The sequence below is a fragment of the Leptonema illini DSM 21528 genome, from assembly GCF_000243335.1.
In the GTDB taxonomy this organism is placed as follows: domain Bacteria; phylum Spirochaetota; class Leptospiria; order Leptospirales; family Leptonemataceae; genus Leptonema; species Leptonema illini.
Map to the genome: position 1 here is coordinate 1,223,204 of NZ_JH597773.1, position 115,343 is coordinate 1,338,546.

Sequence of the window (115,343 nt, forward strand, 5' to 3'; positions counted from 1 at the left end):
GCGCCACCCAGCAGGGCCTGCCGTTATCATTGAGGCAGCCAAGGCTCATATATTCAAGAAGCTTCTTCGTGCCATAGAAATAAACAGCTCGGTCAGGAAGCAGATGAACCTGGATCTGTTCAAAAGGGATATCGGGATACAGGTGCTTGAGAACACCGTCAACATCGACGGTTGATAGAAGCGGGATGTCAGGGCCAAACTTTTTAAAGGCAGCCGATATAAGAATAACCCTGGAATACTGTTTTGCCGGAATGTAATACTCAAAACTGGCAATCTTAGCCGGTTCGGAGTCATGCCTGATAACATAGAGGCTCCCTTCAATCGTATCCTTGAATACTGTATACCGATCGATATACTGAGGCTCGCGTGTGTATAAATCGTAACTGTATTGTGTTCCTGATATCTGACCTCCAGGCTCAGAACTGTTACGGAAAATGGTGCTGCCGGTCAGGACGATTCGGTTACCGCTTTCTTCGTTATCATAGTCGATCCAGAAGTCGTCGATGCGCCAGAGCTCTTCCTCTTCATATCTGTCGCCGGTGTATTGATACGAGAAAACGGAGATCTTAATCAGGCCAGGGCTGATATAGATCGTGAACGCAGGGCGCCCCTCTGGCCGGTCAAGAATCAGGTATTCTTTGCTATACTCAGGCTCGTAATTTGCGTGCCAGATGCTCTGCCAACCCGATAGCAATTCAGGCAGATTCGAGGCAGGGCGGCGATTTCTGAAATCGTATTTCAGGTAAAGATAAGGGAATGATTCGATTTCAGAATTGTCGAGTTCATAGATTCGCTTTTCTTGAACGGCCTTGTGCAGCTCGTTCAGGACCTCGGCATGTACCCATCGGACTTCGGCCTCAAGCCCATGGCTCAGGAGCTGACCGCGCAGGGTGCGCGAGTAAAGGTATGGTTTCTCTTCATTCTCCAGGTCCAGGCTGAAAAAAGACGCACAGCTAACGCAGAGCAGGGGCAGAAGAGCAAGAGTATTACGGAGCATTCTTACGCATGCAGTAGACGAGAGCGACGTTCTTCGGCCGTGTTTCAGAGGCAATGCGAGGGGAGCCGTGAGTTCCATCGGACACGGCGCCACCGGTTGTTGAATGAATGGTCTGTATAGACGAACCGAAGGCAGGGCCTGCAACTCCTGCACCATCAAGGATGATCCAGAAATATCCTGTTTGGGGTGCATGCGCATGCCCCTGAAAGGCATCGGGTTGATATCCACCCAATCCTCGTACTCCGTCCGGATCGCGTCCCGCAGCACCCGTGCCCGCATCATCTCGACCCCGTACGAATCGCCCTCGCAGATCAGGCGTACCATCATTACCGTCGGCCGGAGCCCACCCTTTCGGACATTCCGCTAAATTAAAGGAGATGACCGCACCTTCCGGAGCAGCAATCTCGAAGTTCTCATTTAGCTTAGCTGAGCTGATGACTTCCCCTGACGAAAAAAGATTCATGCTGGCTGCAGCCGCGATCAGAGCCGTCGTTGTGAGTCCGATACCGAAGCCGATGCCCAAGCCCATTCCCTTGAGCAGTGAGGTCTTGAGGATAGAGCCAGAGGCCGATGTGCGTTCCATACGGAATTCATTCATCAATGCTGGATCGCCCTGTCATGCAAGTTTTGCACGCCCGATAGCAACTCTCTCTGTCTAATTCTTCTTCGGATCGTAACTTTCGCGTATTTCGCGCTTTTTGCGGTCAGAAATCTTCGGTCTGCTCTGAGCGCGAAAAAGGGCCCGCATGTGCGAGCCCTTTTGAACATCGGATGTCTGAACCAGGTTACTTCGACTTGAGGAAGTTACGAAGAACGGTCTGTAGAATGCCTCCGTTCTTGTAATAGTCGATCTCAACCTGGTTATCGAGACGGCACATGGCCTGGAAGGTTTTCACTCCGTCCTTGCCTTCAGCCTTCACGGTCAGAACGGCGCGGGGCTTGATGTCGTCGCTCAGGCCTTCGATCGAGAAGACCTCTTCGCCGGTCAGGCCGAGGCTTTCATGCGTCTGTCCGTCGACGAATACAAGCGGAAGCACGCCCATACCGACGAGGTTCGAACGGTGGATGCGCTCGAAGCTTTTCGCAATGACGGCCTTCACGCCGAGCAGGAACGTTCCTTTCGCGGCCCAGTCACGAGAAGAACCCGTGCCGTATTCGGCGCCGGCCAGGACGATCAGCGGTACGTTATCGGCCTTATACTTCAGAGAAGCGTCATAGATGAACATCTCTTCGTTCGACGGCAGATGACGTGTATAACCGCCCTCTTTCTCGACAAGCTGGTTACGCAGACGCACGTTGGCGAACGTGCCGCGTGTCATCACACGGTCGTTACCGCGACGGGCGCCGTACTGGTTGAAGTCTTTCTTCGTAACGCCGTTATCCATCAGATACTTACCGGCAGGCGAGTTCTCGGCGATCGAACCGGCAGGCGAGATGTGGTCGGTGGTGATCGAATCGCCCACTTTAACGAGCACTCGGGCCTTCTCGATATTCTTCAGCGAAGGAATGTCGAGCGACATATCCATGAAGAACGGAGGCTCCTGCACGTAGGTCGACTTATCGTTGAAGCTGTAGATATTGCCTGCCGGAGCGGCGATGGCGTTCCACATATCGTTCATCTCACGCACGTTGCCGTAGCGTTCGGTGAACATCTCGGGCAGAACGCTTGTTCCGACGGCGTCTTCGATCTCTTTATTCGTCGGCCAGATGTCTTTCAGATAAACGTCGTTGCCGCCTTTATCTTTGCCGATCGGCTCGGATGTAAAGTCGATGTTCACCGTACCGGCGATCGCATAGGCGACGACAAGCGGAGGGCTTGCAAGGAAGTTCGCCTTCACATGCGGCGAGATGCGTCCTTCGAAGTTACGGTTTCCGGAAAGCACGGCCGATACGACAAGCGTGCCGTCGTTAATCGCCTTCACAACCGGATCGGGCAGCGGGCCGGAGTTACCGATGCAGGTCGTGCATCCATAACCGACGGTCTGGAAACCGAGCTGATCGAGGTAGGGCGACAGTCCGGCCTTTTCGAGATAGTCGGTAACGACGCGAGATCCCGGAGCAAGCGATGTTTTTACGAACGGCTTCGTCGTAAGGCCCTTTTCTACGGCCTTCTTAGCGACGAGTCCGGCGCCGATCAGGACGGCAGGGTTAGACGTATTCGTGCATGACGTGATGGCGGCGATGACGACGTCGCCGTGACGCAGGTCGGATTTGTATCCGTTTTCGATTTTAGCGACGGTCTCGGTTTTGCCGGCAAGGTCGTATCCGCCTTCTTTGACGGTTTTCGTCATCAGGCCCTGCCAGGTCTTCTTGAGCTCCTTCATGGGGATGCGATCCTGAGGTCGCTTCGGTCCGGCAAGGGAAGGCTCAACTGTGGACAGATCCAGCTCCAGCACGTCGGTATACTCCGGATCGGGAGAGCTGTCGGTGCGGAACATGCCCTGTTCTTTAAAATAGCGCTCTACAAGGTCGATCTGCGCATCGGAGCGGCCGGTCTTTTTCAGGTAGTTCAGCGTCTCAGTATCAACAGGGAAGTAGCCTGTTGTCGCGCCGTATTCCGGAGCCATGTTTGCAATCGTAGCCCGGTCGGTAAGGCTGAGGTTAGACAGGCCCGGTCCAAAGAACTCGACGAACTTCTCGACCACTCCGCGCTTGCGCAGCATCTGCGTAACGGTCAGAACGAGGTCGGTGGCCGTCGCCCCTTCAGGCATACGTCCTTTCAGCTTGAAGCCGATGACCTCGGGAACAAGCATGTAAAGCGGCTGACCGAGCATCACGGCCTCGGCCTCGATGCCGCCGACGCCCCATCCGACTACGCCGATACCGTTGATCATCGTCGTGTGGGAGTCCGTACCGACGAGAGAGTCGGGGAAGGCCTCGCCGTTTCGCGTCAGCACGACGCCGGCCAGGTATTCCATGTTCACCTGATGCACGATACCGGCTCCAGGGGGAACGACTCCGAAGTTATCGAATGCCTGCTGGCCCCATTTCAGGAATTCATATCGTTCCTGATTGCGCTCGAATTCGAGCTCCATGTTTTTCTTAAGAGCGTCGCCCGTTCCGAAATAGTCGACCTGCACGGAGTGGTCGATGACGAGGTCGACGCGAACCAGCGGATTGATGCGCGACGGATCGCCTTTCATGCGGACCATGGCGTTGCGCAGAGCAGCCAGGTCGACGACGCAGGGAACGCCGGTGAAGTCCTGGAGTACGACACGTCCGGGCTTGAACGGGAACTCGCCTTCGGGAACCTTTTTCGGATTATAGGAGGCCAGAGAAAGCACGTCCTTATCTTCAAGCACGTAGTTGTCTACGTTGCGAAGGGCGGTTTCAAGCAGGATGCGGATGGAATAGGGAACGCGACTGAGGGAAAGGCCAGTCTCCTTTTCAAGTGTGTCGAATCTATAGATCTTGAACTCGCCCGCTTTCGAGCTCAGTTTTGCAGCTGTTTTGTCTCGGAGTGTCATGCGCAACCTCAATTGGATTTGCCGGGAAGAGCTCCCTGAAATCATAAAAAAAGTTAAATATCGGGATGTCAAGCAGGAAGCGAGAAGAGCGGGCCGTTCTTCTCAAACCTGTGGCATCGGAAGGCAGAAAAAGCAATTCAGGCGGGCAGCGGGCGGCCGGGCGAGTGGGATGGCTGCCTGGAAGGTCCGAGTGTCGGCGAGGAGGCAACCCGGTGGGAGGCTGTGTACGAGGAGGGAACGTGAGAGTCGGGCTTGCGTGAGAGAGGGCAACCTTGTCCCCCCGGGCGACATAATAAAATTATTGGAACATTGGCTTTGTTGTATTGAAACGGTCAGTAGAGTGCGAACTTCCATGCTCAGTCGTTTTAACATTGAGTCTTCAGGTTTTTATCGGAACAGAAACGGGCTTGCCGAGCTGATTGAGCTTGTTCAACAACCGGCTTCTCAAGAGAACTTCGGCTTGCTGGTTTGGGAAATTACGAGCGGCCATCCTTTCTCCGAATACTGTTTTGTAACGAAAGAAAGTCATTTCTACGAGTGATCGCTTATGATAGTCGCTTTCCTTCTTCCATGCTGCTCGGGTCTTCTCTCTCACAGCCCTGATAGTATCATCCCTCTGCCAGGATATCTTGAACCTTTCCGCATTTGAATACTTTTCATCGAGCGTCACTGCATGTTCGCGGGGTGGAACGATCACATTGATTCCGTTGATGCGGGCGGTATTGTAAACAGCATGAGTATCATAGGCTCCGTCGCCCCTGAACGACTTTATTTTCACGCCTGACGAAATCAAATCTCGCATCGCCTTTACCGCTTCTTTGCTGTCGCCGCTATCCTCATTATTGCTTGTTAACTCGGCATAAACTATCTCGCCGGAATTAACGTCGATTCCGATATGCAGTTTTCGCCACGTACGACGTTTTGAGGGACCATGCTTTCTGGTCATCCATTCACCGTCGCCATAGACTTTCAGCCCCGTCGAATCCATAACCAGATCCACGCCTTTTTTCATAGCCTTTGAGGCATTGATCGGCTTCATCTTGATCCCCGCCTGTCTTCTGCAAACCTGTGAATAATCGGGCACTTGCAGATCCAGCTTTAGCATCGTGAATAGCGACCTTACAAAACCGGTGGTCTGGCGAAGAGGGAATTTGAACAGGCCCCGGAGAGTCAGCATGAACTCAATTGCCTGGTCCGAATAAACAGGCTGATGGCCGCGTCCTCTATGACGGTATTCCGCTGCCCAGGTCGTGCTGATATCATCTGAGATCCATACGGTCAGGCTTCCCCGGTTCACGAGGGCCTGGTTATATTCCCGCCAGTTCTTTACACGATAACGTGTTTTCTCTTTTGCTTCGGTCTGTGTTTCAGCTTTTTTCCGGGCCATGCGTTCAGTTTATACGACTCATTGCAGGGTACAAGCATTTTCAGTACAACAAAGCCGGGACATTACATTATGTGAAAATAATGAGATTATGTCGCGGTCGAGGTTCATCCGTTCCATCGTCTATTCCAATTGCCTTCTGCTCCGATCAATCATTGATCAGATTCACCTGCACGTCTACAAGCATGATCGGTCGACCTGAATAAGATCCGGTGAAGCTTCCTGATACAGGAGGAACGGTTTCAGGATCTCGCGCTACGGCTGCAGCAATATGATCGCGACTCGTTACAAGGCCCGTTGTCGGATCAAAGCCCTGCCATCCCGTTCCTGGAATGTAGATCTCCACCCAGGCATGGGTGGCTCCGTTGCCGGCCTCCGTTGCAGGGGAATGCAGGTAGCCGCTTACGAAGCGACTGGCAAAACCCAGATACCGGCAGGTTTCCATCAGCAGAGTAGCGTAATCGCGACAGGAACCGCTTCGATGAAAAAGGGTCTGAGCAGGGGATTGAACGCCGGGCTCTTCGCGCATGCCATATTTGAACTGATTGTGAATGGCCTGATTCAGGGTTACCAGAAGATGGGTCGTTTCCATCCCCTGAAGGTTGAACTGCAATAGCCACTCCTGAATAGCATGCTGATCGCTCATCGATAGCGGACGTCGAAAGGCTGACAGATCGATCTGCTCGCTGAAAGAGTACTGGAACGGAAAACGCAGAGCATGGGATTCCACCATGAACGATATAGGCATCTGGTCGTAATGCTGAATAATGACATCGCTCGTTATGCGCAGAGTATCGGATGCTGCGGTAAACGTGACGACGGCAAGAGAGTTATTCAGAACATCTCTATGCCACTGTATATTGTATGCCGGACTGATATCGAGACAGGAACTCTCAATACGAACATCATACCCTTCGCGAGGACGAAGCAGAAGTCTGTGAGCGTTAAAGCTGACAGGATTGGAAAACCGATATTCCGTGCGATGTTGAATGCGCAGCCTGTGCATCAATCCTGCTCCTGAGAAAGCTTCTCTACGCGGACGGCCATCTGACGGGGAAATAATGGCGGACCGAACTGATTGCAATGAACAAGACCTGAATCAATCATTGTTCTTCTGCCATTCTATTGGAATGCAGCGTTTGAGCTTTCTTTTGATAGGCGATGACGGTCCAGACATAGGCGGAGTGGCTCCATGTTAACGGCGATACGCTGAGCGGTTGTCCGTTAACAGGGCTTACCTGCTCGGCAAGCACTCCGGAGGGTAAAGCATTGTTAACGCACCAGTCGAAATACTGCATGGCTCCTTCAAGACTGGACGTATCGGTTGCAGATTCGATCAGATATTCGGCCACCCAGAGGGTGGAAATAAACCATGGATTTCCTGGAAGGTTTGACGGGCTATTCTCTTCTCTCTGGTAGACGTCCCCCTGATAACGGGCAAATCCTCCGACCGTGCTTTTTAGCCGAAGCTCGTTCTCGATGGCTTTGAACGTAGCGCTCATGCGCGGGTCACGTGGATCAAGAATTCCGAATGTGGCCAGGCTGAGCAGGCTGATATCGATGATGGGATCGAGTTTATAGCCATGTTCCGTTCTTGATCCCGACCTGGCATATCGGCCCAGTTCTTCACTGTACAGGTAATTCTTTAGAGCTTCGGTCATCTCAAAGGCAAGGCATGAGTAGCGTTCGGCCCGGGATTCATCCTGAAAAAGATCGGCAAAACGGGAGGCAGCTTTCAGGCCGGCGATGACGGCGGTGACCGTAAAGGCATGTGTTGCATATCGTTCTTCCCATAGATCATAGGAGGGCAAGGGAAGTCCTGTTTCTGAATCAACGTAGCTGGCAAGGAAATCGGCAGCTTTTAAAATCAAAGAATGATACAGGGGTCGGATAAACTCAATGTCGTTGAGATTCTCATGATGTATCCAGAGAGCCCACAATGTGAGAGCAGTGGAATCTTCCTGAATGGGCAGGACTTCCTTTCCGTCCACCAGCCAGGAATGCCAGTTGCTGGCAAGGGATCCATCGGGATTGTAATGCTGGAACATATAACCTTCAACTGAAATAATCCGGGAGCAGTAGTCGAAGTACTTCATGCAGACATGAGAATACCCGGATCGGGCCAGAGCCGCAGCTACAAAGGCTCCGTCACGTCCCCACATATAGGAATAGGTATCTCTTCCGAATCTTACGATATCAGAGTCGTTTGCCGCTATGATCGCTCCGTGATTGTCAATCTGTGTTCGCAGGATAAGCAGACTTCGATTGAATATGTCGGCGACGGGTTGAGGTAACCCTTCCAGTCGTTTCTGCAACGCCTCTTTTCGAATCCAGGTTCTCCAGTACCGCGATGTTCTGTTCAATAGCGCTTCTGGCATTGTCGTATGCACTTCAAAGTTTAATCTGGACACCTCTGTGTAGGTCTGTCCGGCAGCTATCCAGTAATAGTCCGTTGCAACTCCGTTAGCCGGCAATTCCATCCAGATGCCGATAGCGGAATAGGGAGATCCCCATGCTGCTGGCTCTCCGATCAATTCACCGTTTTCTTCGTTGTTGATCCAACCAGTCGTCGCTTCTCGGCGCCCGCAGGCGAAATGCCGGACGCCCCATTTTTGCTGTTCGCGGCAGCTTATAAGAAAATAGCGATGCATCTTATAGTGGATGATAGATGCGCTGCGCGGGTCGTAATAGGCAGTGCCACCTATCTCGTTACCGTACAAATTGAAATCATGGTAGAAAAAGAGATGCACATGGCGCGCCTCGGGCTTATCATTAAATACTTCGATCCTCTTTAAATAGACGTTCAGCTCCGTGTCCACGATGTCATTGCATCGCAATATCAAGCCAAGTCTTCGATTTCGAAGCACAACATCGGTAACAAGCGTGTTGTCCTGGTATTTTAGAACTTTTTCCCAATCCGATCCGATCCAGGAGAATTCGCCGTCTACCCAGACGCCGAAGCGAAAAGGATGGCCGCTTCCGTGATTCTCCTGACCTATGAAGGGAAAGTAGACGTCTCTTATCTGATAATCAGAATCAAAGTTTATCAGAAGCGAACCGTTGCTTACGGGTATATCTCGAGGCATAGGTTAATTCCTGATCCTGTGGTACAGTCTGGAGTACTTTCGAGCCATTACCTCGATGGAAAAGTGATCGGCAACATGCCTGCGACAGGTTCTGGGATCAATTGCCGATATAGAATCCGTTAACGACACGATTTCTTCTATCGTATTCACTACGAATCCGGTTTCTCCATGAACGACGATCTCGGGAACAGAGCCCCGATTAAGAGCGATGACCGGTGTTCCGCAGGCCATGGATTCGATCAGGACGAGACCGAAGGGTTCTCCCCATTGAATAGGAAAGAGCGTGGCTCTGGCATGAACAAACCACTGCTTTTTCTGATCATCGCTGAGCTCTCCTATGTAGATGATCTGCTTGCCGCTATCAAGGATCGGCTTCATGACTCTGGAAAAATAATCCTTATCAACCGGGACCGTTGAAAGATCGGCGAAGAGATCGAGAGATTCGCTGATCTCCGAGAAGAATAACCGATCCTTTTCTTTATTCTGGACGTTTCCGGCAATAATCAGCTGTAGACCGCTTCTCTTCGCTATTTCGATTGCTCTGTCCTGTCCCTTATCGCGTGTGATTCGTCCGAGCGAGAAAAAGTATTCCTCTCGGTTGTCGCTGTCGAGAAAAGGATAATCATCGATGTCGATGCCGTGATGGATGACTTCTTGAAGGTTTATCAGGCCTTCATGTTGCTTGCGCTGGTATTCGCTGATAGGCACAAAAAATACACCGGCGGACGGCTTCAGATACTTATTCCATTTTCGGAAGGCTGCTTCCTCTTCGACCGGAACATGCAGCGTCATTACGATGGGCACAGGACCTGTCACCACGCCCCGGAAGATGTATTCGAGCATGGTGGCATCATGCAGATGGATGATATCAATATCTCCTCTAATGGCTCGCTCCAGGGAGATAAGCAGGTGCTTCTTCATCTCATCGCGCTGCTCTTTTTTATTTTCGCTCCAGTATTCCGTGAAGGCCTTCGCAATGGTAATGCAATGTTCTCCGAAGACGACTGAGTCCGCCGGGCAGGCGACGATGGAGTGATGCCTGAGGCCGCTGAGGCCTCTGTCAATATTGTAGATGACGGCTTCAATAGGGGAATAGCGCGATTGCAGACCGATGGGTCGGTTCAGGGTCGCTACCTGTAGGATGTTCATGCAAATTACCTGCTTTCCGACGTCCGTCAGAATAGTTTAGCCGAGAGAATTGGATCGGTCCGGGGATTCGATCGAATCAGAAAGAAAATTCAAGTGCAGTTGCAGATGACAGAGCTGAGACTGGTGTAATGAAGCGAAATGACGAGGGAAAAACCGGGGAAACCACCCCGTTGAAACCGATCATGAAATCGAGTCGTGGCCCTTAAAGCATTCATGTTATGCACGGACTTGCAATCCTTTTATCTGGCTTCGGGCCCCCGGAAGCCTCTAAACCACAAAAAAACGCATTCCTTCACTCTTCACGGCTCGCCGGCCCATCCCGAGAACAGGATTACATGCATGAACTCCGAATAGATGACGCTCAGCGTTACGGAAAGCCCGAGCAGCCAGCCCGGACGAAATAGCGACACAACGACAAACACCGACGGGAAGAAAACCGAAACGTAACGGGGGAAGGGAAACGGCCGGTATAGATAGAAGGCGAAGCTTGCAAAAAAGGCCAGCACATACGTAGCCTCCACATAGAGCTTCCTCTGAATCAGGAGCGGAACCGCGATCAATGTAGCATAGAAGAGCAGAACCGTTCCCGGCGGCCCTTTAAACGCCAGATACTCCAGCACCCAGAGGCGAGCGTCGGCGCCCTGTGGAACATGATGTACGAGAAGATCCCGGGCCCAACCATCTGCGGCCTGGTCCGGCGTTTGCCCGAAATAGGATGCCGAACCGAAATACCATGCCAGGCCGACAAGCAGGGGAAGGACGACCGGCCACAGCCTCCCGAGAGCCGCTGAGAATTCTGAAAGCGAACGCATACTGAAGAAGCGCTCTGCCGTGGGCAGGCCTTTTCGTTGCAGGGGAATCAGAATCGGAGCCGATAGCAGCGCCACGGCAAGAAATAATCCCATGTTGCGCGTGAGCACGGCTAACGACGCGAACAGAGCGACCCATAAAAACCGATCCGCTCGCAGCGTCACAAAACACCAGACGGAAAGCGCTATATACAGCGGCTCGGAATAAGCCGCAAACATCACATTATGACCTGGAAAGAAGAAGACGAGCAATACGGCGGCGCGAATCTGCTCACGCGAAAGTCGAAGTTGAGATCCGTATCGCGTCAGACCGACGGCGATGGCGATATGCGAGGCGAAGCCGATCATCTGTGCGGCAGCGGCAAAGACGGGCCCATCGTCAGGAACAAGCCAGCTCGCAGCGCGAAGCATCATCGGATACAGAGGCGGCCATACGTTATGCGCATAACTCTGCATGAGCTCCTGATACGGAGCCGAATCCCAGCCGAGAGTGACGCTATTCGGAAGTATTTTTAAAGGCCGAACGAACTGCAGCTGGCCGATATCGTAGGCCTTGCGGATAACGACAAAGAGCTGACCGAACGTCGTAAGAAAGGCCGCATGTACGGAGTACACAATGATCAGACATTGCGCCCAGAGCGGAATCCGGCCTGATAGCCTCTGGACGGATTCGACGGCCTTCAAGACCTTACCTGTTTGCAAGCCTCTGCGCCGCTTCGCGCAGCATGCGTTCGGTATTATCCCAGTCCACGCATTTGTCGGTGATCGACAGGCCGTATTCCAGCTTGTCGGGCTCGGTGAGAGACTGGTTACCCGCCTTCAGGAAGCTTTCAAGCATGATTCCGCGGATGGAGTCGTTGCCGGCTACGATCTGTTCGACGATGGAGTCGAGCACCGCCTCCTGCTTCGTATGGTCTTTGTAGGAGTTCGCATGGCTGCAGTCGACCATGATGGCCTTCGGCACTCCGGCCTTCGCAAGCATCTCTTCGGTGCGTCGGATGTCGTCGGGCGAGTAGTTCGGCGTATCGTTGCCTCCGCGAAGGACGACATGCACGTCCTGATTACCCAGCGTATGCACGATCGACGTCTGGCCTTCGTTGTTGATTCCCAGAAAGGTATGCGGATGGTTAGCGGTCTTCATGGCGTCGATGGCGATCTGCAGATTGCCGTCTGTGCCGTTCTTGAATCCGACAGGGAAGGAAAGTCCGCTGACCATCTCGCGATGCGTCTGCGATTCCGTCGTGCGCGCTCCGATGGCGCCCCACGTGATGAGGTCGGCCAGGTAATGCGGCGTGATCGGATCAAGCATCTCGCCGGCGACGGGTAAGCCGAGTCCGTTGATCGTGAGCATCAGCGAGCGGGCGACGCCAAGGCCTTTGCTGATCTGGTGGGATTTGTTCAGGTCGGGATCGTTAATCAGGCCCTTCCATCCGATCGTTGTGCGCGGCTTCTCGAAATAGACGCGCATGACGATGAAGATCTGCTGTTCTATCTCTTTTGCAAGGGCGGCAAGCCGGGCGGCGTAGTCGAGCGCCGCCTTGGGATCGTGAATGGAGCACGGACCGACGACCGCGATCAGGCGGCGGTCGCGTCCGTTCAGGATGTCGACGACCGTTGTGCGGGCTTCGGTGACGCGCAGGGCGATGGCCTCAGAAAGGGGGAATACCTGCTTCAGGGAGTAGGGCGAGATGATGGGAGTGAGTTCGCGAATGCGGAGGTTCTGTGTGCGCAGCATAGTCTGAATTTATAAGAACAAAAATCCCCTCTCTGCAGTCAATAAGAGATCGCATTTTTGTCGGCTTTTCACGCATGCCGGGCGAACCGAATGCATTACGGTTGACCTGTACGTCGATAGAGATACTATACGCGGAGACCGAAAATGGAAATAGAGCGAAAATTTCTTGTAAAAGAGCATCCCGAGCCGCCGTCAGGCCGGTGAGGATCGTGCAGGAGACTTTATGAATAACGACAAGAACGACAATATCGAGATCTCGGGATCGGGACAGCCGATCTATCGCTACGAGCTCCCACAGAATAAAGAAGACCGTCCGGCCGTTCATATCGACGATGCAACGGCCGAAAAGATCGATGCCCATGTTGCCGCACATTACGGCAAAGTGGATTTTGTCTGGCATGAGATCGTTTCGACCGACATCCATCTTGACGTTCTCTATGTCGCACCTTCGCCGGAGCATGCCCATCATACATTCATTACGATGGGCATGAGCAACCTGCCGATGAACGTTCCGAAAGGAGCAGAGGCCTATCGATATGCCGAGCTGATGATCTGCCTGCCTCCGCAATGGAAGGTTGATCAAGAATCGTTCAAAGACATGAAATACTACTGGCCGATCTATCTTTTGAAAAGCCTTGCTCGTTTTCCGTTTGAGTATAATAGCTGGCTGAGTTTCGGCCATTCGATTCCGAACGGGGATCCGGCCGAGCCCTATCACGAGTCCACCGGCTTTACAGGCGTCGTTTTGCTACCGCCGATCGCTGTGGCGCCATCGTTTCATACACTGTTGGTCGATAAAGAGAAAGAGATCCACTTCTTCGCGTTGGTGCCGCTATATACAGAGGAGATGAACTTCAAGCTTGAAAAGGGGCTGGATGCTCTGTTTGATAGATTCGATAAGCACGGCATTAACGAGATCGTCGACGTCCGACGAAAGAACGTTTGCAAAAAGCGTTTCGGATTTCTGTAAACGGCGAAGTGCTGATGGATATGGCTCGCTACCTGGATCGACAGGTCTGCTGTCCAACATGCCAGACATATAAAAGACCGAATTCAGCGGGAAGATGCCGGCTGTGTGGGGATGGGCTGGTATGAAACCATTTAATCCTCTTCTCATTCTTGACCTTGATGAAACTCTTCTTTTCTCGACCGAGGAAGATCCAGGATGTGAGCCGGTGTTTCGTGCAGGCCCTTACTTTACTCGACTGCGGCCTTATCTGTCAGATTTCTTGAATACCGTGTCGGCGGCCTATGACCTGGCAATCTGGTCTTCGTCATCCAGAGATTATGGAAATGCCATTTACGTTACAGAATGGACAGGAGCGCCTGATGACACAGAACTCCTGCGACTCGGTCCGTATTTGCTGAGTATTAGCGGCACTCCGGATTTTCGCCGTATTGAAAAACGATTCTGGAGAGGTTGATCCGGCCTCGACTTCCTTCATAAAAGCCGAAGCCGGTTGCCTCATCAGAGTATATGACCGCCCGAGACCTCGATATCCTGGGCCGTTACCCAACCGAAATCGTCAGATACCAGGCCGGCGATCACCTTCGCCATATCGTCGGGCCTGCCGATGCGACCGAGCGCCGTTTCTTTTGCCAGCGGTTCGAGGTATTCCGGATGCTTTTCAAAAACGCCGTCTCCGATATTCGTATGCGTCGGACCGGGAGAGATGGCGTTAACGAGAATGCGGCGTGGCGCCAGCTCTTTTGCGAGATACCGCGTCCACGCCGCCATAGCGGCCTTCGACGGACCGTAAGTCGAATATCCGGCGAAGGTTTTGTAGCTGGAGTTACTTGAAGTATTCACGATGCGTCCGCCGTCTTCGAGCAGACCGAGCAGATGCTGTGTAAGAAAATACGGGCCCTTGAAGTTCGTCGTCATGATCTGATCGAAGAACTGCTCGGTTACATCGGTAAACGGCATACCGCCTCCCATGCCGCCGTTGTTGATCAGATAGTCGAAGCTGGTGCGTCCCCAGACGTTGTGCAACGTTTTCTTTACCTGCTCCGTGAAATTCGCAAACGACGCCGGCTGATTCAGATCAAGCCGTAGCGCCGCCGCTCTGGCTTCGTTCCAGTTCAGCTCTTTGAGAAGGGCCTCCGCCGCCTCGGGATGAGAGTGGTAGGTGATAATGACTCCGATCCCGCGCTTTGATAATTCAATTGCCGTTCCTTTTCCTATGCCGTTGCTTCCGCCTGTAATAATCGCTACTTTCATACGATCCTCCGTTTGAGTTATACACGTATCTTAGCGACGATACCGACGGATTACAAGATCCGATGCTGTCGATATATTGCCTGATCCTACCGCCCTTCGGAAGCGGAAATTAACAGAGACCGATGATGCGTTATTGTTCTCATGTTTTTGCCGGGCGATATTTTTACGGTTGCCTGATTCTGCCGGGGCGTCTTTTTGAAACGATGCAGCCCTTTCAGGCCATTACAGAGGAGATCGCTCAGCTCTGCGCACAGGCGACGACGACTCCCACAGAGACGGGCATCCCCGATGTCGTCATGATTCAGGGAGATGTGCCCGAACACCAGCTGGCCGCAATTTACGAGCCGTATATCGGCCTGTTGATTCAGGGGGCGAAAACGTTATCCATCGGCGATCAGGTTCTGCGTATGCTTCCGCCGTCGTATTTCATTATTTCGGTGGAGCTACCGGCAACGGGCAAGGTGGAGCAGGGGCCGAAGGGGCTGCCGTATCTGTCTCTGGGGCTGCGCCTGAATCAGAAGATACTTGTCGATCTGCTTTCTGATGTTCCCGAACGAATCGCCGGCGACGATAGCGAAGGCTTTCAGGCCTGTAAGGCCGATCGCGAATTCCTTGAGGCATGGCTGCGTTTGCTGCGCCTGATGAAGACTCCGCAGCATATTCAGGCGCTGGCTCCGTTATACACGCGAGAGATTTTATACAGGGCTCTGATCGGTTCGCAGGGATGGCGTCTCTATCATGTCTGTCAGATGCAGGGCCGCGAGTTAGGCATCCATCATGCCATTGACTGGTTGCGTAAGAACTTCCTGAAAAGGATCGAGGTAAGAACTCTTGCCGATCGATCGGGCATGGCCGTGACGACGCTGCATCGTCAGTTTAAGCAGATCACAGGACTGAGTCCGATTCAGTTTCAGAAGCAGCTTCGACTGCTTGAGGCAAGAAAGCTCATCGCCTTCGGCGGATGCAGTGCCGCATCAGCCGCCTATCAGGTCGGTTATGAAAGCACGTCGCAGTTCAATCGCGAGTATGCGCGCTTCTTCGGGAATCCACCGGTACGCGATGCGATCGTTCTGAGGCGGAGCAGCGAGCCAGAGTTAACAGGATGATCTTCTCAGATCAGCTTTTCAGGAAATCTGTGATTCTTGGGGCAGCCTGAAGGTAGAAGGAATAGAGGAGAGCTCGTCAATCAGTCGTCGCAGGTACTCTTCCTGAAAGCGATGTCTCTTCTTTCTGAGTATAATATGCGAGAGCGGGCCTTTAAAATGGCAGGTAAGGGCTGCATGCCTTCCGACGCAATTCGCAACATGATAGATACGATAAGGAGTGACTACCGTTGTAAACGACCATCCGAAATAGCTGTGCTGATTGACCGCGGAGGTTTGAATGCCGGTAGAAGCCAGCCCTTCGCTGAGGGCGACGGCCAGTGATTGTCCGCCAGGTTGGATAGGGTTTTCATTCGCATCGAACTGCCATTCAAGATCGGGACCATCATACGCAAAGAAGAGAGTGCAGGCACTACCATTCCATTGAATCGTTCCTGGTTTCGGTGCTTTCACGGTTCCGTGTTAGACCGCTGAATATACGCGACAACGAATAATGCAGGCTTGGACGTTTTTTTTCAGAGCTTTCTCTTCACTGCCCCCCTTTTTTGTCCGGCAGGCATGATAGGCTGGCCTGGCCATGAACAAAACAATGAAGGCTGCGGCTATCCATCAATTCGGAGGCATCGATCGTTTCGAGATCATCGATGTCGCTATCCCTGAAATCGACGACGATGAAATCCTGATCCGGCTGGATTTTGCCGGGCTTGGAAGCTGGGATGTTTTTGAGCGAGAAGGAGGCTACGCACGGATGCTCGGCCTTGTGGCTAATTTTCCGTATATCCTCGGATCAGAAGGGGCCGGCACGGTCGCCCGGATCGGCGCAGCCGTGAAAGGGTATAAAGAAGGAGATGCGGTGTACGCCTCGGGCTTCTTGAATCCCAAAGGAGGCTTTTACGCACAGTTTGCTGCCGTGAGTGCAGACCTTGTCAATCATCGTCCCGAGCATCTGAGCCCCGAGCCGACGCCGCCTGCGGGCAATACGCTACTTAACTACAATGCCGATCCCGATGCCGACCTTATGCGTCGACTGGCAGGCCTTCTTGAAGGCAGATCTCTTCGTCCCGTCGTTTCGAAGGTTTATCCATTGAAAGACGTGGCGGTGGCCCATGAGGCTCTACGACAGCATCATCTCGGTAAATTTATTCTTGCTATCGATCGTGCAGAGTGATCGGATGACTGGCGCGCATCAAAAGTTCTGAAGGAGTTCTGGTTATCGGTCATTCTCAAATGCAGAGCCTGTATTCTATGCAGGCGCCAAAAAAAGGCCTGCTCCTTCCTCGCGAAGAAGCAGGCTGCTGTGAGAATGGTAATAGTCTTATCATCAGCGCGAGTCTTGAGCGCCTCTCTGATCGCTCTGCGTTTCGTCCTGATTCTGCGCCAGTATGGAATCCGTAATGGATTCTTTTATAGAGGAAGAAGAATCGATCGATTTTGTCAGTTCGACGATCTCATTGAAGTTCAACACCGACGAGGGGTTGAGCAGTATAACGATGCGGTCTTCCAGTCGCCCCATTCCTTTGATGAAGTCGGCCCGGAGACGAGAGCCGAAGTTCGGAGGAGGGTCGATGTTCTCCTTGTTGATAGAGATCACCTCGTTAACGCTATCTACCAGAACGCCGGCAATGATATCGTCTTTATCGCCGTAAATCTCGAGTATGAGAATACACGTTCGCTTTGTAATGTCGGTCTCCCGGCCTAAAAACAGCCGGGAAAGGTTGATCACAGGAACGACGTTCCCTCTGATGTTGATGACGCCGGCGATGAATCGGGAGGTTCTTGGAACTCTGGTAGGCTCCCTGTACTCCAGGATTTCTCTTACGCCGAGAATCTCAATACCGAACTCATCCTTTCCCAGTCGAAAGGTGAGATGCTGGTTTGTGTTTTGTTGATAGACTGCCATTTCAGAATCTCTCGAACTTGGATTCGTCGATGACCTCCACCGTCTTCTGAGTTTTTGTCATAGCCTCACCGACAGGTTTTGTGGTCAGCTTTTCTCTTTTAACGGAGGAGTTGCTCACAAGCTTCTCTTTGTTCCGCACGGTGAAAAAATCGACAAGCTTTTGAAGCTCCTGGGCCTGTGTGGTTAACTCTTCAGACATACTCGACAGCTCCTCCGATGCCGAGGCATTCTGCTGGGTCACTCTATCAAGCTGGCCCATGGCCGAGTTGATCTGGTCGACGCCCTGTTTCTGCTCTTCGCTGGCCGCTGAAATCTCTCTGATAAGATCAGAGATTTTCATTATGCTCGGTATGATCTCGGTTATCAGAGAGCCTGCTCGTTCAGCCACTGTTACGGAGTTCCGGGCAAAACTGCTGATTTCGCCTGCATAGGATTGAGATCTCTCAGCCAGTTTGCGGACCTCGTTAGCGACGACAGCAAAGCCCATGCCGTGCTCGCCGGCCCGTGCCGCTTCAATCGCTGCATTCAGCGCAAGCAGGTTGGTCTGATAGGCGATGTCTTCGACGGTTACGATTCGTTCGGCGATATCTTTCATCGCCTGAACTGCCTGTTTTACGGCTTCTCCGCCTTCGTTCGCATCCTTCACCATTTTGCTGGCCATGGATTCCGTCTGTCTGGCGTTCTCGGCATTCTGTGTGATGGTGCCGCCCATCTCTTCCAGAGAAGAGCTTGTTTCTTCGACGCTCGCAGCCTGTTCGTTCGCGCCCTGACTGAGATTCTGCGATGTGGCGCTCACCTGCTCCGATGCGCTTGCGATATTGTTCGTTCCGATGAGAACGCCCGAGATCACCTCGCCGACACGTTTCACCATATCTGAAAGAGAATGTCCGAGAGCGTCCTTTTCTGAGCGCACGAGAACGTCTACTGTCATATCGCCCGCAGCCATCTTCTCGGCGTCATTGACAATGGCTTGCGTGGCCTGTATCATTTTCTTCATCGCTCGCAGAAGCATGCCCGATTCGTCTCGCGCACTATCATCGATTACGATTTGAACGTCTCCCAGTGCTACCTGCTCAGAGATAGCTACGACCTGATTCAGAGGCCTTGTTATACTCAGGCTGATTACGATGGCAAAGGTCATACCGACGAGCAGCGATACTGCCGAGGTGATGAAAATCAAGTTCTGAGTCGTCTCGGTATTCGCCCGGGCCTGAGCAAGTGCCGCGGCGGCCTGGCTATCATTCATTTCGGCCAGGGTGCTCAGATTTTTGTTCATCTCAACGGCAAGCGGAGCGACCTTCTGCCCGAAGGCCACCCAGGCCTGTTCCGTTGCGTTGTCGCCGTCCGCCATGCGCACGGCAACGACTTCATTCTGCGCTTTCTCAAAATCGGGGATCATGTCGATGACGGCGTCAAAGATCTTCTGTTCCTTTTCTTCGATGATTAGCGCTTTATATTGTTTCAAGCGGTTCTGCATATTGCTTCGCGACTCTTCGATACGAGCGAAGGCTTCTTTTCGTTTCTGTGCATCGCCGTCGATGATAATCGTACGCATCTCGCGCTGGATCAAGAGAAGATCGGCCTCGGCGCCCTTGCTGAGCGAAACGCCGATGAGATTGATGTTATAGAGTTCATCCATCTGCTTGCCCAGATCTGAAGTAGATCTGATTCCCAGAAACGCAACAAGAGCGACCAGGCCGATGATTATCAGGAAACTGATAATCAATCTCGGTCCGATTTTAATCACATTCAGCCATTTCACATGAACCCTCCGATGGTTAACTTTCTGTTTTACTGACAATTTCCAGTGCGCTATTGACCAATGCCGAAGAATTCTCGACAGATAGATCGCGAACCGTATTTAATAACAATGCCGTGTCGATGATTAAAGCCGTCGATCCGTCGCCGAGGACGGCGAAACCCGTGATGCCGTTCTTACCCTCGAACAGATCACCGGCCGGTTTAATAATGGAATGCATGCGCCCCAGAAGCTCGTCTACGACAAGGGCTGCTTTTATGTTGCCCGAGTGGACGATCATAAGGTTTTTACGTGCCACGCTGTCGCTCGCTTCTTCGAAGAACTCATCCATCTTAATAAACGGGATGATTTCATCTCGTACTCTGACAAAGTTCTGCTCTCCGACGGTTTTATCGCCTTCGCGAAACTCCATGCATTCGTCGACCATCTCCAGTGGAATGGCATACAGCGTACGTCCGATACGCATCAGGAATCCGTCGATGCTGCTCGCCGATAACGGAATCGTCAATCTGACAGTGGTTCCCTGACCTCTGACAGAGGAAATCGAGATATCTCCATTCAGAGAGCGGATAAAGCGAGTTGCCGCGCTCATCCCGCGATCTCTGTTGAACTCAAGGTCTACAATGATCTGTAATAGCTCTTCGTTTGACAGGGTTTCATCGTTTGCGCTGAAACCGTTTCGCTGTACTGCGTTTTTCACTTCATCTAAATCAACGCCGCGGCCGTCGTCTTCGACTTCGATAGTCACTGAGCCTGCTTGCTGTTTCGCCGACAGTGTGATTCTACCGGATCGCGGTTTCGCCGCCGCAGTGCGCTCGGCAGCAGACTCTATTCCGTGATCAAAGGCATTTATGATCAGCGGCTCAATGGCGCTGTACAGTGGGTCGAGCAGGTTTCTGTCGATCTGAGTGTCGCCGCCTTTGATGATCAGGTTGGCAGGTCGTTCCTTGTTCAGACTCAGTTCGTAAACCGTTCGTGAGAACCGTGAGAAGAGGGATTCAATAGGAACCATCCGTAGCTTCTGGCTCGCTGTGCGAACATCATTGAGAAGGCGTCCCATTCGATAGGCCAGCTCCTCGAGATACTCGTTTTTCACCGTATGCGATATCTGCTGAATAGCGGCTGCAATGGCGACGGCCTCCGCCACGCCATCGATCACGATGTCGAGTTTCTCCGCATCGACGCGAATGCTGCGTTTCCCGGATCGGGGCTCTGACGATTTCAGATCGGCAGATGGTACCTGAGAGTCGGTCGACTCAGGCTCATTCTCGTGAAATACTGGAGTCAGAGAATCGATCTCTCTATGCAGCGCTCTGGATCTTTCCGTCAGGCTCTGTTCTTCGTAACGACCCGTGTCATAGAGCTCCATCCAGTCTTTCAATATGCCGTCATAGAGGATGATAGCACGTCTCAGCTCATCAGAGAGAGTGGTGACGTAGAGTCTCGCTGAATCAAGATAGCTTTCCAGGGGAGCTGTAAGATCGGCGATGGCGTTGAAACCATGAAAGGCGGCCGTTCCCCGGATGCCATGGATGCCACGAAAAATCTCGTTCACCGTATCGTTTGTCGGCTTCGCTATTAACAGCAGGGACTCAAGATCCGAAGAAATTGAATCTATTCTTAGTCTGAAATCATTAAATCCGGGCTGTAATCGGGGATCTTGCATAGGCCTTAGCGACTCCTCTTCTGAATCAGAAGCGGATATGCCGTCTGGTTTCCGTGATCAGATCGCTCATCTTGAAGGGCTTGGTGAGCCAGGAGTTCGTGCCAAGGGACTGCATTTCTTCGACCATCGTTTCGTTCGTTTCGGTGGTCAGCATGATGACGGGAATGGCGGCATGGTTCTCACGCTTTTTTAGCTCACGAACGAATTCCAGGCCGTTCATAACGGGCATATTTACGTCGCATAGGATCAGCCGGGTAGAGCCACCAATGCGATCCATTGCTTCCATAGCCTGCATGCCGTCTTCAGCCTCGACAACTACGTATCCCTGTGTCTCAAGGGCAAGGCGGACCAGCTTACGCTGTGCTGCTGAGTCATCTATTATCAGAATACTGCCGCTCATGATCCTTTACCTCTTAAAGTTGGAACCACGAGATCAGAGGGCGTACCGAGATAGGGTAGAGGGTGTTCGAAATCTCGATACATCTGACTCACAATTAAAGATGCGTTCGAAAAAAACGTCAACACAAATTTGTTGTGCAACAATTTTTGGACCATAGCAATCAAATCCTCCTACTTTGCGTCTGCGCGATGGTTTTCGCCTGTTTAACGAAACATCACGCACGACGGTATATTTAATACCTGGGAATATTTAATGGGAGGGCCTACGAATCCGGTCAATTCGCTTTTTTTGTTGTACAACAAAAAAATGAGAAAGCAAATCCAGAACCAGGCTGCTCGAAGTATTGATATCAGGCATTCAAATGTTTAGATGAAACAGTGACCTAATAGAAAGTCATGCAATATTGCTATTACTCTCAATCTTCACCTTCAAATTCGAGATTTGTTGATACTGAAATATTTTTTGACCCGGATCTCGTTAAAGGTTTTTTTTTCTGGCGGTAGAATTACGAAAAAAAATAAGTAGGTTAAACATCGCAAAAATGCAATATTGCATTTCAATAACTTCATCGGGGAATATCGATCCATGCCGAGGAAAACCGCCATAGAACGCTTATCGAGGCTTCCGCGAAGATATTTCGTGGAATGGAGCGATTTCCGAGATAGCATAGGCGACGATGGCGATCTTTTTATATGGATTGAGGATGGGGTGGAGCAGTACTGGAGCAGCAGCAAGACAAATACAGGCGGAAGAAAGCAGAGCTATTCCGATCTGACGATTGAATTCATTCTAACGCTGAAGGGTCTGTTCGGATTTCCGCTGCGGCAGACGGTGGAATTCCTGTCGGCATGCTTTCTCTTTACCGGAGTATCGAGTAGCATTCCTGATCCGAGTCAGGTTTCGCGCAGAGCTCGCCATTCCTCTCTGTTTCCTCTGGTCGCGCGATCGTCTGAAAATGAACCTGTGCACGTCTTTTTGAGGGCTGAAGGTGTATCGGTAAAGACAGGCAGCACCTACGCACCGAAAGACGACGGCTGCTGGTGCAGGGCTTATCTGTCCGTTGACCGGCATGGAGGAAAGGTGCTATTTGGTGTAGTCTCTGTGGATGAAGATGAGGCTTTTTCCGCGGGGAGCAGAATCCTCACGTCCACCGAGCTTGAATTTGACAGAGTGGAGTCCATTGACGACCGGCATGCTTTTCTTCTGGATGCGCTCAATAAAGGAATGCAGGACGCTCTTTCAAATCACGAAGATCGCCCATTTCAAGCGCTTCAGTCGTTATCCGATACTGCTCTTGATGATCGCATAGCGCCGTTGCGAAAGGGACTCTGGAAAAAAGAAACGGGCATATTTGCAAAGCCGGTGCTGAACGTCATGGTATGCCGCCATGAGCCGATCGTCTGATCCCCTACACCTGCACGCCGATCAGATCGCGGCCCTTCTTCGTCTTCAGTTCAGGGGGGATGCGCGAAAGGATAAGCTGCTTCACCGCATCAAGTAGCTTGCGTCTGAAAAAATACGGTCCGTGAATCAGGCTGATCTCTCGCGTCGGCTGCGGGTCTTTAAGCGTCACCACTCGCGGATCATTCTTCGGAGCGGCTAACAGTGGAAGCAGCGTCATGCCCGCTCCGAGATCGACCATCTTTTTCAGGGTTTCAAGGCTGCCACATTCGATGCGGCCGGCGGCGCGGCTTCCGCATAGCTGAAGCGACTGATTGCGAAAACAATGATCCTCGCCGAGCAGGATCATCTCAAAGCGTCCTTCGCCGTCGGGGCGCAGGTCCAGGTTGCGCAGTTCGATCGGTCCGGGCAGGGTGACTCCCTTCGGATAGTAGGCGACAAAGGGCTCATAATAAAGCGGAATCTCGGTCAGATCATCCTCTTTCAGAGGAGTGGCGAGGATGCCGATATCCATCTCGTCATGGCGGATCTTCTCTATAATCTGAGACGTCGGCAGCTCATAGATGCGGAACTGCAGATGCGGATGATTGCGCGAAAGCGATCGGAAGAGCTCGGGCATGAGCACGGGTGCAAGCGTGGGAATCAGGGCGATACGCAGCTCGCCCACAAGCTCATCTTCGTCTTCGCGAAAGAGCTCTTCAAGGCGGCCGGCTTCGCGAAGAACGGTGCGGGCCTGTTCGATGATCTTACGCCCGGCTGCCGTCGTAACGACGGGCGTTTTGCGTCTGTCGAATAACTCGACGCCGATCTCGTGTTCGAGCTTTTGAATCTGCAGGCTGAGCGTCGGCTGCGTGACCAGGCAATGCTGTGCGGCCTCCACAAAACTTCCGTAGCGGTCAACGGCGACGATGTAGCGAAGCTGAGTAAGCGTCATAGGTCACAGAAATCGAACGTTAATGCCCCGGCCACTCATTCTGAGGCCGGCGTCACCGTGATCATGACTCCGGTCATCGTCGGCATGAGGTCGTCAGAGATTTTTCAAATGGCCTATAAGGCAAACTGGCGATGTCCTTCGATGAGCTGCGCGAAGTGCGATCGTTCGCCCTCGTCGACGTCGTCGGGAAAGCGTGCGTCGCTGCGAGTCCAGCGCTCCAGCCAGCGCCCGTCAAGCAGAGCGGACGTGCCGCGGCGCTGCACCGCCTGTTCGGTTAAAGCCATCGTCGTGTCGGACTTCAATCCCGTGCCCGTTCCGGCCGCCACAAAGAAGCCTGCGGCAAGCAGCGTCGCACGCACGCGAGTCGCCGCCGAATAGGTGAAAAGCTCCGCATCGTGCTCGCCGCAGATGCGATACATCGACCGGAAGGCAGCAAGCGACCAGAGCGGACCGTTCGTTTTGTAAGAGTAGGGATCGTAGAAGATCAGATCGGGCCGATCGGCCTCGCTCATCGTTTCAAGGAAATCGCCCTGCACAAGCTGCCAGGAGATCGGGCTGTGTTTCGATTGCCAGAAGCCGTCTCGTAGAAGCACGTGTGGTCCGGCATGTTTCAGATGTGGAAAGCGATCGACGTGTGTCAGCGCAAGACGCAGGGCGTCGAGATCGTTCTCGAAGCTGATGATACGCAGCTCGGGCAACGTTGCGGCGTCGATAGCCGAAGCGGATTCCGATCGGGCATTGTTGTGAGTCTTTGAATGGCTCAGGGCGTGAATCCCCGCTTCGTATGCGCGTATCGTCGCCATCGCATTGTAGGCCGCTCCGAGCCCCACATCCCATACGGTTAACGGCGAAGAGCCGAGCCGTCGTATCAGCTCGGATTGCTCGACATAAAGGCGTCGTGCCTCGACGTCCGGCTCGGAGCCCGGATGCATCACCTCGCCCGACGGCGCATGCTGAATGCGCACAAAGCCGTCACGCGATTCGTGCAGACAGAAGGCGCCGATAGACTCGATGAACTCGCGCTTGTTTCGCGTTCGCACCGGAGGCGGTCCGGGCGGACGATCGGTGTCGGGATTGGCAAGAATCTCGCGCTGCTCTTTATAGAGCGATTCGAAACTGCCGGCGAGTATATGACGGCGCATCGAGGCCATGAGTCGATGATAGAAGCGCAGGTTGTGAATCGAGAGAAGCTGCCATCCGAGAATCTCATCGGCCTTATGCAGATGGTGAATATAGGCCTTGCCGTAATGAGCGCATGTATAACAATCGCAGTCCGGATCGACGGGCTCGTCGGCGAATTTATAGACCGATCGCTCAAGACGCATGCGTCCTCGGCTGGTGTAGGCGACGCTCTGCTGTGCAAGGGCGCTTGGAATGATACAGTCGAACATATCGACGCCGGCATTCACCGCTTCAAGCAGATCGATGGGCGTGCCCACGCCCATCAGATAACGCGGACGGTTCTCGGGCATGAGATCGGTCGTGAAGCTGGTGAACTCTTCGCGCTCATCTTTCGTTTCGCCGACGGCCAATCCGCCGATGGCGAATCCGTCGAACTCAAGGGCCGACAGAGTCTCGGCGCTCTGACGGCGCAGATCACGAAAAAGAGCGCCCTGTATAATACCGAAAAGGGCCTGCTCGCTATCGCCTCTGGCTTCAAGAGAGCGCTTCGCCCAGCGATGCGTCAGATGCATCGCCTCTTCGGCCGTTTTATAGTCGGCCGTCGACGGAATACACTGGTCGAGCGCCATCATAATGTCAGATCCTATCGCCTTCTGCATGCCGATGCTCATCTCGGGCGTGAGCAGAATCGTCGCCCCGTCGACGTAGCTGCGAAAGAGAGCGCCTTCTTCGGTCATGTTGCGCGAATGGGGCAGGGAGAAGATCTGAAATCCGCCCGAGTCGGTTAACACCGATCCCGACCAGTTCATCATGCGATGGATGCCGCCCATTCGCTCGAAAACCTCGGCGCCGGGACGCAGAAGAAGATGATACGTGTTGGCGAGAAGGATCTGTGATCCGACCGTTTTCAGATCTTCGACGCGCAATCCCTTCACCGTGGCATTGGTACCGACGGGCATAAAGAGGGGCGTTTCGATAACGCCGTGCAACGTGCGAAAGGTGGCGGCACGGGCCCGGCCCGCCTTCGCCTGGATCTGGAAATCAAGCCGACTCACAGGACCAGGCTTCTTGAGCGAGGGAGGCAGGCAAGCAAGGTGAGGGGCTACTGGGTAGCGTCTTTTGTTTCCGGCGGAATAGGTATTCTCGCATCGACGAACTTCACGACGGGGACCGTTTTGTAATCATAGCGTCGTTCAATGCGGTATGTTCCTACATAAACAACACATTTGCCAGGGGGGCTTTTAATAATCTGATCGTCGTAGTAGATTTTGCCCGGCTCTCTGGGAAGAAAGACGGTATGCCCGTCGCAAAATGTGTCGGGCATACCGTACGAAGTGTTTTTACAAGCATAGGCCAGAGCAAAGTCATCAAGAACCTGAAAGACTCGAAACTGACGCACCTCTTCGCAATCTGGATTGGTCATCGTCGTAGGTTGTGGGGGCGCCTTGATTGGCGTGGAGCGATGGGGCTGCGGCGTCTCACAGGCAGAGACAGCGATCATAATCGCTATCAGGATTGCCGGGATCAGAAGCTTGGTATTCATGCAGTTTCCTCCTTGCAATTGTTCTGATATTGTTGAGATTATTCTTCAGTTGGACAAGCTTTCCTTATCCGCATACGTCAATTCCTGCGCAATTGCCTCTGCCTGCTTCAGAACGGTCTCCACAGCCAGCAGTTGTAGATCTGGCGGATAACCGAATTCTCGAAGCTTTCGCTTGATAATCACTTTGAGTTTTGCTTTGACGTTTTCTCGAATCGTCCAGTCGATTGAGGCGTTCTCTTTGACGGCCTGAAAGAGAACGGTGGCCAGTTCTCGCAGTTTCTCTTTTTGCATCAGCTCTCTTGCACTTTCGTTTTCGGCAACAGCGCAATAGAAGGCGTACTCGTGAGGGGTGAGGCCCAGTTCTTCAGGCTCTCTGTCTTTGCTCTGGATCTCTTTACCGAGCTCGATCAGTTGTTCAAGAAATTCCGCCGCGGTGATGACCTTACTGTGATACCGTTTGATGGAGGCTTCGAGCATCTCCATGAGTGTGCGACTCTGAATCAGGTTTCTTCTGGATCGCCCCTTAATCTCGTCATTGAGGAGCTTCTTTAGAACCTCGATGGCAAGGTTCCTGTGCTTCATATTTTTAACTTCAAGCAAGAACTCTTCAGAGAGAATAGAGATGTCAGGCTTCTTGATGCCGGCAGCGTCGAAAACGTCGATCACCTGTTCGCTCGTCAGCGCGCTGTCGATCACCTGCTTCATAACGGAATCCATTTCAGTCCTTGAGGTGCCGCTTCTGGAATCGAATTTGACCAATCGGGCCTTCACTGCCTGAAAGAAGGAGATTTCATCTTTTGCATCCATGGCCTGATCGTGGGGCAGGGCAATCGAGAAGGCTCTGGAAAGGGCCGTGACTTCTTTCACAAAGCGGTTCTTGCCGTCTTCCAGACCGAGGATGTGGTCTTCTGCGGCGAGGATGATGCCGAGCTTTTCCCTGATTTCGGAATCGAAGTAGTTTTCGTAGGGGAAGCCATAAAACATCTGGCTGACGATTTCCAGCTTTTCAAGCATGATGGAGACGGCCTCTTCCTGCGTTGCAGCCGGATCGCCGCGGCCTCCGCTTTCTGAGTAGAATCTCAATGCCTCTTTCAGGTCAGAAGCGATGCCGAGGTAGTCGACGATGAGGCCGCCTTCTTTATCCATGTAAACCCTGTTAACCCTTGCAATGGCCTGCATCAGATTATGCCCTTTCATGGGCTTATCGATATACAGCGTATTGAGGATGGGAGCATCGAAGCCGGTCAGCCACATATCCCGTACGATTACTATTTTGAGTTCATCGTCCGGATTCTTCACCCGGTCTGCCAGTTTGCGGCGTTGCTCTTTTGTCGTATGGTGTTTCGAGATGGTCGGCCCATCCGCGGAAGCGGCCGTCATCACCACCTTGATACTGCCTTTAGCGAGATCATCATGATGCCAGTCAGGTCTGAGAGCGATGATTTCCTGATAGAGTTCGGCTGCAATGCGTCGCGACATTGCCACAACCATCGCCTTGCCTTCGGATGCAGCCTGTCTGTTTTCAAAATGGGTAACGATATCGGCGGCTACGCGGGCAATGCGTTCTTTCGCGCCGATCAGGGCTTCGAGCTGCGTCCATCGGGTTTTTGCTTTCTGAGATTCGCCGGCTTCATCCTCGCCGAGTTCTGCATCGAGCTCCTTGATGATCTTTCGACCCTCTTCACTGAGCTTGATTTTCGCAAGTCTGCTTTCGTAGTAGATGCGAACCGTAGCGCCGTCCTCTACGGCCTGTGCAATATCGTAGATATCAACGTAGTTACCGAACACCGCCGGCGTATTCACGTCGTCTCTTTCAATGGGAGTTCCCGTGAAGCCGAGGTAGGTTGCATTGGGAAGAGCATCCCGCATGTATTTCGCGAAGCCGTAGACGATCTTCTTACCGACAACATTTCCGCCGGCGTCTTTTGCATCGACCGTCTTTGCCTTGAAGCCATACTGCGTTCGATGAGCTTCATCGGCGATGACGACAATATTCTCTCTTTCAGAAAGCCTCTCGTAGACGTTTCCTTCTTCGGGTTGAAATTTCTGGATCGTTGTGAAGATCACTCCGCCCGAAGCGACCTTTAAGAGCTCTTTCAGGTGGTTTCTATCCGTGGCCTGTACAGGCTCCTGACGCAGGAGTTGACGCGACGCCGCGAAGGTATCGAAAAGTTGATCGTCCAGATCGTTGCGGTCTGTGATGACGAGGATGGTCGGATTATTGAGTTTGAGCACGATCTTTCCGGCATAAAAGACCATCGACAGGGACTTGCCCGATCCCTGTGTATGCCATACGACGCCGGCCTTTCTATCACCCGGTTTCTGTTTCTTAACACCGGGCAGACCATAGCTCTCCGGCGGTTCTGCAGCATGAGCCGGCCACATTTCTTTGCCGATCACACCGGTGGCCCGCAGCGTAGATTCGACGGCTCGATTCACCGCATAATACTGGTGATAGGCGGCCAGCTTCTTGATGATCTCTGTCTGTGTAAGCCCTGTCTTCTCGTCGATACGACTGGACTTTTCAAAGACGATGAAATGGCGTATCAGGTCAAGAAGGGTCTGTCGATTCAGCATCCCGTGAATCAGCGTATCGAGCTGTGGCGTTAACCTCGACGCTTCGATAAGGCCGTCGGACGACTTCCAGGCCATGTATCGCGTGAATCCGGCTGAAATGGTCCCAGCTTTTGCTTCATGACCATCCGATATGATCACGAAGCCGTTGTAGTTAAACAGGGAGGGGATGGACTCTTTATAGGTCTGAATCTGCTGAAAGGCCGATTTGATGTCTGTCTTTTCGCCGACCGGATTCTTCAGTTCTATAACAACAAGAGGAATACCGTTCACAAAGAGGATCAGATCGGGGCGCTTGTTTGTATTGTTCTCGATGATCGTAAACTGGTTGATGACCTTGAAATCGTTGTTCTCGGGGTTTTCAAAATCAATGAGCCTGACGTAATCGCCGCGTTCCGTGCCGTCGCGTTTTACCGTAACGTTCACGCCCTCGGTAAGCATGCGATGGAAGGCCTCGTTATTGACGATGAGCTCGGGCGAGCCGATTCTTTCGATCTGCTTGATGGCTACTTCTACTGTGTCCTCTGGAATATCTGCATTGATTCGCTGGACGGCCTCTCGCAGCGTTTGAGAGAGCAGGACGTCTTCAAAGCTATCTCGTCTCCAGCCCGGGGATTCTTCGGAATCGGGAGCAATATCGGGGCCGTGAATATATTCGTAGCCCTGCCTCTGGAGCAGGTCAATGACCATAACTTCGATGGCATTTTCGTTGAGGTTGGAACTATGATTTTCAGACATTGCCGCTTCCATACGCCTGTTGAGGATGGTTCTTAATTGTCGGGTATTTCAGTTGAAGTCTTTCAGTAGCCACCATTTCAGTGAGGTACTGATCCTGTAATGCCTTTGAATCGCGGTTTAATAATCGGCTGAGTTCGTTGAGCGTGAGCCACATGTTCTGACAAAGGATTACAATTAGGGCCTCCATTCGTTCTTTGCTCATCTTACCGGGCATCTTTTGATAACCTCATTCAGCCAGCTTTGAGTGGAGAATTCTTTCCAAATCTGGGGAGCTCTTTTCTAAATCCGGGGAGTTCTCGTCCAAATCTGGGGAGTTATCGGTTTCTTGAGAGAATGATTGGGGCGATAGCTTGACGACCACAAATTCCGAGATGGCTGTGACCGATTGCGAATCATGGCTTGTTCTGGCTTGCATCATGGTGAATAGGGATGGCTTACTGAATTAGACCGTGGTTCCGGGCAACCGTATCGTTGATGACCATGATGGAATCAATCAGAAGAGTCTTTTTGATTTTGCTGAGACTTAAGCCTATCGCCTCGTTTACTGGCGGTAACCATTCCCTTTGGAATCCATTGATGATGTAATAGCACTTTATCTTCAGATTCGAGGTAGGTTCCGCTATGATGAGATTAGCGGGGATTTGTTTATTCTTGTATGGTCGTTGTGTCTGCAAGCCCAGATAAATCAGGATTGAATTCAAGAATTTATCGTAGGCCTCGGCTACTCTGGCCGAAAAATCCTCTTTGCTGCCAGGCTGAGGAAACGACGATTTCGCTTCGATAAAGACGATGCTATCGTCGATGCGAACAATGGCCTCACATATCTTTATTCCTTCACCGAGCTCTTTGTGCACAGGCGAATGCTCAATACGAAAGCAGTCCGCATCGGGAAAGGAGAATTGCATTTTCGAATCTTCGAAGTTCATTGAAAGGATAACTCCACTTCTTCTTCGTAGAGCCGGATGGACTCCTGAACGATAGGATTTTCGGGCAATCCGTGCATCAAATCTTCATATCGAACGCCATCTGTTTTGTGAAAAGAAAGAAGAGGTACGCTGGCTTTATGCTTCTTTGCAAGCAACATAAGCTTCTTGAGAACAAAATAGGAATGCGTAGCAATGAAAAACTGGATCCCCGTATTCGATAGGAGATAAACGATATCCATGAACTTCGTCAATGCCTCAGGATGAAGAGCTGATTCGGGTTCATCGATGAAGACGATGGAAGAAGGCGTAAGATATCGATTCCCGAGTAATGTATCGAGAATGGAGACTTTCTTGATTCCCTCGGCCACGGCTTGAATCGGGTATTTCAAGTTCGCCTGTTTGTAAATCCATTCATTGCTTTCAAGGCTTACCCTGCCGTTTATAATGTCTGCAAGAAGCCTGCGAGACTCTGCGAATTCCGTATAGTTCTTCCCCTGCTGCGTGGCTATTTCCAAAGCACGAACAAGATCAAGATATGTATCGTCAAAGCCAAAAACTTGATCCACCTCTCGGCTTTTTTTTATGATCTTGAATAAGGATAGCACTTCTTTCGCGGGCAGAAAGATGGAGTTGGTTTGCGTCGGTTGAAAAGTGGAAGATACATTACTGATCTGCTTTTCTGTCGACGCGCCGAATTGGACCTTAAGCTCATGAGCGTCGTGATCATCCATTCGGATTTCTGTTCCGTTCGAGCCTTTTTTTATAAGATCGCTTAATTTAGGAACCTGAAAGGTCCAGTAGAGCTTTTCCGATATGTTTGTATCTATTCTGGTCTGACTATCGCCGCGGCCGGTCAGTTCGATGGATTTGACCAGGGCATAGAGTATCTTCAGTAGATATGTCTTACCGCTGGCATTATTCCCGATGACCAGGTTGATTCCAGAGAGGTTCTCCCAGAGAATGGAGTCCATCGGACCAAAATCCTTGATTTGAACTTTGCTTAACATTTTGCATCCTGCAATTCTACAAGAGTCGATTTCGCATCCCCTGTAAACAATAATTCGCGCGAATCTATAGAGGGTAACGGAAAGGGAGTCTGCTCGCTCATCATACCTTCACCCTCACTTCGCCCGACATCAGCTTCGGGCAGAGGGCACCGCAGAGTTTTCGCATAGAGTCATTGCCCTCCTTTTGAAGCAGGTCAATGATCGTAACTTCGACGGGATTTCCGTTGACGTTGCTCATAGATTCCAACTGTACCAAGGCTTCGTCTCCACAATTTTCCCGTCCTTCAATTCATACTTCTTCCCCGTCAGTTCTCGTAAATAGTGGACTAACCCCGGGCCGTATTCCCTCACTTTTTTGCCGGAAAACCCAAAAGAATCGATTATCTGTGGATTATCATTGAAAGCAGAAATCAATCTTCTAAGGGCCCAGTCTGGCATTGTTGTTAATGCCGGTAACAGCTGCGCCAGCCTGTTACCGGCATTAAAGCTTCTACAGTTTTCCATTTTCTGGATGAAGCAGTTGAGCATTTTCTGCTCTTTCATCAACGCCGATAGTACGTCGACGGAATTACTCTTGGACGGAGGCAATGCTTGGTATTTTCCGATAAATCCATAGGGATCAGTGCCAAGGCGAATGGAAACAATGGGCACCTTTCGTCCAAGGGCAAAGCCGATCTCTTGATCCGTCCATCTACTTTCGTGAAATCCATCCGTCATCAACGCAACCAGAGCATCCATCGATGAGAGCGCAAACTCTATTTCGCTCTGCCATTCCAGCGCGGGCTCGATACTCGTATGCGCAACAAAGCCCGCTACTCCAAAGTCCTTGAAGTCTGTCTTCAACTTCTCTGCAAGTTCCTTGTCCTTTGCAAGATGTGTTATGAAGATCCTGAACTTCGAGTCTCCCCAGATTCGCTGAATCGCATCAGCCGGAACCTGATGCTCTGTGGTGAAGGTGGTATCAGGGTTCTTCTTGCTCATACCTTCACCCTGACTTCACCGGACATCAGCTTAGGCAACAACGTGTCCCTGAGTTTTTCGAGGGTCAGGATTTGCTTGGCATTTGCATTTAATTTGGGTACTATCGACTCTGAAATCTCGTTGAACTTTTGAATCATAGCGGCCGATGGCAATTCCATACGGTAAATTTTTAGATGCTCAACGTTCACTCTTTGGCGACCGCTGGAACCGATTATGTCCCGAATTTAGTTAGAGTTTGAAAAGGCGGAACCCTGGCCCAAAGTGGGCCGAACACCACATTCCCTTACGGAGGGTTCCAGATGAAGAAGAACGAACGGGCAGAAACCAGTCAAACACAAAGCCTTACGGCCGAAGGTTTTCGGGATTATATTCGAACCAGCCTCGATGCTCGAGTGCGCGAATTTGCACTCGGTTACGTAGGAGCTTTGATTCTCGAAGAAATCGAAACGTTATGCGGCAAGACAGGGGAGCATAAGAGAGGCCGTGGTCTTGCCCATCGAGGCGGCAGCCAGCGTGGTTCCATTGTGCTCGATGGTGAAAGGGTGGCCATCCAGAGGCCCAGAGCTCGAAGCAATGGCAAGGAAGTGAAGCTGGAGCGATATGAGATCCTTCAGGATCGCTCTGATCTTCGCGAGCATGTTGAGCGCCTGATGCTGGCAGGCATCAGCACCCGGAACTATGAAAAGACGCTGAGAAAGACAGAAGCCTCTCTCGGCCTTTCGCGGAGTGCGGTTTCGCGGGAGTTTGTGAAGTCCAGCCGTGGGTCGCTCAATCATTTGAATTCACGCAGGTTTCCTGATCAGACATTCTGGTGTATTGTTCTTGATGGCATCGTATTCGGCGGCTCTGTCGTAATCGTTGCTCTCGGGGTCGATACGGCCGGAAACAAGCATTTTCTGGGCATTTCTGAGGGGTCTACAGAGAATGCTGATAGCGCACTCAGTGTCCTTCAATCAATCGAGAGCCGTGATATCCGCTTCACAGATCGTGTGCTTGTCGTCATGGATGGATCAAAGGCTCTTGAAAAAGCGGCCAGAGAGTTCTTCGGTAGCAGAGCTGAAATTCAACTCTGCTACTTGCATAAACAGAGAAATGTCCTTGCAAAACTCCCACGGAAGTATCATGCAGAATTCTGCAAGAGATACAAGCAGGCATTCAGCGCGAACAGTTACGAAGATGTCGCAAGCGAGATGCGGTCCGTGCTATCATGGCTCGAATCCATCAGCTACAGTGCCTCCCAGAGCCTTCAGGAGGGCTTAGAGACGCTGTTAACGCTGCATCGCATCAATATGCCGCCGAAGTTGAGAACATCCTTCTACACAACCAATCTGATCGATTCGGCATTTTCGAATCCCAGGTCTCAGCTTAACCGGGTTAAACGGTCAAGGCCGCAGACAGACCAGGTGCTCCGATGGGTCGGTAGTCTCCTGCTATCACAGGAGGAACAATTCCGTAAGGTGCGGTCATACACTCATATCCATGAGTTCTTAAACACCTTCCTGGATAAAAAGATTGACGAGCGGATCTCGGCATAGGATGCATTCAGTGGGTCCCGCCTCAAAGTCTAACTATCACTGGGACATAGTCGCTGGAACCTTCTAAACAACCTTCAGCGTAATCTTTAAAATCATCGGTCCTAGCTAACACATATGCAAAGAAGGGATGGAGCCCCAGTTTGGGTCGCATCACAATAAATTCGGTTGAGCCCCAAGCTACTTGGTCTTCATCTAAAAACGTAACAAATGCTGCCTTTCCATTTTCCAAGCAGGGTGTAATGCGAGCAAGCAATGTATCGCCGTTGATGAACTTTGTACCAGACGAAAATTCTCGGTCATACCAATCACGAGGATTGAATGTGTTATTACTGAGAGCAGACATTTCTAAATATGGAGCGGCAGAACCTTTAGGCAATTTTCTATTTGGATTGAATTCAATGAGGTCAGCAATGGTCCCCTCCTCCCAGCTCTCATCGGCCTCTTCCACGAACCACTGCCGGAACAGCGTCTCTGCCATAGCCTCCAGCGTCTTATTCTGCCGGTGCAGCAGATCGATCTTATCATCGAGGCTGGAAAGAACGGAGGCAATGGCCTTCTGCTCGGGAAGAGGGGGGAGGAGGATGGGGAGGTCTCTTTGTGCAGTAATCCCAACATAAGCTCTCGTCGAGCCACTGTCGCCGTGATTGAGTAATGTATCTTGAAATACTGGCGAATCAAAAAAATATTTAAGAAAGTGATTGTTAAGCTTGTTGGTATTCTTCACCCTATAATAAGTAACCTGTGGTGTTAGCATAATGTAGGGCATTTTGATTTCTGTTACGATAGCTGTCCTACCTAAAGAAGCTTTGTGAGTGAGGAGGACATCACCCTCTATTGAAAATCCTTTGTCCAGAGAATCGGCTAATCGTTTATCTATGAACTTGCAGTTCACTAAGTCTATTTTTCCATCATTGATATCCGTGGCCATAATGAATGGCACACCTTCGTTTTTGAAATCAGTGCCTTTAGGATGCTTTTCCCCATGATTGCCATCAAGTGGTTTTTCAAGGATATTCGTAGCTATCAATTCCCCAACTGAGCAAAGAACCCATTCTTTGGGTATAAGGCCAATTTCTGATTCAACCCTTTCACTCATCCCAGCTTCACCTTCTTCAGATTCTCAAGAATGGCCTTATTCAGCTTCTCCTCTTCTTTCAGCTGCTCTTCAAACTCCGCGCCTCTGCGTGGGCCTTGATGATTCACTATTCCTTGTTCACTATTCACTATCATGTCTCCGCAACTCCAGGCGCATCCTAGCCTCAATCAACGCTCTGTGCAGTTTGGCCTGAAGTACCTCTTTGGGTGGCAATTTCAGCCAGTATTCGGCAATATGAATGTTGTCCGCTTCCAGATCCATCAGCTCGACGACTTCGGTATCCTTACCACTGCACAGGATGATGGCGATGGGGGAGAGTTCGTCAGGCTGCTGCTCGTGTTTGGCAAGCCATTTGAGATACAGCTCGACTTGTCCTTTGTAGTCGGGCTTGAAGTCGCCGAGTTTCAGTTCAATGAGTACCAGTCGTTTGAGCTTTCGATGATAGAACAGCAGGTCGAGGTAGTAGTCATGACCTCCGATCTGGATGCGCTTCTGTCGACCCATGAAAGCGAAGTCACTTCCCAGCTCCAGAATGAACCGTTCCAGATCCTGCAAGATGGCATTTTCAAGGTCTTTTTCGGAGAAGTTGTCTTTCAAGTCGAGAAAATCGAGGAGGTAGGGGTCTTTGAGAAACAGCGCCGGGCTGGATTCACCGGGTTGTTGCTGCAATTGCATCAACTCGCGCTGGATCAGTTCATCGGGTTGTTTGGCAATAGCCGTGCGCTCAAACAGCATACTATCCATACGCTCGCGCAGTATGCGCACAGACCAGCGGCTATCGACGGCAAGGCGAAGGTAAAACTCGCGTTTGCTGGCATCGTCAATTTTGATGATTTCTACAAAATGCGACCAGCTCAATTGTTGCGACAGTGTCGCAACATTCTCTTGTTCGGGTAAAACGGAATAGAATTTTGCCATCCGCGTTAGACCGGAATAGCTAAAACCACTACCATATTCATGCGTCAGGCGAATAGCAAGTTGCTTGAGAACGGCCGCACCGTATTCAGCCCGGCCATCATAGAGCACTTCCGTTGTAATTGTCTTGCCAATGTGCCAGTAGGTGAGGACCAGAGCCTGATTCACCTGCGTAACAACATGTGCTCTGGCGGATTCTATAAGCTGGCGTATATCCTGGTAGAGCTTGTCCGCAGGAGTTGGGAGATCATTGCTCTGGCTCACAGCTTCACCTTCTTCAGACTTTCCAGAATGGCCTTATTCAGCTTCTCCTCTTCTTTTAGCTGCTCTTCAAACTCCTTCTTCAAGCTGGTAAAGCGTTCCTTGAAATCAAAGTCATCCTCTTCTTCGGGAAGACCGACGTATCGGCCCGGAGTAAGAACGTAATCCAGTTCTTTCACTCTTTCAATGGAGGCAGAGTTACAGAAGCCAGGGATATCTTCATACTTCCCTTTTGCGCTGCGCCAGTTGTGGTAGGTGCTGGCAATCTTCTGAATATCCTCTTCTGAGAATTCCAGGGTTCTTCGGTTAATCAGATGGCCGAGGTTTCGTGCATCAATAAACAGGATTTCATCGGTGCGGTTTCGATAGCCGCCGTTTGCTTTATTGCGCGATAAGAACCAGAGACTGGCCGGAATCTGTGTGTTCAAGAATAGCTTCCCTGGCAGGTTCACAATACAGTCCACCAGTCTGGCTTCAATCAGGGATTTGCGAATCTCTCCTTCTCCCGATGTTTTCGAGGTTAACGAGCCTTTAGCAAGCACAAAGCCGGCGGTGCCTTTCGGGCCAAGATGATAGAGAAAGTGCTGAATCCATGCGTAGTTCGCGTTGCCGGCCGGCGGCGTTCCATACTTCCAGCGAGCGTCGTTGCGCAGAAGCTCGCCCGACCAGTCGCTGTCATTAAAAGGAGGATTGGCGATGACAAAGTCTGCCTTCAGATCCTTGTGGGCATCTTTAAGAAAGGAGCCCTCTGAGTTCCACTTCACCTGCGAGCTGTCGATGCCGCGAATGGCAAGATTCATCTTCGCCAGTCGCCAGGTGGTCTGGTTGCTTTCCTGTCCGTAGATGGCGATATCGTTCACCTTGCCGCGATGGTTTTCTACAAACTTCTCGGACTGCACGAACATGCCGCCCGAGCCGCAACAGGGGTCAAAGACCCTGCCTTTAAAGGGCTCGAGCATTTCGACGAGGATCTCCACAACACTTCGCGGAGTGTAGAACTGGCCGCCCTTCTTTCCTTCGGCAAGAGCGAATTCACCGAGAAAGTACTCGAAGACATGGCCGAGAACGTCGGCGCTTCGTGCCTTTGCATCGCCGAGGGCGACATTGCCGATGAGGTCAATCAGGCCGCCGAGGTTAGCCGGATCAAGGTTACCCCTGGCAAATACTTTGGGAAGAACATCTTTAAGAGATGGGTTGTTCTTCTCAATATCGTCCATGGCCTGATCGACGATCTTGCCGATGTCGGGCTTCTTTGCCTCTGAAACAAGGTAGGACCACCGAGCAGATTCGGGAACAAAGAAGATGTTCTCTGCCCTGTATTCATCTTTATCTTCGGGATCGGCTCCCTTAATTCCCTGTAGCTTTGCATGCAGCTCTTCGAAGGAGTCCGAGATGTATTTTAGAAATATAAGTCCAAGTACGATGTGCTTGTATTCGGCGGCGTCGATGTTCTTGCGCAGCTTGTCGGCCGCCTTCCAGAGCTGCTTTTCGATGGGTTCTTTTTGCGGTGTTTCGATCTTCTTTTTTGCCATATCCTGCTCGACTGCTATCTCTTTATATCACGGCACTTGGACGCGATTCGCTATTCGGAGTCGAAGTTAAGAAATGATTCTCAGTTTTCAATTATTTTCTATCGGAGGCAGGCGCCCTCCGGGTTCCTCTCGCGGAGATTTTTGGGGGAGGGGTGGTATCTGGCAGAGAGCATAAGAGAAAATGTGTATCGTACCGCAGTGGATAATCAGAATGTTAGTCCGAATAGCTTCCCGAAAATTCGTTCAGTCAATTCTCGAAAATCTTCAAGTTCGTCGTCTGTAGGTGCATTGGTTGACTTTTTGTGAACTAAATCACATCTTTTGTCATAATAATATTTTATTTTACCCCAGTCGGTTCTTTTTATTTCCCTGGGTGTTTTCTCGGTTCTTTTCTTAACTTCTTGGTGTACATTTATTCTGTTTTTGAAAATCTGTGCAAGTTTTTCTTCGGATAGGGGGCTGTCAGAATCATGCATTAGAAATTCCTTGAAGCCGATTTCAAGTCCAGAATCTAATAGCAGTAGATTGATTCTGTTTCTCTGGGTTAGTTTTTTATTCTTCGAAATTGTGCTAACAGCCATAACTGTTTCGTAAAGGCCAACAGTCCATGGTTTTTCTTTTCCTATCTTCTCGTTCTTTTTCTTTATGATATCATCTTCGCGAGGGCGGGAAGGAGGTAATGGTATATCGTATATTTTCCTCACCTGCGCGAGAGACGGGACTGTTTTTCTTTCAGGTTTTCCTTCTGTAAACGGGTAGATCGCGTTGTCGGCTTCGGGATATAGTCGTCGACATAGACTTGTGTAGTATGAAAGCATGTTAATGATTTCATTGCGTGCTGCTTCATACACCTTATGCTTGTAGTCAATGCCGGATTTGCTGGAATTCCATGGTAGAAGGGATGGCTTACCATAAAAATTAACGATTAACCTGCTCAAAGAGGAGGCCCCGTGAGGAACTCCAGCCTTTCCGCTTGTGAAGCCGACTTCATATGATTTTTCGGCACGGGAAACGAGTCTTTCATTGCAGTAAAAATAAACCCCATACTCCCCATGCCCCGCCGAGCCTCCATCAGTTATTAGACCTCCTTCAAATTTCACTTCCACGATATCGTTTTCTACCGGTATTTTTGTTTTGATCACCTGCGGTTTGTAGTCAGGATTGTAGCTCCAGCTATTATTGAAGATTAGAGGCTTCAATTTCGTCTGGTTAATAATTAAAGAAAAATTTTTATGAAGGATGAAATAGCCGTAAGTCGCTTGCAGCTCTTCGATTACTTTTTCTATTCTCTCCAATGTCAAAGGGTTGCGAAGACGGCTCAAATCAATAGTGGTCGTTTTCGGTTCAATATCATTGATTTCATAATAAGGCAATTGCCATGAGTCTTCGTTAAGCCAGTCATCATTTAGTTCGACATGGAATGTTTTCTTCTTCTCATATCTGGAGGCGATCTTGATTTCTTGGGCGATCGCGACTACTGCACGTTTTGAGCCTACGCCGAATATCCCTATTGACCCTTTCGCAGACGTACTCGAAGTCTGTCCTGGCCCGACAATGTAAGACAGTTCTGACTCCTTGATGCCTCCGGCATTATCTGAAACCTGAATTGTCTGCTGGTCCAGATTTAACTCGATGCAAACGGATAGATTCTTCTGTTTCCCTGATTTTACCCATTGATCAATAGCATTATCTATCAATTCGCATAGCGCTTGTTTGAGATCATAATCGGCTATGATCGATTTGAAGATTCTTTTTGAAGGTGAGGCATCAATAAAGCCCTTTTCTGTTTTCATATCTGCGTTAGAACGAAGCCTCTCAAAGTCATCCTTGAGCTGCGGACTTTGGGAAGTCGGTGCATGGCTCAACCACTTGAACGAACCGGCATGCTGTGGTCATACTCTGTTTATTGATTGCCCATACCATACCTGTATTGTATTGTCAAATAAAAAATTTGGGATACGGTTGGTTTACTTGTTTGATCGGACCTGCGTGAACTTGAGAAGATAAGGTCGAAGGTGCCGATCTTTACGATCCAGCCTCCTGCATTGGGCCGCCGTTGCTTATGGCGTAAAGATATTGCTTCGGCAGGCCTCATCGGCCCCTTCACTCCGATGTCGAATATTCTTTAATCAGGCTCTCCGTTGGAATATTCAACGACTCATGCAGTTTGCGGATCATGCGAAGCGTAAGTCTTCGCTTTTTATGCAAGATCTCGGATGCTCGATTCCGTCCTCCCAGGATTTCAGATAACTGAGCCTGATCGATGCCGGCCCGTTCCATCGAAAACTTGATGGCCTCAATAGGATCTGGAAAGTCAATTGGATAGTTGTCGTCCTCGTATTTTTCAACCAAAGTTGCGAGAACATCCAGCTCATCTGTTTCAGCCTTCGAGCATTTTTTGCTCATGAGATGCTCGATGCGGTTAAGGGAGTTTTTGTAGTCCCGTTCGGTTTTAATAGGTTTGATCATGGATTCGGAATTCCTTAAATGGCGTTGCGATAACAGAAACCGGTCAGAATCTTGCATCCATCCCCCATCCTGTCAAACAAAATAGTCCGACTATCGTTAGCCTTCACGCCCGATCCCACTCGCAATCAATCCCATCTGTCAGGCAATAATCTCGCCCGCAGTGACATCCGATACGTCAGTGTGAGCCAGCATTCTCCCGCTTCAGCGCCTCGCCCTTCTGTAACGCCCGTAGTAGCCACCATGACTCCCACTCCCACATCCTCTCCGTGTCGCCGTCCATTCCCCCTTTCTCTTTGTGCCCCTCTGCGCTCTCAGCGTCCTTCGTGGTTATCCTCTTGCCCGATTCATGACCTCGCCTGTTCGTCGCGTCCGCAATACCGCCTAATCCCCCGCCGTCAACGTGAACTCGAAGCAGGCCCCTTCGCCGGGCTTTGCGCTTGCCCGAATCTCGCCGCCGTGCCGGTTTATAATGCGGCGCACGGTGGCAAGACCGATGCCGGTGCCGGGGAATTCCGAGGCCGGATGAAGGCGTTGAAAGGGCTTGAACAGATTCTGCGCATATTTCTCGTCGAAGCCGGCGCCGTTATCCGTTATGCGAAACCACTGTCGGCCAAGTTCTTCGAAGCCGGTCAGGTGGATCACGGCCTTTTCTTTACCGGCCGTGTATTTCACAGCGTTCTCGATCAGGTTTGTCAGAGCGATTTCAAGCAGTCGTACATCGGCCTCGCAGGCAAGGCCTTCGTCGACCGACCATTCGATGCGATCGGCCCGATCGGGTACGTCTTCGAGCATGCGCTTGAAGATGGCATGAGCCAGGGAATGTATGTTAACCGGTGCGATCGTCATGTCGGTCCGTGTCAGTCTTGAAAGCTGAAGCAGAGTTCCTATCAGCTCTGACATGTGCTCGACGTCGGTGTGGATTCGTGTCAGCATTTTTTGCGCTGTTTCGCTGCAACGGTCGCTCAGCTCCTGAGCGAGTAGATTGGCCCAGGCGTCGATGCTTCGCAGAGGAGCCTTCAGGTCATGTGAAACGGAATAGGCGAACGCTTCGAGCTCCTCATTTGAATCGCGCAGTTGTTTTGCGATGCGTCTCGCTTCGGAATGATTCATCATCGTCGATCGGCTCATGATGAATCGTCCTTTATCGTCATAGATGGCCGTCGAACTGAGAAGGACGGGAAGAACACTTCCATTTTTGCGAACAAAGTCGAGCTCAAGGTCGTTCACGAATCCGTTCTCTTTAAATCGTGGAAAACTATAAGCGAAGACCCGCTGGCTCTCTTCGGTAAGCAGCTCCTGTGCCCTGATTTTACCGATCATCTCCTCTCTTGTATAACCGAGCCAGTCTAATTCCGTATCGTTGACGCGCAAATAAAGTCCGTTACTGTCGAGGGAATGGTATCCGCACGGAGCGTTGTTATACAGATCGCTGAGATCGGCCGTCCTTTTCTGCACGGTTATCTCAAGCTCGGCGTTCATGCGCTGGATCGCCTCTTCGGATTGACGCCTTTCGGTAATGTCGGCCGACAGAATAAAAAGACCCTCCGGAACGGGTTCGATGCTCAGCTCAAACCAGCCGGCTGATCCGTCCGCATATTCGAAGCGATTGACGAGTCGATCGGTGGTTCTCTCTTTCATACATCGTTCTAAGGTCGCAAAGACCGATGTCTTTTCAAACCCGGGAAAGACCTGAAACATCTGGAAGCCGATCAGTTCGTCTTTGGTTTTACGGGCCTGACGGGCCACGGTGTCGTTCACATATAGATAACGCCAGTCCGGACCGATGACCTGGCAGCCTTCCATCAGGTGATCGAGCGTCGTGATCAATCGCGTCTGGATGTCGCGAATTTCGTTTTCCTGGCGCCTGCGCTCGGTAAGATCGCGAACAATGCCCAGCCATCGGCCGTCGGGCAGCTGCTGTCCGTTGATCTCGACGGTGATGACAGATCCATCTTTTCGAAGAAGATGCCTTTCGACGATGACGGGCTTGCCTGCTGCCATAGCGGCGGTTCGGATAGGTTTTGTCACAAGTTCATCGGGCGCAATGAGGTCTATGGGGCGCAACTGTAGAAGTTCTTCCCGTGTGTAACCGAGCATCCTGCATCCGGATGGATTGACGTCGACATAGTAGCCGCCCGGTTCTGAAATGAAGATGCCGTCATGGGCCTGCTCGAAGAGGGTGAAGAAGAGATCCGCTTCGTCGCGCGATGCGGGCGCTGTATCTTTACGGGCCATACAGACAGAATGACTCTCAAAATAGAGTATGTCAAGAATAAGAATGAAAAGTAAATCCTGTTCCCTGCATGGATCGGATCTTAACGACAGAGCTCAGTCAGGCAATTCAGAATTGTTGAGACCGCTATACGTCTCAGGGAGTGATGGCCTTCACCATCTTCATGTAAAGGTCGGCAGCCTGTACGGGCTTGCGTACGTGGGCAACAAAAACGGAGGGCGCTTCATCGTCTCCCGTTATGGCGATGATGGGCAAGGTCGAGCGGAACTTCTGAATCTCAAGCGCCGCTGTTGTTCCGTCCATGCCCGGAAGATTGACGTCCATCAGCACGAGATCAAAATGGCCGCCCGCAGCTCTATGAACGCCTTCGAGCCCGTCATGGGCGACGGTGAGATCGACTCCCCATTTCTTTAGCTGTCTTTCGACAAGATAAACAACGAGCTCGCTATCATCGACGAGAAGCACACGAATCCCCTGAAGCTGGCCTGTATCTCTATGTTCCATGTACAGTCCTGTCACATTCCTGCTTGAGCGACGAACCTTCTCGTCATAAAATGGGACGTGCCTTTGCTTCCAATCCGGAAAAGAATTGCCACTCGACCGTCCTGTCTGTAAGTGCAGGCCGATCAAGCATCGCCCGGTCCTATTGCATGAACAGATACCAGAGCGGTAACGTAAGAAAGGAGAGGGCGATGCCGACGGCAAGCATCAGCGAGGCCAGCGGACGATTCAGATCCTGCTCCATGGCGACGATGCCACCCGTTATCATCGGCCCCATCGCCGCCTCGAACACCGTAACCCTCGAGATCATGCCGTCGGCAAGCGTCGGTAGATAAAGCGCTGCGATGATGGCCGGTGCGATTGCCAGTTTATAGAAGAGACCGATGCTTAAAGGCTTCATTCTGGCTTTCAGATCGCTGAGCTTCACCTGAAATCCGACGGCGACGAGGGCGACCGGGGTGAGCGTGGCGCCGAGCTTCTCAAGCACGGTCGTGATCCATTCCGGGTAGACCACCGGCCGAAGCAGGATGGCCGCCAGCAGGGCGATAAAGGGCGGAAAGGTCAGGATGCGACGGGCAATGTCGATGGCGCCAGGCGTCTTCTCGCCTTCGGCGCGGGCCGAGAGCTTTGCCGCCAGGAAGATGCCGCCTGTGGAAAGCATCAGGAACGTGCCGGCCTGGTCGGCGATGATGCCGATGCCCAGGGCTTCTTTCCCGTAGTAGGCCTCGATCATGGGCAGTCCGACGAACGAGGTATTGCCGAGGCCTGCCGTCAGGATCAGACATCCGGCTGTGGCTCGGTCGATGACGTTCATGCGGTAGAGAACGAGAAAAAGAGCGGCGCCAAGGGCAAAGAGAATCCACGGCATCGTCGCCGGCGCTATGAGCTCGGGCTTCACCGATAGATTATGGATATGCAGAAGGGCAAGCGCCGGCAGCGGAACGTGGATGATATAACCGCCGAGCACCGAAGGCGTCTGAATGGGAAAGCGCCCCGATCGCGCCATGACGATACCGAGCACAAACGAGATGATCAAGAGGGCAATCGACGGATTCACAGGACTGCATTTACATCGGGTGACGAACTGTCATCTGAAAAGCCTTTCAATTCCTTGACCCCCGGCAGGGCAGGCATGACCTGAACCCGTCGCATGAAACTGCTTTATTTTGGCTCCCCTGAAATCTCGGCGCAACTGCTGGATCGACTGATCGTTGACGGCGAACATCAGATCTGCGCGGTGATCAGCAACCCCGATCGCCCGAAAGGTCGTTCGTCGCAGCCTGTTCCGACGCCGGTTTCGAGTCGGGCTCTTGACGCAGGCCTGCCACTTTTTCGATTTGAATCGCTGAAAGGCGAGGCAGGTCATCAGGCCTTTCAGGAGCTCCAGGCCTTTGACGCCGACCTTGCCGTCGTCTTCGCCTACGGATCCATTATTCCGAAGGCGATCTTTGAGGCGCCCCGACTTGGCTCCGTCAACCTGCACGGCTCGCTTCTGCCAGCCCTCCGCGGAGCCTCGCCGGTACAGAGCGCAATACTACAGGGCCTGACGACGACGGGCTGGACGTTGCAGCGTCTTGGCGAGCGCATGGATGCAGGCGATATTCTTTCCACCGTAGAGATTGCGGTCGACGGCAGGGAAACTTCGGGCGAGCTCTTTGAGCGGATGATCCCGTCCGGAGTGCAGCTTGTGATCGATTCTTTGCGCCGCATCGACGATCTGATAGCGGCGGCCCGACCCCAGGACGAGGCGCAGGCCACGTATTGCAGCAAGCTGCGTCCTGACGATGCCTTTATCTCATGGTCCGATACGTCAGAGAAGATCCACAATCAGATTCGCGGAATGAACCCGGCTCCGCAGGCCCGCACAATCACCGAAAAGGGCGATCTTATTCTGCTGCATCGCAGCGCTCTTTTATCAGATGAAGACATTGCCGCATTATTCCCGTCGGGTGATGCAGCGTCACGGCACGCCTTGCTTCCCGGCACGATCTGCGTGGCAAAGCAGTCCGGTAAAAAAAGGCTTTTAGCCAGAACAGGCTCCGGATTTCTTGAAATCTTAGAACTCCAGCTCTCTGGACGCAAGCGGATGCCGGCGCATGACTTCCTGAATGGAAGCGTTCTTGCCGACGGCTCCCGTTTCGACGGAGCTCCGGATGCAAAGCAAATTGTATGACAGAGCAGAAAAAAGAATGGATCAAGCTGGCCGTGCGCTATGCTCTCCTGTTTTTCCTGGCCGGAGCGTTGTTCCTGGTCATGGCCCTTACCGTATTCTCGCTGCGTAATGAAAGCACGGGCGTATGGACGATGCCGAATGTGAGCGGTAGCTACTACACCGACGTCCATAACGAACTCGCTCGCATGAACCTGCGCATTGAGCTCGATCGAGAGTATTTTCCCGACCGTCCCGAGGGCATTATCCTCACGCAGAGCATCATGCCCGGTGAGACCGTTCACAGCCGCGACAAGCTGCTGCTGACCGTTAATGCCTATCGAGCCATCCTTGATATGCCTGATTTTAAAGGTGCTCCGTTTGCAACGGTGCTTTCTTCATTAAAGCAGATGACCTACGAAGATCAGGTCTTCGCGCTCCGCCCTGGCGTCGTAACCTATGTCTACGACGAAAGCATGCCCGATGGAACCGTCATGGAACAGTTCCCACCCGGCGGCTCGAAGGTGCTTCCCGATTCGACCGTCGACCTCCTGATTTCGTCGAAGAAAGAAGAAGTGAAGAAGGTTTTCGAAAGCAAAACGTCGCTTCCCGTTTCTGAACTGAAGAACGTGCGCATTGACGTCGTCTCGGGCTATTTCATGAAGGCCGGCGTCGATTATCAGATCGTTTCGGTCGAGCCAACAAAAGACGACTCGAAAAGCGGACAGGTAACCGACATCACCTTTACGAACAATCGTTACGAGCTGAAGGTGCTCTATCGTGAGCCTTCCGAACGCTTTAACGAAGGATTCGAATCTATCTCAAAAGATATCGGTCCGGCGCAGAACTGCGAGGCCTCTCTTGTTAATCCGAACGATGAAGAAGATCGTCGCCTTGTCTGGAAAAGCCCCGGCGTCGTCGAAGAGCTGAAGCTCGTCTTCTTTCGCATCGGCGAGCGCCGCCTTGAGGTAAGCTGTGGCGGAGACGTCGTTTACAAAAAGAAATTCACTCCGGAATACCCCGGTTAAAAAGAAGGCAGCTCAGGCTGCCTTCTCTATTTTATAGTTTGAGGATACCATGCTTCTTTCTCCTTCCATCCTTGCCGCCGATATGACCGATCTGAAATCCATGCTGCCAGTCCTTGAGGGACAGGTGGACTTCCTGCACATGGATGTGATGGACGGGCACTTTGTACCGACACTGTCGTTCGGCGAGATGTACACGAAGACGATTGCGAAGCATACGTCCATTCCGCTTGACGTTCACCTGATGGTGACGAATCCCGAGGCCGAGGTGCCGAAATACTTCGACATCAAGCCGGCTAACATCACCTTTCACGTCGAGACGACTGCTTTCGGCGTGCGCCTTGCCGGCGAGATACGCAAGCAGGGCATCAGAGCCGGCGTGTCGCTTAACCCCGCCACGTCGCTTTCCACGCTCGATCATCTGCTCGATCATATCGATCTTGTTCTGATTATGAGCGTCGAACCCGGCTTCTACGGACAGAGCTTTCTACCGCTTGCCCTGGATAAGATTCGCGAATTGAAGCGACGCATTGGCGGCCGTCCCATCACCATCGAGGTCGATGGCGGCATCACTGCTGCTAATATTCGGTCTGTTCTGGACGCCGGCGCCGATATGATCGTTGCCGGTTCGGCCGTCTTCTCGGGCGGTACTCCTGAAAGAATCAAAGAGAACATCGCCGCCTTACGCAAGGCGTAGATCGATCGGTTTCTCTTCGATCTTCAGCAGCCGGACCTCTGCGATCGCCGGATGCTGCGGGTTGATAACATAGTTCCATTCTTCGGGTATCACGGCCGAAGGTACGCGAAGCAAGAGGGTGCTCCTTTGCTTTCGCCACTGCTCGCCCAGATCGGCCAGTGCGTAGGGGGAGGGCGTTCTGCGCCAGCCCTCTGGAAGATCGGGTACCGCTATCGTTTCAAGAATATCTACAGTATCAGGGACTTCAATCTCAGCCATACACAGGTCATCGGGCAGAAGCGTAAGGCTTGTATGAACGAGATACTCAAGCACGGCAAGCGAGCGACTGCCCGACGTATAGACCACGGGACTTCCTTTTCTGTTCCACCGTCCACCGTAAAGGCGAGCCCCTTCTCCCGTCAGATCTTCAATGAAGGCCTTGCGAGCGATACGAAAGACTTTCATTATGAAACGATGCCGTGTTCCATACGACCGAGCAGGTCGAGGATCATCTGAGCGCCGAAGCGAGATTTCAGCATGACGATCGGCTTTTCGTTACCGAGAGCGCGGTTCTCTGTGTTCAGCCATTTCTGGCAGCTTTCCAGCGAGCCGAGTACATCGGCAGCCCGGGCGTAGACCTCTGCAATGGCGAGCAGCTGCTCGCTTGTCGTCCCATCAAGCAAATCGAAGTCTTTTTTCCGCTGTATGGTGCGTTCGTTGATATTCAGAAGATAAGCCATGAACCGCATTGAGAGATCCACGTTTGCGGCAAAATGCACGAGGACCTTTTTAGGAAGCCCGTTCTGTGAAACCTCGTAGCGATCTCTGTCCGTCTGGATCTTATGGCCGAGTGTTCTCTGGCCTCCGAGCAGCTTTTCAGCCGTTGCAGTTGACATTGCGAGCCTCCGACTTTTTTCCCTATACAGAGCGACTTTTGTCGTTCTGTCAACCGTTTTTTCTGCGCTTGATGGGAGAGGGCTCGGCCTGCTGTCCTTTTCCCGATCATTCTTTTATTTGACATGGATTTCATTCGCAAAAAAGTGCCTCTGTGGTAAAACTGAGACTCCAGAGATATGGAACTAAAAAGCGGCCTTTTTATCGTATTGTAGTGGCCAACGTTCGGGACCGTCGTGACGGACGTTTTGTTGAAATCGTCGGTCTGTACGATCCGCTCAGCGCTAAAGAGCCGGTTCGCCTTGAGAAAGAGAAGATCCAGACGTGGATTCAGAAAGGAGCGGTTCCCAGCGATACCGTTGCCTCGCTTCTGAAGAAAAACGGCGTGGAGCTGAAGGCTCAGGCCGGCGAGAAAACCCATAAAGGCAAAAAAGCCGGAGCCTGAATATGAGCAGGGATGAAATGCCCGCAGAACTGATCAGCCCTCAGGGGCTGATCTCGTTTGTCTGCCAGAACCTTATCAGCAAGCCAGAATCGCTGAAAATCTCTGAGATCCCGGGATCAGAAGAGACGGTGATCGAGATCCGCGTCGATTCTGACGATGTGGGCAAGATCATCGGCAAGAACGGTAGCGTTGCTCGTTCGATCCGCACCCTCGTATCTGCGATGGGTAGCCGTTCCGGCGTAAACTACGTCGTTGAAATCGTCGATTGATCCTGCTCAGGCCCTGGCAATCGCCAGGGTGAAGGAATTCCTGTCTTCAGATTCGCTTCTGATCTGCACGGCACATGGCTCGGCTCTGGCTGAGCTTGAGCCGCCGTTTGAGGCGCAGCTTTTCTTTCCCGCGCATAAGGCCGTTTCGGGCAGCTTTGACGATCTGTCGCCGTCGTTTGATGGCCCAGGCGCCGGGCGATTCCAGCCTGTGGGAGTAACTGAGATCCGGCAGCGCAAGCATGAGGTCGTCGTCCGCATTCAGCTCTTTCAACCGACCGACCCCGTCGGAGCCTGGCTCTGCATCGATCGGCGCCTGCTTGAGAAGACCGGTGAGCTTTACTTCTATAAGATAAAAGGCCTGCCGGTACGGCGCGCGTCGGGCGGTGAAACAGTGGCCGTTATCAACGATTACATGGAAACAAGCGCCCATGGCATCCTCATTGTAAGGCGAGAGGATAACGGCGAATCCCTCTACCTGCCTCTGCATGACGAGCATGTGAAGCTCGACCTGGAAAGCGGTGAGTGCATCGTTCCGGGCTTCGATGACTTCCTGTAAATAGTTCCTGCATCGGATGTCTTGCTTTCGGATGTATCGGATGGACCTTTTGATGAACGGATGAACCTGAAGGCTATAGATGCTCTTATTCCAGATCATAACCCTTTTTCCAGAGCGATATGAGATCTTCTTCAATTCTGGCTTGCCTGCAAAGGCGATTCAGAAAAAATTGATCTCTATTCGCCCTGTGCAGCTGAGGGATTTTGCAGATCCCGAACGAAAGGGCAGGGTGGACGATGCACCGTACGGCGGCGGGCCCGGAATGATTCTCCAGGTCGGTCCCATTTATCGGGCATTGCAATCTCTTCCTGTGAAGCTGCCGGTGATTCTTCTCACTCCGTCAGGAGAGAGGCTGAATCAGTCCCTTGTGCGAACGCTCTTTGACGAGGCCTCATCTGGCAATCGAAAAGAGAGGGGAGATGACGGCGTTACGGGTGGGTTTACGCTGATCTGCGGCTTCTACGAAGGAGTCGATCAGAGGGTGGCCGAATACCTCGTAGATCGGGAGGTGTCGCTGGGCGACTTCATCCTGAACTCGGGAGATCCGGCGGCACTCTGTCTCATCGAAGCGGTATCACGATTGGTGCCGGGCTTCATGGGCAAGATGGAAAGCGCCGACGAGGAGAGCTTCGAGGCAGTGCCCGATAGCGACTCGATCGGCGAGCAAGGTGAAGATATAGATACGGCGAAGGCCGGGCCGGGGCAGCTGCTGGAGTATCCGCAGTACAGTCGACCGGCGGACTTTATGGGATGGAAGGTTCCTGAGATCCTGCTTTCCGGGCATCATGGCGAGGTGCGGAAGTGGAGGATGGAACAGAGACTGGAACGAACAAGGAATCGAGGAAGTTATGAGCACCGAACAGGAACAGGCAGTAGAAACTCCGGAAGCAACTGAAGAGAAAGCAGGTCCGGCAGAGATGATGAATATCTTTGTCAACGGACGCAAGCTGCAGGTCACGAAGTCTCCGATGTTTGCAGAGAAGTCCTGGGCCGATTTCGGACCGGGCGATACGGTAAGCATCCACTACCGCATCAAAGAAGGCGACAAAGAGCGCGTACAGCTTTACGAAGGCACTGTTATCTCTATTCGCGGTGAGTCCTATAACCGCACGTTTACCGTACGTCGTATCGCTCATGATGTCGGCGTCGAGCGAACATTCCCCTACCATTCTCCGTGGATCGCTAAGATCGACGTGAAGCGCAAGGGCAAGGTTCGTCGCGCGAAGCTGTTCTATCTGCGTGGTCTGTCTGGAAAGGCCGGCCGCATTAAAGAAGCATTCCGCAAGTAAGTGGGTCGCTTTGAGCCGATCGAAGCCGGTCTTGAAGGCTCTGTAGCGGGGCTTGACGAGGCCGGGCGTGGCGCTCTGGCCGGGCCTGTTTCCGTGGGGCTGGTGGTGTTTCCACCGGCCTTTTTCGCGTCTGCACCCGATTCCGATGAGGCCCGCTTCCTGGCCGCTCTCGACGACTCCAAGAAACTTTCTCCCGCAGCGCGTGAGCGCCTTCTGCCTGAAGTTTACCGTTTTGCTGCTTTTGCCTCGTGTGTTATGATGTCGTCAAAGGTCGTTGACCGCATGGGCATCAATCCGGCGACGGAGCAGGCCATGATTCTGCTTGTGCGCAGGGCGGCGAAGGCTCTCGGAGCGGAACCGGGCGCATGGTCGGCCAGTCGGGGCGGGCTCACGCTTCTGGTCGATGGCAATTACCGATTTCATCGTCTGCCCGCCGAGCCTGCCGTCAGGGCCGTGCGCACCGAGATCAAAGGCGATTCGCGCATTGCCAGCATTGCCGCCGCCTCGATCCTTGCGAAGGTTCTCCGCGATCGCCGCATGGACCGGTTCGATCGCATCTTTCCTGGCTACGGATTTGCCGTGCACAAAGGCTACGGCACAGAGCTGCATCGCCGTTCGATGGCGCGCCTCGGTCTTACTCCCGCGCATCGAAAAAGCTACGGTTCGCAGTTATCTCTTTTCGACGATTCGCCGTAAACAAAAGGGTGATCCCGCAGCTACTAAAGCAACTGATCCGGATGCAGAACCCTCTTCAAGATTTCGACCGTAAAGGCGATGCGTCATCAAGGCCCGGCTTCACAGGTGCCCGGGCAGGTTCTCTTTCGCATGGGCTTGAACGCAGCTCGACAAAGGTGTCTGATCCGGGCATTCGCGCGCCTCTCGGCTCCGGATCGGCCCCCGTAGAGGTGGCCCGCACTGATCTGCAAGTTTCGACAGGTAGCGTCCCGGCGTTCCGGCCCGAGACACCGGCGTATGAGGGCATGCGCATCGACGTAGATCTGCTGCCTTCTCTCTCGGAAGCGCCGGAGATTCTTTTTTTTGAAGAGAAGATTAGCGAGAAGGAAAGGCGAGAGAAGCAGCGGCGAGGCTCTCATCTGCCGTTCTTAACAGTGCGCTGGCAGGAAGCGGTGCTTGTCTTTCGGGCGAACGATACCGATTTCAGGCGTATGAGCCTTGAGTGGAATGGTCCCTTATTAGAGGAAGGAAAGGCCTTTTTCGAGCTGCTTTTACGACTGAAAGAGTATGGAATCGAAGAAATCTACAGAAACGGGCGTCTTATCAGCATGGAGCGACAGGCATGAAAAGGGCCGTCGCATTGCGCTACAGAGAAGAGGATCGCGCACCGGTCGTCGTGGCAAAAGGCCGTGACGAGCTCGCCTACCGTATGCTTCATGAGGCTAAACGGAGCGGAATCCCGGTTGTGGCCGAGCCCGAGCTCGTACTTCTTCTCGAACAACTGAAAACAGGGAGGGAAATTCCCGATAATCTGTACAGGGCCGTAGCCGATGTTTTTGTTTTTCTGATTCAGAACGGTTTGCGTCGGTGATCTCCTCCGACGCAGGTCGGAGAGAGTGCATGAAGTCGATTCAGTTACATGAAATCAAGCCAGGAATGGTTTTCGACAGTCCGGTCTTTATTGACCGGGAGAACCTCTTTGTCCGGGCCAACGAGCCCATCAAGTCGAGTGATATCGAAAAGCTCCTGAAATGGGGGATCAACGAGGTTCATACAGAGGGCAAGGCGGTCGAAGCCGAGGCTCCGGCCCCTGTGCGTACGGCCGATACCGAATCCATTCGACTGCACAACGAATACGACGTTTTACGAAAGAACTGGACGACGGTGCGCAACGATCTTGTCGCCACCGGCGACATTCTCAAAGCGAATATGCGTTCGCTGATCGAGCGCAAGATCTTCAATAACCACGAAATCATCGAACAATCGCAGAAGATCGTCACGAATATCTTTCAGGTGCCGTATTATCTGCTCGTATTGCAGAATCTTGTCATTTCAGATAATCCGATCATCCATCATGCGGTACGGGCCTCCGTCTTCGGCGCTCATCTTGGCAGGGCGATGAATCTCAGCCGTCCTCGCGTGCAGGAGCTCTTCTTCGGCATGCTTCTCATGGACGTCGGCATGTTTTTTGTGCCCGAATCGATCCGGCGCAGCCCGACCTCGCCGAATCCCGAAGACTGGAAGAGTCTGCGCTCGCATCCTCTTACCGGTTACAAGGTTCTGGTAAACGACGCCTATGTGAAGACGTCGCTGGCCGTGATCGCCCTGCAGCATCATGAGAATTATGATGGCAGTGGTTATCCGCGCGCGCTGAGAGAGAACCAGATCGATCTGCTTGCTCGTATCGCCGCCATCTGCGATCGCTTCACCGCTCTTCTCGAAGACCGCTATCATCGAACAGGCATGGTGCCCTATGATGCCATGCGCGTCATTCTGGGCGCCGAGGCAGGACGTTTTGATCCGATTCTGCTTCGTTCGTTTCTTGGGGCCGTCAGTATTTATCCCACCGGGTCGCTTGTTGAGATCTCGACGGGAGAGAAGGGGCTTGTGCTCGGCTGCTCGCCCGAAAAACCGCTTCGTCCGCTTGTTCGTATTCTGCGCACGGCGGATGGTAAGGCAGTCGACACGCTTGATTTTCTTGATCTGAATGAAAAGTCGTCCGTGTACATCGTGCGGGCGCTTACGTCGGCTGAGATGGGCGTGAATATCGTTGACGAGATCTGACATCCTGCCGGAAGATCCGGAGCAATGAATACAAAAAAAGCCGGAAGGCTGCTTCTGGTCGATGACGAGGAATTGAATCTCGAATCCCTTTCGGCCTTCCTCACTTCAAGCGGTTTTGAAGTCGTAACGGCCCGCAACGGGCGCGAGGCTCTTGAAGTTTATAATGCCGAAGCCGAACAGGCCGAGCCGTTCCGCATCGTTCTCACCGATCTGCGCATGCCCGTCATGACGGGCGATCAGCTGATCGCACAGCTTCTCAGTCGACCCGATCCTCCGGTCATTTTGATTCAATCCGTCGTCGGCGACGTCGATCGCGTGATTCAGTTCATCAAACAGGGCGTCTATGATTACGTGATCAAACCATATGGGTTCGATGAGCTGCTGCATCGTATTCGCAAGGCCGGCGAATACGACAGCCTGCGAGAGGTGAAGAAAAACCTCGAGAGCGAAAAAGAGCTGCGATTGCAACAGCAATTGCACTGGAACTTTCGAAAGGAGCAGTTACTCAAGCGAAGCCAGGATAAGGTCGATTCTACCATCATTCACAATATCAAGACCTCTTTCAGTCAGGGCGGCGGATTCGGAGCTCTGCTTTCACTGATCAAGATCATCGAGCAGCAGGCGAAACAGGTAGATGGCGGATACCTCATCGATCCCGATCTCATGCAGCTTGTGTTCTCGAATGCAAAAGCGGCGACCAGCATCATCGAGCTTTTTGAGGAGATTGACGGCATTGAGATAGCGCCCATTTCGCAGACACCGGTGAGCGCCGCCGAGCTACATAGCTCCCTTGAAGCGTTAGTAAAAGACCTGAGAAACCTAACTCGAATCCAATCTCAGAGGATCATCGTCGGAGAGCGGGGTTATGTGCCCGAGTCCCTGCCGCTTGCCATCGACCTGAATCTCACGGAAAAGGTGTTCCGCGAATTGCTTGTGAATGCCATGAAGTTTTCGGTTCCTTCGTCAGAGATCTATGTGACCTTTCAGATGGCCGAACACGGTATTCGCGTATCGGTGTTGAACAGCCCCGTCGAAGATCAGTTCGGACATCGCGGGATCCCATCCGAGTATCAGAACATCATCTTCGATCCTTTTTACCGAATGTCAAAGCACGTTTTCGAGGAATACGGCACACATGATTTTGGCCTCGGACTGACGCTCGTCGACCGGATACTGCGTCGCATGGGCGGTTCGATAACGGCTTACAATGTCAAGAATCACCTCAACCGAGAGATGAGCGACCTGCTGGTTAATTTCGAGGTCGAGCTGAAATCTGTCGATGCTGTATGAGCTGCACTACATATCTCCCGAACAGCGGTCTCCGGAGTTAGCCGGCTTTATCAAGTCCATCGGATTCGGCATACGCTGTTCGTCGCATTCGCCCGAAGATTTTCTGAAACGGTTCTCACGACGGAATCTTCTGGTTTTCGTCGACAGTGAATCGGCCGGCGCCTTCACGGAATCGGAATGGCAGCGGCTGCTAACGGCCGATCAGCGTCCTCGGCTCGTCGTTTATTGTGAGAAAGGGCCCATTCTGCCTTTCCTGGCCGGGGATGGAGTCTTTCGACCGGGCGATCGCGACGCTCTTCAAGAAACGCTCCGAACCCTGCTGCACGAAGCCTTCATTGCACGCATGCGCCAGTACTTTAACTCTTCAGAGCGTTTCGCTGCGCGCTTACTGGCAGGATCCCTCGATGCCTTGCAGGAAGGGGTTCTCGTCATCGGTCCTTCCGGCAGGATTCTGTATGGCAATGCATTTGCCGAGCAGACCGGAGCGTATGGTGTCGCCTCTGTGGGACGTTCCATTTACCCAGAAGGTGTTCAATACTGCGACCGCAACGGCCGTATACTGACGAAGGCCGAGCATCCGGCCTTTGTAGCGTTACGAACGGGCACTCATATCGTACAGTTTCGTATCGGGCTTGAAACAAAGGGAGGGCGACTCTGGTATTCGATGAATGCCATTCCGCTTAGAGGAGCCGATTCAGAGCGGATTCGATTCGTTTTGTTAACCATCCGGCCTGAAACGATTGAAACGAACTTGAGAAAAGAGCTCTATTTGACGCGCCTGCGATTGGAGAGGTTGCTTTCTACCATGCCGGCTCTGATTTACGTCGTCGATGTCGAGCAGGGGCGGTCGCGGTCGCTGAACCGACAGCTGGAGTCGTACCTCGGGTACACGTCGGCAGATCTGGAAGCGGGCGATTTTCTGATCTCGATTATGGAGCAGGAAGACAGAGATAAGTTTGTAGAAGCACGCACGGCCATACTGACGGAGCAGAGGGAAGGAGAAATCGAGCAGGTTGTTCGCTTGCGATCGCGAGATGGGGTGGCACGGTGGTTTCAGATCAAAGAAACGATCTATGAAAGGAGCGCTCTCGGAAAGGTTCAACAGCTGCTCGGTACCGGTATCGATATTACGGATGTCATGGAATCGTCGAAGGTGATTACGGAACAGAGCCTTCTGATATCGGGCATCTTCCATCATACTCCGATTATGATCCTTCTCAGAGACGAAGACGGGCAGATCATGTCGGCCAATCAGGAGTTCGAGCAGAGAACGGGATACAGGTCGCGTGACTTCTTAACGAAGCAGCTGCTGGATTTTATGATCGTCGAAGACCGACAGCGTGCGACTCAATTTTTTGAGATGCTTTTGCGTGGAGAGCGCTATGAACCCTTTGAGGCTCGCATACGCATCAAAGACGGGAATATAAGGCATGTTTTGATTTCGAGCTCTTTCATTAAAGGAGCAGGCGGCGGGAACAGGTATATCCTGACCGCACTTGAAGATATTACGGAGTTCCGATCGCTACAGGATAAGCTGGCAGAGTCAAGACGTATGGACTCGCTCGGATCGATGGCCGGCGGCGTCGCTCACGATTTCAATAACATCTTGCAGGGGTTATCCAATTTCAACCGTTTGATTCAAATGGAATTCGAGAATCTGGGAGTCGGAGGGGAGACTTTAGAGCGTCTGAAAGGCTTTGTTGCCAATCAGCGGCGTCTCATCGAAAGAGGAGCCGACATTACGGGGCAGGTGCTGGAATTCTCACGTCAGAAAGAACTCAGTCCGATGTTACTGAATCTGAACGTCGAAATCCGCGAATTTCTTGATATTTTCACGAATCAACTGCCCGCACAAATCCGCCTTGAAAGAAGCCTGCCCGATACGCCGCTTTATACAATCGGCAACAGGGTAGCCTTCCAACGATTGCTTCAGAACCTCTTCTCCAATTCGTTGAAGGCGCTCGAAGATACCGATGAAAAAATTCTTCGAATCGCTCTCGATCGGGCACTGCTCGAATCACGCCCTCCCGAGGCCATTGTAGATATCCCTCCTGGGGAGTATGCACGCCTTGTCTTCTATGATAGCGGCGCGGGCATTGCAGAAGAAAATAGGCCGAGAATCTTCGATCCTTTTTATTCGCATCGTCCTGAAAACCCGGGCACGGGCCTGGGACTCGCACTTGTCTACAGTACCGTGCGTCGTATGAACGGTTCGCTTGCAGTTCGCACCCGCGTGGGTGAATTTACAGAATTCGTTTTCTATTTCCCTTTAACGCAGGAACAGGATGTTCCGTCATAGCGGCGAAGAAAAGGCCTGGCTCTATCTGCAAGAGCGGGGGCACAGGCTTCTCGAACATAACTATCGGACGCCCGATCGACGAACGGAGATTGATCTGATCACGTTGAAAGACGGCGTCGTTCATTTTATCGAAGTGAAGGATTGGAAATCGGGCATACCGGCCCTGACTCAGAATCGAAAGCGGCAGGCTATGGTGCGCCGGGCTGCCGTCATCTATATGGGCTCTGACAGATTCTATAATTCTATTATGTCTATTCGAGTGGAGGTGCCGCCGATTTCGGGGAGTGACGGTGAGGGGTTAGTCGTGATTGATGCCGATATGGTTAGTCGTATGTCGGCTCCGGAATGCGACACCGGTGGCGAATTATGTCTCACAGGGTCCGCTTCGCCGCTTGATACAGGGGCATATTCTGTCTCATTTGATCTGATATCGATCATAAACGGGCAGATTGAGCATATCGAACGGCTCTTTTGAATTTTTCAATGCCGTGAAATCCAAAAGTACTCACAGGAATCGGAAACTCCGTCGAAGGTACCTTCATCCACGGATGGAAAAAACGTTACAGGGAAGTAACCATGAAAGAGACCCTCGAGAAGGACAGGGAGGTCCTTGATGAGGAGTTCGGATATGATCCCGTAGTACTGCGCAAGCAGGGGATCACGGCGAACGACCATCGAGATATCTCCTCTTTCAAAAGAAAGATAATCGATGACAGGTATATGGAACACGCCATCAATCGCATCGCTATGGAGCTTTCGCACTTTCTTTCGAAGTAAGCGGCGAAGTGAAAGAACGAAGGCGTTGAACGGCGTTTTCCGGGAAGCTCTTCTCAAGCCCGCCTGCGGGGTTTGAGTCGAGCTGCAAGCGGTGGAGGAGCCTCCCAGAAATTCTCTGGAAGGCTGTAACTCCTGGCTTCCAGAAGGTCTTCTGCACGAATGCAGGAGGCTTCGTCCAGATCGGCAATCGTTCTGGCAAGCCTCCTGATCCCTGCGGAACGACGTCGCGAGATAGTGTTTTCACGAATCTCTAACCAGACTCGATCGGCCCGCTCATCGGCGAGCGTACAGAAATCATCGACGCCTAACCCAACGAGCTCGCCGTTATATGCCGATCCGTTACGGGCTCGCTGTATTTCCACGGCCCGAAGGATTTTTCGGCGAATGTCAATGAGGTCGTCTGCGGTACGCAACACCGCTGGCATTCCTTTCTCATATACCGTTTGCAGATCTATACGATCGGCAAACGGCCCCGACAGAAGCTGTTTGCGTTTATCTGTATGAATGCGGCTGCAGTGGCAGACACGGCCTTTCGAATTGAAATAACCGCAGGGACAGGGATTTGCCGTCGCCGCAAGCCAGAATCGGGCAGGCAGGCGTCCCGGTCTTCCGCCGCGATTGTGAGATATTTCATGAGATTCCAGCGGTTCGCGTAACGCCTCGATTACCTGACGATCATATTCGGAGAGCTCATCGAGCAGGAGTAATCCATCGCTTGCACGATTTGCCTCGCCGGCACGTAACGGCGTTCCGCCTCCGACCATGCCCGTGACCGTGATGGAGTGATGCGGCTGACGTAGCGGACGTGTTCCGGTAAGATCCATATCGCGAAAGAGCAATCCGTTTTTAATGATACGTCGTCTTTCGACCGCGTCGGGATCGGGCAACAGTTCGTAAAGGAGCCTCGCCGCCACCGATTTCCCGGAGCCGGGCGGACCGACAAAGAGCAGTCCGTGCTTGCCTGCGGCGGCGAGTAGGAGCATGCGCAGGATGCGATCGGGAATTTCGAATGCCGGCAGGTTTCGAATGAGCGGTTCGAGGATCAGGCCGACCTGCTCTACCTGGCCTTCGATAATGTCAGACAGATGCCGTACGCCGATCCAGCTTACTGCGCTCTGCGGCAGGCGAGTTCCGGCGCTGAGCGGTAAAAATACGCGGCTGAATCCGGCATCGGCTCCACAGAGAGCCCAGGCGGCCAGTTCGGGCAGGTCGCAGATCTCGCCGGTTAGGGAGAGTTCTCCGAGAAAGAGAGTCTGACGATCAATGCGCCGCCGCAGTCCCGGAACGCCGATGGCCAGCATCAGACAGACGGCAATGGGCAGATCGAGCAGGGCCGAACCCTTTACACGATCGGCGGGGGAGAGGTTGACAAGGACGGTACAATACGGGAATTGAATCCCAGAGGCCAGCAGTGCCGTGCGGATGCGCTCTTCACGATCGCGGGAGCGACCGTTTGTGCCTGTGATGCGGAATACGGGCAATCCCGGTCTGATGATGGCCTCAATACGAATCCGTTCGGCAAATAGATTCTCTTCAAGGTAAATGGCCGATAATCTGGCTGTTTTCATACCCGAAGAGGTCAGGAAATGGCCGATTGGATTCAAGTTTTTCGACGGTAACTGGAGCAGGGAATGAGATTTGTGATGATTCTGGTAGTGCTTTCAGCCTTTTTGCCTGGCTGTCGGTCTGCCTTTGTGCCGAAAAAGCAGCTTGAGGCGTTCAATCAGGAATACCAGGGAAAGAAATTCCGCAGTCGGGAAGATCTGTTCTTTCAGCAGAACGATCGGATCGATAAAAACAGGCTGATTCATAAAAAAGGAACGGTCGTTGTACTCAAGGTTGAGGCCTCGGATGATTGGATCAGGGTACGTGCGCGCGACGTAACGCGCAATGAAGAGCAGTATCCGGGTGAAGTCTTCCTATTTCTTGTCGAAGATCCAGAGAACGAGCAGACCGGAGAGCAGATTCTGGCCGCTCTGCGACGAATTCTTGGCGCGAATCTTGCGCCTGTTCCCTGAACAAAAAACGAACACAGGTCGATATTAAAGCTATGAAACGGTTGCTGCTCTTATTCTGTCTCATTCCCGCATCGCTTTTCTCGCATACCGAGCAGAGCCGTGATCATTCCGACGAGATCGATGAAGCCATAACAAAGTACGTCGAGGGCATCCGTCGATCGGGCAGCGTCGACGTCGATGAAGAGAAGATCCGTCGCATTTTCGGCGATCGTACCGAGCTATCGGACGACGAGGCCATCCTCGAAGAAGAGGCTCCGGAATCCGATCAGATATCGTTTCACAATGCCGGGTCAGCCGTTCATGTCGTTCAGAAAGGCGAGACGCTTTTTGCCATCGCACGCAAATACGGCGTCGCTCCGACCGATCTTGTAAAACTCAATCCATTCTTGAATGAGCGTCCGCTTTACATCGGTGATAAGCTGACGGTCCGTTCGCAGCCTGCGCCCGCAAAGGTTGTTAAGAAAAACGAGAAGGGGCTACCTGAGAAAGAATCTTCAAGCCCCGACAACGGCTGGAAGAAGAAGCAGGTCGTAAAGTATAAAGTCAAAAAGTATACGGTGAAGAAGGGCGATTCGCTGAGCGCAATCGCTCGTAAGCACAATAAATCGTTAGCCGATCTTCTCAAGCTGAACGACATGAAAAAAAATGAGGTCATCCAGCCCAATCAGGTTCTGTTCGTCGAGAAGATGCAGATCACCGAGAACTTCCGTTACAGGAATCTTTTTGTGCAGCCTGTCGACGGCCGTCTGAGTTCAGGCTTTGGGCGACGTCGCAATCCCTTTGTCGCGGGCGTGTACCATTTTCATAAAGGCATCGACCTTGCAGCCGTCATCGGCACACCGTTTCGGGCCGCCCGTGACGGTCTGGTCGTCTTTTCGGGTCGCATGCAGGGCTACGGAAACGTGATTTTCATTCGCCATAAAGACGGTTATATTACCGTGTACGGCCATAACAAGTTGAACCTTGTGAAAAACGGCGACATCGTAAGGCAGGGGCAGACGATCGGCGAGGTCGGGCGAACCGGCATCGCCACCGGGCCGCATCTTCACTTCGAGGTGCGCAAGATGGATGAGATCATCAATCCCTTTATCGCCTTGAAAATGCAGGAAGTGATTCCCGTCTCTACGGAGACGGCGCAAAAATAAAGTATGTCTTTTCTCTTCTGGCTGCAAAAGAACATCTTCTGGGTTGTGGTCGGATCGGCCGTCTTTCTCGGCTTTTCGCTCGCCTATATGAGTTCAACCATGGCCGCTCTGCTTTTGCCCGAGCCGGTCGCCGCTCCAGGTGCGCGTCCGCGGGCGAAGGTTAGTGCCGTTCCGCGCAGCCGTCCATTTGAGGATTACGAATCCATCATCGTCGGGAACCTCTTTCAGGGTCGTCAGGCCTCGAACGAAGAGGGCGTGGCCGTCGAGGTGAAAGATATCGTGCTGCACGGCGTCCTGGCCGGTGCTCGCTCCTTTGCCCGCGCCATCATTCAGATCAAGGGCGAGAACGATATACGTGAGTATGCCATCAGCGAAGAGGCGGGCGGAAACCGAGTTATGGCCATCTACGGCAATTCCGTGTTGCTCGATCGCGGAGGGCGACAGATGGAGCTCGCCGTAGGCAGTGATACGTCGACACAGCCTGCTCCGGCTCCCGCTGCACCGACGGGTGATCAAGGAGTGCCCGGCGCAAAACGTATTACGATTCCGAGAAGCCGCATCCTCGCATTGACGAAAGACCCGACCGCAGCGACGAAGACGAAGATGGCGCCCGTCAATATTGCAGGCAAGATTGCCGGTCTGAAACTTGTCCTGGTTCCCAATGACTCCATCTTCTTTGAGCTGGGCGCTCGCACGGGCGACATCATCCGCCGTCTGAACGGGCAGCCGCTTGAGAATCAGGATCGCTTAATGGAATTTTACATGCAGCTGAAGACGATGGACCGAATAAACGTTGAGGTCGAAAGAGGCGGAAAGATCCTGCCTTTCGAAATCGTGATTCAGAACTGACCCTCTACAGTCCGATAATCGAAGCAACCGATTATGCGACCTCTGCCTGCTGTAAAATCAAGGGCCCTTGTCCTCATATTGCTACTTATCTCTACGGCGATCCTGTCTCAGGAGCCTCCGCGGCGTATTCCCGACGGCATGTTCTTGCCGAATTTTCGTGACGTTGAGATCGCGGATTTTCTCAAGACGATGGCTCAGGTGACGCGTCGCAACATCCTCGTAGACGATTCTATTAAGGGCAAAATCACCGTCGTCGCCTATAAGCCCATTCCGGTTTCAGAGGCCCTTGCCTTTATGAAGCGCGTGCTTGAGGTGCGCGGCTTTGCCGTCATCGAAGAGGGCGGGCTGATCAAGATATCGAAAACGACCGAAGCAGTGTCGCAATCCGAGACGAAGTCGGCTCTCGACGAAAAGGATGCCGACATCATCACAAGCGTGTATCGCGTTCCCGAATATGCAAGCGTGAATGAGATCCTGGCCTTCTTTCAGAAGATTGGCGGAAAGGACGTCGTCGTGGAGCCGTTTCGCTCTTCGAATACGATCGTGCTTTCGGGGTATGCTCCGCGCATCAAACGTATGATAGAGCTGGCCGGCGAGGTACTGCCTCCCGAAAAAGAAAAGAAGTCGGCCGGCGCCACAGAAGGCGTTCATATCTATCAGGTGATGAATCTGCAGGCCGAAAGCCTGGCCTCCGTTCTTGTGAAACTCGATGCGCCCGTTCTTGACGGCGATGCAAAAGACGGTAAGCCTCCTCAGGCCGGCAAGATTCGTGCGGTGGCCCATAAGGAATCGAATACGATCATTATTACGGCCGGTCGCGAAGAATGGACCGAGATCCGCCGTATCGTCGAGCAGCTCGATCGCGAGCGCAAACAGATTCTGCTCGAAGTACTGATCGCCGAGGTAAGCGGCAAAGACACGAAGGACTTCGGTATCGACTGGCGCGTTACAAGCACGACGGCCGGCCATTCGCAGTTTAATAGCGGCCTGGCGGTCGAAGGGTCGATGCTTGATTCGAACGGCAATATTACGGGCAATAATACCCTGTCTGGATTCTCCGTAGGCTTCCTGAAAAAAGGCGGCGATCTGCTCGGTATCTTCAACGCAAACATCGCCAATCAGAACTTCAACGTTCTCTCGGCTCCGCAGATCCTGACGCTCGATAATCAGGAGGCCGAGATCAACGTAGGCCAGGACGTGCCCGTGAAAACGCAGGAGCGTACGTCGGGCGGCGGCACGTCGGAATCGACGGTGAATTCGTTTGAGTACCGTCCTTCGGGCATCAAGCTGAAGTTCACGCCGAATATCAATTCAAACGGTAATATCGTTCTCGAACTCTTCTCAGAGGTCACGAACATCGAAGGCGGTTCAAGCTCGACCGTGAATCCGACCTTTAACAAGCGCAATATCAAGACGTTCATCACCGTCGATAACGGACAGACCGTCGTCATCGGCGGCCTTGTATCGACGGAACGACTTCAGGCGGTAAAGAAGATTCCGCTTCTTGGTGATATTCCGCTGCTTGGCTTTATCTTTCGCCGCACCACCTTCGAGACGAAGCGCACGAACCTCATGGTCTTTCTTACGCCGATCATCCTGAACGATCGCGAGACGGCGGACGGACTGACGCGCATGAAGCGCAGTCAACAGATTGACATGGGACGCATCTTACAGGAAGATATCCGTCTCTGGCCTCAGAAACGTGTGCCGCTGCTTCGCGAAGAAAACGGCAAAAAAGAACAGGATCATGAGATCTATATCTTTGACCCTGAGAATCGACCGGCACGCGAAGAGAAAAAGCCCGCCGACGAAAAGCCGAAGCTCGAAGAGCTGAAGAAAGATGAAACGCCGGGCATGAACATCGAAAAAGAAACCAGAGAGTCTTATTACCGGAAGAAGAAATGAAAAAGCCGCTTGGTGAGCTGCTGCTCGATGAGGGGGTGATCAGCAGAGAGGATCTGAACGAAGTTCTCAAGCTGAAAGAGAAGTCTCCTCTGCGCATCGGGCAGATCCTCCAGAAGAAGGGCGTCGCCGATGAAAACGATATTCTCGGCGTCCTTGCGCGCCAGTACGGCCTTTCTTTCGAGAAGAAACTGCATTTTAAGAATGACGCCGCCTTTGAACGCATTCCCGCCAATCTCATCGAAAAATACCGGATGGTGCCTTTCGAGAAGAAAGGCAAGCTGATACGTATTGCGTTATCCGACCCCGAGCAGGTGCACTATCAGGACGATCTGCGTCGTCATCTGAAAGGCTTTCGCGTCGAATTCGTCGTCTCTACCGAGACTGAGATCAACAAGATCTTTCACGGTCACTTTCAACGGGCAGGCGAGGCGGCCCGGGACGTCATCGAAGGCCTGGCGGGCGAAGAATACGGCGATCTCAATCTGAGCGACGATAACGCCGATCTGGCGAACGACGCTCCGATTATTCGTATGGTGAACGCCGTGCTGACACAGGCCGTTCAGGAGCGGGCATCGGACATCCATATCGAGCCTTACGAAAAGACGACCGTCGTGCGCTACCGCATCGACGGCATGCTGCACAAAAGGTTATCGCCGCCGAAGGCCGTGCATGCCGGACTCATCTCGCGCATCAAGATCGAATCGAACCTGAACATCGCCGAGAACCGCCTTCCCCAGGACGGACGCTTTCGCAAACGCATCGCCGGTAAAGAGGTGGATATTCGCGTCTCGACGATACCTTCGCGTCATGGCGAGCGCGTCGTTATGCGCCTTCTTAATAAATCCGACCAGCGTTTCGATCTCGACGGCCTGGGCCTGTATTCCGATCTGCTTGTGCGCATCCGCAAGGTGATGGCGCAGACGAACGGCATTCTTCTTGTGACGGGCCCGACGGGTTCCGGAAAGTCGACGACGCTGTACGGGATGTTAACCGAACTCAATCAGGAGTCGCGCAACATCATGACGGCCGAAGATCCGGTCGAATACGAGGTTGCCGGTATCTCGCAGACGCAGGTGAACGAGAAGATCGGCCTGACATTCGCCAGCTCGTTGCGCACGATGCTGCGTCAGGACCCTGATATCATCATGGTGGGCGAGATCCGCGATGCCGAGACGGCCCGTATCGCCATCCAGGCTGCCTTAACGGGACACCTTGTTCTCTCGACGCTTCATACAAACGACGCTCCGTCGGCCGTTACCCGACTGGCCGACATGGGCATCGAACCGTACCTCATTACAAGCACCGTGCGCGGTGTGATCGCACAGCGCCTTGCGCGGCGCATCTGCCCGCACTGCAAGACGACCTATACGCCCGATACGGCGCAGATTCTCGAGGCGGGCCTGAAACCGGCCGAGGCGAAAGGCAGAAAATTCGCCCGCGGTAAAGGATGCGAGCACTGCTCGAATACGGGCTTTCTCGGTCGACTGGGTATCTACGAATATATGGATATGACGCCTTCGGTTCAGCGCGGAGTGCTTCAGGGAAAGGACTCTGAATCGCTGAAAGAGATTGCCGCCACAGAGGGCCTCATCACACTGCTGGATTATGGACGTCGTAAGATCCTCGACGGAGAGACGACGCCTGAAGAAGTCCTGAGAGTTTGCTGATGCCCGTCTTTCGCTACACGGCCGTTAACAGAAAAGGCAAGAATGAAAAGGGAATCATCGACGCGTCGACGGCATCGTCGGCCCGCCAGATTCTGCGCTCTCGCGGCCTGATCGTCCGGCAGCTTGCTGAAGACGAAGAGAAGCGCGACAGAGAACTCTTTCCTTTTCTTGCAAAGATTCTGTATCGTGTGCCGCGCAAGGACGTCTCCCTGTTTGTGCGCCAGCTGGGAACGCTTCTTGACGCAGGCATCCCCCTTGATCGATCGCTGCATAACATCATCGAACAGACAGAAAATCCGTATCTTAAAAAGGCGCTGATCGAGATCAGAGGCGATATCATCGAGGGCGAGTCGTTAAGCCAGGCCCTTGCAAAGCATTCGGCTATCTTTCCCGACATGTACACAAACCTCGTTGCCGTAGGCGAGCAGACGGGTACATATGAGAAGGCGCTTCTGCGACTTGCCGATCTTGAAGAGGCGAATCTGCGCATGCAGAACAAGGTACTCTCGGCGCTCTTTTATCCGATGATCCTGATCTTCATCCTGGGCATCGTCATGGTCTTCTTGATGACCGTCGTCATTCCACAGATCCAGGAGCTGTTTGCCACGCTGAATGCTGAGCTGCCGCTTCTTACGCGCGCTGTGATCGCCGCATCAAAGCTCTTTACGATTCCCTGGATCTTGATTCCCTTTTTACTGATCGGCGGCGGCATCGTCGGTTTCCAGAAATGGGTGAGCAAACCGGCGGGGAGGCGGCAGTTCGAAGAGCTTGTTTTACGCACGCCACTTATAGGAACGCTGATTCAGAAGTCGCTCCTGGCTCGCTTTGCGCGGAATCTGGGCGTCATGCTTGAAAGCAGGGTGTCTTTGATCGTCGCTCTTCAGGTGACGGCCCGGGTGGTCAATCACAGCATCTTCAGCGGCGAGATTATCCAGGCCATCGATCGCATTCGAGAGGGTAGCGGCATCACCGACGGCTTTCGAGATTCCGTCGTGCTGACGCAGATGGTGCGCGGGATGCTGGCCGCCGGCGAGGCCACCGACCGGGTCGCCCCGATGATCGTCAAGCTGGCCGACATCCTTGAAGATGAGGTCGACGCCACCGTGCAGCGTTTTTCTACTTTACTGGAACCGGCTATGATGGTTTTTATGGGATTGATGATCGGCGGAATCATGGGAGCCATCCTCATGCCCATGTACAACCTGACCAAGCAGTTGCAATTCTGATCCGATCCGGAGGTAGTCAATGTTTTCGAGATTGAAGCGGCATCTGAAAAAGCGCAGCCGCAAAGGACTGACGCTTGTCGAGCTTGCCATCGTGGTGCTCGTTCTGGGCGTCATCATGGGAATCGTATTTTATAATCTGCGCGGAACCGCAACGGATGTTATGACAGGAGCAAAAAAGCTTCAGGTTTCGCAGTTTCAGGCCAATCAGCTTCCCAGAAAATTGGATGAGTTTCGCGACGCCGGCGGCTCGGTGAATCCGGGCGAAGACCTGACCGTTCTGCTGCAAGAGATTCCTGAGAGTTCTTATTCTCCGGCCAAAGAAGAGCTTGTACTCGATCCGTGGGGTAAGCCCTACTTCATGTGCCAGGGAGAAGACGGCTCTGATCGCATCTGCTCTTATGGGAAAGACAAAGAAGAGGGCGGCGAGGGCGAGGATGCCGATTTTCAGCTCGATGACGACCGAACATGGCCCGACTGGCTGAAGAAGAAGTAATCTCGTCGTCTCCTTTTTCATTGAAAGCGCGACGTGGAATGACGCTGATCGAGGTCAGCGTCGTTCTGCTTGTCATCACGATGGTGATGGGCTTTCTCGTCTGGATGCTGCAGAGCTTCGCGACGTTGCGAACGACGGCCGATGAGGCCGAGGCTCTCTCTCAGGCTTATACCTTTGCTCGCAGAGCGGCTATAAAATCGGGCGAAACTGTTTACTTCGAGATGCATCTCGAAGAAGAAAACTATTCCATTTACCGTATGGATCGCTCGGGTAAAGAACCCGAAAAGAAGACGATCCTTGAAAAGCGCACGCTGTCGTCGCGCAACTCCCTTGTCGCCGTCGTCTCGCCGCTTGGCGGACGCATCAATACCGGAACGATCACACTTCCGTTTTACTACGACGGCACGACCGAAGAGGTTTCGATTTATCTTGGATCCGACCCTTCGATCGATACGACGGTGCATTTTCCGCGCTTTGCCGTATCGGGCATTATCGAAGAAGGCGAGACCCTTCCCGAAAGCATGCCCGGCGACGACGAAGACATCCGCGAAAAGGATCGTCTGGAAGAGAAGGAGTTCTGATGCGATTGCATAGAGTCAGGCTGCGCAGTGGCGTTACGCTCGTCGAGATGGCGCTTGCCATGTCGGTTGCCGCCACCTTCTGCATGATGACGCTCTATATGATCGCCGACGGCATGCGACTGCGCCAGAAATCCGAGAAGATGGCCCTTGCGTCGACGCTTGCGCAGGCGAAGATGGCACAGCTTCTCAGTCGACCGTTTCTCGATGTGGCGAATGAAGATGGCGACATGGGCGATAGCGGCCCCTACGCGCGTTTTAAATATACCATCAAGATAACGGAAGAGCAGATCGACCTTGCCGCCGTTTCGTCAGAGGGCAAGATCTCAGGTGTGAACGTAGACGACCGGCTCGACGCCGGCGTGCAGAACGGCAAGCCGAGAGAACGTGCCGGACAGGGAGCGGCCACGGAAACGGGTGGCCTCGTCGATATTAACCGTATCATACTGATTATCGATTATCCTGTCGGCAGTGAGCGCGAGCAGCTGCGTATCGAGACATTCAAAGCGGCTGCAAAGACGACAAAGCCATGATCCTTCACAGAAAAGTATCACACAGACTGCGTCGCGGACTCACGCTGGCCGAGTTATCCATCGTCATACTGCTTATGTCCATTCTGTTCACGATCATGTTCAGTACGTTCTTCGCCGCCTCGCGTATCGAAAAGAATACGTCGCCGGCGAACGATGCGCGCACGGCCGCCCTGCTTGCCCTGAATCTCGTGCAGAATTCGCTAAATCAGGCCTACTACGTGCCCGAACTCGATCGGCTTGTCTTTTATGGTAAGTCCGAGGGAACGGGGGATAGCCGATCCGACGTCATCAGCTTCGCCACCGTGTTTCCGGGTAGCGACGCCGTCGGATTGCCGGCCGTGCGTGAGGTCTCGTATTATTTAAAGCGCAAGGACGTGAGTTCGCCCGGAGCGCTCTATCGCCGCGAAGATCAGAACGTCGACGATCAACCCTATACGGGAGGCGTTCATTATAAGATCCTCGATAACGTCGAATCGTTCAAGTTAACCTACAGCCTGAACGGGAAGGACTGGGTCGATACCTGGAGCTCGAAGGCCAGTCGCCGCTTTCCCCGATTGATCCGCATCGAGATCCTTGTGCGTGTGGGCGCTAAGAACGAAGATGGGAAGCTGGAGGGCGGGCGGCTTGAGCGATTTGAAAGCCTCGCCTCTCCGGGCCTGTATATGTATTAACAGGCCCGCAGAGATGGACTCAAGGCTTCACTGTATCAGTGTTTGCGTTTCTTGTTGCCCATCTGAAGAGCCGGTTCGTTTATCAGATTCGGTTCATCCTGATGGCCGATACGACTTTCGATAAAGACCCGCAGACGGTCGACGTATTCAAACATAGCGGGCACCACAACAAGCGTGATCGCCGTCGAGATGATCAGACCGCCGATGATGGCGATACCCATCGAAGAACGGAATTTCGAAACCTCGCCGATTCCCATCGCAACGGGCAGAATACCGGCGATCATGGCGATCGTCGTCATGAGAATCGGGCGCAGTCGGGCCGCACCGGCGTTGTAGATGGCCGTCTTGCGATCATAACCCGCTCGAATCTCCTGCATCGCATGGTCGACAAGCAGAATAGAGTTCTTCACGACCAGACCGACAAGCATGATGATGCCGATCATACTGAAGATATCGAGCGTCTTCTGCATCAGCGCCAGCCCGAAGAAGGCTCCGGACAGGGCAGGCGGAATGGCGATCAGAATCGTTATCGGCGTGATAAACGACTCGTAAAGACTCGAAAGCGTCAGATAGATAAGCAAAATGGCCAGACCGAGCGCAAGCAGGATGTTCGCCACAAGCTCGTTCATATCTTCGGACTGACCGACAAAGGCATAGGTAACACCAGGCGGTGGCGGATTCTCTTTGAGAATCTTCTGGGCCGATTCAATGGCGCTGGTTAACGCGCCCTTCGGCGGCGGCGCAAGGTTTGCCGTAATCTGAACGACCCGCGAGCGGTCCTGCCTGAAGATGACGGCGCTCGACGTATCCATGCTTCCCGAGGCGATGGCTTTCAGCGGAATAAGCCTGTACTGCATATTCGGCACCTGCACGCTGTTAAAGGCCTCCTGCAAGTTACGCTGTTCGGGCTTTGCTCGAATCGTCACATCGTATTGAATGCCGTTTTCGTTAAAGATGGCCACCTCTTCGCCGGCCACATGATAACGCAGTTCGAGTCCGGCCATGCCCGGGTTCACGCCGGTGCGCTTCGCCCGATCGGAATCGATGCGGATCTGAAAATCGGGTTTACCCGGCCGCGACGAAGCGTCGACGTCGGCCAGTTCTTCGAGCCCGCGCATCTTAGAGAGTAGCTTCTGCGAATAGGTTTCGAGAACCTTTAAATCCTGGCCCGAGATGTTCAGCGTGAACGGATACTGCACACCACCGATGGCGGAGTAGTCGTTCACCCGCGGATTCGTATGCTGGAATTTCTTCGCAAGCATCTCACGCACGGCGGCCTTCACCTCCGTTGTCGTCACGTCACGCTTTCCATACGGAGTCAGCTTGATGCCGAGAACGGCCTTGTTCTTCTCGCCCTGCTGCGAGCCGACGACGGTGGCGATCAACTCGACGTCATGGATCTTCTTCAGCTCCTCTTCGATGGCCGCCGCCTGATCAGACGTCGCATGGATGCTTGTTCCCGGCGGAAGCTCGATCGACACCATGAACTCGCCCTGGTCGCCCGTCGGCATGAACGTCTTCTTTACAAGAGGAGATATGGCGACACCGAGACTGATGAAAAGAATGACCACCGACAATGCGATGACTTTCAGCGGATTGTCGATAGAGAAGCGCAGCACCTTCTGGTAGATGCCGTCCTGCCAGTCCTGATATCGGTCGAAAAGCTGTACGGCCTTTGAGCGAGGCGCATGCACATCGCCCGAGAAATACGCCGAAAGCATCGGAGCGACGGTCAGGCCGTCGAATAGCGAGATCAGGATGGCAAAGACGACGGTCAGAGCGAACTGCTTGAAGAACTGGCCGACAATGCCGCTCAGGAATCCGACGGGAAGAAAGACGGCGACGATGGTTAACGTCGTTGCGATGACGGCCATGGCGACCTCCATCGTTCCCTTTTCGGCGGCCTCTTTTACCGAATAACCCTGTTCAAGCTTGCGAAAGATATTCTCACGCACGACGATGGCGTCGTCGATGAGAAGGCCGACGGCGAGCGAAAGAGCAAGCAGCGACATCAGGTTGATGGTAAAACCCATCGCATACATGATGATAAAGGCGCCCAGAAGGGAGTTCGGCAGAGCGATACCGGTGATGATCGTCGATCGCATGTTGCCGAGAAAGAAGTAGACAACGATGACGGCGAAAAGCACGCCGAGCATGATGGCCTCGCTCACATCGGCAATGTTAAGTCGGATGGGCCGCGCTCCGTCACGGACGAGCGTCATGCTCGGGTTGCCCGTTTTGCTGGAAAGCGTCGTATTGAGCTTCTCCATTTTATTCAGGATGCCGTCGGCGACGGCGACCGTGTTTGATCCCGACCGCTTATAGACGTCGATAAAAAGCGCCGGTCGTCGCGCCGACTGGCGTTCGGCCTTTGATCCGCCGCTGAAGATACCCTTGATACGATCGATGATGCCGTTCTGTTTACCTTCGACGGCCTCCACAGGCGCATAGAGGAAGCCGAGCGTTTCCACGTCCTTCACAGTGTCGACGACGGTACCCAGGTCTTTCACCTGAACGCCGCTTGTGATGTCGCCTGAGAACGAGATTAGCGTCGTTTCGACGTCGCGCAGGCTTTTGAATTCTCCATCGAGCCGGTACGAAAGATCAAGCGTCTGCTTCTCGACGTTGCCGACGGGAACGTTCTTGCCGGCGCTGCGAAGGGAGGTGGCTACCTGTAACGCTGAGATCTTGTACTCGTTCAGCTTCTTGCGATCAAGATGGATCTGAATCTCGCGCTTTGTGCCGCCGAGAATATCGACCTTACCGACGTCTTCGACGCGGGAGAGTTCGGGCTTGATCGTCTGGTCGGCAAGGTCATAGAGAGCGGCCGGTGATAGATCGGCGAAGACGGCCAGACGCATAATGGACTGGTCGGCGGGGTCGACACGCGATACGACGGGTTCGCGTGCCTCGTCGGGGAAGTCGTTACGCACGCGGTCCGTGTGATTGCGCACCTGCTGTTCGGCGTATTTAATATCGGTGCTGAGGTTAAACTCGGCCACGACGACCGACATGCCTTCGTAGTTATAAGAGCTGATACGCTTCAGGCCGCTGATTGAGCTGAGCTCGTCTTCGAGCAGACGTGAGATCTGCTCCTCGACTTCTTCGGGCCCGGCACCCGGATAAATCGTATTCACGACGACGACGGGAATGTTCACGTCGGGAAAAAGATCCACGCCGATGCGCTTCATGGAGATGTAGCCCGAAACAAGCATCAGAAGCACAAGCGAGGTGATAAGCGTCGGGCGTTTTATCGAAAAAGAGGCGATATTCATAAGAGGGTAATGCCAGAAAAAGGACGGGCCGTTGCTCCAGCAACTTTTTTGTCTCTCTGAAAGGGCGGATTGTTCAGTAAGTTCAAAAAAAAATGATCGTTTACCGGGATGGCCCGATCCCCTGGTTGACCGGAATTCGGCTTGCCGCGCAACCCCGAGATGCGAAAAGGACAGACGAGTCGTTGCGCCAGAGGCATTTTCAGAGGCGTTTTTACACAGGAGAAAGCAATGTTTGGAATTCGATTTGAAGCTCAACCAGAGACGATACTGTCAGATGCCCTGAAAGACTGTCAGACGGCGATGAAAACCCTCGAAGAACGTACAGGACCGGGGTCGGAGTTCCTGGGCTGGTTGGATCTGCCTTCTTCTATGAAAGAGGACGGCCTTGCCGCAAGCGTCGCCGACGCCATGAAGGGCCTTGACGACGTGATCGTAATCGGCATCGGCGGCTCGTATCTCGGATTCCGGTCTGTGCTGGCCGCTCTTGAAAACCCGTTTCGCTCTACAAAGCCGCGCATCCACTTTGCCGGCCATCATCTCAGCTCGGGCTATATGAAGCAGCTGCTCGACTATCTGGAAAACCGATCCTTTGGCATCATCGTTATTTCGAAAAGCGGAACGACGACCGAGCCGGCCGTCGCCTTTCGGTTTCTCTTTGATCGTCTGCATCGGCAATACGGCGCCGAGGGCGTGAAAAAGCGCGTCGTCGTCATTACGGACGAGAAGAAAGGCACGCTGCGTCGCCTTGCCGACGATCTACAGCTGCAGAGTGGAGTCGTCCCGGATGATGTGGGCGGGCGTTATTCCGTCTTCTCTGCCGTGGGGCTTGTACCTCTTGCCGTCGCCGGCGTCGATGTGAAGGCGTTGCTTGGCGGCGCCGAGCAGGCAATGCTTCATGTGCGCGAGAAGTATAACGAAGCGACGAATCCGGCGCTGGCGTATGCGGCGTATCGCAACAGCTGTTATCGCAGCGGAAAGAAGATCGAGCTATTCGCCTCATATCGTCCGGAGCTTCAGTATGTGGCCGAATGGTGGAAGCAGCTTTTCGGCGAATCTGAAGGAAAAGAGAATAAGGGTATTTATCCGGCGTCGGTACAGCTGACGACCGATCTGCACTCGATGGGGCAGTGGATTCAGGAAGGGGAGCGCACGATTTTCGAAACGGTGATCGACGTCGAGAACGACGCCTCGTTGAAAATGCTCAAGGCTGAGAGCGACGGCGACGGGCTGAATTATCTTGCCGGTCGCGAGTTGAACGAGATTAACCGTATCGCCCTTCGCGCCACGATGGAGGCGCACCGATCGGGCGGCGTTCCGGTCGCCGAGTTCCTGGTTCCCGAACTGAACGCCCACCATATCGGGGCGCTGCTCTATACGTTTGAATACGCATGCGGCATTTCTGCCTATGCCCTTGGCGTTAACCCCTTCGATCAACCCGGAGTGGAAGCCTACAAAAAGAATATGTTCCGGATGCTCGGCAAACCCGGAGCCTGACAGGAAGCGGCCATACCTTTGAACACGTCCCAGAACCCCTCCATGAGTTCCGGGACCGACTCTCACCGGAATCATAGCCGGGCGAACTGAGTTCGAAAGGAGATGGTATGAAGATTTCTGACGATCGAATCGTATTCGAGAACGTTTTCTCTCTCGAGACGTTTCTGCATCAGCTTGATCTGAGCGGCGTACTGCGGCTGGATGACGACGTGCTCGATAACCGCGGAGCGGTGCTTGTTAAGGCCCGTTACCCGATATCGGCGGAGCTGGTTCAGAAGCTGAAAGGCATGCGCGGTTCCTATCCGGAGCGCTTTTCGGTTTTGATGAACGCCGAACTGAAGGCGGCTATCGTCCGTTATATTGCCGGCATCGCCGTTGAGAGGATCGATAACTGGCCTCTGATGCGAAGACTCTATGACCTGCCAGGGCACCGCTTTCGCCGCTACATAGAGCATGCGCTTGCGCGTGACGGCGTGGCGCTTGCCTGCCTGCAAACGGTTCTTGATAATAATGAGCACCTTGACAGTCTGCTCCAGCATGCGCTGTTAACGATGTCTATCGTCATACACGGTTTTTTTCGCATTCGCATGATCCATGTCGATGCCTTCCTTGCCGGATTGATCTTTGCCTCAGTGGATCCCGAGCGGCACATGGCCGCTCCGATGGATGAGAGCGCTCTCAATGCGCACAAAAGCGATGCTCTGCAGAAGTGTAACGTCTTCAAGGCCTCGGAAAACGTCGTTGATGCCATCGTCAGGCAGCGTCCGGCCACGGCTCAGGCCGAAGAGATCTCTGAGGCCGAGATTGAACGCAGTTCTCGAACAGATATGCTGATGGATGATTTCTTGAGTCTTGAAGGCAACGACACAGGCGAGGATTCAGAAGAAGACTCCGCTCGTGACCCGCTTGATCGTCAGAATCCATCCGATCATAACGAAGCGGCGGCTCATGTTATCGCAGAGGCGCTGCACATCTGTCGTTACATCCTCTATCTGCGGGCTCGCTTAAAGCCCGAGGACCACCTCGTGCGCGAGATCGCAACGCGCCTTGCATATAACGCGAAGAAGGGCCTCTTTTCGATGAGGCTTGTAAATCCTCTGCTCGGCGTCTTTCGCGAGTACGAGAAAGAGATCCGGGCCGTCATGCATGTGGCCGCCGTGGAACTGAAATGCCTGTATCTGCCGTCTGCATGGGCGTATCCGAAGCCTCGACCGACACAGATGATCTGTCGGCTGCATGTGCTCGATTGTCCGAAGCTGAAGTCGGGGTGGAATCTAACCGTCGTTTCGCCGACGGAGGCTTACGGATGGATCGGCGTCACCCTGAACCCCGGCCAGTATCTGAAATGCGAACTCGAAGAGGAATTCAAAGGCGTCTTTGATTGAACTTACAGGCATTGCCTGTAAAGCGCAGGAAAGACGGTGCAGAAACGTTCGATCTCTTCTTCTGTAGTAAAGAATCCGGTTGAGAAGCGCAGTGCCTGCAACGATTCAGCCTCGCTGAAGCCCATACGCAGAAGCGTTTGCGATGGCTGTCGCGTCCGCGACTTACAGGAGCTTCCCGTCGAACAGAGGATCTGCTCTCGGTCAAGGGCCATCAGAAGAAAATCCATATTCTCCATTTCAGGAAAGACGGCATAGGTCGTGTTATTGCGCGGCGAGCCCGAGCCGGCGATGCGAGCGCCGCACTGCGATACGAACATTTCTTCTATACGGTCATGACGATCATGGCGGATGCGCAAATGCTCGTTAACCGATTGACTTCGCTCGATCTGTCTTTCAAACGCCTCGGGCAGAGCAAGGATAGAGGGCAGGTTTTCCGTTCCGGCCCGCCGTTCGCCTTCCTGAAGTCCGCCTCTGAAAAGAGGCTTGAAGCCGTCCCTGTCAGATAGCCATACGACCGCCGTTCCGTAGCCGGCGCCGATTTTATGCCCGTTGAGAACCATGCCATGAACGCCTTTCAGTTTCAGAGGCACCTTGCCCGCTACCTGTATGGAATCGCTTATCATCGGTACGTCAAACTCGGCGGCGATGGCGGTGATGTCGTCTAACGGTTGAAGCACGCCTGTTTCGTTGCAGAGCGCCATCACCGAGAGCAGGCTGATACCGCCGCGGGCAAGCCGTTGCCTGACGGCCTCGGGATCGAGGCGGCCATCGTGAGAGGCGGGCAGCAGTTCGACATCCATACCTGCAAAACGACAGGCAGCCACCATCGCCTCATGCTCGTAGGGAGAGAGCAGAGCCGTCGCCTCGCCCGACTGACTTCTCGATGAAAAGGCCGAGACGAGATGATGCACGGCCTCCGTTCCCGTCGAAACAAAGAGCAGCTGCGCCGGATCAGCATCAAGCCCGTGCATGGCGGTTAACTGCCGGGCGATGCGCTGCCGGGCCGCTTCGATGCGTCCCTGGTTTTTCTGCGAAGGGTACGATATACCGCTCGGATTCGCGAAGTTATTCCCGTATTCGTCGAGGCTTTTATGTAAGAGATCGAGAAAAGGCGGATGCGTTGAGTTATAGTCAAGATAGATCATGAAACACCGATCAGAGCTTGAAGTCGACGCAGGCCGGTCGCGGGCCTCCGCGTTCGGCCTCTTCAGAGAAGCAATCCGCTTCGACGAAACGCCCCGAGCCGATGAGCACGCTACGGGCAAGGGCGCGAAACTCCCTGTTGCGTTTGCGTTCCGGGCCCATGATGACGTCGAGTATATGAAGCTGTCGGTAGGCTTCGTCGTACCTCCGATCAGTAGCGAGCAGGGCGCCCATCTCAAGCCTTGCCTGAACCTCTGAGCTGCGATCGCTCGTCGCTCCCTCAAAGCGGTTAAGCGCCTTCTCGCGATCGTCCTTTCGCTTCAATCGCAGATAGATGCGAGCCTGATTCAGATACAGCATGCCGAGTCGGTCGTCGGGCGACGTATAAATGAGCTTATCGGTGATACGGGCCGCTTCATCGGGGGCGATGCAAACGAGCCTGAAGTCCGTGCAGGGCTCTTCGGGATCGGCGGGCGCCGCTCCGCCTGCATAGCGACGCAGGGCCATGATGTATTCTCCGCGGTTCTTCAGCGTGCTCAGCACAAGAAGCTCTTTTTCAGCGGGAAAGGGCAGACGCAGTTCGAGATCCTTATCGGCCTCTAAAAGGACGCGGTAGGCACGCTTTTCCTGGAAATAGGCGTAATCTCCCCAGACGCGAAGAGCGGGATACGGATTGCATAACGCCGCTGCCAGCCGATCTACAAGATCGGGAACAAGCAACGCCTCTTTTTCTGTGATCTCGGCCGGAATCTCGTAGGCATACAGGCTGGCTTCGAGCACCGAATGCAGCGCAATCGATACGGTTTCTCGATGCTGCTTCCAGTAGAGATCAGCGGGCAGATCGGCATCGTCCGTGAACTCTTTGCGCTGCATATACTGCTGCAGCCAGTCTTTCTGAAAGAACTCCTCGTCGGCTCTGTAAGAGTGCTTCAGAGCGGCCGGACAGCTACCTGCCATGCGCCCGAGGTCGATCCTTTCGTCTTCAAGGGAGGCGAGGGCGTCGTCGATGAAATCATAGGCCCTTGAGGCGTTCTGTGTGCCCGGCTCGGGCAGATTCTGGGTAAGACGATAGAGATACGAGAGCAGCTCGAAACGGTGTTCGAAGATATAGTATCCGGCGGCAGTCCAGAAAACAGCCAGGAGAAGCAGTGGTGTCCGGTACTTCCGGATCTGTCGCAGAATCAGTTTCAGCATGTGTGATTAAAAAAGGCTGGATTCCCGGATGAGTTGCAAAAGGCTGTGCCTATGGCACATTCTAAAAAGATTAACGTCCAGCGCAAGCACAGAAAACGTCTGAAGAAGCTGAAAGAGCGTCGTCGGGCCCTGATTGCCTCCGCTAAGAAAAAGTGAGAGTAATCGGATTCAACGATTGAATCCTCTGGCAGGGAAAAGGCGAACTTCGCGTTCGCCTGTCTGTCGAAAATAAACGATGCAAATACGGAAAGGCAAAGCATGAAGGTCAGAGCCCAGGTCAGAGCGATCCTCACCATCTCAGTATTCCTGCTCGGTTGTCAGTCAGCCGTTCGCGGCGAACCGACAGAAGAACCCGAGAAGAACGAGATTGAAGCGACGACGGATAGCGAGGCCTTTCGCAGCGAAGTGAAAAAGCTCTATGAGCCGGCGCAATGTTTTCGCACAAACTTCGCCGTCACGCTAACCGTTCCGGGACAGGGAGCGCAGACGGCCGCCGGGCTTCTGCGTGCCGATAACGGCAATCAGCGCATGCGCATGATCCTGACCGAGCCGAATCTCGGCATCACACTCAGCTGGATTACGATTAAAAGCGGAACGGCCTACGTGAGCAATCCGCGGATGGCCGGTGTGCAGAGAGTCCCTCTTGAGGGATTCGAGCTGCAGAGCATGGGCACGAATAACATCCAGCTTCCGTTTACGCTGTTTCAGGATATTCTCTACGGCGGACTGCCGGCCGGCCTGTACGGCGAGAATACGAAGTGGGAGCCGACAGAGACCGGCTACAGCGCTCGCTTCACACAGAACGGCGACGCCTTCGAATATCGTTTTAATAAAGACTATCGAGTCGAACGCATCCTCTACGCGAAAGCAGGCGGCAACTACAACGCCGACATTGTGTTGAAAGGCGTATTCTACAATACGATCTTTCCGCAGTGGTTCGCCATCCAGACCTACGCCGGCGGTCGTCCCTCTGAAACGATGCGCATCGTCTTTCAGGCCGCCGATTTCAAGGCATGGTGTAAGGACGAGTACTTTCCCGTTCAGTAAACCGACTCACCGATTTCCCTGAATAACTCACCCGGCCTCTCTGAAAAGTGCTGGAATAGCCCTTGAATCTGTGCTATCCTGTCTCCAAACGGAGGCCATTATGAAAATCGACATCGGAATACAGGAAGCGGATCGCCAGGCCATTTCAGACGGATTGAAGCGTCTGCTTGCCGATACATACGTTCTTTATTTGAAAACACATGGTTATCACTGGAACGTCACCGGGCCCATGTTCGAAAGCCTGCATAACAGCTTCATGACGCAATACACCGAACTCTGGAACGCCATCGACCCTATTGCAGAGCGCATCCGTTCTCTGGGTTTTTTCGCTCCGGGCACCTATTCCGAGCTGGGCAAGCTCACCTCGATTAAAGAGGATAGCTCCGTTCCGGCAGCCACCGACATGCTCAAGAACCTGGTCGAAGGACATGAGAGCGTTATCCGTACGGCACGCAGCGTTTTCGCTGCGGCCGAAAAAGGATCGGACCAGGCGACGATGGATCTCTTAACTCAGCGTCTTGACGTTCACGAAAAAACGGCATGGATGATCCGCGCCGTTCTTGGCTGATCGTTAGCATTGAGAACCGTTCCGGGAATCCGTCCTGGATTTCTGGAACGGGCGGCTTTTGTCGTGCAATCGACATACGGCCGTCATAGCCGTAAGGTCTTTCAAGCGTATGATTGCACGACGACTCTTTCAAACGACGGCACTTCTGTTCAGTCTGCTTGCCTCGGCCGCTACTGCGAACACGGGCCGCACTGGCTTTGAGCTCGTCGTGACCGGCCTGCGCAACGACACGGGCATCGTCGGCGTTCTTGTCTTTCAATCAGCGAATGGCTTCCCGGATGAGCGCGCCCGTGCTGTTTTGCAGACGGGCGCTCGACCATCGAACGGCACGGCAAGGATCGCCCTTGAGCTTCAGCGAGGGCAGTATGCCTTTGCCGTGATTCACGACGAGAACGAGAACCATCGCATGGACTGGAAGACGATGATGCCGGCTGAGGGCTTTGGCTTCTCTCGCAATCCGACGGTACGCGTATCGGCTCCCACTTTCGATGAAAGCGTGATCAACGTTCCTCCGTCAGCGCAGGACGCCGTTATCAGGTTGCAGTATTTTTAGGGCATTCCAGAACGCTGTTTGATTGGCTTGCGTCTTAAGAGCACAGGTTTGGATCGAGTTTGATGCCGACTTTATTCGGGCTTATGACCGTATGTCTCTTTATCGCCGACCAGTAATTCGAGGATGGCCTCGATCAAACGGGCCCTTGAAATCGGCTTCGTTAAGTGCAGATCAAAGCCTGCTTCATGAATGCGATTCTTCTCTTCTTCGAGGGCCTGGCCGGTAAGGGCGACGATAGGGCGTCGCATGCCGGCCGCCGTATCGATACGCCTTATCTCTCGAAGAACGGCAAATCCGTCCATACCGGGCATCTGAATATCGAGTAGAATCAGATCGGGATCGACCGAGGGAAGCATCTTGATCGCCTCGGGTCCGTTCGTCACCGTCGTCAGGGTCCACGATGTCGGTTCGAGAAACTTACGCACGAGAAACAGATTCTCATCGGTATCGTCGACGGCAAGAATGCGAAAGGGCGATTGAAGGGCCTTATGAGCAAGAGGCTGCGATTCGATGGCTTCGGGTCGGCCTGTATAGACCTCGGTGCGCATGTCGAATTCAAATATTGATCCTTCGCCGACCTTGCTTCGCACGCGGATGGACCCGCCCATGAGTTGAATCAACTGGCGCGAAAGCGCAAGCCCGAGCCCCGATCCGCTGAAACGTCGGGCGACTCCGGAGTCGGCCTGATAGAAACGACTGAAGATGTGTTCGAGTTGCTCATCGGTCATACCGATGCCCGTGTCTTCTACGGCGAAATTCAGCCACAGATGCCGCTGGTTCTGTCTTGCCGAAACCGTAAGACGGACGGCGCCTTTTTCCGTAAACTTCAGGGCGTTGGAAAGCAGGTTGGATAACACCTGAAAGAGACGGTTCGAGTCTCCGAACACATAGACCGGAAGCAGGTCTGGCATGATGATTGTAAAGTTTAGCCCCTTCTGCATGAAGCCCGGTCGGAACGTCTTTTCCAGAACGTCCATCGTCTCGCTGAGGGAGAAGGGCTTGTAGTCGATAGCAAAGCGTCCGGATTCGATACGCGAGAGGTCGAGAATATCATTGAGGATATTCAAAAGCGAATCGCCGGCTCTGCGGAAGATACGCACGTACTCTTTCTGTTGTTCGTCAAGCTTTGTGGCGTCGAGCAGCTCCGCCATTCCGAGAATGGCGTTCATCGGAGTGCGAATCTCGTGACTCATATTGGCAAGAAACTCGCTCTTGACGGCGGCATGCTTCTCGGCCTCCTGCTGTGCGAGCATGCGTTCTCTCATCTCTGTGCGCAGCTCTTTCGTGCGTTCGCGTACCTGATCTTCAAGCCGCCGGTTCGTCGTCTGCAGTTCTCCCGTCAGCAGCTCGACTTCGCGAAAGGCCCGGGAATAGCGGATGGATAGAATCGCCGATTGCGAAATAACGAGCGCGGTTAACCCGAGATGCGCGATAAATCCCGTATAGATCACCTCGTTTGTGTAGAGGACGTCGTTGACCGAGGTGAAGGCGAGGGTTAACGTTCCGGCTGCAAGGAACAGACTGAACTCGCGACGCCGCCTCAGGGCGACGATCTGTGCGAATAAACCGTACAGCAGTGCTCCGAATAGAACGAGAACGTAGGGATTGGCCGTATGCGAATACACCGTCGGAGGCGTAACCAGAACGACGGCCGTAAATGCAGAGGCGACAATATAGAAGAGGCGCACGACACGAAACGAAACCTCATGCGGAATGATCTTCTGAATGAAGTGCATGCCGAGAGGCACAGCCAGAAAATAGGTGATGTATTCGATGGCAAGATAGAGAAAATACGGGGCTTCGGGAAAGAGACGTGTAAAGGTCTTCTCTCCCGTCGTCAGAGTGCGCAGAAGGATAACGATACAGAATAGGCTGAAGATCAGCGAGGTACGATCCTCTTTTCTGATGAAGAAGAGAATAAGGTGATATACGGCGACAAAAACGAGAATGCCCATGACGAAAACATCTCGAATCAGAATATTCTCGATCGATGAAACGATCTGATGTTCGTCGCCGATGACGACCGGATCGATGATGCCTCCGCGTCGGTGGTCGAAGTTCGATACCTGCATGAGGATTTCGATCGTGCTGCTCTGCGGCGAGAAGATGCCCAGGGTCGGCACCGTATCGGGAATGGACTCACCGGCTCTGTCAGAGACGCGGCCGGCTCCAGGAAGCTCTTCGCCGTTCACAAAGATGCGCACGGCCGTAAACTGTTCCAGCGTGCGCAGGGCAAGGACGCGATTCCCGGCTTTGTAAGGATCAATACGGATGATCAGGCGATAGGTGCCAAAGCCGACGCCGGGCATGCCTCTGTCGCCGATGTTTAAGTCGTTCCAGGATCTGGGCACCGGAAAATATACCGGCTTCAGGGTACTTCGATCTTCGCCGGGGCTCAGTAGCTTGAACGGATAAAACTCCCACTCTCCGTTCAGTCTAACCGGCGGACTCTGCGTGAAGTCATACTGGCTCAGATCGATCTCGCCCTGCTTCGCCGTGGGCGGAGCGGCGGGCGCCTTACAGCTGCAAAGGGTGAGGGCGATGGCGGCAAGAATAAGAGCAAAACGCCGCATTTCAGAGTTCCATGCTTTTCAAGAAGAGTTCTCTGTAGCGCATCGCCTCATCGTACTGTGCGGTGACTTTAGAGCCTGAGGGCCGATCGTTAGTTTTTCCGTCTTCGATCAGGCGGATGGGCTTTTTCTGATGCCAGTAGCATCGCAATTCATACGGCCGCTCGGAATCCGTGCGCCTGAAATAGAAGACCGGTTCGCCGCCGTCGAAGACGAATTCTTCGTAATAGGAGCGCGCCGCCGAGACGGTCGTCACCGTCACGCGTCGCAGAACCGAGGCTCCCTCTTCAGAAATGGTCGGATCATCGGCATACCAGAACGTTACCGATTTGCGGTAGGTTCCGACGGCGCGCCAGCTGCCGTCGTAGGTGTTGAAGATCAGATCGTTTGCATAGAGTTCACCCGGTTCCCCCGCTCGCGCCAGCTCGATCGTTTTCGCTATGGCCCGGCTCTGCTCCTGGTAAAGCGTGCGGATGCGCTCGATCTGCGCCGCGGGGGCGGAGAGCAGTGGCGAGAAGCCGGGCAGGAGCAGCAATGCGAGCAGGCCTATCCGCATGCTTTCGCGTAACGGTCGTCGCCTTTTTTTACAAGGAAAAAACAACCTCTTCTTTTCAGTGAGCGGAATTCTTTCTAATATCTTCATTGAAAGCCTCACGCAGAGCGAATTTCTGTCCCGATATGGCGAAAGAATCTACAAAAAAGGCCCCTGAGAAGGCAGAACCGACGGAAGCCGCTTTGAGCAATCGAGCCCGGCGCGAAGAGGCCATCCTGCAATTCTGGAAGGAGAAGGAGATCTTTCGCAAGCATATTGAAAAGAACGCCTCCGGACCTGTCTTCTGTTTTTACGAAGGTCCGCCGACGGCGAACGGTCGGCCCGGCATCCACCACGTTCTCAGCCGGGTGTATAAAGATATCTATATTCGCTATTATGGTCTGAAGGGCTATCATATTCCGCGTAAGGCCGGATGGGACTGTCATGGTTTACCCGTCGAGCGTGAGGTCGAGAAAGAGCTCGGCATTCAGACGAAATCCGAGATTGAAGAGAAATACGGTCTTGAGAAGTTCAACGAGCTCTGCCGTCAGTCCGTTTTGAAATACGTCGATGCCTGGAATACGTTTACCGATCGCCTCGCATTCTGGGTCGATCTTGAGAATCCGTACTTCACGATGGATAACTCTTACATCGAAGGCGTCTGGTCGCTTCTGAAAACGATTCATGAAAGGGGATTGCTCTATCAGGGATACAAGGTCGTGCCTTTTGATCCGGTGATGGGGGCGACGATGAGCGACGCCGAGGTCGCACTCGGATACCGCACCGTGCAGGATCCGTCCGTGACGGTAACGTTTCGCATCATACACGAAAAAGACGAGAAGAAAAAAGACCTGAACGGCGTCAACGTCCTCGTCTGGACGACGACGCCCTGGACGCTTCCGGCTAACGTGGCGCTTGCATTGAATGCAAACGAAAGCTATGTCGTTTTCACCGTGGACAGAGAGGAGCTGAAAGGACAGCGCTTCCTCTGTGCCGCCCCTCTACTTGAAGCGGTCACCGCCCATCTTGCGAAAGAGGGAGCGACCGTTACCGTACAATCCACGCATAAAGGGGCCGACCTTGCTGGCCTTTCTTACGAGCGTCTGTATGATTTTATTCCCGCTCCGGCCGATAAGAAGGGCTGGTACACGGTGACCGCCGATTTCGTAACGATGGATACGGGAACGGGCATCGTGCATATCGCCCCTGCCTACGGCGCCGACGACCTCGAGGTCGGGCTCAAGCATGATCTTCCCGTAATCTACGGGGCGCAGCTTGACGGTAAATTCAAAGAGGGCCCCTGGATGGGCGTCTTTTTTAAAGATGCCGATAAAGAGATCTTAAAAGAGCTGAAGTCGCGCGGTCTCATCTGGAAAAGCGAGACCTACAAGCACGAATATCCGTTTGGATGGCGCACGGGCGCTCCGCTTATGTATTACGCGAAAGACGCCTGGTATATTCGCACGACCGCCCTTCGCGACGAGCTGATTCGCAATAACGAACAGATTCGCTGGGTACCCGGCCACGTCAAAGAAGGACGATTCGGCAACTGGCTTGAGAATAACAGAGACTGGGCTCTTTCGCGAGAGCGCTACTGGGGCACGCCGCTTCCCGTATGGATGGACGACGAAGGCCATATCGAGGTGATCGGATCGGTAGCCGAGCTTGAAAAGAAGACCGGACGCAAGCTTACCGAGATGGATCTGCATCGTCCCTATGTCGACGAGATCACGTGGAAGGACGAGAAGAACGGCCGCATCTTCAGACGCACGCCCGAGGTCATCGACTGCTGGTTCGATTCCGGTGCGATGCCCTACGCTCAGTGGCCGCTTTCGGATAACGCCAATCGCGAGCGCTTCTTTCCCGCCGACTTTATCTGCGAGGCGGTCGACCAGACCCGCGGATGGTTTTATACGCTTCTTGCCATCTCGTCGATGGTTTCGGGAACGTCCTCGTACAAAAACGTCGTCTGTCTCGGTCATGTGCTCGATGCAAAAGGCGAAAAGATGTCGAAGAGCAAGGGCAATACGGTCGATCCATGGGACGTTTTCAGCGCGCATGGCGCCGACGCCATCCGCTGGTATTTCCTGACCGGAGCTCCTCCGGGCAATTCGCGTCGTATCGGCTCGCCGGGAACTCCTGGAGATCCGCTGCCTCTTGTGCAGGGATTCTTCAATATGATCGAGAACTCACTCGAATTCTATCATCTGTATGCAAATGCCGACGGCGTAAACGTCGCCGATCTGAAAAAGGCGACGCCTTTCGCCGAGCGTCCCGACATCGACCGCTGGATTCTTTCGCGTCTGCAGCAGTTAGTCGAAGAGGTGAGCGTCTCGCTGACCGATTACGACTGTTTGCGTGCCGGACGTCGCATCGAAGAATTCGTCGACTCGCTGTCGAACTGGTACATTCGTCGCAACCGCCGTCGTTTCTGGAAAGGCGAGAAGGATGCCGATAAACTCGCCGCCTACGATACGCTGCATACCTGTCTGCGCACGCTTGCCGTTTTGATGGCGCCTTTTACGCCGTATCTGGCCGAAGATCTCTTTCGCCGGCTGCGAAGCGAGAATGACCCGGAAAGCGTGCATCTGTGCGCCTGGCCTGAAGCAAGCGCCATGTCCATCGATGAGGCGGCCTTGCGCGACGGCGATAACGTGCTGCTTGTGGCCTCGCTTGGACGATCTGCCCGTCAGCGTTCGGGCCGCAAGGTGCGTCAGCCGTTATCCGAGGTGATGGTCTTTGCTCCGGCAGCGGCTCGTGAGGCGATCCGGGCGAATGAGACGGTATTGCTCGAAGAGTTGAACGTGAAGACGTTAACCTTTCTCGACGATGCCGGCGGATATTTCGGCTATGTTGTGAAGCCCAATCTGCCCGTACTCGGGAAAAAGATCGGCTCAAAGATCCGCTTCTTGCAGGATTATTTGAAGAAGGCCGATCCCACCGAGCTTGTGGCCAGCCTGAAGGCCGGGTCGATTAACGTCGATCTTGACGGTGAGTCGGTCACGCTCGAAGAGGAAGAGTTCCTGATCGAAGGCATTTCGAAAGAAGGCACATCGGGCGCCGAATCAAAGGGCTTTGTCGTCGTAATCGATACGGAGCTCAATGACGAACTGATTCGCGAGGGCATGGTGCGCGATATCGTGCGCCAGATCCAGGAGATGCGCAAGAAGGCATCGTATGATATCAGCGATCGCATTCAACTGTCGCTCAAGGCCACTGGATCAGAGCTTGAGAAGGCCGTTGCTGAGTTTCAGTCGTATATCGAAGGCGAAACGCTTGCAACCGTCGTCGCGTCCGTTGCGGAAGCCGATGCCACCGATACCGTGCGTTTCGAGCAGGGCGAGGTAACGATAGCCATACAACGGAAGAAGTGAAGGCGACAGTATAAACCTCAGAGGACTCCGAGAGTAAGGAGTGACGAGTCCGAGATCTGTCGTTGCCTGGTGAAATCCTTTTTTACCGCGAAAAGCGCGAAAGAGAACCGAAGGCAAGGTGCCTTATCTCTTTTCGATCTGAGACCCATTGGAAAAGGTTTTTGGAAAGACCCCCGGACCTCTGTTTTCGAGGTTCGCGTCTTTCGTGTTTTTCGCGGTCAACAACTCTTTGATTGTGCTGTAAACTCCCGCCACAGAGAGGTCAGTTCAACTGACAGAAGAGTGAACCCGGCTAACCACCCCATACCTTTCTCCCTCCACTCCTCCTCCGTGCCCTCAGCGTCCTCTGTGGTAAAAAAAGTTTGTAGCTTTTGATTGAAATCCGTTTGTCCACGAAATACACGAAAAGCGCGAAAGAGATCCCCGGCCACGGACCTTTTCACTCTTTATTCTTTGACTCATTTGATGCAGTCTCAGGAAAACCGGTGAAGCCCTCTATTCGAGGTTCGTGTCTTTCGTCCCTTTCGTGGACACTAACTCTTTTTTTCAGTTGTAAACTCTCGTAACAGAGAGGTTACAACTGAGAGAAGATTGAACCCGGCTAACCACCCCATACCTTTCTCCTTCCGCACTCCCTCCGTGTCCTCCGTGCCCTCTGTGGTAAAAAACTGAACACGATAGTTGGAGCAGAAGGAGCGGGCAATGGCAGAGGCCACGAACAAGATCATCCCCGTTTCAGAGTCAGTGCAACCTGGGCAATGCCGCTTAACCCGCAGGCGACGACGATCAGCGCCGATACCGGAAGAGTGAAGCGATCGTTGCCGGCGATATAGAATCCGGTATGTATGAGCAGGGTCAGAATACCGAGCCCTCCAGTAATCAAAGACCAGCGACGCCCGTTAGGTGCTCGCAAAAGGACCATTCTAAAGCCGAAAACGAGAAAAGGGATGATGGCAAGATTCAGGATATCGAACAGCTGAATGCCACCGGGCAGCAAGAAAAGCTCCCATTCCTTCCAGTAGGCTGCGTCGATCTGATGCACGATAAGAAGCGAAAGTGTGGCGATGTAAAGGCGTTCAATGTTCTTCATTGCATGCAATAAACGCAAGCTTTTATTTTCTGTCAAAGGAAAGAGTATTCCGGGTCCACGAAATACACGAAAAGCGCGAAAGAAAACCGAGGGCAAGGTGCCTTATCTCTTTTCGATCTGGGCCCATTGGAAAAGGTTTTTGGAAAGACACCCGGACCTCTGTTTTCGAGGTTCGCGTCTTTCGTGATTTTCGTGGACACTAACTCTTTGATTGATCTGTAAACGCCTCCCACATAGAGGTCAGTTCAACTGACAGAAGAGTGAAACCGGACTCCGACCACCCCGATACCCTCCACTCCTCCTCCGTGCCCTCAGCGTCCTCTGTGGTAAAAAAAAAGTTTGTGCCTTTGATTGAAATCCGTTTGTCCACGAAATGCACGAAAAGCGCGAAAGAAATCCCAGGCTAACGTGTCTTTTACCTTTTCTTTCTGGGACTGATTGGATAAGGTCTTCGGAAGATCGGTGAAACTCTATATTTGAGGTTCGCGCCTTTCGCGTTTTTTGCGGTCAATCACTCTTTGATTAAGCTGCGGACTCCTAAAGCCGTGAGGTCAATTCAACTGACAGGAGAGTGAAACCGGACTCCGACCACCCAATAACTCTCTCCTCCGCCCTTCCTCTGTGCCTTCAGCGCCCTCTGTGGTAAAAAAGGTTTGTAGTTTTAGTTGAAATCCGTCTGTCCACGAAATACACGAAAACCGCGAAGGAAATCATCTGCTGACGTATCTTTCCCTTATTTTATAGTGGGATTCCTGGATAGGGTTTTAAAGAGCTCCTCGAAGCTCTGTATTCGATGTTCGTGTCTTTCGTGATTTTCGTGGACAACAATTCTATGATTGAGCTACTAACTCCCGCTACGGAGAGATCATTTCAACGGACAGAAGAGTGAAACCGGACCAACGATCCAAAAACTTTCTCATCCACTCTTCCTCCTCGCCCTTAGCGTCCTTAGTGGTGAAACAAGGCTGTCCTGCGTTTAGCGTCCTGAAAAGTGCTGGATTTTCAGACATCCGCTCGATACTCTGAATACGATGAAGGAATGGAAGCCGCAGCGTGAATTCAAGAAGGCTGATTTTCCCGCAAATCCCGGTGAGCGAAAGCAAGAGAAGCGACCGTCAGCGGAAAAAGCGGCTCCGCTCGAGCCCGAGATAACGACGGATGTGAAGCCGGGCCGCGTGGTGAAGGCCTGGATGCCGCCTTCGGTCGCAGAGCCGTCTCAGACGAAGAAGGTCAACAGTCCGGCCTTTTCAGAGGGCGCCGGTATTGAGAGATCCGCTTCTGCAACTGGCCCGGCTGACGCAAGGCCATCGGAAAAGACCAGATCTCCGGAACGACAGAGTATTCCGTCGCAGACTTCTGCACAGCCGCCGCGAAGCACTCCAAAACTCTTTGCCCCTGAATCGAGAGAGCAGGCGGCGCGAAGAGCGGCCGAAGAGGCCGACACAAAGCGAGCCGCCGCCGACATGAGCGGAGAGATGCTCGATGAGTTAGTCATCGCTCGCCCCATCGAAGCCACCGATCTTCTGCGCCGCTGGTACTGGCAGAAGCCCGAGGGCGGCACGACGCCGCAGACGAAGATCTATATCATTCTGCACTCGATGAAGAAAGAGACTCTCGTAGAGTTATACAGATGCTTCACGGCGATGGAGCGTCGGCAGATGCATGAGATCTTTTCAAAGAAGCGCACGGTTGTGAAAAGCGAGATCCTATCTGCGCGCGGTGAATTCATGCAGCGACTGTCGCAAACGTTCACTTAAAGACCGACCTGAAACCAGAGTCGATAGCCCGTGTCGGCCTCTTTGCTCAGCGACGCAGGCGGCTGCCCAGACGATCCAGCTCTTCAAGACGCAATTCACCGGCCTGTTCCAATCCGGCGAGCACCGGCAGCTCCGTTACGGTATTTTCGCCAAGACGCTTCATGACGCTTTCGCGTATCGTCGAGGCCGATTGCAGATACTGGCAGAAAAGTGCGTCGAAATCGGTGGCCGGGAAGTTCGTCTTCGCGAAGAGCGAGCGCACCTGCTCATCGGCAAAAAACGCCTCAGAAATGCTTCGATTGAGGACGATGCGCGAATCCTTCATGTCGTTATCCGCGAGGATGCGCGCAAGCTCGGCGGCGACAGAGACGGCATCGTCGCGAGGCGAGCAGACAAGCACGACGTCCGTTGCCGGATCTCTAATCCATCGACGCGCCTCTTCGAGCCGGTCGACCATACGAAACATCACACGATCCATCATGAGCAGCAATTCGCCAAGAGAGAGAAGGATGTTTTCGCCGCCGACCTTGCCAAGCGCCTGAAGGATACTTTTCGCTCCGCTTCTGAAGATACGCTGCATAAAGCCGGCGTTAGCCTCGTCGCCTCCGGCGAACCATTTCAGCCATTCAAGGATCTTGCTATCAAAAAATGCGAGCAGACGCTCCGGCCGGATCAGAAAGTCCACGGCGTGAAGGCCTGGAGCTGTATCGATGATCAGATCGTCGGTATCGGGAAATTGCTCGATCCACTCCGCCATGCGTATCGGAGCGAGCGTCTCGGTGGCAGAGGCGATCTTCTCGGCCACCGTTTGAAATAGCGGATGCTCGAAAAGCCTCTGCTCATGATCTCCTTCAAGCCCTTCGTCGCGAATCCAGCGGCGCAGGCTGTCGGGTAACGAAAGAACGGCCGCTCGCAACTCTCCGTCGCCCGTCTCACTTTTCCAGAAGATCTGCCCCGATTCGTCGATGTGATCGGCGCCCAGCGCCGTCTTCAAACGCTTCGCCGGATCAATGGAAAGCAGCCCGACGCGGCGGCCCTGAAAGGCCAGGTGTATGGCTAACGATGCCGAAAGCGTCGTCTTGCCGACGCCGCCGGCCCCCAGAAATATATGAAGACGGGTTTTCATGCATGCACCGCCGCAAGAGTGCCGGTAAGGGCCTGAATACGTTCCAGACCCGTTTCTTCGGGAGCGACGATCATGCGATCGGGCAATGAGATAACGGGAATGCTGACCGCCGTGCGAAGGCGTCGCTCGTATTCGAGACGACGGGCGAGGTCGCCGTGCAGGGCGTCGATGGTTATCCGGCTTTCGCTACCTGCGAGAGCGTGGATCCGCTGCGAGAGTGTCGACGATAGTTCAGAGGACGAGGCAAGACCATCCGCTAAAAGAGGAGAGAGGCTGCGATTGAGCAGAATAAAAAGCGGAGGACGTCCGAGATCCTTTTCAAGGACGGGAATCATCTCAAGCGTCTCTTCGACGGGCAGCTCTTCGGGTAACGTCACGATGGCCGTGCCGACTTTCGCGGGGTCTTCAAGCATCTGCGCCACGCGCGCCGTTTCAGAAACGAGAGGCCCGCTCAGCTTAAAGCGTGAGATCGTCGCCGCCACTCCAAACAGGGCCGAGCCATGTCCTGTGGCCGGCGAATCGATGATGATGCGATCGAAGCGGTATCCGCGTTCTACTTCGGCGAGTTCCACCAGCCAGAAGAGGCGACCGAGAAAGAAAAGCTCTTCGAGACCGGGAGCGGCATGGATGAGCTTTTGAACCTGTTGGTTCTCAAGCACGAACTTATAGAAAAGCCCCATATTCAGATGCTCGACGAAGTACTCCTTCATGGCCTCGTCGGCGTCATAGTTCATGACGCTGAGGCCGGGCAGCAGCTGTCTGTGTTTATGGCCTCCCTGTTCGAGATTAAAGAGAGGCGAGATCATATCGCGAAGCGCCCACTGCACAAGCAGCACCCTCTCGCCGCAGCGCACGGCGCGATCATAGCCGATCGCCGCCGCCGACGTCGTGCGTCCCACTCCGCCTTTGCCGAGCAGAAAGAGAACGGGAGGTATGGAAAGGCGATCGTCCATGCGTGATGGATCGAAGTCGGACTTCGATCAGTACAGATCCACAGATTTAAAGCTGCTGATCTCGCCAAGTCTTCTGCGACTGATCTTCTCTTTCGTGGTCAGGCCTTCGAGTATGAACTCGATACCGGCGGCGCTGAGCTGCGCATCGACATCCCACTTCTGATCGCGCAGCAGATCGAAGCAACCGGGCAGCAGCTTCAAAAGCTCCCTGTAGCTCGCAGCGGGCATCGTATCGGCGATCTCGATGCGTTCGGCCTGATAGACCTGTTTCGTGATCTCGTCGAATTGTTTCGCGTATTTTTCTTCGGGAAAGAATTCTTCGAAGACCTCTTTGATGGCGAGATCGATGAGCTTCATTACGATCTGATACTCGGTGACGGCTTCGTCGCGATACGGATCAAGCTCGATCTTGCCCGCACTCGAAGCGAAAAGCGTGCCCAGATCGGTGAGGCGCACGATGGCCCGATCCTCGCCGGCCATTAGAGCGCGCCGTCGAGCCGAGGCAAGGGCCGTCTCATAGTTTGCAACCGAGAGGCGGGCAGAGACGCCCGATTTCTGATTCACCAGAGGATGACGCCTTGCCTGTATGGTGATCTCTTCGATGATCTGCTCGATGAATTCGGGCATGACGACTTCGGGTGAGTCGGTGAAGCGACTGATCTCCTGCTTTGTGATCGTTAACCCAACACCTCTCGTCTTCGGATAATGCGTGCGGATCTCGGCTCCGATCCGGTCTTTGAGCTGCGTAATGATCTTACCCGATCGCGTGTATTCGGCCGGATTTGCCGTAAAGCAGACGAAGACGTCAAGCGGCAGGCGCAGCGGGAGGCCGCGAATCTGAATATCCTCTTCTTCAAGAACGTTAAACATCGCCACCTGCACGAGATAGTCGAGGTCGGGAAGCTCGTTTATCGCGAAGATGCCGTGATTCATGCGCGGAAGCAATCCATAATGCAGGGCCTCTTCAGATCCCATAGAACGGCCTTCGATGATTTTCGATGGATCCAGATCGCCGATGATATCTGCGATGCGCGAACCCGGAGCAAGGCGTTCTCCGTAACGCTCTTCTCGCGTCAGCCAGCGAATGGGCAGATCGTCGCCGTGAGCGGCAAGCAGTGCCCGACCCTTAGCCGTAATCGGCTTGAACGGGCTTTCGGGGATCTCCGTTCCGGCGATGACGGGGAAGGCTGCATCAAGCAGATCGGCCAGATGTCGCATCAACCGTGACTTCGCCTGGCCTTTTTCGCCAAGCAGGGCGATATTATGGCCGGCAAGTATGGCATGATAGAGCTGCGGCAGAACGGTGTCTTCGTAGCCGTGGATCTCGGGAAAGACGTTTTCTCTGTTTCGAAGGCCGGCGGCGAGATTCTCGGCCAGTTCTTTACGAATCGGCCTGTAGACATAGCCGGCATCTTTCAGCTCGCCAAAGGTATGGATGTGTTTCGGATCTCTGCTGTCCATCAGAGGACAGTGAAGCAAAGAGGCGCTCTCGCGGAAAGTGAGATTTTAGGAAAACGGAAAAGGCTTGAAGATGTTCGCCAGTAGTTTACAGTGTTGAAAGATGAGGTCTTTGCGCAGACTGTTCCGACAATTCGTCAAAGCTTTAAGGGGGACTCCGGAAGCAAGAGTTGAATTCCTGCCGCAGTGGACGATCCTGATAATTGCGCTTTCCATTATCGGTGTCGGTATTCTTGCATTCTCTGTCTGGCAGCGAGGCGTGATTGAGCGTCAGGAACAGGAGCGGTTGAAAGCTCTCGTTCATATACTCGATGCAAATATTGCACAGAACCTTGAAGCAAGCTCGCAGACCCTTGATAACCTGCGCGCAGATTTTCCACAGTGGCGTACGGTCGAGGATCGATATCGAGCGCGAAAGCGCATGGAGGCTCTTGCAGCGGCGATTCCAGGCATTCGAACGATCTTTGCTCTCGATAGATTCGGGAACGTTATAGCGACGAATCGAAAGGAGCTTGAGCATCAGAATTTTGTCTATCGCGAATATTTCCAGACACCTCGCGATAAAAAGATCGATCAACTGTATCTGTCGCGTCCGTTTCGCACGATCACGGGTATCTACTCCATGAACGTTACAAAACCGGTGTTCGATGCGAACGGCAATTTTGACGGCATCGTTTCGGCGACGCTCGATCCCGATTTCTTTAAGACTCAGTTGCATTCGGTTCTTTTAACAGAGGATATGTGGAGTTCGATCGCTCATGGCGAAGGAATCATCTTTCTGACGCTTCCCGATCGGCCGGAGTTAAGCGGGAAGAACATCGATGTGCCAGGATCATTCTTTACAAGGCACCGTGAATCGGGCCTGAAGACTTCGGTAATGACCGGAACCGTTTTTGTTACGGGCGAAGAACGCATGATGGCGCAGCAGTCCGTTTTTCCCGTATTCTCGGCTATTGATCGGCCGATGGCCGTTGCCGTCAGCCGGGACCTGCCCGCCATCTATGCCGCCTGGTCCAGGAATACGGGCGTTCTTGCCGTTGTTTATGCTTTGCTTGTTCTGCTTTCTTCATCGCTGCTGCTTTTCTATCAGTGCAGACAGATGCGTCATCTGGCCGATCGGCGTCGCATGGAGAAACTGGTACGGATTCGAGAGCACGATCTCTCTGCCATTCTCAACGCCATTCCGTCCATGGTCGGCTACTGGGATAAACGATTGCATAATCGATTCGGCAACCACGCATACAGCGATTGGTTTGGCATCACGCCCGAGCAGATGAAAGGCAGACATATAAAAGAGGTGATTGGCGAGCGGCTTTTCGAGATGAACCGCCCTTATATCGAAGCGGCCATGCGCGGAGAACTGCAAACCTTCGAGCGTGAGATCCCTCTGCCCGACGGATCGGATATTCGCTATTCGCTGGCCAGCTATATTCCGGATTGGGACGGAGAAAAGGTGATCGGCTTCTATGTGCTTGTCACTGATATCACCGAAGTAAAGAAGGCGCAGATAGCGGCCGCTGCGGCTAACCTTGCCAAAAGTCAGTTCCTTGCCAATATGAGTCACGAGATTCGAACGCCGATGAACGCTATAATCGGGCTTTCGGAGCTTCTGAATCGAACACAGCTTGATGCGAGGCAATCCGACTACATACGCAAGATCGTCGGAGCATCGAAGGGCCTTCTTAATATTCTTAACGACATCCTTGATTATTCGAAGATCGAGGGCGGCTATGTTGAACTTGAATCGATCGAATTCCGAATGCAATCGGTACTGAACGGCGTAAGAGATATGTTTTCGCTCACCGCCGAACAGAAGGGCCTGAGGTTTGTCGTCGACGTAGATGGCGACATTCCTTCCGTTTTAGTTGGCGATCCGCTCAGGCTCGGTCAGGTGCTGAATAACCTTGTCGGTAACGCTATTAAGTTCACAGAGAGAGGAGGCGTTCATCTTCATGCACGCTGCAAAGACCGTAACGATCAAACGGCCACGATTGAGTTCAGCGTCAGTGATACGGGTATCGGTATCTCACCCGAAGAACAGAAGAAGCTCTTTCAATCATTCAGTCAGGCCGATAGCTCGACCACCCGTCGTTACGGTGGCACGGGACTCGGTCTTGCCATCAGCCGCCGGCTGGTTCAGCTTATGGAGTCAGATATCGAGCTGGTGAGTAACACCGGGCAGGGAAGCCTGTTTCGATTTACTGTAAGGTTCCCACTCGCCGAGGGAATCAAAACCGTTGAGGCTCCGACCGGGCGGACGCTTCAAGGGAGGCATGTGCTGATCGTCGAGGATAACGAGATCAACCGTCAGATTCTTGACGAGCTGCTCTGTGACATGGGACTCTTTGTCGATACGGCGACAAACGGTCTTGAGGCCATCGCTCTCGTTGAAGAGAGCGGTAAAAGGTATGAAGCGGTCTTTATGGATCTGCGCATGCCACTGATGGACGGCCTTGAGGCGACGCGACGATTGCGAAAAGAACATACGGCCGATCGGCTACCGGTCATCGCCATTACTGCGACAGCAAACGAAGAAGAGAGACAGGAATGCCTCGATGCCGGCATGAATGCCGTGGTCATGAAGCCCTTTGATATGGCCGAGATCCGATCCATTCTTGAACGTGTGCTGCATGCAGAGTCGTTTTCCGAATCGGGCGAAAGCGAGGCCCATCCAGATATTGAGCTATCTGGGTTTCATCTCGACAGAGCTCTTCAGAGGCTGGGAGGTAATCGAAAGGCGTTGGTTTCTCTGCTTCACCTTTTTGCCGAGCAGTATGCCGGAGCGTCCGATACGATGCGCCGCCTCAGCGAACCCGGTCGACAGAACGAACTCACAGAATTCGTGCACACACTTAAAGGCGTGGCCGGAAACCTTGCGGCGACGGATCTGTTTGAGGCCGCCTCAAAACTCGAAGCTTTAATAAAGGCCGGTCAGGAATACGATATCTCAGAGCTCGATGCGACGTTGCGTCACGCTCTCGCAGAGGTTGCCGCGCTTTCGAAGTGATATCCGGCTATCTCAACAGAGGTATCCGTGCCGTTATTGCCGTAAGGCGTCTGACGCCTTACGGTACGGTCGACACATCAATTCGCGGCTTCTTTGCGCTTCTTGATTTCAAGGGCCGTTTTTAAACCCTTCTCTTTAATCACCTTCCACTTAAGACCGGACTCCGTTATCTTGAAGAATCGCTTCCCGTATTTTCGCAGCATCCTCTGGTCGATGGTGAAGCCAAGCCCTGGCTGTGTGAACGGCTTCAGGTAACCATTTTCGGGCAGAATCGGCGCAATGATACCATCGCGATACTGTGGAATCCAGGACGGCGGTTCAAACGGATATTCGAGTGGAAGCATGTTTTCGGGGTCAGAGAGCACCATGTTCCAGTTTACATAGAAGCCGATGCCGTTTGTCCAGGTATGCGGAGTGTACAGGCGATCGTGTTTATGGCAGGCGTCGATGACCTGCTTCACCTGAGCGATGCCGCCGGCGAACATGGCGTCGGGTTGATAGATATCAAAGCAATCCTTCTCGAACATGATCTTGATCTCATCCCATCCGTAGTTCAGCTCGGCGCCAGAGATCTTAACACGCGAATATTTCTTTAAAGCGGCATTGCCATCGTAATCGCGCGAATCAAGCGGCTCTTCAAGCCATTGAATGGCGTTATCGTAGCAGGCGTCACTGAATCGTTTCGCTCTATCAAGATCCCAAGCCGGCACTTTATCGACGATGCTGACAAGCCATCCCTGATTGGCGTCTACGCCGAGAGAGAAATCTCCGACGCGTTTGCGAATCGTCTCGATCAGAGCGATGTCGTCTTTGAGTTCGTGATTCTTTACGCGAAGCTTCGCCGTGCGGTAGCCCATCTCTTTGATACGCAGGATCTCTTCGGCCCGCTTTTCAGCGGGATGCATTTCTCCCGTCGAGCAGTAGACCTCGATCGGCCGTGCCTTTCCGCCGAGCAGCTCGTAGACGGGCTTACCTTCTTTCTTGCCGATGATATCCCAGCAGGCGGGCTCAATCCAGAAGTTGCGCCATCCGAGGATGCCGGCCTGCTTGAGAAGGGCCTGCACGCGGTCGATGTCGGTCGGATCTGATCCGAGCAGATAGCCGCCCAGAAGATCACCCAGGCCTTCGCGCTCCGTTCCCATCGCAGCTCCGGCGGAATAGCCCTCAATGCCTTCGTCGGTCACGATCTTGATCAGAGTAAACCTGTTGTGCGTCTGCGGATATCCTGGAATCCACGTCGGCCAGAACGTTTCCTTGAGCGGTATGGAAACATGATACAGTTCAATTGCCGTAATTTTCATAAACTCCCCCTGTTTGCCTGTTATTGTAACTGGTTATACCAATTTTTGCGCGCCTGATCGGGCCTGTCAACTTTTTCAGTTGCCCGGAAATCGGACTTTCGTTCCCTATTCTATGACTTTAGCGGATCGCATCTTTGAAGGGATGCGTAATGACATCGTGCTTGGTGTTTACCCCGTTCATTCGAGGCTGCCCTCTGAACGAGATCTTGTTGAGAAATACAATGCCAGTCGGTTCGCCGTGCGAGAAGCGATCTCGCGGCTCATACAATCGGGTTTTGTAATCACGCAGCCGCAGAGCGGAACCTACGTTGTCGATTTTGTTCACGAAGGTTCGATAGAGACGCTTGTTCAGGTGTTGCGCATCCGTCGCACGATTGATGCAGAGACGATGAAATCGCTGATGCAGTTTCGATTGCAGACCGAAAGCCAGGCGGCCGCTGATGCGGCGCGTCATATTCAGGACAGTGACATCGAGTATCTGACCGACATTCTACGACGGAAGAGAGAGAATGCAGCAAGTGTTGAAAAACTTGTTGAAGCTGACTATCTGTTCCATCATCGCATCATCTTGCTTTCGGGGAACAGAATCACGCAGCTCATCTTTAAGTCCTTTCAGCCGGTTTATATGTTCTTTACCGAGTTCTTCTATTCACTGGATGATGCGGCGGCAAGCTCGCTACGCCTGAATGAAAAACTGCTTCGTGCTCTGACCGTGCGCGACGCCGCCGGTGCAGGTAAGGCGATGACCGAGATTCTTAAAAACGGCGAGCGAAAGGTTTTAGCGGCCATTAAAAGAACCGGTAGTAAAGAGCTCTATTTGCCGTAATAATTTTGGATGCCAGCGAAAACGTGCAGGAAATAATGAGTCAGGGAAGATAAGGGAAGTAAACAATGGTTCTATGGTATGTAATCGCGGGCGTGATCGCTCTCATCGGTCTCGGTATTGATCTCCTGGGATACTGGCATCCCGAATTACTGCCCGCCTATCAATGGTTGATCGCCCGGGCGAGCATTGTCGGTCTTTTGATACTGGTTGCCGTTATCCTTTTGAATAGGTTTCGTAGAAACGAGCGAAAGAATATAAATCGAATCAAAGATCTTCGTACCACGGCAAGTCGGCTCGAAAGCTATGTCGGTAGCCTTGTACAGGATGTCGGTATCATACAGGAGGCGATCAAGCATCAGATCAACAGCGTCATTGATGTTCAGGAAAGTCTTGCCGAGTTAAACAATCTGGCCTTGCAGGCCGTAGATCAGGTCAGCGACCAGGCGGGCTCTACGGAACAGACATCGGCCGCCATTCAATCCGTAACCGACACGATTTTTGAAGTCGTCCGTAATGCCGGCGCAACTTCGGATAACGCAAAGAGCATGAGCGAACGTGCGGCTCGCGGCGGCGAGTTGATGGAAAGGAATCGTGTCGATGTGGCATCGATCATATCCGTTTTTGCAAGCATTCAGGATCAGATCACGAAACTGGAGGGCTCCATCGAGAAGGTGGGGCAGATCACCGAAGTCATCGACGACATTTCAGATCAGACGAATCTGCTTTCGCTTAACGCCGCTATCGAGGCGGCCCGCGCAGGCGAATCAGGCAGGGGGTTTGCCGTAGTTGCCGATGAAGTGAAAAAACTGGCCGAGAAATCTCAGACCTCTACGCGCGCCATACACGATCTGATACAGAGCACACGGCAGGAGATGAAGAATCTCTCAGGCGAGGTGCAGAATGCCAGTGCAAACATCAATAGCGCCGTTGAAAGCGCGAAGGAGATGGTCGGAACTCTGCACTCTATAGCCGAATCCGTGCATTCCACGACCGACAATATCGAATATATTTCAAAAGCCATGGAGCGACATGCAAGCACCATGGAAGAGATCACGGGCGCCGTGCAGAACATCGCCACCGGAGGCGGTCATATCAAAGAGCTTTCGGATCGACAGGTGGAGAATCTCAAGAAGATCATCTCGAAGCTGGATCGTTCTTACCGTCTTTCTCTTGAGGCATCCGAATCTGTTAACAAGATTTCGGTGAACTCCGAGGAGCTCAAGGACATCGTTCTTAAAACAAGAACCGATGTTGTGAGGATTGCAGAACAGAACAAAGAGGAGCAGCGGCGAAAAGGCGAGGTTACTGTCACCATGTTTTCGGGCGATGTGCCGGCTCTGAGCACGTTCTGTCCGTCTTTTGATCCGGATTCCTTTTCATTGAAAAGCCAGATCTATGACGGTCTGATTCATTGCGATCTTGAGGGCAACATGGTACCCGGCCTGGCCACTGCATGGACACAGCTTGATGATCGCACGATCGAATTCAAGCTGCGGAAGGGCGTACGTTTTCACGATGGCAGCCCGTTCACGGCAGAAGATGTTAAATTTACTCTGAAAACCGTTCTTGATCCGAAAGTGGGCAGCGGGACCGCATGGATTATGTCGGTCATCCGTGACGTGCAGGTCCTTGATCCGTTTACGGTGCGAGTGCGTACATCTGAACCTGATGGCATGCTTCTTCGTAGGTTAACTCTCTTTGGATTGATCAGCTCGAAAGACTATGTCAGTAAAGTCGGTCTTGAAAAGGCGCTGATGCATCCTGTCGGCACCGGACCGTTTCAATTTGTTTCGCATACCCCCGGGCAGGAGTATTTGCTTCGAAGAAATGCATCGTACTGGAGACGTGGAGTTCCTTCATACTCGTTTCTGCGTATTAAGATCCTTCCGGAGCGGCGGTGGGCGGATGCTCTGCTTTCAGGCGATGTCGATATTGCCCCCTATCTTTCAGGCAGCAAAGAAGGGCTCTTTGCCGCCTCAGAAGAGGCGATCATTGAGAAGCGGCTTGTTCTTCAAAGCCCGTGGGTGTTTATGAAAAATCAGGGCCCTCTTGCCGACGTGCGCGTGCGCCGTGCCCTGAATCATGCCATTGATCGCAAAGCTCTGATTCAGTCCGTGGAAAACGGAAACGGCGAGCCTCTGGCGTCTCTCGGGCTAAAAGGAAGTTTCGGCGCCAGTGAAGAACTTCAGCCTTACCCTTATGATCTGAGGCTGGCGCGCAAGCTGATGCAAGAGGCGGGCTTTGAAGAGGGCTTTTCTCTTAAAGCCATCGCCTCGGACGTGACCGAGGGCGTTGCCCGTACCATACAGGAGCAGCTACATACGATTTCCGTCGACCTGGATATCGAAGTCGTCTCAAGGCCGGAGTGGGCCCGTCGTGTTGTCGTCGGCAAGATAACAGGCCATCCCTATGAAGGGGACATGGCTTTCAATATGGTGGATAATCCCATCTATACGACGGCTTTTCATGCCGGTCTCCTTCTGTCATCCGGCGGTCTTTTTTCTCTATTGAACGATCCTGAATATGACCGTCGCTATCAGGCGGTCATGAAGCTGACAGATGCGCAGGCGCATAGAAGGGCGCTGGCCGACCTTGACCGATTTGTGCACGAGAATGCTCTCATGCTCTTCACATATCAGCAGATCCGCACGGTGGGCATGTCAAAGAAGATACAGATCCCGGGCATTCCCGTAAATGGCCATGTGGATTTCCTTATGCTCAGCGATATTCAAAAGAGGAAATAGAGATGCGGACTTCATTCAAGAATCCTACCTGATTCCTGGATCATAGAGGATGCGGGCTGCATGATAGTGCAGATAGTTCTCATAGGTCTTACGCACGTAGTTGCGGCTTTCTTCTACGGGTAATACCTCGAGAAAATAGTTGAAGTCGCCTCTGTAGTATTGCCGCTTCCATTTGCGCATATTGCCCGGGCCGCCGTTATACGAGATCGACGCCCAGCGAAAGTCGCGGTCGCTGGAGCGCATCAGATCCGAAAAGAACTTCGTACCGAGCTTGATGGACGTTTCGGGATCGGTCAGATCGTATTCTTTGATCCCCATGCGCCCGGCAAGCCAGGCGCCGGTTTTCGGCATGATCTGCATCAGACCGAGAGCGCCCGAGCGGCTTTCGGCGACCTCGCGGAACATACTCTCCTGACGCATGAGACCGTAGATCATATCTTCGTGCATGCCGTAGTCGCGCGCATAACGCTGCACCACGCTACGGTAGGGTCGCGGATAAAGGGCCTCAAGCAGGCGAGGCGGCAGTACAAACGGATCTTCGGGAATGTTCAGCTTTCGCAGCAGCGTGCGAAGATAATAGACCTCGACGAATCGATTACGGCTCTGGATGCCGGCAGCAACGAGGCTTTTCAGATAATCGACGTCGGGCAGATCGCCGTATTTCTCTTTGAAATAGGCGAAGCCGAGAGTGAATTCACCAAGAGCAAGGATCTCGACGATCTCGTTATCCACCGGCCTGCCGTCCATGTACAGCTCTTTAGAGAGACGGACGGCGTCCTGATTGTAGTATCCGTACAGGCTCTTACGAGAAAGGAAGCGCAGGGCGTCGTCGTTGCCTCCATGCGCCGAAATCCAGCGATAGTAGCCGTCGACGCCTGAAACGTTATTCCAGTCCGCCTCATAACCCTTCGTCGTGGATTTATCCCAGAAGGGAACGGAGTAATAGGAGCCCGGCGCATAACGATAAAAGTTCTCGGCCAGCTCTTTCGCTCGCCCCGGATACTTCTCGGTATAATATCTCCAGAGCCAGTAAACGAAGCGACCGCTTCCGGGCTGTTTGGGCAGCTTAGTTGCCGCCGTTTCCCAATGTCGCTGATCGGCCCAGCGAATCTGCTCGGGATGATCGCCGATCAGAAAGTTGATGAGCCGATCATGCACATGAATGTCGGAGTGATGGACGACGAGGTATTCAAGCAGCTCGTTAAAATATACCTCGCGATTCCCGGTCTCAAGCAGTTCAAGGTAGGCCTTCCAGAGCCCGCTGTGATAGAGCCGCGTATGGGCGAACTGTTGCAGCAGATCGAGGGCGACGGCTCTGTTCTTCTTTTTTGCCAGCTCGTCCACCCAGAGCTTGAGCACGTCCGCTTCGCGCGAAAGGTACGTATAACCGCGGGCGGCAAGGTCTTTCAGATACCGCTCCTGATTCGATCGAATCAGATACATGCCGTCCTGCCGGATCGTATCGGCCGATGTGGTGGCGATCAGCGTCGTCGGAGAGATACCGATGCGGGCGACAGGAATCTGATCATAAAACTGAACGGCCGAGCGTCGCTCCCAATCTGTCAGGCCGGGCGTCGCCGGATAATCAGGAGCGACGGCCGTCAGATCTTTATGAATGGCGCGAAGAAGCCAGGAGGCATTGGTGTCTGACGCTGCTTTGATATAAGAGTCGATGGCTTCCTGCTTTCGGTTCAGGCCGGCGTAGATCTTTCCGCGGGCATGGTAGACCGACCCGCCTGTGATCGATGTGTTGCGCTGCATGTGAGCGTGGGCGCGGTCGAGCTGACGCAGATTGAAAAGCGCAAGCAACGTATCGGCAAAGATGCGTCGGGTAACGGGATTGTCGCGCGAAAGATCGGCCTGAAGCAGAATGCCTGCGCGCAGTCGCGTATCACGCAGTTTCTCGGCGAGCTCGCCGGCACGCATGACGGCAAGATTACGAAGTATGCCGCGGCCGTTTGCACGACCCGATTCGACGCAGACCGTCAGATCGCTTCCACAAAAAAGCCCAGCAGCGCGCAGATATTCGGCGATGACGGCCTTCGTCTGCTCGGGATCGGGATTGCGAAGCAGACGCTTTTCCTCTTCTGTCGCTCTTGCCAGGGCATAACGCTGCGCCGGATCGGACGGCGTGCGATTGCGGAACTGACTGATGATCGTCGACCACCGGCCGGAGCGAACGAGATCGTAGATCTCCACATTGAGCGGATGGGCCGAAAGCGACGAACAAACGGGAAGCAGGCTTATAAGAGCAACAAGATATAAAGGCCGACTTTTCGACGAGAAGGCCGAATAAATCAACTTCACAGGATGATTCTTAGAAATAGTATTGCTTTTCTCGATTTTTCTCTTCACATGGATCTCCGATGACAGCTCTTTCGGCCGTTCTGAGTCTCTATGCGGAGCATATCGCTCCCTTTGCAAGACACGATGACTTCTATGGCAACATTCTTCTGCCTTCTGTGATCGGCAACCAGAAAGGCCGTCTGCGTGCGATTATCAATCGTCGCCCTTTCTTCCTGTATAAAGCCTGGGCGCTTTCCACGCCTGAGTCGCTCGTCTTTCTCAAGCGTCAGGAAAAAGAGCTGCTTCTGCCATTAAGCGACGAGCTTTTGGAAAACGGCTTGAAGCCGATCTGCACAGCGCTCTCTACGTTACCTGCTTCATCTCCTTCTTCATCTCTTTCACTATCGTCCATCGTCGAGACAATCTTTCGTTTTCTTATCGTATCGATGCAGGACGAACAGGCCCTTCGTCTTGCAGCCATGTTCGGCGACAGGGCGGGGCTGTTTCTACGTCGTTCCTCTGTGCTGCTCTGTACGGTTGATCCGACGCTACGTCGATCGTCCATCATCGACGACTGGATGGCAGCGTTTGATAGCGAGACACTACATGATTTACAGGCCCTTGCCGGCGAAGGCGATGTTGTCTATCGGCGCCTGCCGGGCGAAACCTCTTCAGGGGCGGCGCTCTTTTATTCGCTTTTCGATAATCGATCCGGGTCTGCGATCCTTAGCGAGCTCTATCATGTTGTGGGATCGCCTGCCATCGCCCTTGAACGTCGTTCGATGCAGAGCCTTATACTCTATGTATTCGAGGCTCTATTAAGCAGCGGACGTCTGTTCACTGCCTTCCGCCTGTATCAGGCTCTCGCTAAAAGCGGATCAGATCAGCGTATCGTCAGAAGCATGGCCGAACAGTGTATGCGCGTCGCTCTTCTGAACGATCGCATCTCTCTGTACGCACGCCTTGCGTCAGACGATGATGCACACGATCATCACAGACGCCTGCGTTACGTTCAAGCACTCTATGGCTCCGTCAGGGCTCGTGCGGTAAAACAGCTATTGCACCATAACGGCATCGACGACGGCTCGACGACTGAGCCGGGATCGGCCGGTGAATCCGACGCTGCGCCCGACGAATCCCTGAAACAGCGACAGGAGCATGAGCTGTATAATAACTTTGAAGAACTCCTGCTCGACGAGAAGCCCGGCGAAGAGCTGAGAGCGGCTCGTCGCTATATCGCCAGTTTTGCCGGAGATGATTATCGTCTGCGCGCCCTGCTCGGGCGTTTCTATCAGGAATCCGAACCCGAGACCGCTCTACACCATTACAATGTTTCTTCGTATCCTTCGCTGCGTCGGTATCTGGCCATGCGCCTTGGCCAGCGACTGGGGCGTCCGGTGCAAAAAAGAGATCAGCGTTTGAGAAAAATGCTGGAATCTTCGTCTGCGCATCCGGATCATGGGTCTGGAGATCCGCATGAGCGCCGATGAAATAGAGAAGCTGATTAAATTCCTCAAGCAGATGGAGATCATCGTGCGGACTTCTTCGAACGCCACACAGGTGGAGCGCGTGAAGAAGGATATCGGGCGATACAGGGCGCGCCTGAAAGAGCTTATCCCGGACTATCGTCCCGAAAAAGAAACCGTCGACCAGCTGGCACGGCGTATGTCGGGCACGCTTGCAGCGGAGCGTCCGGCTGCGACGACCGTCAGTTCCCCTTCTGCGCCCGAAGCCGGCGCACCGACAAGCATTGCCGAGCGGATTCCCGAGGAACGCGCCTCGCCGCACAGCACCGATCCCGACGTCAACTTTGTCGCCTCGGTAATCAAGATCCTGCTTCGCGAGTACTGGCCGGCTCTGACCGAGCAGCATATGCGCATGGATTTCACCTCGACTCAGGAACGTCAGGCGTTACGTTTCAAGCTGGATAACCTTGTTCGTTCGCTCAAGACGTTGACCGAAACGATCGAAGAGTATGCGACGGCTGAAAAGCCCGATTTTCGCGAACAGCTCTTTAAAATGAAGAACAAGCAGAGTCGTCTTTTCTTATTCGAGGCGAACGACGTGTTCCGCGATTTCAAGGCATTTCTCGGCAAGCACATCGAAGAGATGCAGCGCGGAGGATCGGCCATCAAGAATCCCGACGATCGCATCCGCTTCGATCGTAACTATGAGGACGCTTCCTGGCTTGAAAATCACACGGTGCGTGAAGCGGTGTATGAATTCTTCAACCTTGTCGACTTTGCCATCAAGAAAGTGAACCTTCCCACGCTGAAGCAGGGAAGCTGATCGTCGTTCATGCTTCGAGCCGTTATCCTCTTCATCGCTTCCTCGCTTCTATCGGCCTCTCTCGTCGCAGCGCCGCAGTTCACGCAGCGTCTTGCGAACGGCGAGAGCCTGACCGTCGTCGTCTACGGAACAAGCCTGACAGAGCAAGGCGCCTGGCCCGAGCTAATGCAGGCGGAGCTCCATCGTCGGTATAAAGGGCGCATCCATCTGATCAATGGCGCCATGTCGGGGCAGACATCGAAATGGGGCGTCATGAATATCGAGGATCGCGTGATTCAGAAGCGGCCCGACGTACTGTTCATCGAATTTGCCATAAACGACGCGCATAGAAGGTTTGAGATCGACGTCGACGATACGCGAAGAAACTTTCGCCGCATGGTTCAGCGTGTGAAGAAGGCCCTACCTGAGTGCGAGATCATCTTGATGACGATGAGCGACGCAAAAGGGGAGGCGGAGTATAACCGACAGTTCCGTTTGCACGAGTACTATCAGGCGGTCAGAGACGTGGCGGCCGAGAACGGCCTGACGCTGATCGATCTGTATCCGCAGTGGCAGAGGTTGCGTCTGGGCGATGAAGGGCTTTATGATCGCTACATGCCCGATGGACTGCATCCGACAGAAGAGGCGGCCCGGCATTTTATTATTCCGGCGCTGATCAAGGAATTAGAATCTCAGAAGTCTCCGGTACGTTTTTGAATTTTAAGAGTTAACTGACAGATGAAAGATACGCAATCGGCCTTTCTGCCGGGCATTCAGGGGCTGCGCGCTGTCGCCGTTCTGCTTGTTCTGTTCTATCATATATGGCCTGAGGCGTTACCCGGGGGATTTGCCGGCGTCGATGTTTTCTTCGTGCTTTCGGGGTATTTGATCACGGGGCTTCTTCTGCGCGAAGCGAAAGGTGGACGCATTGATCTGGTGGCTTTCTGGGCGCGCCGCATTCGACGTCTTCTTCCGGCGGCGACTGTGGTGCTTCTCGTGAGCCTCGCACTTTCCTGGCTGCTGCTTCCCGAAACAAAGCGGCTTGAATACTCCGGCGATATTCTCTCGGCCGCTCTTTACGTCGTGAACTGGCGTTTTGCTCTTTCATCGGTGGATTACGGTCATCGCGGAGCGGCTCCGTCGCCGGTACAGCATTACTGGTCTTTGAGCATCGAAGAGCAGTTCTACATCGTCTGGCCCGTAATGGCCGCCCTGCTCGCCCGGGCTGCGACTCCGGAAAGACAGAAAAGAGTCTTCGCCGTGGTTTCTTTCAGCTGTTTGATCGCCTCTTTCTTTTATTCGATCTATTTCACCTACTCGGGCAGCGCCGCCGCCTATTTCGTCAGCGGCACACGCATCTGGGAGCTGGCTGCCGGCGCTCTTCTTGCTTCGTTTAACATAAGAGCGCTTTCAGGAAGACTTGCCGGGCTTCTTAGCTGGACGGGCCTCGCCCTGATCCTCGTATCGGGTTTCGTTTTGAAAACGTCGATGCCCTTCCCTGGATGGCTTGCACTGCTGCCCGTTCTCGGCACGATCTTCATGCTCCTTTCAGAGCAGGCCTCTGACTGGTCGCCCGCTTATATTCTAAAATGGAAGCCGCTTCAGTATATCGGCGATATCTCGTATTCGGTCTACCTCTGGCACTGGCCCATCGTTCTTGTGCTGCCCGGCATCGTGGAAGAGCAATCCTTGCTGGCCGACGGACGCACGCTTGTCGTTCTTTCGCTTCTTGCCGGCATTGTTAGCAAACATGTTATTGAAGATCCCTTTCGCGATGGGTTATTCACCGCACATCTACAGCGATGGCGAGCCGTGCTTTTTGGCGCCCTGCTTGTGCTGATCACGGTAAGCGCCTCGCTCTGGTTCATGCACAGGCAAGAAGAGAAGGAGCGTCTGGCCTTCGAAGAGGAACAGCGCATTGTCGTTGCCGACGCCGACTATCCAGGAGCGGCCGCCCTTGATCCCGCTGCGTTTTTTATCGCTGATCCGACGCTTCCTGTGCGTCCCGATCCGCTGCTTGCGAAAAGAGATTCCCCCGTTCTGTATAGCGATGGCTGCGAGCTGAAGCAGACCGGCACGGCCGTCGCCTGCGAATACGGCAATCCGACGGGCAGGCGAACGATCGTGCTTCTTGGCGATTCGCATGCGGCGCAGTATCTTCCGGCGCTGCAGGCACTGGCAGAGAAGCATGACTGGCGCATCGTCGTATACCAGAAATCGGCCTGCATGGTCGCCGATTCCGTCGTGCGTATTCGATCGACGGGCATGGTGCGCGAAGATTGCGAAAGCTGGAAGAAAGAGGCGCTTGCCGCTATTATTCAGCAGAAGCCCGATATCGTCGTCACATCGGCTGCGCTTCCGCATATCTACAACGAATACTACCAGCTTGCGCCGACCTCTGAGCTCGTCCTTGCTTATCGCTCGCTCTGGAGTCGCCTGGCCGATAGGGGAATACCGCTTCTCGTGATCCGGGATAATCCGCGGCCGCTTCTTGACGTACCTGCCTGCGTCGCCATGAACCGAACGGCGCCCGGTCGGTGCAGCCGCCTGCGCGAGCAGGTGCTTGATCGCCATGAAGACCCGTTAGTCGAAGCATCGCAGATGCGGGGGGTGCATCTGCTTGATCTAACGCATCTCTTCTGCAACGGCCAGGAATGCCCGGCTGTGATCGGCAATGTTCTCGTTTACCGAGACGGCGATCATCTGACCGCCACGTTTGCCCGATCGCTTTCTCCGTATATCGAGCGTGAGATGCGTTCTATTCTGAGAGAAGATCAGAGGGATTGAATGACCGGGTCTTGTTCCCGGCTCTTCTGAAGCCAGGGAGGAGAAGAAGGAATAACCACGGCGGCACGGAGGAAGACAGAAGGAGATTCAAACCCTTTTTTCCACGAAAAACACGAACAGCGCGAAAGAAATCCCCTGCTGATAACTTCCAATCCGACACTTTATTTTTCCATCACTTGATAAGGCTTTATAAAGACCGGCAAAATTCTGTATTCGATGTTCGCGTCGTTCGTGTTTTTCGTGGAGATTAGATTCTTCAAAGGAGTAGCAGTCTTCTGTCGCATGGAGTGGAACGCAGCTCGCGGAAGAGTGACACCGGACACCCGATACCGCTAATCACGTCGAATTCAATACCTGCCAATGGGGCTATCGGCTTTAAATTCAAACCCATTTTTCCACGAAAAACACGAACAGCGCGAAAGAAATCCCCTGCTGATAACCTCCAATCCGACACTTTATTTTTCCATCACTTGATAAGGCTTTATAAAGACCGGCAAAATTCTGTATTCGATGTTCGCGTCTTTCGTGATTTTCGTGGACATTAAACTCTTCAATGGAGTAGCAGACTCCTGTACCAGCGAGTGGAACTCAGTTCGCACAAGAATGATACCCGACTAACACCCTCATTACTCTCCGTCCGTCTCCTCCGTGTCCTCCGGTGCGCCAGGATAAGCCTGTGTTCTCCCGTGGGTTGAAAGGTACCCACCCCGCAATTAGCCATTCGGCGGGTAGTGAAGCGTGCATCTGCTGGAGTAATCCATTTGGGTGAAGCCACGCGGATCAAATGTAAGGGCCGTAACAAAAGTGAACCGACATGAGCCTCGTTACACCATTAGCAGCGGCCAGCCTCTCGGAGTTGGTGAAGCCTGACACGGTCGGGGAAGCAATGGTTAGCACCCGACTGGCTGCTCGGGGTCAGAGCGGATAGCACTTGCAGAAGGAAGACATGAGGAACCTGGGAGGCCCGGTGAGGGATTCGGCAACGAGTGACAGGAATCCATAACTGTGACTCATCCTCATCGGGAGTCGGAGGAGTCCATAGTAGCGAGGAAGTCGGGTAATTCCGGTGGAGCGAAGGGACTCTGCCGAAAACAAGTTTGGATAAGAAAAGGAGTAAGACCGCTTGATGGAAACATCCTCTACGGAAGAAGGAAAGGGAACTGAGGCAGCGATACCGCTTAACCAGAAGGGACTTTCCGAGAAGCTCGCTCTTTTGAGATCGAAACTCTATCACAAGGCGAGGAACGAACCACGCTTCAAATTTTACGTGCTTTATGATCGTATCTTCAGGATGGACGTTCTGGAGGCGGCGTATTCACGAGTGAAAGCGAATCGCGGTTCTCCCGGCGTTGACGGGATAACCTTCAAACAAATTGAGAACAGCAAAGGAGGTGCGAAAGCATTTCTTGAATCGATACAGAAGGAACTGAAAGAGAAGACGTACAGACCAAGCCCGGTCCGCAGGAAGTATATTGCGAAGCCGGATGGAAGACGCCGTCCTCTTGGCATTCCGACGATTAAAGACCGAGTCGTGCAAATGGCGACTCTCCTGATTATCGAGCCTATCTATGAGGCTGATTTTCTCGACTGTTCCTACGGGTTCAGACCGAAAAGATCTGCACATACAGCGCTCGCAGAAATCAGAAGTCATATTCTGTCGGGTTTTCAGGCTGTATATGATGCTGATCTCAAAGGATACTTCGATTCCATCCCACATGACAAACTGATTCTCTGCGTTGAGCAGAGAATCAGTGACAGGTCGGTCTTGCGACTGATCCGGATGTGGTTGAAGACGCCTGTGGTTGAACCCCCCGACGATAAAGGGAGTCCACCACGCATCGCAAGATCGAAACAGGGAACGCCTCAGGGGGGAGTGATCTCCCCGCTGCTCGCGAACCTGTTTCTACATTACTTCGATAAGGTGTTTCATGGTCGTAACGGACCCGCTGTGTGGGCCAACGCAAAACTTGTTCGTTATGCGGATGACTTTGTCGTGTTGGCCCGGTATCAATCGGATCGCCTCACCGATTTTGTTGAGGGATTCATTGAAGCCCGCATGGGTCTTAAGATCAATCGTGACAAGACGAAGACAGTCAACTTGAAGGAGAAGAAAGCGAGTCTGGATTTTCTCGGGTTTACCTTTCGGTTTGATCGCGATCTCAAGGGCAGAAATCGAGACTATTTGAATGTGTTACCCTCTAAGAAAGCCGTGCAGCGGATGCGGGATAGGCTTAAGATCATGACGGGCAAGAAGATGTGCTATCAACCTATTGATGAGATGATAGGCGGTATCAACAGAACCCTTGTCGGCTGGTCAAATTATTTCCGCTTCGGTTATCCAGCGGCTTCCTTTAGAAAAGTCAACTCCTATACAGTTCATCGCTTAACAGTGCATTTAAAGAGAAGAAGTCAGCGTGGTTTTCGCCCGCCGAATGGTGTGAGCTTCTACTCCCAGATAAGCAAAATGGGACTGCTCTATCTCAAATGAATACGCTCTGGGATGGTCTGTTTTCGGGAAAGCCGGATGCGGGAAATCTGCACGTCCGGTTTGACGAGGGGGAGGGCTGCCGGGCTTCCGGCACCCTCTCTACTCTACTGGTAAAATTCTTTCTTCGATCCTGAAGGTAACGATGCGGCTCGCAGCAGCGTGCATGGCTGACATACGGCGACCTCCAGGGCTCCTCACCCGAACGCGATAAAACGATTGCAGGCTGATAATCCTCCGGCCGTTCTGACGCTATGATCCGGGAGCTGCTTTCTGCCGAGTCCATTGTCCTGGATCTGCCGCTTGCTCCACTTACGGCCATCGAGCGACTGACCGAAAGACTGATCCAAAGGCAGGCCGGGAAGCGGCTCGATTCCGATGATCAGAGATCGTCCCTTCGACAAGCGTTATCAACTAACATCGTGCAGACGCTTCTCGCATCGCTGGATCGCCCCGGAGGAACGGGCGACCGAGCCTATTTTCCGCATGCTGCCATTCCGGGGATTCGGTCTCCGCGACTGATGATCGGGCGACTCAGTCCGCGCGCAGGGCAGGACGATGCGGGCGATTGCAGATTCATGGCGCTTTTGCTTGTTCCCGAAGAAGATCCGGAGCGCATGCTTCTTCTGCTTGAAAGGCTGGCCGCTCTGATTCCTGCTCTTGTTCCCGAGCTGAGTCGCATGCGCAGTGCAGATGCGATTCTGCAACGGTTAATCAGCGCCGAGGCGGAGGCAAGAGGCCCGACATATTTCAATATGACCGATGCCGATCTGGCCGCCGAACTGGTAACAGACCGGCTACGCGGGCTGAGCGAAGGAGAGGCCCGGCGTCGCCTTCAGCGCTATGGCCGCAACGTTCTCAGGCCGCCCGCTCGCACGCCGCTGTGGATGCGCCTTATCCGCAATTTTTTCAGCTTCTTTGCGCTGCTTCTGTGGGCGGCCGGCATCCTCTGTTTTATTCCCGGCGTCGATATGCCCCAGCTCGGATGGGCCATTCTTGTCGTCATCGTGATCAACGGTATCTTTTCCTTCTTGCAGGAGACGAGAGCCGATCGCGCCGTAGAAACCCTGCAGCGTCTGTTAACGCGTAAGGCGCTCGTTCTAAGAGACGGCGAAGAGCGAGAGGTTGATGCTGAGTTGATCGTTCCGGGCGACATTGTTCTGCTTGAAGAAGGGGATGCCGTTCCCGCCGATGCCAGGTTGATAGAAGCCTCGGGAATCGAGGTGAATAACTCCTCGCTTACGGGAGAATCCGCATCTGTAAAACGATACAAATCCGATCGCCCCGTCCTTATCGATAAGCCGTTTCTATGGATAGAGATGCCAAACGTACTGTTCGCCGGCTCTTCGTTGATTAAAGGTCGGGGCCGGGCGATCGTTATCGGAACAGGCATGAATACCGAGATCGGTCGTATCGCCGGTATGACGCAGTCCATTCGCGGCGAAGATACTCCTTTACAGAAGCAGCTGCGCGAAACGGTGGCGACGATCACTTTGCTTGCAGCTCTATTCGGCGCGGTCTTTCTTCTGCTCGGCTGGCAGATGGCCGGCCTTACGTTTATTCAGGCCTTTATCTTCTGTATCGGTCTGTTTGTCGCAAACGTTCCGGAGGGTCTATTGCCGACGGTGACGCTGGCGCTCGCCCTTGGAGTGCAGCGTATGGCAAAGCGCAATGCCATCGTGAAAAACCTTTCCTCCGTAGAAACGCTCGGATGCACGACCGTGATATGCACCGATAAAACAGGGACGTTAACCGAGAACGTGATGTCGGTGGTGGAGGTTTATGCCGCCGGCGAGATCTTTGAGGTCGAAGGAAGCGGGTATGCTCCGATCGGTCGCTTCTTACAGGATGGTGGCGAGATTCCCGTCGCCCGGCTGCACGAAAATCTGGCATTCAAAGAACTGAGTCGGTGCGCCCGACTGTGTAATAACGCCCGCCTTGTCCGGAACGCCTCGGGTGACGATCGGCAAGAATGGCATCTGTCGGGTGATCCGACCGAAGGAGCGCTGCTCTGCCTCAGCATGAAGGCTGGAATCGAAGCGCAAAACGATCGAATTCATCTTTTTCCATTTGAGTCCGTTCGCAAGCGCATGAGCGTCGTCGTGCAAACGGAGCAGGGCCCTACCGTTTATGCAAAAGGAGCTCCTCTTGAGCTGCTTGCCCGCTGCGCGCACATACAGTCCGCCAGCGGTGTCGTTCCACTTGAGACGACGCATGTCGAGCAGATCCGTTCAATAAACGATCGCTGGGCGCAGCGCGGTCTGCGTGTTCTGGCTCTTGCATGTAGAGTGGATGGGCCGGGAGCCGAATACACCGAAGAGAGCGCCGAATCCGGTCTTGTATTCCTCGGACTGACGGCCATGCAGGATCCGCTGCGTCGTGAGGTACCCGATGCGATTCGTGCCTGTCATGAGGCGGGCATTCGTATCGTGATGATCACCGGTGATTATGCAGGCACGGCGCGAAGCATCGGCCTCCAGGCCGGCATGAGGTTGCCCGACGATCAACCCGTTTATTCGGGGACAGAGATCGGCGAACTTGAAGAGGAGCGTCTGCGCGATCTCTTACGGCAGTCGGATCGCGTTTTTGCGAGGGTTAGTCCCGAGCAGAAGTTGCGCATCGTCTCCTGCCTGCGCGATCTTGGCGAAATCGTCGCCGTCACCGGAGACGGTGTGAACGACGCCCCCGCCTTGAAGAAGGCGCATATCGGTATCGCTATGGGCGGTCGGGGCAGCGATGTAGCGCGAGAGGCGGCGCATATGGTGCTTGCCGACGACAACTTCAGCACGATCGTGCATGCAATCGAAGAGGGTCGGGCGATTTTCCGAAATATTCGCCGCTTTATCGCCTACGTGCTGAACTCCAATCCACAGGAGATGATTCCTTACATTCTCTGGATGCTTTTTCCAGGAACTCCTCTGGCTATGACCGTAATGGGCGTGCTGGCCATCGACGTGGGCACGGATCTTGTGCCTGCTATGGGCCTCGGCATCGAACCGCCTGAAAAGAATGTAATGAAGCAACCTCCGCGCAGTCGATCCGAAAAGATGCTCAGTCTGCCGATGGTTCTGAAAAGCTATTTCATAAGAGGAAGCATCTTAACGATCGGCTGTTATATCACGTATCTTTTCTTCGGATGGATCGAGGGTTATGCGCGTGATTCTTCGAATCTGCTTTCCCTGCTGAAGGCCATGCCGGCCTCTCCGGCTAACCTTGAAATGAGGGACGCCTCTCAGCCATATCTTATGAGTCTGAGCGCCTTCTTTCTCGGCACCGTCTTCACGCAGATTGCTAACGTGCTGTGCAAGCGATCAAACGAATCGCTTTTCAGCCGAGATTTTCTCTCAGAGGAAAGGCGTGCAAGAGCTTTAAAGAGTCTGAGGCATGGCCGTTTTCGTACCGGGCTCAGACTTGAGATGAGATTGCGGGCAATCACATCGGCCTTTTTGGGGCGGCACTGGTTTGTTATGAATCTGGTTTCCAATCCGCTGATAACGGTCGGTATTGCCTTCGAGATTCTCTTCGCGCTTATCGTAATCTATTCGCCTTTGAATCGTCTTTACTATTTCGCCCCCGTCGGATGGCCTGTTTTCCTCGCAGCCCTTAGCGGGCCGGTGCTGCTTCTTGCCTTTGAAGAGACACGCAAATACCTCCTGCGCCGCGGCAGGAGGTATTCATTGCTTGAAGAGTAAGGGCGGGCTGCAATCGGGCTTTAGATCGCGCATCTTTCACGGAGAAGCGACGCAGCCGAACCGAATCCTTACCTCTCAATCTGACTGACGTCGCGCACCCCGCCTTTTGCCGCCGAAGTGGCCATAGCGGCGTAAGCGCGCAGAGCAGGCGATACGTGACGCTCGCGCTTAACCGGCTTGAAGGCCGTCGATCCCTTCGCCTGCATCGCCGCACGTCTTTTTGCCAGCTCTTCGTCCGTGATGGCGACGCGAATGCTGCGATTCGGGATGTCGATTTCGATGACGTCATTCTCTTCGATGAGCGCGATGTTGCCGCCTTCGGCCGCCTCGGGCGAGACGTGACCGATGGAAAGCCCCGATGTGCCGCCTGAAAAGCGTCCGTCCGTGATGAGAGCACAGGCCTTGCCTAACCCTTTCGATTTGATATACGACGTCGGGTACAGCATCTCCTGCATGCCCGGCCCGCCTTTCGGTCCTTCATATCGGATGATAACGACGTCGCCGGCCTTCACTCTATCATTGAGAATGCCTTCGACGGCGGCCTCCTGCGATTCAAAGATACGCGCAGGCCCCGAGAATTCCAGAATGGATTCGTCCACGCCGGCCGTTTTTACGACACATCCGTCGATAGCGAGGTTGCCATAAAGCACGGCGAGTCCGCCGTCTTTCGAATAGGCATGTTCGAGATCGCGAATGCATCCTGTGCTTCGATCCAGATCAAGCTGCCAGCGTTTCTCCTGCGAGAAGGGCTCCTGTGTGGGCACGTTACCCGGAGCGGCCGTGAAGCGTTTCTTTGCCGCCTCGCTGACCGAGGGGCTGCGCACATCGTATTCTTTAAGGGCGTCGGCAAGCGTGGCGCTGTGAACGGTCGGCACGGATGTAGTTAACAGCTTCGCGCGATCAAGCTCGCCGAGAATTCCCATAACGCCGCCAGCGCGGTGAACGTCTTCCATGTGATACGTTTGAATCGACGGGGCGACCTTGCACAGATGGGGTACGCGGCGCGAAAGACGATCGATATCCTTCATCGTAAAATCGACGCCCGCTTCTTGAGCGGCGGCAAGCAGATGCAGGATGGTATTCGTCGAGCCGCCCATGGCAATATCAAGGCTCATGGCGTTTTCAAAGGCGGCAAAGCCGGCAATGGATTTCGGCAGCACCGATGCATCGTTCTTTTCGTAGTAGCGACGCGTCAGTTCGACGATGCGGCGCCCCGCTTCAAGAAAGAGCTCTTTGCGATCGGCATGTGTGGCCAGCGTGGAGCCGTTTCCAGGAAGCGAAAGCCCGAGCGCCTCGGTCAGACAGTTCATCGAGTTCGCCGTGAACATGCCCGAGCAGGATCCGCATGTGGGGCAGGCCGACCGCTCCATCTTCTGCACGTCGGCGTCCGATTCATTGGGATCGGCAGCGGCGATCATAGCATCGATGAGATCAAGATGTCGCTCTTCGCCGCCAATCAGAGCCTTACCCGATTCCATCGGTCCGCCCGAT

General features: G+C 53.3%; 94 protein-coding genes and 3 pseudogenes (2 of these 97 running past the window's edge). 48 read left to right on the plus strand and 49 right to left on the minus strand.

Annotated elements, in window-relative coordinates:
• From LEPIL_RS05605 to LEPIL_RS05645, 9 genes are all read right to left on the minus strand, one after another.
• A protein-coding gene (locus tag LEPIL_RS05605; protein WP_002770776.1) for a right-handed parallel beta-helix repeat-containing protein crosses the window boundary here: on the minus strand, positions 1-997 show its 5' portion. 839 nt of this gene lie to the left of the window's left edge; the window shows 997 of its 1,836 coding nt (coding positions 1-997); its start codon is at positions 995-997; its stop codon lies beyond the left edge, outside the window.
• On the minus strand, positions 987-1,580 hold the full coding sequence (locus tag LEPIL_RS05610) for a hypothetical protein (RefSeq protein ID WP_040919646.1): 594 nt from the start codon (positions 1,578-1,580) through the stop codon (positions 987-989). Before LEPIL_RS05610 ends, LEPIL_RS05605 begins: the two co-directional genes overlap by 11 nt.
• Before the next feature lie 202 nt (positions 1,581-1,782).
• A complete protein-coding gene (acnA, locus tag LEPIL_RS05615; protein ID WP_002770780.1) occupies positions 1,783-4,464 on the minus strand; it encodes an aconitate hydratase AcnA in 2,682 nt (893 codons plus the stop codon).
• A gap of 379 nt (positions 4,465-4,843) precedes the next feature.
• Positions 4,844-5,851 carry an IS5-like element ISLil2 family transposase gene (locus LEPIL_RS05620; RefSeq protein WP_002769088.1) on the minus strand — a complete coding sequence of 336 codons (1,008 nt, stop codon included), beginning with the start codon at positions 5,849-5,851 and terminating at the stop codon, positions 4,844-4,846.
• A 145-nt stretch (positions 5,852-5,996) separates the two neighbouring features.
• Positions 5,997-6,854, minus strand: a complete 858-nt coding sequence (locus LEPIL_RS05625) for a transglutaminase family protein (protein WP_002770782.1) — start codon at positions 6,852-6,854, stop codon at positions 5,997-5,999.
• A 97-nt stretch (positions 6,855-6,951) separates the two neighbouring features.
• Positions 6,952-8,934 (minus strand): glycoside hydrolase family 15 protein, encoded by a 1,983-nt coding sequence (locus tag LEPIL_RS05630; RefSeq protein WP_002770786.1) that lies wholly within the window; start codon positions 8,932-8,934, stop codon positions 6,952-6,954.
• A 3-nt stretch (positions 8,935-8,937) separates the two neighbouring features.
• Positions 8,938-10,083, minus strand: coding sequence for a glycosyltransferase family 4 protein (locus LEPIL_RS21700; protein WP_002770788.1), 1,146 nt, complete (start codon positions 10,081-10,083; stop codon positions 8,938-8,940).
• Positions 10,084-10,382: 299 nt separating this feature from the next.
• On the minus strand, positions 10,383-11,594 hold the full coding sequence (locus tag LEPIL_RS05640) for a hypothetical protein (protein WP_143464795.1): 1,212 nt from the start codon (positions 11,592-11,594) through the stop codon (positions 10,383-10,385).
• On the minus strand, positions 11,581-12,627 hold the full coding sequence (locus LEPIL_RS05645) for a 3-deoxy-7-phosphoheptulonate synthase (RefSeq protein WP_002770794.1): 1,047 nt from the start codon (positions 12,625-12,627) through the stop codon (positions 11,581-11,583). Before LEPIL_RS05645 ends, LEPIL_RS05640 begins: the two co-directional genes overlap by 14 nt.
• 223 nt (positions 12,628-12,850) lie before the next feature.
• Between LEPIL_RS05645 and LEPIL_RS05650 the strand changes: the two genes are divergently transcribed.
• Entirely contained in the window at positions 12,851-13,597 is a 747-nt protein-coding gene (locus LEPIL_RS05650) for a suppressor of fused domain protein (RefSeq protein ID WP_002770796.1), read from the plus strand.
• A 121-nt stretch (positions 13,598-13,718) separates the two neighbouring features.
• A complete protein-coding gene (locus LEPIL_RS05655) occupies positions 13,719-14,051 on the plus strand; it encodes an HAD family hydrolase (RefSeq protein ID WP_002770798.1) in 333 nt (110 codons plus the stop codon).
• Between the two features lie 44 nt (positions 14,052-14,095).
• On the opposite strand, the gene LEPIL_RS05660 is transcribed toward LEPIL_RS05655, so the two are convergent.
• Entirely contained in the window at positions 14,096-14,848 is a 753-nt protein-coding gene (locus LEPIL_RS05660) for an SDR family NAD(P)-dependent oxidoreductase (protein WP_002770800.1), read from the minus strand.
• Positions 14,849-15,051: 203 nt separating this feature from the next.
• Here LEPIL_RS05660 and LEPIL_RS05665 point away from each other — a divergent pair, with 203 nt between their 5' ends.
• Positions 15,052-15,954, plus strand: a complete 903-nt coding sequence (locus tag LEPIL_RS05665; RefSeq protein ID WP_040919649.1) for an AraC family transcriptional regulator — start codon at positions 15,052-15,054, stop codon at positions 15,952-15,954.
• Between the two features lie 18 nt (positions 15,955-15,972).
• On the opposite strand, the gene LEPIL_RS23340 is transcribed toward LEPIL_RS05665, so the two are convergent.
• A complete protein-coding gene (locus LEPIL_RS23340) occupies positions 15,973-16,404 on the minus strand; it encodes a hypothetical protein (RefSeq protein ID WP_002770805.1) in 432 nt (143 codons plus the stop codon).
• 124 nt (positions 16,405-16,528) lie between these two features.
• On the opposite strand from LEPIL_RS23340, the gene LEPIL_RS21705 reads away from it, so the two are divergent.
• Positions 16,529-17,119, plus strand: a complete 591-nt coding sequence (locus LEPIL_RS21705) for an alcohol dehydrogenase catalytic domain-containing protein (protein ID WP_002770807.1) — start codon at positions 16,529-16,531, stop codon at positions 17,117-17,119.
• A gap of 153 nt (positions 17,120-17,272) precedes the next feature.
• Here LEPIL_RS21705 and LEPIL_RS05680 read toward each other — a convergent pair whose 3' ends face one another.
• The 5 genes and pseudogenes from LEPIL_RS05680 to LEPIL_RS05695 all read right to left on the minus strand — a co-directional run bounded on the left by LEPIL_RS05680 (position 17,273) and on the right by LEPIL_RS05695 (position 21,676).
• Positions 17,273-17,851, minus strand: coding sequence for a chemotaxis protein CheW (locus LEPIL_RS05680; protein WP_002770809.1), 579 nt, complete (start codon positions 17,849-17,851; stop codon positions 17,273-17,275).
• A 171-nt stretch (positions 17,852-18,022) separates the two neighbouring features.
• Positions 18,023-18,647 (minus strand): annotated as a pseudogene (locus LEPIL_RS24105) (methyl-accepting chemotaxis protein); the annotation flags it as partial.
• A 417-nt stretch (positions 18,648-19,064) separates the two neighbouring features.
• A pseudogene (locus LEPIL_RS24110) lies at positions 19,065-19,613 on the minus strand (MCP four helix bundle domain-containing protein); the annotation flags it as partial.
• A 16-nt stretch (positions 19,614-19,629) separates the two neighbouring features.
• Complete coding sequence (locus LEPIL_RS05690; RefSeq protein ID WP_002770813.1) at positions 19,630-21,276, minus strand: chemotaxis protein CheA; 1,647 nt, start codon at positions 21,274-21,276, stop codon at positions 19,630-19,632.
• Positions 21,277-21,301: 25 nt separating this feature from the next.
• A complete protein-coding gene (locus tag LEPIL_RS05695; protein WP_002770815.1) occupies positions 21,302-21,676 on the minus strand; it encodes a response regulator in 375 nt (124 codons plus the stop codon).
• 639 nt (positions 21,677-22,315) lie between these two features.
• Here LEPIL_RS05695 and LEPIL_RS05700 point away from each other — a divergent pair.
• Positions 22,316-23,080: a transposase gene (locus LEPIL_RS05700; RefSeq protein WP_157135030.1), complete on the plus strand. Its 765-nt coding sequence runs from the start codon at positions 22,316-22,318 to the stop codon at positions 23,078-23,080.
• 4 nt (positions 23,081-23,084) lie between these two features.
• Here the strand turns inward: LEPIL_RS05700 and LEPIL_RS05705 are convergent, their stop codons facing one another.
• The 9 genes from LEPIL_RS05705 to LEPIL_RS21715 form a co-directional block, all read right to left on the minus strand.
• Entirely contained in the window at positions 23,085-24,011 is a 927-nt protein-coding gene (locus LEPIL_RS05705; protein WP_002770821.1) for a LysR substrate-binding domain-containing protein, read from the minus strand.
• 113 nt (positions 24,012-24,124) lie between these two features.
• Positions 24,125-26,188 (minus strand): tRNA guanosine(34) transglycosylase Tgt, encoded by a 2,064-nt coding sequence (gene tgt / locus LEPIL_RS05710; RefSeq protein WP_002770823.1) that lies wholly within the window; start codon positions 26,186-26,188, stop codon positions 24,125-24,127.
• 47 nt (positions 26,189-26,235) lie between these two features.
• A complete protein-coding gene (locus tag LEPIL_RS05715; protein WP_002770825.1) occupies positions 26,236-26,676 on the minus strand; it encodes a hypothetical protein in 441 nt (146 codons plus the stop codon).
• Between the two features lie 45 nt (positions 26,677-26,721).
• On the minus strand, positions 26,722-29,988 hold the full coding sequence (locus LEPIL_RS05720; protein ID WP_002770826.1) for a type I restriction endonuclease subunit R: 3,267 nt from the start codon (positions 29,986-29,988) through the stop codon (positions 26,722-26,724).
• Complete coding sequence (locus LEPIL_RS05725) at positions 29,981-30,202, minus strand: hypothetical protein (RefSeq protein WP_002770828.1); 222 nt, start codon at positions 30,200-30,202, stop codon at positions 29,981-29,983. Before LEPIL_RS05725 ends, LEPIL_RS05720 begins: the two co-directional genes overlap by 8 nt.
• Positions 30,203-30,422: 220 nt before the next feature.
• Positions 30,423-30,914 carry a hypothetical protein gene (locus LEPIL_RS05730; protein WP_002770829.1) on the minus strand — a complete coding sequence of 164 codons (492 nt, stop codon included), beginning with the start codon at positions 30,912-30,914 and terminating at the stop codon, positions 30,423-30,425.
• On the minus strand, positions 30,911-31,921 hold the full coding sequence (locus LEPIL_RS05735) for an ATP-binding protein (RefSeq protein ID WP_002770831.1): 1,011 nt from the start codon (positions 31,919-31,921) through the stop codon (positions 30,911-30,913). The genes LEPIL_RS05730 and LEPIL_RS05735 overlap by 4 nt, the downstream gene beginning before the upstream one ends.
• A gap of 100 nt (positions 31,922-32,021) precedes the next feature.
• Positions 32,022-32,159, minus strand: coding sequence for a hypothetical protein (locus LEPIL_RS23345; protein ID WP_002770833.1), 138 nt, complete (start codon positions 32,157-32,159; stop codon positions 32,022-32,024).
• Entirely contained in the window at positions 32,156-32,902 is a 747-nt protein-coding gene (locus LEPIL_RS21715) for a toll/interleukin-1 receptor domain-containing protein (RefSeq protein ID WP_002770834.1), read from the minus strand. Before LEPIL_RS21715 ends, LEPIL_RS23345 begins: the two co-directional genes overlap by 4 nt.
• A gap of 299 nt (positions 32,903-33,201) precedes the next feature.
• Here LEPIL_RS21715 and LEPIL_RS05745 point away from each other — a divergent pair, with 299 nt between their 5' ends.
• On the plus strand, positions 33,202-34,437 hold the full coding sequence (locus LEPIL_RS05745; RefSeq protein ID WP_002770836.1) for an IS256-like element ISLil1 family transposase: 1,236 nt from the start codon (positions 33,202-33,204) through the stop codon (positions 34,435-34,437).
• Between the two features lie 22 nt (positions 34,438-34,459).
• On the opposite strand, the gene LEPIL_RS05750 is transcribed toward LEPIL_RS05745, so the two are convergent.
• The 9 genes from LEPIL_RS05750 to LEPIL_RS05785 all read right to left on the minus strand — a co-directional run bounded on the left by LEPIL_RS05750 (position 34,460) and on the right by LEPIL_RS05785 (position 44,501).
• A complete protein-coding gene (locus tag LEPIL_RS05750; protein WP_002770837.1) occupies positions 34,460-35,533 on the minus strand; it encodes a restriction endonuclease subunit S in 1,074 nt (357 codons plus the stop codon).
• Positions 35,530-35,661 (minus strand): hypothetical protein, encoded by a 132-nt coding sequence (locus LEPIL_RS24030; protein ID WP_281251491.1) that lies wholly within the window; start codon positions 35,659-35,661, stop codon positions 35,530-35,532. The genes LEPIL_RS05750 and LEPIL_RS24030 overlap by 4 nt, the downstream gene beginning before the upstream one ends.
• Positions 35,654-36,712: a PDDEXK nuclease domain-containing protein gene (locus tag LEPIL_RS05755; protein ID WP_002770841.1), complete on the minus strand. Its 1,059-nt coding sequence runs from the start codon at positions 36,710-36,712 to the stop codon at positions 35,654-35,656. Before LEPIL_RS05755 ends, LEPIL_RS24030 begins: the two co-directional genes overlap by 8 nt.
• Positions 36,709-38,241: a type I restriction-modification system subunit M gene (locus LEPIL_RS05760; RefSeq protein ID WP_002770843.1), complete on the minus strand. Its 1,533-nt coding sequence runs from the start codon at positions 38,239-38,241 to the stop codon at positions 36,709-36,711. The genes LEPIL_RS05755 and LEPIL_RS05760 overlap by 4 nt, the downstream gene beginning before the upstream one ends.
• Before the next feature lie 206 nt (positions 38,242-38,447).
• Entirely contained in the window at positions 38,448-40,034 is a 1,587-nt protein-coding gene (locus LEPIL_RS05765) for an ATP-binding protein (RefSeq protein ID WP_002770845.1), read from the minus strand.
• Positions 40,035-40,344: 310 nt separating this feature from the next.
• Positions 40,345-40,767 (minus strand): helix-turn-helix domain-containing protein, encoded by a 423-nt coding sequence (locus LEPIL_RS05770; protein ID WP_002770847.1) that lies wholly within the window; start codon positions 40,765-40,767, stop codon positions 40,345-40,347.
• A 324-nt stretch (positions 40,768-41,091) separates the two neighbouring features.
• Positions 41,092-42,945: a PAS domain S-box protein gene (locus LEPIL_RS05775; protein WP_002770849.1), complete on the minus strand. Its 1,854-nt coding sequence runs from the start codon at positions 42,943-42,945 to the stop codon at positions 41,092-41,094.
• 133 nt (positions 42,946-43,078) lie between these two features.
• On the minus strand, positions 43,079-43,447 hold the full coding sequence (locus LEPIL_RS05780) for a response regulator (protein ID WP_002770851.1): 369 nt from the start codon (positions 43,445-43,447) through the stop codon (positions 43,079-43,081).
• 139 nt (positions 43,448-43,586) lie between these two features.
• Positions 43,587-44,501 carry an AEC family transporter gene (locus tag LEPIL_RS05785; RefSeq protein ID WP_002770853.1) on the minus strand — a complete coding sequence of 305 codons (915 nt, stop codon included), beginning with the start codon at positions 44,499-44,501 and terminating at the stop codon, positions 43,587-43,589.
• 93 nt (positions 44,502-44,594) lie between these two features.
• Between LEPIL_RS05785 and fmt the strand changes: the two genes are divergently transcribed.
• Genes fmt through rpe form a run of 3 tightly spaced genes read left to right on the plus strand, consistent with a single transcriptional unit; the run spans position 44,595 to position 47,315 of the window.
• A complete protein-coding gene (fmt, locus tag LEPIL_RS05790) occupies positions 44,595-45,617 on the plus strand; it encodes a methionyl-tRNA formyltransferase (RefSeq protein WP_002770855.1) in 1,023 nt (340 codons plus the stop codon).
• Positions 45,614-46,621 (plus strand): PASTA domain-containing protein, encoded by a 1,008-nt coding sequence (locus LEPIL_RS05795; RefSeq protein WP_002770857.1) that lies wholly within the window; start codon positions 45,614-45,616, stop codon positions 46,619-46,621. The genes fmt and LEPIL_RS05795 overlap by 4 nt, the downstream gene beginning before the upstream one ends.
• Before the next feature lie 49 nt (positions 46,622-46,670).
• Complete coding sequence (rpe, locus tag LEPIL_RS05800) at positions 46,671-47,315, plus strand: ribulose-phosphate 3-epimerase (RefSeq protein WP_002770859.1); 645 nt, start codon at positions 46,671-46,673, stop codon at positions 47,313-47,315.
• Here the strand turns inward: rpe and LEPIL_RS05805 are convergent.
• Positions 47,301-47,759 carry an RES family NAD+ phosphorylase gene (locus LEPIL_RS05805; RefSeq protein ID WP_002770860.1) on the minus strand — a complete coding sequence of 153 codons (459 nt, stop codon included), beginning with the start codon at positions 47,757-47,759 and terminating at the stop codon, positions 47,301-47,303. The two genes, rpe and LEPIL_RS05805, sit on opposite strands and share 15 nt — an antisense overlap.
• Entirely contained in the window at positions 47,759-48,190 is a 432-nt protein-coding gene (gene parS, locus LEPIL_RS05810; protein WP_002770861.1) for a type II RES/Xre toxin-antitoxin system antitoxin, read from the minus strand. The genes LEPIL_RS05805 and parS overlap by 1 nt, the downstream gene beginning before the upstream one ends.
• A gap of 152 nt (positions 48,191-48,342) precedes the next feature.
• Between parS and rpsP the strand changes: the two genes are divergently transcribed.
• The 13 genes and pseudogenes from rpsP (at position 48,343) to LEPIL_RS05875 (ending at position 57,852) form a co-directional block, all read left to right on the plus strand.
• Positions 48,343-48,633, plus strand: coding sequence for a 30S ribosomal protein S16 (gene rpsP, locus LEPIL_RS05815; protein ID WP_002770862.1), 291 nt, complete (start codon positions 48,343-48,345; stop codon positions 48,631-48,633).
• 2 nt (positions 48,634-48,635) lie between these two features.
• On the plus strand, positions 48,636-48,902 hold the full coding sequence (locus tag LEPIL_RS05820; RefSeq protein ID WP_002770863.1) for a KH domain-containing protein: 267 nt from the start codon (positions 48,636-48,638) through the stop codon (positions 48,900-48,902).
• The gene (locus LEPIL_RS05825; RefSeq protein WP_040918345.1) at positions 48,886-49,458 is read left to right on the plus strand and encodes a ribosome maturation factor RimM; all 573 of its coding nucleotides are present in this window, start codon (positions 48,886-48,888) and stop codon (positions 49,456-49,458) included. Before LEPIL_RS05820 ends, LEPIL_RS05825 begins: the two co-directional genes overlap by 17 nt.
• Before the next feature lie 79 nt (positions 49,459-49,537).
• Entirely contained in the window at positions 49,538-50,353 is an 816-nt protein-coding gene (gene trmD / locus LEPIL_RS05830) for a tRNA (guanosine(37)-N1)-methyltransferase TrmD (protein ID WP_002770866.1), read from the plus strand.
• A 73-nt stretch (positions 50,354-50,426) separates the two neighbouring features.
• Positions 50,427-50,732: pseudogene (gene rplS / locus LEPIL_RS05835) on the plus strand (50S ribosomal protein L19); the annotation flags it as partial.
• A 15-nt stretch (positions 50,733-50,747) separates the two neighbouring features.
• Complete coding sequence (locus tag LEPIL_RS05840) at positions 50,748-51,443, plus strand: ribonuclease HII (RefSeq protein WP_002770869.1); 696 nt, start codon at positions 50,748-50,750, stop codon at positions 51,441-51,443.
• 41 nt (positions 51,444-51,484) lie between these two features.
• On the plus strand, positions 51,485-52,048 hold the full coding sequence (locus tag LEPIL_RS05845; RefSeq protein WP_002770870.1) for a hypothetical protein: 564 nt from the start codon (positions 51,485-51,487) through the stop codon (positions 52,046-52,048).
• Positions 52,045-52,293 carry an EscU/YscU/HrcU family type III secretion system export apparatus switch protein gene (locus LEPIL_RS05850; protein WP_002770871.1) on the plus strand — a complete coding sequence of 83 codons (249 nt, stop codon included), beginning with the start codon at positions 52,045-52,047 and terminating at the stop codon, positions 52,291-52,293. The genes LEPIL_RS05845 and LEPIL_RS05850 overlap by 4 nt, the downstream gene beginning before the upstream one ends.
• A gap of 29 nt (positions 52,294-52,322) precedes the next feature.
• A complete protein-coding gene (locus LEPIL_RS05855) occupies positions 52,323-53,486 on the plus strand; it encodes an HD-GYP domain-containing protein (RefSeq protein ID WP_002770876.1) in 1,164 nt (387 codons plus the stop codon).
• Positions 53,487-53,510: 24 nt separating this feature from the next.
• Positions 53,511-54,776: a hybrid sensor histidine kinase/response regulator gene (locus LEPIL_RS05860; RefSeq protein ID WP_002770877.1), complete on the plus strand. Its 1,266-nt coding sequence runs from the start codon at positions 53,511-53,513 to the stop codon at positions 54,774-54,776.
• Complete coding sequence (locus tag LEPIL_RS05865; protein WP_002770878.1) at positions 54,766-57,075, plus strand: PAS domain S-box protein; 2,310 nt, start codon at positions 54,766-54,768, stop codon at positions 57,073-57,075. Before LEPIL_RS05860 ends, LEPIL_RS05865 begins: the two co-directional genes overlap by 11 nt.
• Complete coding sequence (locus LEPIL_RS21720; RefSeq protein ID WP_002770879.1) at positions 57,062-57,550, plus strand: YraN family protein; 489 nt, start codon at positions 57,062-57,064, stop codon at positions 57,548-57,550. Before LEPIL_RS05865 ends, LEPIL_RS21720 begins: the two co-directional genes overlap by 14 nt.
• A 101-nt stretch (positions 57,551-57,651) precedes the next feature.
• Positions 57,652-57,852: a hypothetical protein gene (locus tag LEPIL_RS05875; protein ID WP_002770880.1), complete on the plus strand. Its 201-nt coding sequence runs from the start codon at positions 57,652-57,654 to the stop codon at positions 57,850-57,852.
• A 53-nt stretch (positions 57,853-57,905) separates the two neighbouring features.
• Here LEPIL_RS05875 and LEPIL_RS05880 read toward each other — a convergent pair whose 3' ends face one another.
• The gene (locus tag LEPIL_RS05880) at positions 57,906-59,420 is read right to left on the minus strand and encodes an ATP-binding protein (RefSeq protein ID WP_002770882.1); all 1,515 of its coding nucleotides are present in this window, start codon (positions 59,418-59,420) and stop codon (positions 57,906-57,908) included.
• A 75-nt stretch (positions 59,421-59,495) separates the two neighbouring features.
• On the opposite strand from LEPIL_RS05880, the gene LEPIL_RS05885 reads away from it, so the two are divergent.
• From LEPIL_RS05885 to LEPIL_RS05930, 10 genes are read left to right on the plus strand one after another with little or no spacing between them, the layout of a single operon-like run.
• A complete protein-coding gene (locus tag LEPIL_RS05885) occupies positions 59,496-59,870 on the plus strand; it encodes a type II secretion system-associated lipoprotein (RefSeq protein WP_157135031.1) in 375 nt (124 codons plus the stop codon).
• Positions 59,871-59,902: 32 nt separating this feature from the next.
• The gene (locus LEPIL_RS21725; protein WP_002770885.1) at positions 59,903-61,015 is read left to right on the plus strand and encodes a LysM peptidoglycan-binding domain-containing M23 family metallopeptidase; all 1,113 of its coding nucleotides are present in this window, start codon (positions 59,903-59,905) and stop codon (positions 61,013-61,015) included.
• A gap of 3 nt (positions 61,016-61,018) precedes the next feature.
• A complete protein-coding gene (locus LEPIL_RS05895; RefSeq protein ID WP_002770887.1) occupies positions 61,019-61,864 on the plus strand; it encodes a type II secretion system protein N in 846 nt (281 codons plus the stop codon).
• A gap of 33 nt (positions 61,865-61,897) precedes the next feature.
• The gene (locus tag LEPIL_RS05900) at positions 61,898-63,769 is read left to right on the plus strand and encodes a secretin N-terminal domain-containing protein (RefSeq protein ID WP_002770889.1); all 1,872 of its coding nucleotides are present in this window, start codon (positions 61,898-61,900) and stop codon (positions 63,767-63,769) included.
• Entirely contained in the window at positions 63,766-65,436 is a 1,671-nt protein-coding gene (gspE, locus tag LEPIL_RS05905) for a type II secretion system ATPase GspE (RefSeq protein ID WP_002770891.1), read from the plus strand. Before LEPIL_RS05900 ends, gspE begins: the two co-directional genes overlap by 4 nt.
• A complete protein-coding gene (locus LEPIL_RS05910; protein WP_002770893.1) occupies positions 65,436-66,662 on the plus strand; it encodes a type II secretion system F family protein in 1,227 nt (408 codons plus the stop codon). The genes gspE and LEPIL_RS05910 overlap by 1 nt, the downstream gene beginning before the upstream one ends.
• Positions 66,663-66,681: 19 nt before the next feature.
• Positions 66,682-67,155, plus strand: a complete 474-nt coding sequence (locus LEPIL_RS05915; protein ID WP_002770895.1) for a type II secretion system protein GspG — start codon at positions 66,682-66,684, stop codon at positions 67,153-67,155.
• Positions 67,128-67,736, plus strand: coding sequence for a type II secretion system protein (locus tag LEPIL_RS05920; protein ID WP_078123366.1), 609 nt, complete (start codon positions 67,128-67,130; stop codon positions 67,734-67,736). Before LEPIL_RS05915 ends, LEPIL_RS05920 begins: the two co-directional genes overlap by 28 nt.
• Positions 67,736-68,266: a hypothetical protein gene (locus LEPIL_RS05925; protein ID WP_002770897.1), complete on the plus strand. Its 531-nt coding sequence runs from the start codon at positions 67,736-67,738 to the stop codon at positions 68,264-68,266. Before LEPIL_RS05920 ends, LEPIL_RS05925 begins: the two co-directional genes overlap by 1 nt.
• Positions 68,263-68,937 carry a type II secretion system protein GspJ gene (locus LEPIL_RS05930; RefSeq protein WP_002770898.1) on the plus strand — a complete coding sequence of 225 codons (675 nt, stop codon included), beginning with the start codon at positions 68,263-68,265 and terminating at the stop codon, positions 68,935-68,937. The genes LEPIL_RS05925 and LEPIL_RS05930 overlap by 4 nt, the downstream gene beginning before the upstream one ends.
• Before the next feature lie 35 nt (positions 68,938-68,972).
• On the opposite strand, the gene LEPIL_RS05935 is transcribed toward LEPIL_RS05930, so the two are convergent.
• Entirely contained in the window at positions 68,973-72,212 is a 3,240-nt protein-coding gene (locus LEPIL_RS05935) for an efflux RND transporter permease subunit (protein WP_002770899.1), read from the minus strand.
• A gap of 228 nt (positions 72,213-72,440) precedes the next feature.
• Between LEPIL_RS05935 and LEPIL_RS05940 the strand changes: the two genes are divergently transcribed.
• Together LEPIL_RS05940 and LEPIL_RS05945 are read left to right on the plus strand one after the other, a co-directional pair.
• Positions 72,441-73,706 carry a glucose-6-phosphate isomerase gene (locus LEPIL_RS05940; RefSeq protein ID WP_002770901.1) on the plus strand — a complete coding sequence of 422 codons (1,266 nt, stop codon included), beginning with the start codon at positions 72,441-72,443 and terminating at the stop codon, positions 73,704-73,706.
• A gap of 107 nt (positions 73,707-73,813) precedes the next feature.
• Entirely contained in the window at positions 73,814-75,091 is a 1,278-nt protein-coding gene (locus LEPIL_RS05945; RefSeq protein ID WP_002770903.1) for a hypothetical protein, read from the plus strand.
• Positions 75,092-75,093: 2 nt separating this feature from the next.
• Here the strand turns inward: LEPIL_RS05945 and LEPIL_RS05950 are convergent, their stop codons facing one another.
• Both LEPIL_RS05950 and LEPIL_RS05955 read right to left on the minus strand, forming a co-directional pair.
• Positions 75,094-76,236, minus strand: a complete 1,143-nt coding sequence (locus LEPIL_RS05950) for a cysteine desulfurase family protein (RefSeq protein WP_002770906.1) — start codon at positions 76,234-76,236, stop codon at positions 75,094-75,096.
• A 10-nt stretch (positions 76,237-76,246) separates the two neighbouring features.
• Entirely contained in the window at positions 76,247-77,428 is a 1,182-nt protein-coding gene (locus LEPIL_RS05955) for a hypothetical protein (protein WP_002770908.1), read from the minus strand.
• A gap of 258 nt (positions 77,429-77,686) precedes the next feature.
• Here LEPIL_RS05955 and LEPIL_RS05960 point away from each other — a divergent pair, with 258 nt between their 5' ends.
• The 3 genes from LEPIL_RS05960 to LEPIL_RS05970 all read left to right on the plus strand — a co-directional run bounded on the left by LEPIL_RS05960 (position 77,687) and on the right by LEPIL_RS05970 (position 79,596).
• Positions 77,687-78,475 (plus strand): hypothetical protein, encoded by a 789-nt coding sequence (locus LEPIL_RS05960; RefSeq protein WP_002770912.1) that lies wholly within the window; start codon positions 77,687-77,689, stop codon positions 78,473-78,475.
• A 97-nt stretch (positions 78,476-78,572) separates the two neighbouring features.
• Complete coding sequence (locus LEPIL_RS05965; RefSeq protein ID WP_281251492.1) at positions 78,573-79,043, plus strand: Dps family protein; 471 nt, start codon at positions 78,573-78,575, stop codon at positions 79,041-79,043.
• Positions 79,044-79,152: 109 nt separating this feature from the next.
• Positions 79,153-79,596: a DUF2141 domain-containing protein gene (locus tag LEPIL_RS05970; protein ID WP_002770916.1), complete on the plus strand. Its 444-nt coding sequence runs from the start codon at positions 79,153-79,155 to the stop codon at positions 79,594-79,596.
• A gap of 71 nt (positions 79,597-79,667) precedes the next feature.
• Here the strand turns inward: LEPIL_RS05970 and LEPIL_RS05975 are convergent, their stop codons facing one another.
• Together LEPIL_RS05975 and LEPIL_RS05980 are read right to left on the minus strand one after the other, a co-directional pair.
• Complete coding sequence (locus LEPIL_RS05975) at positions 79,668-82,169, minus strand: ATP-binding protein (RefSeq protein WP_002770917.1); 2,502 nt, start codon at positions 82,167-82,169, stop codon at positions 79,668-79,670.
• 1 nt (position 82,170) lies between these two features.
• Positions 82,171-82,722 (minus strand): hypothetical protein, encoded by a 552-nt coding sequence (locus LEPIL_RS05980; protein WP_040918350.1) that lies wholly within the window; start codon positions 82,720-82,722, stop codon positions 82,171-82,173.
• Between the two features lie 122 nt (positions 82,723-82,844).
• Between LEPIL_RS05980 and ileS the strand changes: the two genes are divergently transcribed.
• Positions 82,845-86,072 carry an isoleucine--tRNA ligase gene (gene ileS / locus LEPIL_RS05985; RefSeq protein WP_002770921.1) on the plus strand — a complete coding sequence of 1,076 codons (3,228 nt, stop codon included), beginning with the start codon at positions 82,845-82,847 and terminating at the stop codon, positions 86,070-86,072.
• Positions 86,073-86,796: 724 nt separating this feature from the next.
• Here ileS and LEPIL_RS06000 read toward each other — a convergent pair.
• The gene (locus LEPIL_RS06000; RefSeq protein WP_002770931.1) at positions 86,797-87,162 is read right to left on the minus strand and encodes a DUF6713 family protein; all 366 of its coding nucleotides are present in this window, start codon (positions 87,160-87,162) and stop codon (positions 86,797-86,799) included.
• A gap of 1,031 nt (positions 87,163-88,193) precedes the next feature.
• Here LEPIL_RS06000 and LEPIL_RS06010 point away from each other — a divergent pair.
• Positions 88,194-88,919, plus strand: coding sequence for a hypothetical protein (locus LEPIL_RS06010; protein WP_002770933.1), 726 nt, complete (start codon positions 88,194-88,196; stop codon positions 88,917-88,919).
• 46 nt (positions 88,920-88,965) lie between these two features.
• On the opposite strand, the gene LEPIL_RS06015 is transcribed toward LEPIL_RS06010, so the two are convergent.
• From LEPIL_RS06015 to LEPIL_RS06025, 3 genes are read right to left on the minus strand one after another with little or no spacing between them, the layout of a single operon-like run.
• Complete coding sequence (locus tag LEPIL_RS06015; protein ID WP_002770934.1) at positions 88,966-90,045, minus strand: ArsA family ATPase; 1,080 nt, start codon at positions 90,043-90,045, stop codon at positions 88,966-88,968.
• On the minus strand, positions 90,042-90,998 hold the full coding sequence (locus LEPIL_RS06020) for an ArsA-related P-loop ATPase (protein ID WP_002770937.1): 957 nt from the start codon (positions 90,996-90,998) through the stop codon (positions 90,042-90,044). The genes LEPIL_RS06015 and LEPIL_RS06020 overlap by 4 nt, the downstream gene beginning before the upstream one ends.
• 27 nt (positions 90,999-91,025) lie before the next feature.
• Positions 91,026-92,459, minus strand: coding sequence for a magnesium chelatase ATPase subunit I (locus LEPIL_RS06025; protein WP_040918354.1), 1,434 nt, complete (start codon positions 92,457-92,459; stop codon positions 91,026-91,028).
• Between the two features lie 109 nt (positions 92,460-92,568).
• Between LEPIL_RS06025 and LEPIL_RS21730 the strand changes: the two genes are divergently transcribed.
• Entirely contained in the window at positions 92,569-95,463 is a 2,895-nt protein-coding gene (locus tag LEPIL_RS21730) for an ATP-binding protein (RefSeq protein ID WP_052608182.1), read from the plus strand.
• A 77-nt stretch (positions 95,464-95,540) separates the two neighbouring features.
• On the opposite strand, the gene LEPIL_RS06035 is transcribed toward LEPIL_RS21730, so the two are convergent.
• Positions 95,541-96,764, minus strand: a complete 1,224-nt coding sequence (locus LEPIL_RS06035; RefSeq protein WP_002770943.1) for a mandelate racemase/muconate lactonizing enzyme family protein — start codon at positions 96,762-96,764, stop codon at positions 95,541-95,543.
• A gap of 112 nt (positions 96,765-96,876) precedes the next feature.
• On the opposite strand from LEPIL_RS06035, the gene LEPIL_RS06040 reads away from it, so the two are divergent.
• A complete protein-coding gene (locus LEPIL_RS06040) occupies positions 96,877-97,590 on the plus strand; it encodes a FadR/GntR family transcriptional regulator (protein ID WP_002770946.1) in 714 nt (237 codons plus the stop codon).
• Between the two features lie 65 nt (positions 97,591-97,655).
• Entirely contained in the window at positions 97,656-100,334 is a 2,679-nt protein-coding gene (locus LEPIL_RS06045) for an ABC transporter substrate-binding protein (protein WP_002770948.1), read from the plus strand.
• 24 nt (positions 100,335-100,358) lie between these two features.
• Here LEPIL_RS06045 and LEPIL_RS21735 read toward each other — a convergent pair whose 3' ends face one another.
• Positions 100,359-102,689 carry a lytic transglycosylase domain-containing protein gene (locus LEPIL_RS21735; protein ID WP_002770950.1) on the minus strand — a complete coding sequence of 777 codons (2,331 nt, stop codon included), beginning with the start codon at positions 102,687-102,689 and terminating at the stop codon, positions 100,359-100,361.
• An 11-nt stretch (positions 102,690-102,700) separates the two neighbouring features.
• On the opposite strand from LEPIL_RS21735, the gene LEPIL_RS06055 reads away from it, so the two are divergent.
• The 6 genes from LEPIL_RS06055 to LEPIL_RS06080 all read left to right on the plus strand — a co-directional run bounded on the left by LEPIL_RS06055 (position 102,701) and on the right by LEPIL_RS06080 (position 113,852).
• The gene (locus LEPIL_RS06055) at positions 102,701-104,110 is read left to right on the plus strand and encodes a hypothetical protein (RefSeq protein WP_002770952.1); all 1,410 of its coding nucleotides are present in this window, start codon (positions 102,701-102,703) and stop codon (positions 104,108-104,110) included.
• The gene (locus LEPIL_RS21740) at positions 104,097-104,909 is read left to right on the plus strand and encodes a hypothetical protein (RefSeq protein ID WP_002770954.1); all 813 of its coding nucleotides are present in this window, start codon (positions 104,097-104,099) and stop codon (positions 104,907-104,909) included. The genes LEPIL_RS06055 and LEPIL_RS21740 overlap by 14 nt, the downstream gene beginning before the upstream one ends.
• Before the next feature lie 9 nt (positions 104,910-104,918).
• Entirely contained in the window at positions 104,919-105,605 is a 687-nt protein-coding gene (locus LEPIL_RS06065) for an SGNH/GDSL hydrolase family protein (RefSeq protein WP_002770956.1), read from the plus strand.
• Between the two features lie 21 nt (positions 105,606-105,626).
• The gene (locus LEPIL_RS06070) at positions 105,627-107,675 is read left to right on the plus strand and encodes an acyltransferase family protein (protein ID WP_002770958.1); all 2,049 of its coding nucleotides are present in this window, start codon (positions 105,627-105,629) and stop codon (positions 107,673-107,675) included.
• A gap of 1,126 nt (positions 107,676-108,801) precedes the next feature.
• Positions 108,802-110,163 (plus strand): group II intron reverse transcriptase/maturase, encoded by a 1,362-nt coding sequence (ltrA, locus tag LEPIL_RS06075; protein WP_002769328.1) that lies wholly within the window; start codon positions 108,802-108,804, stop codon positions 110,161-110,163.
• Positions 110,164-110,414: 251 nt separating this feature from the next.
• On the plus strand, positions 110,415-113,852 hold the full coding sequence (locus LEPIL_RS06080; RefSeq protein ID WP_002770960.1) for a cation-translocating P-type ATPase: 3,438 nt from the start codon (positions 110,415-110,417) through the stop codon (positions 113,850-113,852).
• A 68-nt stretch (positions 113,853-113,920) separates the two neighbouring features.
• Here LEPIL_RS06080 and ilvD read toward each other — a convergent pair whose 3' ends face one another.
• Positions 113,921-115,343 carry the 3' portion of a dihydroxy-acid dehydratase gene (gene ilvD / locus LEPIL_RS06085; protein WP_002770962.1) on the minus strand. Its footprint extends 428 nt past the window's final position, so the window shows 1,423 of its 1,851 coding nt (coding positions 429-1,851); its start codon lies off the right edge, out of view; its stop codon occupies positions 113,921-113,923.

Excerpts from the sequence above, each read along its gene's own strand:
- LEPIL_RS05610 (WP_040919646.1), bottom strand. The coding sequence starts at position 1,580 with ATGGAACGCACATCGGCCTCTGGCTCTATCCTCAAGACCTCACTGCTC.
- acnA (WP_002770780.1), bottom strand. The coding sequence starts at position 4,464 with ATGACACTCCGAGACAAAACAGCTGCAAAACTGAGCTCGAAAGCGGGC.
- LEPIL_RS05620 (WP_002769088.1), bottom strand. The coding sequence starts at position 5,851 with ATGGCCCGGAAAAAAGCTGAAACACAGACCGAAGCAAAAGAGAAAACA.
- LEPIL_RS05625 (WP_002770782.1), bottom strand. The coding sequence starts at position 6,854 with ATGCACAGGCTGCGCATTCAACATCGCACGGAATATCGGTTTTCCAAT.
- LEPIL_RS05630 (WP_002770786.1), bottom strand. The coding sequence starts at position 8,934 with ATGCCTCGAGATATACCCGTAAGCAACGGTTCGCTTCTGATAAACTTT.
- LEPIL_RS21700 (WP_002770788.1), bottom strand. The coding sequence starts at position 10,083 with ATGAACATCCTACAGGTAGCGACCCTGAACCGACCCATCGGTCTGCAA.
- LEPIL_RS05645 (WP_002770794.1), bottom strand. The coding sequence starts at position 12,627 with ATGCTGCGCACACAGAACCTCCGCATTCGCGAACTCACTCCCATCATC.
- LEPIL_RS05650 (WP_002770796.1), top strand. The coding sequence starts at position 12,851 with ATGAATAACGACAAGAACGACAATATCGAGATCTCGGGATCGGGACAG.
- LEPIL_RS05655 (WP_002770798.1), top strand. The coding sequence starts at position 13,719 with ATGAAACCATTTAATCCTCTTCTCATTCTTGACCTTGATGAAACTCTT.
- LEPIL_RS05660 (WP_002770800.1), bottom strand. The coding sequence starts at position 14,848 with ATGAAAGTAGCGATTATTACAGGCGGAAGCAACGGCATAGGAAAAGGA.
- LEPIL_RS05665 (WP_040919649.1), top strand. The coding sequence starts at position 15,052 with ATGCAGCCCTTTCAGGCCATTACAGAGGAGATCGCTCAGCTCTGCGCA.
- LEPIL_RS21705 (WP_002770807.1), top strand. The coding sequence starts at position 16,529 with ATGAACAAAACAATGAAGGCTGCGGCTATCCATCAATTCGGAGGCATC.
- LEPIL_RS05680 (WP_002770809.1), bottom strand. The coding sequence starts at position 17,851 with ATGGCAGTCTATCAACAAAACACAAACCAGCATCTCACCTTTCGACTG.
- LEPIL_RS05690 (WP_002770813.1), bottom strand. The coding sequence starts at position 21,276 with ATGCAAGATCCCCGATTACAGCCCGGATTTAATGATTTCAGACTAAGA.
- LEPIL_RS05695 (WP_002770815.1), bottom strand. The coding sequence starts at position 21,676 with ATGAGCGGCAGTATTCTGATAATAGATGACTCAGCAGCACAGCGTAAG.
- LEPIL_RS05705 (WP_002770821.1), bottom strand. The coding sequence starts at position 24,011 with ATGACGCTTACTCAGCTTCGCTACATCGTCGCCGTTGACCGCTACGGA.
- LEPIL_RS05715 (WP_002770825.1), bottom strand. The coding sequence starts at position 26,676 with ATGAATACCAAGCTTCTGATCCCGGCAATCCTGATAGCGATTATGATC.
- LEPIL_RS05720 (WP_002770826.1), bottom strand. The coding sequence starts at position 29,988 with ATGTCTGAAAATCATAGTTCCAACCTCAACGAAAATGCCATCGAAGTT.
- LEPIL_RS05725 (WP_002770828.1), bottom strand. The coding sequence starts at position 30,202 with ATGCCCGGTAAGATGAGCAAAGAACGAATGGAGGCCCTAATTGTAATC.
- LEPIL_RS05730 (WP_002770829.1), bottom strand. The coding sequence starts at position 30,914 with ATGAACTTCGAAGATTCGAAAATGCAATTCTCCTTTCCCGATGCGGAC.
- LEPIL_RS05735 (WP_002770831.1), bottom strand. The coding sequence starts at position 31,921 with ATGTTAAGCAAAGTTCAAATCAAGGATTTTGGTCCGATGGACTCCATT.
- LEPIL_RS23345 (WP_002770833.1), bottom strand. The coding sequence starts at position 32,159 with ATGAGCAACGTCAACGGAAATCCCGTCGAAGTTACGATCATTGACCTG.
- LEPIL_RS21715 (WP_002770834.1), bottom strand. The coding sequence starts at position 32,902 with ATGAGCAAGAAGAACCCTGATACCACCTTCACCACAGAGCATCAGGTT.
- LEPIL_RS05745 (WP_002770836.1), top strand. The coding sequence starts at position 33,202 with ATGAAGAAGAACGAACGGGCAGAAACCAGTCAAACACAAAGCCTTACG.
- LEPIL_RS05750 (WP_002770837.1), bottom strand. The coding sequence starts at position 35,533 with ATGAGTGAAAGGGTTGAATCAGAAATTGGCCTTATACCCAAAGAATGG.
- LEPIL_RS05760 (WP_002770843.1), bottom strand. The coding sequence starts at position 38,241 with ATGGCAAAAAAGAAGATCGAAACACCGCAAAAAGAACCCATCGAAAAG.
- LEPIL_RS05765 (WP_002770845.1), bottom strand. The coding sequence starts at position 40,034 with ATGAAAACAGAAAAGGGCTTTATTGATGCCTCACCTTCAAAAAGAATC.
- LEPIL_RS05770 (WP_002770847.1), bottom strand. The coding sequence starts at position 40,767 with ATGCAAGATTCTGACCGGTTTCTGTTATCGCAACGCCATTTAAGGAAT.
- LEPIL_RS05775 (WP_002770849.1), bottom strand. The coding sequence starts at position 42,945 with ATGGCCCGTAAAGATACAGCGCCCGCATCGCGCGACGAAGCGGATCTC.
- LEPIL_RS05780 (WP_002770851.1), bottom strand. The coding sequence starts at position 43,447 with ATGGAACATAGAGATACAGGCCAGCTTCAGGGGATTCGTGTGCTTCTC.
- fmt (WP_002770855.1), top strand. The coding sequence starts at position 44,595 with ATGAAACTGCTTTATTTTGGCTCCCCTGAAATCTCGGCGCAACTGCTG.
- LEPIL_RS05795 (WP_002770857.1), top strand. The coding sequence starts at position 45,614 with ATGACAGAGCAGAAAAAAGAATGGATCAAGCTGGCCGTGCGCTATGCT.
- rpe (WP_002770859.1), top strand. The coding sequence starts at position 46,671 with ATGCTTCTTTCTCCTTCCATCCTTGCCGCCGATATGACCGATCTGAAA.
- LEPIL_RS05805 (WP_002770860.1), bottom strand. The coding sequence starts at position 47,759 with ATGAAAGTCTTTCGTATCGCTCGCAAGGCCTTCATTGAAGATCTGACG.
- parS (WP_002770861.1), bottom strand. The coding sequence starts at position 48,190 with ATGTCAACTGCAACGGCTGAAAAGCTGCTCGGAGGCCAGAGAACACTC.
- LEPIL_RS05820 (WP_002770863.1), top strand. The coding sequence starts at position 48,636 with ATGAGCAGGGATGAAATGCCCGCAGAACTGATCAGCCCTCAGGGGCTG.
- trmD (WP_002770866.1), top strand. The coding sequence starts at position 49,538 with ATGCTCTTATTCCAGATCATAACCCTTTTTCCAGAGCGATATGAGATC.
- LEPIL_RS05845 (WP_002770870.1), top strand. The coding sequence starts at position 51,485 with ATGCAGAACCCTCTTCAAGATTTCGACCGTAAAGGCGATGCGTCATCA.
- LEPIL_RS05850 (WP_002770871.1), top strand. The coding sequence starts at position 52,045 with ATGAAAAGGGCCGTCGCATTGCGCTACAGAGAAGAGGATCGCGCACCG.
- LEPIL_RS05855 (WP_002770876.1), top strand. The coding sequence starts at position 52,323 with ATGAAGTCGATTCAGTTACATGAAATCAAGCCAGGAATGGTTTTCGAC.
- LEPIL_RS05860 (WP_002770877.1), top strand. The coding sequence starts at position 53,511 with ATGAATACAAAAAAAGCCGGAAGGCTGCTTCTGGTCGATGACGAGGAA.
- LEPIL_RS05865 (WP_002770878.1), top strand. The coding sequence starts at position 54,766 with ATGCTGTATGAGCTGCACTACATATCTCCCGAACAGCGGTCTCCGGAG.
- LEPIL_RS21720 (WP_002770879.1), top strand. The coding sequence starts at position 57,062 with ATGTTCCGTCATAGCGGCGAAGAAAAGGCCTGGCTCTATCTGCAAGAG.
- LEPIL_RS05875 (WP_002770880.1), top strand. The coding sequence starts at position 57,652 with ATGAAAGAGACCCTCGAGAAGGACAGGGAGGTCCTTGATGAGGAGTTC.
- LEPIL_RS05880 (WP_002770882.1), bottom strand. The coding sequence starts at position 59,420 with ATGAAAACAGCCAGATTATCGGCCATTTACCTTGAAGAGAATCTATTT.
- LEPIL_RS05885 (WP_157135031.1), top strand. The coding sequence starts at position 59,496 with ATGATTCTGGTAGTGCTTTCAGCCTTTTTGCCTGGCTGTCGGTCTGCC.
- LEPIL_RS21725 (WP_002770885.1), top strand. The coding sequence starts at position 59,903 with ATGAAACGGTTGCTGCTCTTATTCTGTCTCATTCCCGCATCGCTTTTC.
- LEPIL_RS05895 (WP_002770887.1), top strand. The coding sequence starts at position 61,019 with ATGTCTTTTCTCTTCTGGCTGCAAAAGAACATCTTCTGGGTTGTGGTC.
- LEPIL_RS05900 (WP_002770889.1), top strand. The coding sequence starts at position 61,898 with ATGCGACCTCTGCCTGCTGTAAAATCAAGGGCCCTTGTCCTCATATTG.
- gspE (WP_002770891.1), top strand. The coding sequence starts at position 63,766 with ATGAAAAAGCCGCTTGGTGAGCTGCTGCTCGATGAGGGGGTGATCAGC.
- LEPIL_RS05910 (WP_002770893.1), top strand. The coding sequence starts at position 65,436 with ATGCCCGTCTTTCGCTACACGGCCGTTAACAGAAAAGGCAAGAATGAA.
- LEPIL_RS05915 (WP_002770895.1), top strand. The coding sequence starts at position 66,682 with ATGTTTTCGAGATTGAAGCGGCATCTGAAAAAGCGCAGCCGCAAAGGA.
- LEPIL_RS05920 (WP_078123366.1), top strand. The coding sequence starts at position 67,128 with ATGGCCCGACTGGCTGAAGAAGAAGTAATCTCGTCGTCTCCTTTTTCA.
- LEPIL_RS05925 (WP_002770897.1), top strand. The coding sequence starts at position 67,736 with ATGCGATTGCATAGAGTCAGGCTGCGCAGTGGCGTTACGCTCGTCGAG.
- LEPIL_RS05930 (WP_002770898.1), top strand. The coding sequence starts at position 68,263 with ATGATCCTTCACAGAAAAGTATCACACAGACTGCGTCGCGGACTCACG.
- LEPIL_RS05935 (WP_002770899.1), bottom strand. The coding sequence starts at position 72,212 with ATGAATATCGCCTCTTTTTCGATAAAACGCCCGACGCTTATCACCTCG.
- LEPIL_RS05940 (WP_002770901.1), top strand. The coding sequence starts at position 72,441 with ATGTTTGGAATTCGATTTGAAGCTCAACCAGAGACGATACTGTCAGAT.
- LEPIL_RS05945 (WP_002770903.1), top strand. The coding sequence starts at position 73,814 with ATGAAGATTTCTGACGATCGAATCGTATTCGAGAACGTTTTCTCTCTC.
- LEPIL_RS05950 (WP_002770906.1), bottom strand. The coding sequence starts at position 76,236 with ATGATCTATCTTGACTATAACTCAACGCATCCGCCTTTTCTCGATCTC.
- LEPIL_RS05955 (WP_002770908.1), bottom strand. The coding sequence starts at position 77,428 with ATGCTGAAACTGATTCTGCGACAGATCCGGAAGTACCGGACACCACTG.
- LEPIL_RS05960 (WP_002770912.1), top strand. The coding sequence starts at position 77,687 with ATGAAGGTCAGAGCCCAGGTCAGAGCGATCCTCACCATCTCAGTATTC.
- LEPIL_RS05970 (WP_002770916.1), top strand. The coding sequence starts at position 79,153 with ATGATTGCACGACGACTCTTTCAAACGACGGCACTTCTGTTCAGTCTG.
- LEPIL_RS05975 (WP_002770917.1), bottom strand. The coding sequence starts at position 82,169 with ATGCGGCGTTTTGCTCTTATTCTTGCCGCCATCGCCCTCACCCTTTGC.
- LEPIL_RS05980 (WP_040918350.1), bottom strand. The coding sequence starts at position 82,722 with ATGCGGATAGGCCTGCTCGCATTGCTGCTCCTGCCCGGCTTCTCGCCA.
- ileS (WP_002770921.1), top strand. The coding sequence starts at position 82,845 with ATGGCGAAAGAATCTACAAAAAAGGCCCCTGAGAAGGCAGAACCGACG.
- LEPIL_RS06000 (WP_002770931.1), bottom strand. The coding sequence starts at position 87,162 with ATGAAGAACATTGAACGCCTTTACATCGCCACACTTTCGCTTCTTATC.
- LEPIL_RS06010 (WP_002770933.1), top strand. The coding sequence starts at position 88,194 with ATGAAGGAATGGAAGCCGCAGCGTGAATTCAAGAAGGCTGATTTTCCC.
- LEPIL_RS06015 (WP_002770934.1), bottom strand. The coding sequence starts at position 90,045 with ATGAAAACCCGTCTTCATATATTTCTGGGGGCCGGCGGCGTCGGCAAG.
- LEPIL_RS06020 (WP_002770937.1), bottom strand. The coding sequence starts at position 90,998 with ATGGACGATCGCCTTTCCATACCTCCCGTTCTCTTTCTGCTCGGCAAA.
- LEPIL_RS06025 (WP_040918354.1), bottom strand. The coding sequence starts at position 92,459 with ATGGACAGCAGAGATCCGAAACACATCCATACCTTTGGCGAGCTGAAA.
- LEPIL_RS06035 (WP_002770943.1), bottom strand. The coding sequence starts at position 96,764 with ATGAAAATTACGGCAATTGAACTGTATCATGTTTCCATACCGCTCAAG.
- LEPIL_RS06040 (WP_002770946.1), top strand. The coding sequence starts at position 96,877 with ATGACTTTAGCGGATCGCATCTTTGAAGGGATGCGTAATGACATCGTG.
- LEPIL_RS06045 (WP_002770948.1), top strand. The coding sequence starts at position 97,656 with ATGGTTCTATGGTATGTAATCGCGGGCGTGATCGCTCTCATCGGTCTC.
- LEPIL_RS06055 (WP_002770952.1), top strand. The coding sequence starts at position 102,701 with ATGACAGCTCTTTCGGCCGTTCTGAGTCTCTATGCGGAGCATATCGCT.
- LEPIL_RS21740 (WP_002770954.1), top strand. The coding sequence starts at position 104,097 with ATGAGCGCCGATGAAATAGAGAAGCTGATTAAATTCCTCAAGCAGATG.
- LEPIL_RS06065 (WP_002770956.1), top strand. The coding sequence starts at position 104,919 with ATGCTTCGAGCCGTTATCCTCTTCATCGCTTCCTCGCTTCTATCGGCC.
- LEPIL_RS06070 (WP_002770958.1), top strand. The coding sequence starts at position 105,627 with ATGAAAGATACGCAATCGGCCTTTCTGCCGGGCATTCAGGGGCTGCGC.
- ltrA (WP_002769328.1), top strand. The coding sequence starts at position 108,802 with ATGGAAACATCCTCTACGGAAGAAGGAAAGGGAACTGAGGCAGCGATA.
- LEPIL_RS06080 (WP_002770960.1), top strand. The coding sequence starts at position 110,415 with ATGATCCGGGAGCTGCTTTCTGCCGAGTCCATTGTCCTGGATCTGCCG.